This is a genomic window from Bradyrhizobium sp. USDA 3397 (assembly GCF_054060965.1).
The window spans coordinates 8,098,433-8,213,775 of sequence record NZ_JBSSDS010000001.1; the positions used below are offsets into that span (position 1 = coordinate 8,098,433).

Annotated in this window: 100 protein-coding genes and 1 pseudogene (2 of these 101 running past the window's edge); 49 read left to right on the top strand and 52 right to left on the bottom strand. The window is 64.1% G+C overall.

All coding sequences use genetic code 11. From position 1 onward, the window contains the following. The 7 genes from ACVWYQ_RS37610 to ACVWYQ_RS37640 all read right to left on the bottom strand — a co-directional run. Positions 1-1,351 carry the 5' portion of a GAF domain-containing sensor histidine kinase gene (locus ACVWYQ_RS37610; RefSeq protein WP_404542356.1) on the bottom strand. The gene continues 1,142 nt to the left of window position 1, outside the view, so only the first 1,351 of its 2,493 coding nucleotides appear in the window; the start codon lies at positions 1,349-1,351; its stop codon lies beyond the left edge, outside the window. 104 nt (positions 1,352-1,455) lie between these two features. Further along, positions 1,456-3,090: a thiamine pyrophosphate-requiring protein gene (locus tag ACVWYQ_RS37615; protein ID WP_404542354.1), complete on the bottom strand. Its 1,635-nt coding sequence runs from the start codon at positions 3,088-3,090 to the stop codon at positions 1,456-1,458. Between the two features lie 108 nt (positions 3,091-3,198). Continuing rightward, a complete protein-coding gene (locus tag ACVWYQ_RS37620; protein ID WP_456727082.1) occupies positions 3,199-6,036 on the bottom strand; it encodes an ATP-binding protein in 2,838 nt (945 codons plus the stop codon). Between the two features lie 226 nt (positions 6,037-6,262). After that, positions 6,263-6,682: a putative quinol monooxygenase gene (locus tag ACVWYQ_RS37625; protein WP_404542349.1), complete on the bottom strand. Its 420-nt coding sequence runs from the start codon at positions 6,680-6,682 to the stop codon at positions 6,263-6,265. Positions 6,683-6,759: 77 nt separating this feature from the next. Further along, entirely contained in the window at positions 6,760-7,593 is an 834-nt protein-coding gene (locus ACVWYQ_RS37630; protein ID WP_404542347.1) for a VOC family protein, read from the bottom strand. Between the two features lie 97 nt (positions 7,594-7,690). Continuing rightward, a complete protein-coding gene (locus tag ACVWYQ_RS37635; protein ID WP_404542346.1) occupies positions 7,691-8,704 on the bottom strand; it encodes an aldo/keto reductase in 1,014 nt (337 codons plus the stop codon). A gap of 55 nt (positions 8,705-8,759) precedes the next feature. Continuing rightward, a complete protein-coding gene (locus ACVWYQ_RS37640) occupies positions 8,760-9,515 on the bottom strand; it encodes an alpha/beta fold hydrolase (RefSeq protein WP_275496481.1) in 756 nt (251 codons plus the stop codon). Positions 9,516-9,851: 336 nt separating this feature from the next. On the opposite strand from ACVWYQ_RS37640, the gene ACVWYQ_RS37645 reads away from it, so the two are divergent. The 3 genes from ACVWYQ_RS37645 to ACVWYQ_RS37655 all read left to right on the top strand — a co-directional run bounded on the left by ACVWYQ_RS37645 (position 9,852) and on the right by ACVWYQ_RS37655 (position 12,128). Further along, positions 9,852-10,787: a helix-turn-helix domain-containing protein gene (locus ACVWYQ_RS37645; protein ID WP_404542344.1), complete on the top strand. Its 936-nt coding sequence runs from the start codon at positions 9,852-9,854 to the stop codon at positions 10,785-10,787. A gap of 266 nt (positions 10,788-11,053) precedes the next feature. Then, positions 11,054-11,743, top strand: coding sequence for a type 1 glutamine amidotransferase domain-containing protein (locus tag ACVWYQ_RS37650; RefSeq protein ID WP_275496479.1), 690 nt, complete (start codon positions 11,054-11,056; stop codon positions 11,741-11,743). A gap of 79 nt (positions 11,744-11,822) precedes the next feature. Next, positions 11,823-12,128, top strand: a complete 306-nt coding sequence (locus tag ACVWYQ_RS37655; RefSeq protein ID WP_404542342.1) for a putative quinol monooxygenase — start codon at positions 11,823-11,825, stop codon at positions 12,126-12,128. A gap of 803 nt (positions 12,129-12,931) precedes the next feature. On the opposite strand, the gene ACVWYQ_RS37660 is transcribed toward ACVWYQ_RS37655, so the two are convergent. The 3 genes from ACVWYQ_RS37660 to ku all read right to left on the bottom strand — a co-directional run bounded on the left by ACVWYQ_RS37660 (position 12,932) and on the right by ku (position 14,652). Continuing rightward, on the bottom strand, positions 12,932-13,096 hold the full coding sequence (locus ACVWYQ_RS37660) for a Flp family type IVb pilin (protein ID WP_036005811.1): 165 nt from the start codon (positions 13,094-13,096) through the stop codon (positions 12,932-12,934). Positions 13,097-13,354: 258 nt separating this feature from the next. After that, positions 13,355-13,591: a hypothetical protein gene (locus tag ACVWYQ_RS37665; protein ID WP_128262589.1), complete on the bottom strand. Its 237-nt coding sequence runs from the start codon at positions 13,589-13,591 to the stop codon at positions 13,355-13,357. Between the two features lie 59 nt (positions 13,592-13,650). Beyond that, on the bottom strand, positions 13,651-14,652 hold the full coding sequence (gene ku, locus ACVWYQ_RS37670; RefSeq protein ID WP_271545201.1) for a non-homologous end joining protein Ku: 1,002 nt from the start codon (positions 14,650-14,652) through the stop codon (positions 13,651-13,653). Between the two features lie 229 nt (positions 14,653-14,881). Here ku and ACVWYQ_RS37675 point away from each other — a divergent pair, with 229 nt between their 5' ends. The 14 genes from ACVWYQ_RS37675 (at position 14,882) to ACVWYQ_RS37740 (ending at position 32,291) form a co-directional block, all read left to right on the top strand. Next, complete coding sequence (locus tag ACVWYQ_RS37675) at positions 14,882-15,037, top strand: hypothetical protein (RefSeq protein WP_167361642.1); 156 nt, start codon at positions 14,882-14,884, stop codon at positions 15,035-15,037. Between the two features lie 256 nt (positions 15,038-15,293). Next, positions 15,294-15,968: a response regulator transcription factor gene (locus tag ACVWYQ_RS37680; RefSeq protein WP_036005801.1), complete on the top strand. Its 675-nt coding sequence runs from the start codon at positions 15,294-15,296 to the stop codon at positions 15,966-15,968. 109 nt (positions 15,969-16,077) lie between these two features. Then, on the top strand, positions 16,078-17,454 hold the full coding sequence (locus tag ACVWYQ_RS37685; protein ID WP_275509104.1) for a sensor histidine kinase: 1,377 nt from the start codon (positions 16,078-16,080) through the stop codon (positions 17,452-17,454). 161 nt (positions 17,455-17,615) lie between these two features. Further along, positions 17,616-19,016, top strand: a complete 1,401-nt coding sequence (locus ACVWYQ_RS37690; protein ID WP_275496473.1) for a hypothetical protein — start codon at positions 17,616-17,618, stop codon at positions 19,014-19,016. 98 nt (positions 19,017-19,114) lie between these two features. Then, positions 19,115-19,384, top strand: a complete 270-nt coding sequence (locus tag ACVWYQ_RS37695) for a hypothetical protein (RefSeq protein ID WP_157282472.1) — start codon at positions 19,115-19,117, stop codon at positions 19,382-19,384. A 132-nt stretch (positions 19,385-19,516) separates the two neighbouring features. After that, positions 19,517-20,623, top strand: coding sequence for a c-type cytochrome biogenesis protein CcmI (ccmI, locus tag ACVWYQ_RS37700; RefSeq protein WP_404542337.1), 1,107 nt, complete (start codon positions 19,517-19,519; stop codon positions 20,621-20,623). Between the two features lie 37 nt (positions 20,624-20,660). After that, the gene (gene ccmE, locus ACVWYQ_RS37705; RefSeq protein WP_157282474.1) at positions 20,661-21,200 is read left to right on the top strand and encodes a cytochrome c maturation protein CcmE; all 540 of its coding nucleotides are present in this window, start codon (positions 20,661-20,663) and stop codon (positions 21,198-21,200) included. After that, entirely contained in the window at positions 21,197-23,179 is a 1,983-nt protein-coding gene (locus ACVWYQ_RS37710; protein ID WP_404542332.1) for a heme lyase CcmF/NrfE family subunit, read from the top strand. The genes ccmE and ACVWYQ_RS37710 overlap by 4 nt, the downstream gene beginning before the upstream one ends. 4 nt (positions 23,180-23,183) lie before the next feature. Beyond that, positions 23,184-23,666, top strand: a complete 483-nt coding sequence (locus ACVWYQ_RS37715; protein ID WP_271545196.1) for a cytochrome c-type biogenesis protein — start codon at positions 23,184-23,186, stop codon at positions 23,664-23,666. A 112-nt stretch (positions 23,667-23,778) separates the two neighbouring features. Continuing rightward, the gene (locus tag ACVWYQ_RS37720) at positions 23,779-25,122 is read left to right on the top strand and encodes a methyl-accepting chemotaxis protein (protein WP_404542330.1); all 1,344 of its coding nucleotides are present in this window, start codon (positions 23,779-23,781) and stop codon (positions 25,120-25,122) included. 221 nt (positions 25,123-25,343) lie between these two features. Beyond that, a complete protein-coding gene (locus tag ACVWYQ_RS37725; RefSeq protein WP_157282477.1) occupies positions 25,344-26,924 on the top strand; it encodes a Do family serine endopeptidase in 1,581 nt (526 codons plus the stop codon). Between the two features lie 276 nt (positions 26,925-27,200). After that, positions 27,201-27,881 carry a response regulator transcription factor gene (locus ACVWYQ_RS37730; RefSeq protein ID WP_036035209.1) on the top strand — a complete coding sequence of 227 codons (681 nt, stop codon included), beginning with the start codon at positions 27,201-27,203 and terminating at the stop codon, positions 27,879-27,881. Then, a complete protein-coding gene (locus ACVWYQ_RS37735) occupies positions 27,865-29,325 on the top strand; it encodes a sensor histidine kinase (RefSeq protein ID WP_275509110.1) in 1,461 nt (486 codons plus the stop codon). Before ACVWYQ_RS37730 ends, ACVWYQ_RS37735 begins: the two co-directional genes overlap by 17 nt. Next, positions 29,322-32,291 carry a bifunctional [glutamine synthetase] adenylyltransferase/[glutamine synthetase]-adenylyl-L-tyrosine phosphorylase gene (locus tag ACVWYQ_RS37740; RefSeq protein WP_456727083.1) on the top strand — a complete coding sequence of 990 codons (2,970 nt, stop codon included), beginning with the start codon at positions 29,322-29,324 and terminating at the stop codon, positions 32,289-32,291. The genes ACVWYQ_RS37735 and ACVWYQ_RS37740 overlap by 4 nt, the downstream gene beginning before the upstream one ends. On the opposite strand, the gene ACVWYQ_RS37745 is transcribed toward ACVWYQ_RS37740, so the two are convergent. From ACVWYQ_RS37745 to ACVWYQ_RS37765, 5 genes are read right to left on the bottom strand one after another with little or no spacing between them, the layout of a single operon-like run. After that, positions 32,266-32,499 carry a formate dehydrogenase subunit delta gene (locus ACVWYQ_RS37745; protein WP_271545188.1) on the bottom strand — a complete coding sequence of 78 codons (234 nt, stop codon included), beginning with the start codon at positions 32,497-32,499 and terminating at the stop codon, positions 32,266-32,268. The genes ACVWYQ_RS37740 and ACVWYQ_RS37745 overlap by 26 nt on opposite strands. After that, the gene (fdhD, locus tag ACVWYQ_RS37750) at positions 32,489-33,316 is read right to left on the bottom strand and encodes a formate dehydrogenase accessory sulfurtransferase FdhD (RefSeq protein WP_404542325.1); all 828 of its coding nucleotides are present in this window, start codon (positions 33,314-33,316) and stop codon (positions 32,489-32,491) included. The genes ACVWYQ_RS37745 and fdhD overlap by 11 nt, the downstream gene beginning before the upstream one ends. 4 nt (positions 33,317-33,320) lie before the next feature. Next, the gene (gene fdhF / locus ACVWYQ_RS37755; protein ID WP_404542323.1) at positions 33,321-36,194 is read right to left on the bottom strand and encodes a formate dehydrogenase subunit alpha; all 2,874 of its coding nucleotides are present in this window, start codon (positions 36,192-36,194) and stop codon (positions 33,321-33,323) included. Positions 36,195-36,204: 10 nt separating this feature from the next. Beyond that, entirely contained in the window at positions 36,205-37,761 is a 1,557-nt protein-coding gene (locus ACVWYQ_RS37760; RefSeq protein WP_404542321.1) for a formate dehydrogenase beta subunit, read from the bottom strand. After that, a complete protein-coding gene (locus tag ACVWYQ_RS37765) occupies positions 37,758-38,234 on the bottom strand; it encodes a formate dehydrogenase subunit gamma (protein ID WP_271545185.1) in 477 nt (158 codons plus the stop codon). Before ACVWYQ_RS37765 ends, ACVWYQ_RS37760 begins: the two co-directional genes overlap by 4 nt. A 225-nt stretch (positions 38,235-38,459) precedes the next feature. On the opposite strand from ACVWYQ_RS37765, the gene ACVWYQ_RS37770 reads away from it, so the two are divergent. Further along, positions 38,460-39,353, top strand: coding sequence for a LysR family transcriptional regulator (locus tag ACVWYQ_RS37770; protein WP_275513359.1), 894 nt, complete (start codon positions 38,460-38,462; stop codon positions 39,351-39,353). 175 nt (positions 39,354-39,528) lie between these two features. Here the strand turns inward: ACVWYQ_RS37770 and ACVWYQ_RS37775 are convergent, their stop codons facing one another. The 15 genes from ACVWYQ_RS37775 to ACVWYQ_RS37845 all read right to left on the bottom strand — a co-directional run bounded on the left by ACVWYQ_RS37775 (position 39,529) and on the right by ACVWYQ_RS37845 (position 57,054). Then, a complete protein-coding gene (locus ACVWYQ_RS37775; RefSeq protein WP_404542317.1) occupies positions 39,529-41,859 on the bottom strand; it encodes a PAS domain-containing sensor histidine kinase in 2,331 nt (776 codons plus the stop codon). Between the two features lie 226 nt (positions 41,860-42,085). Continuing rightward, a complete protein-coding gene (locus ACVWYQ_RS37780) occupies positions 42,086-43,459 on the bottom strand; it encodes a cation-efflux pump (protein ID WP_404542315.1) in 1,374 nt (457 codons plus the stop codon). A gap of 220 nt (positions 43,460-43,679) precedes the next feature. Next, positions 43,680-44,648: a zinc-binding dehydrogenase gene (locus ACVWYQ_RS37785; protein ID WP_456727084.1), complete on the bottom strand. Its 969-nt coding sequence runs from the start codon at positions 44,646-44,648 to the stop codon at positions 43,680-43,682. A gap of 25 nt (positions 44,649-44,673) precedes the next feature. Continuing rightward, complete coding sequence (locus ACVWYQ_RS37790) at positions 44,674-45,669, bottom strand: NAD(P)H-dependent flavin oxidoreductase (protein WP_271545181.1); 996 nt, start codon at positions 45,667-45,669, stop codon at positions 44,674-44,676. Positions 45,670-45,981: 312 nt separating this feature from the next. Further along, positions 45,982-46,644, bottom strand: a complete 663-nt coding sequence (locus ACVWYQ_RS37795; RefSeq protein WP_271545180.1) for a hypothetical protein — start codon at positions 46,642-46,644, stop codon at positions 45,982-45,984. 52 nt (positions 46,645-46,696) lie between these two features. Continuing rightward, positions 46,697-46,894: a hypothetical protein gene (locus ACVWYQ_RS37800; protein ID WP_198399686.1), complete on the bottom strand. Its 198-nt coding sequence runs from the start codon at positions 46,892-46,894 to the stop codon at positions 46,697-46,699. A 566-nt stretch (positions 46,895-47,460) separates the two neighbouring features. Beyond that, positions 47,461-48,243 (bottom strand): fumarylacetoacetate hydrolase family protein, encoded by a 783-nt coding sequence (locus ACVWYQ_RS37805; protein ID WP_157282489.1) that lies wholly within the window; start codon positions 48,241-48,243, stop codon positions 47,461-47,463. Next, positions 48,243-49,262 carry a 2-dehydropantoate 2-reductase gene (locus ACVWYQ_RS37810; protein ID WP_275509121.1) on the bottom strand — a complete coding sequence of 340 codons (1,020 nt, stop codon included), beginning with the start codon at positions 49,260-49,262 and terminating at the stop codon, positions 48,243-48,245. Before ACVWYQ_RS37810 ends, ACVWYQ_RS37805 begins: the two co-directional genes overlap by 1 nt. Before the next feature lie 182 nt (positions 49,263-49,444). Beyond that, positions 49,445-49,873 carry a CBS domain-containing protein gene (locus ACVWYQ_RS37815; RefSeq protein ID WP_036005729.1) on the bottom strand — a complete coding sequence of 143 codons (429 nt, stop codon included), beginning with the start codon at positions 49,871-49,873 and terminating at the stop codon, positions 49,445-49,447. A 172-nt stretch (positions 49,874-50,045) separates the two neighbouring features. Then, positions 50,046-51,368 carry an oxalate/formate MFS antiporter gene (oxlT, locus tag ACVWYQ_RS37820; RefSeq protein WP_456727085.1) on the bottom strand — a complete coding sequence of 441 codons (1,323 nt, stop codon included), beginning with the start codon at positions 51,366-51,368 and terminating at the stop codon, positions 50,046-50,048. Between the two features lie 245 nt (positions 51,369-51,613). Then, entirely contained in the window at positions 51,614-52,906 is a 1,293-nt protein-coding gene (gene oxlT, locus ACVWYQ_RS37825) for an oxalate/formate MFS antiporter (RefSeq protein ID WP_271545177.1), read from the bottom strand. A gap of 410 nt (positions 52,907-53,316) precedes the next feature. After that, positions 53,317-54,816, bottom strand: coding sequence for a tripartite tricarboxylate transporter permease (locus ACVWYQ_RS37830; RefSeq protein WP_157282492.1), 1,500 nt, complete (start codon positions 54,814-54,816; stop codon positions 53,317-53,319). Positions 54,817-54,858: 42 nt separating this feature from the next. Next, positions 54,859-55,356 carry a tripartite tricarboxylate transporter TctB family protein gene (locus ACVWYQ_RS37835; protein ID WP_128262567.1) on the bottom strand — a complete coding sequence of 166 codons (498 nt, stop codon included), beginning with the start codon at positions 55,354-55,356 and terminating at the stop codon, positions 54,859-54,861. An 85-nt stretch (positions 55,357-55,441) separates the two neighbouring features. Beyond that, positions 55,442-56,446 carry a Bug family tripartite tricarboxylate transporter substrate binding protein gene (locus ACVWYQ_RS37840; protein WP_271545176.1) on the bottom strand — a complete coding sequence of 335 codons (1,005 nt, stop codon included), beginning with the start codon at positions 56,444-56,446 and terminating at the stop codon, positions 55,442-55,444. Between the two features lie 470 nt (positions 56,447-56,916). Next, positions 56,917-57,054: a hypothetical protein gene (locus ACVWYQ_RS37845; RefSeq protein ID WP_167361641.1), complete on the bottom strand. Its 138-nt coding sequence runs from the start codon at positions 57,052-57,054 to the stop codon at positions 56,917-56,919. Positions 57,055-57,317: 263 nt separating this feature from the next. Between ACVWYQ_RS37845 and zigA the strand changes: the two are divergent. After that, positions 57,318-58,522 (top strand): annotated as a pseudogene (gene zigA, locus ACVWYQ_RS37850) (zinc metallochaperone GTPase ZigA). Positions 58,523-58,645: 123 nt separating this feature from the next. Then, positions 58,646-60,004 (top strand): Hsp70 family protein, encoded by a 1,359-nt coding sequence (locus ACVWYQ_RS37855; RefSeq protein WP_404542302.1) that lies wholly within the window; start codon positions 58,646-58,648, stop codon positions 60,002-60,004. Positions 60,005-60,114: 110 nt separating this feature from the next. Here ACVWYQ_RS37855 and ACVWYQ_RS37860 read toward each other — a convergent pair whose 3' ends face one another. Then, positions 60,115-60,558, bottom strand: a complete 444-nt coding sequence (locus tag ACVWYQ_RS37860) for an SRPBCC family protein (RefSeq protein ID WP_157282497.1) — start codon at positions 60,556-60,558, stop codon at positions 60,115-60,117. 456 nt (positions 60,559-61,014) lie between these two features. Between ACVWYQ_RS37860 and ACVWYQ_RS37865 the strand changes: the two genes are divergently transcribed. Continuing rightward, positions 61,015-61,260, top strand: a complete 246-nt coding sequence (locus ACVWYQ_RS37865; RefSeq protein WP_404542300.1) for a hypothetical protein — start codon at positions 61,015-61,017, stop codon at positions 61,258-61,260. 209 nt (positions 61,261-61,469) lie between these two features. Here ACVWYQ_RS37865 and ACVWYQ_RS37870 read toward each other — a convergent pair whose 3' ends face one another. Beyond that, positions 61,470-62,156: a hypothetical protein gene (locus tag ACVWYQ_RS37870; protein ID WP_404542298.1), complete on the bottom strand. Its 687-nt coding sequence runs from the start codon at positions 62,154-62,156 to the stop codon at positions 61,470-61,472. A 281-nt stretch (positions 62,157-62,437) separates the two neighbouring features. Next, a complete protein-coding gene (locus ACVWYQ_RS37875) occupies positions 62,438-63,415 on the bottom strand; it encodes an AraC family transcriptional regulator (protein WP_404542295.1) in 978 nt (325 codons plus the stop codon). 383 nt (positions 63,416-63,798) lie between these two features. Between ACVWYQ_RS37875 and ACVWYQ_RS37880 the strand changes: the two genes are divergently transcribed. From ACVWYQ_RS37880 to ACVWYQ_RS37915, 8 genes are all read left to right on the top strand, one after another. Then, positions 63,799-67,098, top strand: coding sequence for an outer membrane protein (locus tag ACVWYQ_RS37880; RefSeq protein ID WP_404542293.1), 3,300 nt, complete (start codon positions 63,799-63,801; stop codon positions 67,096-67,098). A 125-nt stretch (positions 67,099-67,223) separates the two neighbouring features. Beyond that, positions 67,224-68,054: an outer membrane protein gene (locus tag ACVWYQ_RS37885; protein ID WP_404542291.1), complete on the top strand. Its 831-nt coding sequence runs from the start codon at positions 67,224-67,226 to the stop codon at positions 68,052-68,054. 223 nt (positions 68,055-68,277) lie between these two features. Further along, positions 68,278-69,000 carry a GrlR family regulatory protein gene (locus ACVWYQ_RS37890; protein WP_404542289.1) on the top strand — a complete coding sequence of 241 codons (723 nt, stop codon included), beginning with the start codon at positions 68,278-68,280 and terminating at the stop codon, positions 68,998-69,000. A gap of 116 nt (positions 69,001-69,116) precedes the next feature. Beyond that, positions 69,117-69,332 (top strand): hypothetical protein, encoded by a 216-nt coding sequence (locus tag ACVWYQ_RS37895; protein ID WP_404542288.1) that lies wholly within the window; start codon positions 69,117-69,119, stop codon positions 69,330-69,332. 50 nt (positions 69,333-69,382) lie between these two features. Then, positions 69,383-69,547 carry a hypothetical protein gene (locus tag ACVWYQ_RS37900; RefSeq protein WP_271545166.1) on the top strand — a complete coding sequence of 55 codons (165 nt, stop codon included), beginning with the start codon at positions 69,383-69,385 and terminating at the stop codon, positions 69,545-69,547. A gap of 183 nt (positions 69,548-69,730) precedes the next feature. Next, a complete protein-coding gene (locus ACVWYQ_RS37905; protein ID WP_404542286.1) occupies positions 69,731-70,087 on the top strand; it encodes an alpha/beta hydrolase in 357 nt (118 codons plus the stop codon). Positions 70,088-70,549: 462 nt separating this feature from the next. After that, positions 70,550-71,569, top strand: a complete 1,020-nt coding sequence (trpS, locus tag ACVWYQ_RS37910; protein WP_275509131.1) for a tryptophan--tRNA ligase — start codon at positions 70,550-70,552, stop codon at positions 71,567-71,569. Positions 71,570-71,834: 265 nt separating this feature from the next. Further along, entirely contained in the window at positions 71,835-72,398 is a 564-nt protein-coding gene (locus ACVWYQ_RS37915; RefSeq protein ID WP_271545163.1) for a group I truncated hemoglobin, read from the top strand. 409 nt (positions 72,399-72,807) lie between these two features. On the opposite strand, the gene frc is transcribed toward ACVWYQ_RS37915, so the two are convergent. The 3 genes from frc to ACVWYQ_RS37930 form a co-directional block, all read right to left on the bottom strand. After that, entirely contained in the window at positions 72,808-74,085 is a 1,278-nt protein-coding gene (frc, locus tag ACVWYQ_RS37920; RefSeq protein ID WP_157282506.1) for a formyl-CoA transferase, read from the bottom strand. Between the two features lie 65 nt (positions 74,086-74,150). Then, positions 74,151-75,884 (bottom strand): oxalyl-CoA decarboxylase, encoded by a 1,734-nt coding sequence (gene oxc, locus ACVWYQ_RS37925; protein ID WP_456727086.1) that lies wholly within the window; start codon positions 75,882-75,884, stop codon positions 74,151-74,153. Between the two features lie 76 nt (positions 75,885-75,960). Further along, positions 75,961-76,656, bottom strand: coding sequence for a GntR family transcriptional regulator (locus tag ACVWYQ_RS37930; protein WP_157282741.1), 696 nt, complete (start codon positions 76,654-76,656; stop codon positions 75,961-75,963). Between the two features lie 351 nt (positions 76,657-77,007). Here ACVWYQ_RS37930 and ACVWYQ_RS37935 point away from each other — a divergent pair, with 351 nt between their 5' ends. From ACVWYQ_RS37935 to ACVWYQ_RS37985, 11 genes are all read left to right on the top strand, one after another. Beyond that, positions 77,008-79,137 (top strand): acetate--CoA ligase family protein, encoded by a 2,130-nt coding sequence (locus ACVWYQ_RS37935; RefSeq protein ID WP_128262560.1) that lies wholly within the window; start codon positions 77,008-77,010, stop codon positions 79,135-79,137. A 160-nt stretch (positions 79,138-79,297) separates the two neighbouring features. After that, positions 79,298-80,140: an IclR family transcriptional regulator gene (locus ACVWYQ_RS37940; protein WP_157282509.1), complete on the top strand. Its 843-nt coding sequence runs from the start codon at positions 79,298-79,300 to the stop codon at positions 80,138-80,140. Between the two features lie 103 nt (positions 80,141-80,243). Further along, a complete protein-coding gene (locus ACVWYQ_RS37945) occupies positions 80,244-81,212 on the top strand; it encodes a Bug family tripartite tricarboxylate transporter substrate binding protein (RefSeq protein WP_404542278.1) in 969 nt (322 codons plus the stop codon). Next, entirely contained in the window at positions 81,209-81,694 is a 486-nt protein-coding gene (locus tag ACVWYQ_RS37950; protein ID WP_157282511.1) for a tripartite tricarboxylate transporter TctB family protein, read from the top strand. Before ACVWYQ_RS37945 ends, ACVWYQ_RS37950 begins: the two co-directional genes overlap by 4 nt. Continuing rightward, on the top strand, positions 81,694-83,193 hold the full coding sequence (locus ACVWYQ_RS37955; RefSeq protein WP_271545157.1) for a tripartite tricarboxylate transporter permease: 1,500 nt from the start codon (positions 81,694-81,696) through the stop codon (positions 83,191-83,193). Before ACVWYQ_RS37950 ends, ACVWYQ_RS37955 begins: the two co-directional genes overlap by 1 nt. Before the next feature lie 51 nt (positions 83,194-83,244). Then, complete coding sequence (locus tag ACVWYQ_RS37960; protein ID WP_271545156.1) at positions 83,245-84,039, top strand: NYN domain-containing protein; 795 nt, start codon at positions 83,245-83,247, stop codon at positions 84,037-84,039. A gap of 84 nt (positions 84,040-84,123) precedes the next feature. Beyond that, positions 84,124-85,926, top strand: coding sequence for an adenine deaminase C-terminal domain-containing protein (locus ACVWYQ_RS37965; protein ID WP_271545155.1), 1,803 nt, complete (start codon positions 84,124-84,126; stop codon positions 85,924-85,926). A 152-nt stretch (positions 85,927-86,078) separates the two neighbouring features. Further along, positions 86,079-87,863: a glyoxylate carboligase gene (gcl, locus tag ACVWYQ_RS37970; RefSeq protein ID WP_157282517.1), complete on the top strand. Its 1,785-nt coding sequence runs from the start codon at positions 86,079-86,081 to the stop codon at positions 87,861-87,863. A 13-nt stretch (positions 87,864-87,876) separates the two neighbouring features. Next, positions 87,877-88,662, top strand: coding sequence for a hydroxypyruvate isomerase (gene hyi / locus ACVWYQ_RS37975; protein WP_271545154.1), 786 nt, complete (start codon positions 87,877-87,879; stop codon positions 88,660-88,662). A 247-nt stretch (positions 88,663-88,909) separates the two neighbouring features. Then, the gene (locus tag ACVWYQ_RS37980) at positions 88,910-89,797 is read left to right on the top strand and encodes a 2-hydroxy-3-oxopropionate reductase (RefSeq protein ID WP_157282519.1); all 888 of its coding nucleotides are present in this window, start codon (positions 88,910-88,912) and stop codon (positions 89,795-89,797) included. Between the two features lie 112 nt (positions 89,798-89,909). After that, positions 89,910-90,293 (top strand): DUF1236 domain-containing protein, encoded by a 384-nt coding sequence (locus ACVWYQ_RS37985; protein WP_198399671.1) that lies wholly within the window; start codon positions 89,910-89,912, stop codon positions 90,291-90,293. 40 nt (positions 90,294-90,333) lie between these two features. On the opposite strand, the gene ACVWYQ_RS37990 is transcribed toward ACVWYQ_RS37985, so the two are convergent. From ACVWYQ_RS37990 to ACVWYQ_RS38000, 3 genes are all read right to left on the bottom strand, one after another. Continuing rightward, a complete protein-coding gene (locus tag ACVWYQ_RS37990; protein ID WP_404542273.1) occupies positions 90,334-90,705 on the bottom strand; it encodes a VanZ family protein in 372 nt (123 codons plus the stop codon). Between the two features lie 76 nt (positions 90,706-90,781). Next, positions 90,782-91,390, bottom strand: a complete 609-nt coding sequence (locus tag ACVWYQ_RS37995; protein ID WP_404542271.1) for a thiamine pyrophosphate-dependent enzyme — start codon at positions 91,388-91,390, stop codon at positions 90,782-90,784. A gap of 10 nt (positions 91,391-91,400) precedes the next feature. Next, positions 91,401-91,952: a thiamine pyrophosphate-binding protein gene (locus tag ACVWYQ_RS38000; protein WP_271545151.1), complete on the bottom strand. Its 552-nt coding sequence runs from the start codon at positions 91,950-91,952 to the stop codon at positions 91,401-91,403. A gap of 243 nt (positions 91,953-92,195) precedes the next feature. Between ACVWYQ_RS38000 and ACVWYQ_RS38005 the strand changes: the two genes are divergently transcribed. Next, positions 92,196-93,245 carry a hydroxyacid dehydrogenase gene (locus tag ACVWYQ_RS38005; RefSeq protein ID WP_404542268.1) on the top strand — a complete coding sequence of 350 codons (1,050 nt, stop codon included), beginning with the start codon at positions 92,196-92,198 and terminating at the stop codon, positions 93,243-93,245. A 116-nt stretch (positions 93,246-93,361) separates the two neighbouring features. After that, a complete protein-coding gene (locus ACVWYQ_RS38010; protein WP_404542266.1) occupies positions 93,362-93,802 on the top strand; it encodes a flagellar basal body rod protein FlgC in 441 nt (146 codons plus the stop codon). 37 nt (positions 93,803-93,839) lie between these two features. On the opposite strand, the gene ACVWYQ_RS38015 is transcribed toward ACVWYQ_RS38010, so the two are convergent. Then, a complete protein-coding gene (locus ACVWYQ_RS38015; RefSeq protein WP_404542264.1) occupies positions 93,840-94,613 on the bottom strand; it encodes an ornithine cyclodeaminase family protein in 774 nt (257 codons plus the stop codon). Positions 94,614-94,938: 325 nt separating this feature from the next. Here ACVWYQ_RS38015 and ACVWYQ_RS38020 point away from each other — a divergent pair, with 325 nt between their 5' ends. After that, positions 94,939-95,151 (top strand): hypothetical protein, encoded by a 213-nt coding sequence (locus tag ACVWYQ_RS38020; protein ID WP_198399673.1) that lies wholly within the window; start codon positions 94,939-94,941, stop codon positions 95,149-95,151. A 3-nt stretch (positions 95,152-95,154) separates the two neighbouring features. Here ACVWYQ_RS38020 and ACVWYQ_RS38025 read toward each other — a convergent pair whose 3' ends face one another. From ACVWYQ_RS38025 to ACVWYQ_RS38050, 6 genes are all read right to left on the bottom strand, one after another. After that, positions 95,155-95,730: a GNAT family N-acetyltransferase gene (locus tag ACVWYQ_RS38025; RefSeq protein WP_271545147.1), complete on the bottom strand. Its 576-nt coding sequence runs from the start codon at positions 95,728-95,730 to the stop codon at positions 95,155-95,157. Positions 95,731-95,736: 6 nt separating this feature from the next. Next, complete coding sequence (locus tag ACVWYQ_RS38030; RefSeq protein ID WP_456727087.1) at positions 95,737-98,094, bottom strand: Orn/Lys/Arg family decarboxylase; 2,358 nt, start codon at positions 98,092-98,094, stop codon at positions 95,737-95,739. Between the two features lie 96 nt (positions 98,095-98,190). Beyond that, positions 98,191-100,395, bottom strand: a complete 2,205-nt coding sequence (locus ACVWYQ_RS38035; RefSeq protein WP_456727088.1) for a xanthine dehydrogenase family protein molybdopterin-binding subunit — start codon at positions 100,393-100,395, stop codon at positions 98,191-98,193. A 7-nt stretch (positions 100,396-100,402) separates the two neighbouring features. Next, on the bottom strand, positions 100,403-101,419 hold the full coding sequence (locus ACVWYQ_RS38040; protein WP_456727089.1) for an FAD binding domain-containing protein: 1,017 nt from the start codon (positions 101,417-101,419) through the stop codon (positions 100,403-100,405). Then, positions 101,416-101,901 (bottom strand): (2Fe-2S)-binding protein, encoded by a 486-nt coding sequence (locus tag ACVWYQ_RS38045; protein WP_456727090.1) that lies wholly within the window; start codon positions 101,899-101,901, stop codon positions 101,416-101,418. Before ACVWYQ_RS38045 ends, ACVWYQ_RS38040 begins: the two co-directional genes overlap by 4 nt. 140 nt (positions 101,902-102,041) lie before the next feature. Continuing rightward, positions 102,042-102,521: an Lrp/AsnC family transcriptional regulator gene (locus ACVWYQ_RS38050; RefSeq protein WP_198399674.1), complete on the bottom strand. Its 480-nt coding sequence runs from the start codon at positions 102,519-102,521 to the stop codon at positions 102,042-102,044. A gap of 143 nt (positions 102,522-102,664) precedes the next feature. Here ACVWYQ_RS38050 and ald point away from each other — a divergent pair, with 143 nt between their 5' ends. From ald to ACVWYQ_RS38065, 3 genes are all read left to right on the top strand, one after another. After that, positions 102,665-103,780, top strand: coding sequence for an alanine dehydrogenase (gene ald, locus ACVWYQ_RS38055; RefSeq protein WP_275509150.1), 1,116 nt, complete (start codon positions 102,665-102,667; stop codon positions 103,778-103,780). A gap of 268 nt (positions 103,781-104,048) precedes the next feature. Next, a complete protein-coding gene (locus ACVWYQ_RS38060) occupies positions 104,049-104,267 on the top strand; it encodes a hypothetical protein (RefSeq protein WP_157282533.1) in 219 nt (72 codons plus the stop codon). 111 nt (positions 104,268-104,378) lie between these two features. Next, positions 104,379-105,437, top strand: a complete 1,059-nt coding sequence (locus ACVWYQ_RS38065; RefSeq protein ID WP_271545143.1) for a YeiH family protein — start codon at positions 104,379-104,381, stop codon at positions 105,435-105,437. Between the two features lie 57 nt (positions 105,438-105,494). On the opposite strand, the gene ACVWYQ_RS38070 is transcribed toward ACVWYQ_RS38065, so the two are convergent. The 6 genes from ACVWYQ_RS38070 to ACVWYQ_RS38095 all read right to left on the bottom strand — a co-directional run bounded on the left by ACVWYQ_RS38070 (position 105,495) and on the right by ACVWYQ_RS38095 (position 112,263). After that, positions 105,495-107,483, bottom strand: a complete 1,989-nt coding sequence (locus ACVWYQ_RS38070) for a phospholipase D-like domain-containing protein (RefSeq protein ID WP_271545142.1) — start codon at positions 107,481-107,483, stop codon at positions 105,495-105,497. Between the two features lie 234 nt (positions 107,484-107,717). After that, the gene (locus tag ACVWYQ_RS38075; RefSeq protein WP_036005639.1) at positions 107,718-108,590 is read right to left on the bottom strand and encodes an ABC transporter ATP-binding protein; all 873 of its coding nucleotides are present in this window, start codon (positions 108,588-108,590) and stop codon (positions 107,718-107,720) included. After that, complete coding sequence (locus ACVWYQ_RS38080) at positions 108,587-109,498, bottom strand: ABC transporter permease (RefSeq protein WP_456727091.1); 912 nt, start codon at positions 109,496-109,498, stop codon at positions 108,587-108,589. Before ACVWYQ_RS38080 ends, ACVWYQ_RS38075 begins: the two co-directional genes overlap by 4 nt. Continuing rightward, the gene (locus ACVWYQ_RS38085; protein ID WP_456727092.1) at positions 109,495-110,910 is read right to left on the bottom strand and encodes an ABC transporter substrate-binding protein; all 1,416 of its coding nucleotides are present in this window, start codon (positions 110,908-110,910) and stop codon (positions 109,495-109,497) included. Before ACVWYQ_RS38085 ends, ACVWYQ_RS38080 begins: the two co-directional genes overlap by 4 nt. A gap of 182 nt (positions 110,911-111,092) precedes the next feature. After that, a complete protein-coding gene (locus ACVWYQ_RS38090) occupies positions 111,093-111,866 on the bottom strand; it encodes a Crp/Fnr family transcriptional regulator (protein WP_404542243.1) in 774 nt (257 codons plus the stop codon). A gap of 100 nt (positions 111,867-111,966) precedes the next feature. After that, positions 111,967-112,263 carry a gamma-butyrobetaine hydroxylase-like domain-containing protein gene (locus ACVWYQ_RS38095; protein WP_404546262.1) on the bottom strand — a complete coding sequence of 99 codons (297 nt, stop codon included), beginning with the start codon at positions 112,261-112,263 and terminating at the stop codon, positions 111,967-111,969. A 205-nt stretch (positions 112,264-112,468) separates the two neighbouring features. Here ACVWYQ_RS38095 and ACVWYQ_RS38100 point away from each other — a divergent pair, with 205 nt between their 5' ends. The 3 genes from ACVWYQ_RS38100 to ACVWYQ_RS38110 all read left to right on the top strand — a co-directional run. Further along, positions 112,469-113,242 (top strand): ferredoxin--NADP reductase, encoded by a 774-nt coding sequence (locus ACVWYQ_RS38100; RefSeq protein ID WP_404542240.1) that lies wholly within the window; start codon positions 112,469-112,471, stop codon positions 113,240-113,242. Positions 113,243-113,344: 102 nt separating this feature from the next. Beyond that, entirely contained in the window at positions 113,345-115,087 is a 1,743-nt protein-coding gene (locus tag ACVWYQ_RS38105) for a fumarate reductase/succinate dehydrogenase flavoprotein subunit (RefSeq protein WP_404542237.1), read from the top strand. Between the two features lie 32 nt (positions 115,088-115,119). Beyond that, a protein-coding gene (locus tag ACVWYQ_RS38110; RefSeq protein ID WP_007593252.1) for a 4Fe-4S dicluster domain-containing protein crosses the window boundary here: on the top strand, positions 115,120-115,343 show its 5' portion. 10 nt of this gene lie beyond the right edge of the window; the window shows 224 of its 234 coding nt (coding positions 1-224); its start codon is at positions 115,120-115,122; the stop codon falls past the right edge of the window.

A 115,343-nucleotide genomic window follows, 5' to 3' on the forward strand; every position in this document is an offset into this window, starting at 1 on the left:
ACGAGGACAGCGGCGTCGGAAACGAGCTCAGCAGATCCGCATTGCCGGCCTCATTGTCGGTCGTGAAGGCGGCCAGTTGCAGCATCCCGTCGACGACGCGGGTGACGGTGGAGGAGTGCGCTCCGATCAGCGCCTTGGCGCTGTCGGAAATGGCCTGGAACACCGGCGTGACATCGGACGGTGAAGCCGCGATCACCTTGAGAATGTCGGCAGTCGCAGTCTGACGTTCCAGTGCTTCCTTGGTCGCGTTGAACAGGCTGACATTCTTGATCGCGATCACGGCCTGGTCGGCGAAGGTCTGCAGCAGGCGCACATGATGCTCGGCGAAGTTGCCGATCGCGCGGCGCGTCGCGATGATGATGCCGATGGCTTCGCCTTCGCTCATCAGCGGCGCGAACAGCATGCTGCGATAGCCGCGGGCCCGCGCGATGTCGCGCGCGGCCGGCTCGAGCTCGGTGTCGGGCAATTGCGCCGCGGTACCATTGGCCACCAGCTGGTAGGGCGGAAACTGCGCGAACGGCACCGGGAACGAGGCCTGGAGCACGCGATCGCCCGCGGGATCCGTCGGCGTGAATGCCGCAAGGTGCGCGGCGCCGTCGACATAACGTAGCACCGCGGTGGAGAAGCCGCCGATCAGCCGGTTGGCGTTGGTGGCAATCGCCTCGAATACCGGCTGCACGTCGGACGGAGAGGCCGCCATCACCTTCAGGATATCGGCCGTCGCGGTCTGGCGTTCCAGCGCCTCCTTCGTCTCGTTGAACAGGCGCGCGTTCTCGATCGCGATCACGGCCTGGTCGGCGAAGGTCTGCAGCAGCTCCACGAGGTCGGGCGCGAATGCACCCGTTACCGTGCGTGTGACGCTGATCATGCCGACCGGCACGCCCCGGTTCATCAGCGGCATGAACAGCACGCTGCGGAAGCCGCGCAGCCGCGCCAGCTCCCGGTTCAGTTCAGGGACGTCGGCTGCCTCGCTGTCGGGAAACTGGATCGTCTGGCCGTCGCGCACGAGGCTAAAAGTCGGGAAGTCCGCGATCTTGCGCGGGAACGACGCCTTGAGCCCTGCGTCCGCCTCCGGGTTGGTCGGCGTGAATGCCACGAGGTGAAGCTCGTCGCCGATGAACTGAAGCACGGTCGCGGAGAAGCCGCCGAGCAGGCGCTTTGCGCTGGCGGCGACCGCCGTAAAGACCGGCCGCGCATCGGACGGCGAGGCCGCGATGGTACGCAGGATCTCGGCGCTGGCGCTCTGGCGATCCCGAGCCGTCGCAAGCTCGGCCCGCAGCTGCGCAATCTCGGCGGCGGCCGACCGCAATCGGCGCTCGAGTTCCTCGATTTCCTGCAAAACGGTCGTCATTCCCGGTCCAGCTTGATGCCGCGGCCTGCGCGGCACAGGGCCGGATTATCACAACTTCTGCGGCCGGAGCCAGCGGCTCGCAGCCGTGCCCGCACCGGCTCCGCTCACGTGCCGGGCCGCGACACCTCGGTCTCCTTGGCTGTGATGAACTCCAGCAGCACCGGCACGCCTTCCCTCGTCTTCGCGATGCCGCGCTTGATCGCGGGCACGATGTCTTCCGGCCGCGTCACCCGCTCGCCGTAGCCGCCGAAGGCGCGGGCCATCGCGGCGTAGTCGCCGGAAATGTCGGTCGAGCGATATTTTTCGGTCGAGATCGGCATCACCTTCAGCTCGATCGCCATCGAGAAATTGTTGAGCAGGATCGACATGATCGGGATGCGCTCGCGCACCGCGGTCTCGAAATCCATGCCGGTGAAGCCGATCGCAGCATCGCCCCAGACGTTGATGCAGAGCTTGTCGGGCTTTGCCAGCTTGGCGCCCATCGCAAGACCGAGGCCGTAGCCAAGCTGCGTGGTTTTGCCCCAGCCGAGATAGGTGAGGGGCTCGACCGATCGCCAGAACGGCGAGAGCTGGTCGCGCGGGCTGCCCGCATCGTGGGTGATGATCGTATTCTCGATGTCCACGGTGTGCTGGAGATCCCACAGCACGCGGTAGGGGCTGAGCGGCGCGTCGTTGCTGGTCAGCTTCGGCATCCATTTCGCCAGCCATTCCTTGTGTGAGGCTGCGATCTCGGCCGCGACGGCGGATGCATCGCGATCCGCGGTGACGGTCTTGCCGATCTCTTCCAGCAGCGCGTCGAGCACGAGGCCGGCATCGCCGACCAGCCCGATGTTCGCTTCCACATCCTTGTTAAGATGATTGGGATCGAGCGTCGAATGAATGATGGTCTTGCCCTTCGGCATTGCAATGCCGAAATTGGTCTCGGTGAAGGAGCAGCCGATGCCGAAGATGACGTCGGCCTCGGCCAGAAACTTCGGCACCGCGCGCGGCACTGCGAGGCCGCCGGAGCCGAGCGACAGCGGATGCGTCTCCGGAAACGATGATTTGCCGCCCAAGCTTGTGGTGACGGGGATCGCCAATCGCTCGGCGAGCCGTTTCAGCTGCGGCCAGGCCTGCGCATAGTGTACGCCCTGGCCGGCATAGATCACCGGCCGTTTTGCGTTCACCAGCAGGCTGGCGGCTTCCTTGACGTGAACGGGGTCGGCGCCGTAGCGGGTGCGCAGGACCGGCGTGTAGTTCAGCGGCTCCGGCACTTCCTCGTTCCACATGTCCGAGGGGATCTCGACGATGACGGGCCCGCCGCGGCCGTTCTTCAGCCTGGTGAAGGCGCGGCGGAAGATGTTGACGATTTCGGTCGCGAGGATGATCGGCTCGGACGATTTCGCGAACGGCTTCATCGCCTCGCTGGAATTGAAGTTCGGCTCGATATGCGCCAGCCTGCGCTGATAGCCCATCGGCAGCACCAGCACGGGAACGGATTCGCCGAAGCACTGCGCCACGCCGCCCATCGCATTCTCCGCGCCCGGCCCATGCTGCATGCAGAAGGCTCCGATGCTGCGTCCCGACGTCACCCGCGAGATCGCATCCGCCATGTGGATGCCGACGCGCTCCTGCCGCACCATCACCGGGCGGATCTCGGCCTTGGCCGCGTGCTCGATCAGATGGTTGACCGGATAGCCGCAGAGGATCTCGATCCCCTCGCGCCTCATGATTTCCGCAATGGCGGTGCCGAGCTTCATGGCGTCTCTCTCCTCAGGCTAAGGCCGGTTGATCCGGCTTGTTGGGAGGAGAGGATCAGGAATTTCCGGGAGCGTAAAGCGCGCGCGGCGAACGTGGTGGTAGGCCAGCTATGCGTCGCGAGCGTGTACCGGCGCCATCCCGTGATGGTCGCCGCGACCTTGCGCGGTCGGCCGCAGGCGCTCCAGCAGGCGCTTGGCCGCAAGCAGATCCGGCGTCTCGAAGCCCTCAGTGAACTCGCCATAGATCGGCGAGAGCAGCCGGATAGCCTTGGATTTGCGGCCGGTCGTGCTCCAGTGTGCCGCGAGATCGGTCGCGATCCGCAACTGGAATGTCAGTGCGCCTATGGCGCGCGCTTCGGCGAGGGCCCGCTGGAGCCGCTTTTCGGCGCGCAGCGGCTCGCCGGTGTGGAGAAGGATCGCGGCGTCAACCCTCTGGAGCTCCGCCCGGCACCAGCGCTCGCCCTGGCGTTCCTGATGCTCGATCGCCCGGGTGATGGCTTGGCGCGCTTCCGCGATCCGCCCTTGCGTCAGATAGGCGCGAGCGAGGACCGCGAGATAGCTGCCGATCCGCATCAAGAACCGGCATTCTGTCAGCTCGTCGATTGCGGCTCGAATATCCTCTACCGCGAGCGGATCGCCCCGCAGCTCGCGAAGGCAGGCGGAGAAATAGCGCTCGACCGGAACCCAGCGTGAGATGCGCTCGCGTTCAAGGTTGCGACGCAATCGCTCGGTGTAGCTCGCGAGCCCGTCCAGATTGCCGGTCTCCAGCGCGACAGGAAGTGCGGCGAGCCCGAATGCGTTCGACTGCGACACCCAATGGCCGCTGCGGTCCGCGGCATCGACGGCGTCGCTCGCCAGCCTTGCCGCATATTCGGCTTGCCCTTGCATCCACGCGACGAAGGGCAGGTTGAAGCGGACGGTGATGAACCGGTAGACTTCGTTTGCGTCCTTGCGCGAACGCCCCTCGGCCAGCGAGTAGGTCGCTGCGAGACGGTCGAGAACCGGGCGGCTCTTGTTCAAGTCGCCGGCAAAAGCGCGCGCCCAGGCGAGTGCGCGGTCGGCTTCGGACGTTGCCGTGAGGTCGCGGTCGCGGTCGGCAAGCCCCGTCGCTTCCTCAAGATAGGTTGTAGCGCGCGGGACCTCGCCAATCTGCAACAGGTAGAAGCCAAACCCGACCAGCGCCCGCTGCTGATATTCGATGTTGCCGGCCCGCTTTGCAAAGAGGATGGCATCGAGCCAGGCAATCTCGTTCTCATTTGACATCTTGCGGGCGTAGAACAGGCTCCAGCCAAGGGCGCAGGCGAGTTTTGTCTTCGACAGATCGTCGCACGGGATGGTCTTGGCTAATGCGAGTGCATGCGCCAACCGCGCCTGCGCTTCCGACAGGATCGACGTTTCCGACCACAAGGTGATCGCCGCAACCGTGAGCCTGATCCCGAGCACTGGATCGCCGTGCGCGCCGAACGCCCATGAAAGAGCGGCGCGCAAGTCGGCGATGCGGCCAAGGTAACGCTGGGTCCAATCGGCCGGTTCGCGCCATTTCCACTCCTCTTCGGACTGTTCGAACAGCGTGAGGACACGTTGCGCATGACGGCCTAGCGCCTGGTCGCAGGCAGGATCGGCCCGGCGCCGGTCGCCCGCGTAGCGGCACGTGCTGTCGAGCAGGCGATAGCGGAGGCTTGCGCCATGTGCCTGCGCGCTCAGAAGCGATTTGGCAACGAGACTGCCGAGGCCGGTGACGACGTCGACCGGCGTGAGCCCTGCCGCTTCGGCGACGAAGACCGCGTCCTCGACCTCGAACGCTTCGCTGAACACCGAGAGCAGGCCGAACAGTCTGGCTTCACGCTGCGACAGCAGCCTGAAGCTCCAGTCGATCGTCGCCATCAGCGTTTCATGGCGCGGCGGCGCACCATCGGCGGCGGGAACACGAAAACCCAGATTCTGGTCGAGCAACTCCACCAATTGGCGAGGATTGAACCTGCCGATCTGGGCTGCCGCCAATTCGATCGCCAGCGGGAGGCCGTCGAGCGAGTGGCAGATTGCGGCGACGGCCTCGCAATCGTCATCGACGAATTGGTAGTCCGCCCATTCAGCGGCGCGGCTGACGAACAACTGCACTGCCGGAAACCTGATGGCTTGATCGGCGGTCAGGGCGTGACCGGGTTTGGGTGAGACCAGGGAGCCGAGCCGGACGACATGCTCGGTGGCGGTGCCGAGCGGTTCCCGGCTCGTCGCAAGCAACCTGGACGGCGATGCCTCCGCCATGAACCTACCGGCGAAGATCGTCGTGGCTGGCAGGACGTGCTCGCAATTGTCCAGAATGACCAGCATCTGCCGCGGCCTCAAATAGTCGATGGCCGCAGCCAGGCTGTTGTCCGGATTGCCCCTGATGCCCAGGGCCGTCAGCAGCGCGGCGCCGAACAGCGTCGGGTCGGAGATCGTTGCGAGATCGACGAAGCACACGCCGTCGCGGCACTGTGGCGCAAATGCCTGGGCTACAGCCAAGGCAACCGTCGTCTTGCCGATTCCTCCTGCACCGGCCAGGGTCACGTGCCTGTTGCTGGTCAACAGACCCGTGATTTCGTCGATTTCCGATTCACGACCAACGATGCCACGCAGCAATGGCGGACTGGACGAGGGGACCGGTTCGGCGAGGGCAAGATCGTCGTCGACCTCGCCCATGCTGATCTGCACCTCCGCGATGAACTTGTATCCGCGGCGCGCGACGGTCGCGATGTAGACGGGCTCGATCTGGGTATCTCCCAGTGAACGCCGCAAGCTCCACATGTTGACCTTGAGATTGCTGTCGTGAAGGAAGGTGCCCGGCCAGGCGGCCGCCATCAGCTCAGTCTTGCTGACCAGCTCGCCGCAGCGCTGCACCAGCAGCTGCAAAAGCTCGAATGCGCGTCCACCCAGCTTGACGGGGCGCCCGTTGAGAAGGAGCAACTGGCGGCTGGGGATCAGTCGAAATGGGCCGAAGCAGTAAGTGAGCTCCCGCCGGCCTGTGCCCCGTTGTCGTGTCTCCGTGGCAGCCCGCATTGATCATTGCCAATCGATCGTACCGATCAACTGGTATTATCATGCACTGCAATATTCTTGAAGAGAACCCTTCCGAGTTCGTACGATTTGCCGCAGGGCAATTGCGACAAAACTCTCGCGCGGGACGGTTCGGCTATTTTTTAGGCTTGCCAAGAATGGCCATACGCATGACTTCGACGCCGCCGTCGGCAAGTTCCGGAAGCTTGGCGAACCAATCCTTCACATAAGGCATCGCGTTGTGTGCGTCGAAATCAGCCTGGCTGGCGAACACTTCGTAAAAGATGAAGTGGCCCGGCTTGGCGCGGTCTTCCTGAAGGAAGTAGATCAGGTTCTTGGGATCGCTGCGGACCAGGTCGATCAGCGGCAAGGTGGCGGCGCGCAGCATGTCTTCTTTTCCAGGCTTGGCCCGCACCTGGGCCACCACGGAATATGCACCCTCCGGAATCTCCTGATAGTGCACGCGCGGCGCTTCCTGAGCCAGAGCCGGAAGCGTCGGTGTCGCCGTAGAGGCGATCAGCAGGGCGGCGAGCGAGTTGCGGACGAGAGCTTGCATGGTGAAGTCCTTGACATGTGATTGTATCACCGGGTGACCAGCTGGGGCGCCGACAGCCACCCCCGCCGCACGAGCGTCTAGCGCACGATCTTCTGTTGCCGTTTTGCCAAGGCCTCGCTGAAGCGCTTCTTGACCGGACCGAGCGCCTTGACGAATTCGAGCTGCTCGCCCTCCGGTCCCTTGCAGTAGATCAGCTCCCAGCCGTTGGAAGGTTCGGCGGTCACCCGGTTCGTGTTGGTGTTGCGGGGCGCGGCCTTGCGATCCGCTTCCGTCATGACGCGGATGGTGCGGTTCGCTCTCACCTGCGTCATGCCGCGGCGCGCCGATTCCGCTTCGAGATCGGCAATGAACTTGTTGAAGTCGACATCGTCGCGAACATAGAAGCAGATGTGCATCATGCGCGGGAAAGCAGGGCTCATGTGCTCCACCGGTTCGGCGAAGCTCTTCGCGCCGCCCATGGGCTGATCAGCCTCGCGATATTGCAGCAGCTCGAGCACCATGTTGTCGAACTGGATGAAGCGGACGTCGAGCCGTTGTGCCCCGCTTCGCAAGTCGGGCACGCCAATGGTTCGCGGATTGACCCCGCGTGCGTTCGCCTCGATCTCCTGGTCGGCCAGCAGCGTGTTCTGCACCCCGTCGCCCTGGAAGTCGCCGTGCCGGAACACCTCGGTGCCGCCAAGCACCTCCGTGTAGAACTGGTAGGCCCGCTCCATGTTCTGGACCGTCAGCCCGAAATGCTGGACGCCCTGGAGCCGCGCGCCGAGCGGCGCCTCGTCGCGCTCGGCGTCCTGTGTCGCGGCCCGTGCGTCGACTGCCGTACCGGCGACGAGGCCCGTGACGACGGCGGCGCCGGCGGTGTGAAGCAAGGCGCGGCGACCCATGCCGGTGGGGTGGTCGGTTGCATTTGTCATGCCGTTCTCCTTGATCATTCGGTGGATTGGTCTGCGTTGTCCTGTCGGCTGGAGCAGTGCTTGGCCGGGGCGGCGAATCTGCTGCGCCCCTGCGCTTTCAATCGGCGGCGGGAAGCGGAGCTGCGGGGCTGACCAGCCCCTCGGAGCGGAGCTCGCGCCAGAAGTCAGCGGGGATGGCCTCCTCGAGCGCAGCGCGATCCTCGGCGATGCGGCTCGGGCGGCTCGCACCGGGAATGACGGCGGCGACCACCGGATTGGCGAGCGCGAACTGCAGGCCGGCCGCCTTCATGCGGATGCCATAGCGGTCTGCGATCGCCTTGATCCGCGCCACCTTCTTCAGGATTTCGGGAGGCGCCGGCGCATACTCGAAGTTCGGGCCGCCGACGAGCGCACCAGAACTGTAGGGGCCGCCGACGACGATCGCGAGCTCGTGCTCGGCGACCATGGGCATCACCCGCTGCAGCGCCCTTGCATGGTCGAGCAGCGTGTATCGGCCCGCGAGCAGGAAGCCATCGGGGCGCGGCTCGTCCAGCGCGAGCAGCAGCTCGATCGGCTCGACCCGGTTGACACCGAGTCCCCACGCCTTGATCACGCCCTCGTCGCGCAGCCGGTCGAGCGCTCTGAAGGCGCCCTTGCGGGCGCTTTCGAACACCGAGAGCCACTCGTCGCCGTAGAAATCCTGCGCAACGTCGTGCACGAAAGCGACGTCGATGTGGGAGACCGCGAGCCGCTTCAGGCTGTCCTCGATTGATCGCAACGTTCCGTCCCGTGAATAGTCATTCACGATCCGGTTCGGGCGTCCGTGTCTGAAGACGCCGCCCTTCTCGCCGAAGTCGCGGGCATCGACATCCTCGATCTCGTCCAGGATCAGGCGGCCCACCTTGGTGCTGAGCACGTAGTCGCTCCGCTTGCGGCCGGCGAGCGCGGCGCCGATGCGGATCTCGGCAAGCCCCGCGCCGTAGAACGGCGCGGTGTCGAAATAGCGGATGCCATCGTCCCAGGCTGCGTTGACCGTCGCGAGGGCTTCCTGCTCCGGGATGTCGCGGAACATGTTGCCGAGCGGCGCTGCACCGAAACCCAATTGTCCCTGCAGAACATCTTTGAGGGCCATGTTGCGAGTCCTTGTCTGCGGCAGGAAAGTCCGTCGGTGTGCGGCGCGGCCGATCTCAGTCGGTCGCTGACGTATCTGCGCTTCTGATGAACGCCGCGACTTCGCGCGGATGCGACAGCATCACCGCGTGGCTGCTCTTCATCTCCGTCACCTTCGCGCCCGAGCGCTTGGCCATGGTGCGCTGTGCCGTCGGCGGGATCATGTGATCCTCGCTCGTCACCATGTAATAGGTCGGCTTCGTCTTCCAGGCCACGCGATCGACCTTGGTCTGAACCGCCTGCAATCCCCAGGGCAGCTGCGCCGCGCCCATGAAGCGTGTCGTGGCCGCGTCGACGTCGGCCGCGAAAGAGGTGGGGAATTTTGCGCGGTCGACGAGCAGATAATTGCCCTCGGTGACCAGCGGAGCCTTGTGCTCGCCGGGAGGCACTGGGGCTTCCGCCAGCGTGCTGACGGACTCTCCGGCGTCGGGAGCAAAGGCCGCGAGATAGACCAGGCTGCGAACCTTCGGATTGTCGCCGGCTTCCGTGATGACCATTCCACCATAGGAATGCCCGACGAGAATGACCGGATGCCGCGCCTTGGCGATCACGCGCTCGGTCTCCGCGACATCGTCTCGAAGCGTGATGGTCGGTTGCTGGACGACGAGCACCTCATAGCCCGCCTCCGAGAGGATGCTGTAGGTGTCCTTCCAGCCCGAGCCATCGACGAAGGCGCCGTGCACGAGAACAATCGAAACATTCCTGTCGGCCGCGGCCGCGGGGACGGCGGTTGCGATCGACAACGCGGCAAGCGCGGAGGTAAGCGACTTCATATCAGGCTCCTGTCCTCGACACGGCGACATTGCCGTTGATGCGCCCTTCACTAGCGCACGACCGCATTGCGATATTTCCGATTCCTGCGCGATGACGCACGCATCTTGCTGAGGTGCGACGAGATCAGCTTTCGGAGCCGAACACGCCTGGCTCCAAGCCTTTGCCTTGGCTGGCTTTTACCTCTTTTAACCGCGCCGCCTCTGGACTTCGCTGGCGCGGCTTGTGAGTAATTCGCGGTCGGCGTGGCAGTGACCGGGGCTGCAACTCACCACCGGATGGAATGATCGCTCGCGCGATACGGGGCCGGTGATCGCCGCAACGAAGCGGAAGTCGCAATGGCGCTCGTGACGCATGGAGATCAGAAGTACAAGAACAGCGAGAAGCTCGCTGAGGCCAACGATTGGCCGGGGCTGAGCATCGAGCATCGCAAGTTCGAGGCGGGCCGTCAGGCAACGCCCGTCCCCGTCTGCACCGAGCTCGTCATGCTGCTGTCGGGCGGCGGGACGGTGTGCCGCGCCGGCAACGGCGAAGTCCAGAAAAGCCTCGCGCGTCCGGGCATGAGTTATCTCGTGCCCGTGGGGACGCAGGAGAGCCATCTCGAGCTTTCGGACCGGATGGAATGTCTTCATCTCTATCTGCCGCCGGCGCTGCTGGGCCACAGCGCACTTGCGGATTTCGACATCGATCCCGCAAAGGTCGAGATCGCCTACGCTCACGGTCTGGCGGACCAGGTGCTCTTCCACATCTGCTCGCCGCTTCGCGATCTGCTCCATCGCCCGCGCCAGCCGACCGACGCGCTATTCGTGGAGGGGATCCAGGTCGCCCTCGCGGCGCATCTTCTGGGCAATTACACGATCGACCGTTGGCGCGCGCCCGAGAAGTTGCCGGCGCTCGACCCGCGGCGCCTGCAGCGCGTGCTGGACTATATCGAGGCTTCTCTCGGCAGCGATGTCAGGCTCGAGGATCTGGCGGCCCAGGCCTGCCTCAGCCCCTATCATTTTTCCCGGCTGTTTCGCGAAGCGACCGGGCTGTCGCCGCACCGTTACGTCACCGATCGCCGCGTCCACTCCGCGCGACAGGAGCTCGCGCGTGATCGCTTGTCCCTGGTCGAGATCGCCCTGGAGTTCGGTTTCGGCTCGCAGGCCAATTTCACGCGCGTATTCCGCAAGGCCGCAAATCTCACGCCGGGGCAGTATCGCGAATTGTGCTGCGGCCAGGCCGAGGTGAAATCCGATTGCATCGAAACGGCATTTCGCAGGGATTGCGCATGACGCAGCAGGATTCGGAAATACGGCCCAAGGTGCATCGGGCAGTGCTGTTGCAGCGACCAGGTCGGCGAGAGGACATATCGACATGATCGGGCCGCTCCACGCCACCGGGCAGCTTCGAGGATCACGTCAAGGACATGGCGATGTGGGGAGCGACCGGGCAGCCGTGTCCGAACTGATCGCTCTTTCCCGACAACGAAAATATCCCTCGGCCAGTCGTGGTGTTTCTGGCCCCCTGAATGCAACGGCGTTATCGAACGGAGAAAACCATGACCCAACATGTCCTTTTCATTGTCACCAATGCAGCTGTGATCGGTCCGCATAGTCGCAAGACCGGTTTCTTCTTCGCCGAGGTCGCGCATCCTTTCGAGGTGCTCGACAAGGCCGGGGTCGCGGTGGAGTTCGCGTCGCCGGCCGGGGGGTGGACGCCTTACGATGCGTACGACGAGAAAGATCCGGCTCAGAAGGATTTTCTCGCAAGCAAGGCCTTTCGCCGCTTGAATCACAGCCGCAAATTGTCCGAGGTGGACGCCGCCGACTACGACGCCATCCTGGTGCCCGGCGGTCTTGGGCCGATGGTGGACATCCAGCGCAATGCAGCGGTCCAGAGTGCCGTCGTGCGTGCCTGGAGCACCGGCAAGATCGTCGCTGCTGTTTGTCACGGGCCGTGCGCGCTGCTCGGCGTTGACCTTGGCGATGGCGTTCCGTTCGTGCGCGGCAAGAAGCTCACCTCCTTCTCGAAGAAGGAAGAGTTCGACTACGCCCGCGACGATGTGCCCTACGAGCTCGAGGATGCGTTGAGGGCAGAGGGTGCCGAGTACTCGTCCGCGGCCAACTGGCAACCTCACGTCGTCGTCGATGGCCGGCTCATCACGGGGCAGAACCCTGCCTCCGCCGGAGCGCTGGGAAAAGAGCTGCTGGCCGCCCTCAAGGATAGGAGCAGTGGCGCGAAAATCTGAGGGTTCGCAGTGTACGGAATTCGGGAGGGATGGGCTCGGCATCCGAAGCCGCGCTTACCCTCGCATGAGGAGCTATCGCATGACGCAATCGCCGTCCAAGATTACGGCTATCCTCGTTGCTCGCCCGGGCACGTCCGCTGAACTCAGCGCGTTGCTTGTCGGTATGGCTCCGCATTCCAGGGCTGAGCCTGGCAACCTGCGTTGGGATGTCTGGCGCGACATATCGAACGAAGATCGCTACGTACTCGACGAGCTGTACCGCGACGTTGCGGCCGTCGAAGCTCACCGAGCCTCGCCGCATTACCAGGCTTACCTCGCCAAAATTCCCGAGCTGGCTAATCGGACGGCAGTGGTCTTGGAAGCGGTCGAGGTTGGGGACAGGTGAACGGCGTCAGCGAATCTTCGAAGTCACCGGATCCCTATTTGCAGCAGGACTATCGCATTTGGGAGTTTTTCCCCGCGGCCATCCTTCGAGACGCCCACGTTAGGAGGGCTCCTCAGGATGAGGGCGGGGTGCGCGGCAGCAATTTCAACGAGCATTGATGCCGATTAGCCTCATCCTGAGGAGGCGCGTAAGCGCCGTCTCGAAGGAGGAGGCGTGCGCGCAGGCCGCCGCGACAAGTCATATACGATTGCCCTGCTATTTGCAGTTCTTGCAGATCATCAGTTTTCGCTTCAACGCCCCATCTTCCTGATCGAGGCCGTCTGCATCTGGATTGGACCTGGCGTCTCCCGCTGCGCGTGAACGTACAGGTGGCGTCACGCGGCTCGGGGTGTCAACGTCATCGACGGTGCCGACGCTGAAGCCATCGTAGTCGGCGGCTGGGTTCCGCATCGGTTGCGCCCCGCCAATCACGGAAGGCTCTCTGCTGGACGCCGCCGGCGGAGGTCCGTTTGTCGTCACCGGCGCAGGCCTGCTGGCACTCGGGCGTGGCGGCGATGCATCGGGCGGAGCCAGCGAAACCGGCGGCGCGACCGAAGTCTGGCCTCTCGCGCCGTCGTGCGACCAGGCGGCGACAAGCACGAGGCTGAGAGCCAGGAGCATCACGCTTCTCATCGGCATCCTCTCGGCAGCGCTGGTTGCTCGATCGACAGCATGGCCCGTCGAGCCCACTCCGCCGAAGAATATCAGCACCGAGTGGGCCGTGAAAGCGCCGTCTAGCGGACGCGGGCCAGCTCGGCCGGCGGTTACTTCATCGCGGTGCTGACCGAGTTGAACTTGTTGTTGAGCAGCGCAGCGCCCGTGCTGTTGACGATGGTCACGATTGCCAGAGCGATCCCAGCAGCGATCAGGCCGTACTCGATTGCGGTTGCGCCATTCTCATCGGCAAGGAAGGACCTAAGCAGACGCATTGCCAACTCCTGTTCATCCGATCCGATGGATGGTCGCGTCGTTATCGGACTTGCAAATCGATCGAACAAATCTTCGAGCGCGCCAAAACGCGGCGATCGCACCTTAGCTCGTACGACGGCATTCATTAAATTAGGGTTCCGTCGATCCGTTCAAATGAAGTCAAACCGACAGCCCGGTGCATTGCCCCATTGGCTTGGCCGCTTAACCGATTGTTGAGCCTGTTCGTTAACGAATAGGCAAGGATGTCTCGATCGCGCTCATCCGCGCCGGCCGTCCGCATTCAGCGCCCGCAACATCGCGATGCGGGCGAACATCACCCAGCCGCCGCCGGTCTCGGCCGCATTGATCAAGGTCTCGATCGCCGTCTGCCAATGCGCTTCGTGCTGGGCGTCCTCGGGCAGCTCCATGATGTAGTCGGCGGCTTCTTGAAGCGTGAGCAGCTTGCGCTTGTTGCTCACGCGGACGGGATCGTCGAAGGTCGTCGACCAGGGCATGTCAGGCCGGCCGGTCGGCGAGGGAAGACATCACGGCGTGATCGCGGGGTGTGGTGCTGTTAGCCGGCCTTCTTTGCCCGCGCCGGCGCGCGCACCGGCTTGTCGGCGGCCTTCTTCGGCGTGGTCGCAGCCCTCGCCGCAGCTTCCTTGCCGCCCTTGCCCGATATCGGCAGCAGCATCTCGCGCTGGCCCTCGACGCGCTTCTTCGGCTTCTTGGCCTTGGTGTCCTTGGCGGTCTCCTTGGCCGTGTCCCTGGCGACCTTCGCCGCGGGCGCCGCGTCCTTCTCGTTCGCGATGCTCTTCTTCAGCGCGTCCATCAAGCTGATGACGTTGCCGCCGGTCTTCGGTGCGGCCTTGGCGGTGATCGGCATGCCGCTGCGCTTCTTGTTGATGAGATCGATCAGAGCGGTCTCGTAATGATCCTCGAACAGCTCGGGCTCGAACGCGCCGGACTTCTTCTCGACGATGTGCTTGGCGAGGTCGAGCATGTCCCTCGTCAGCTTCACGTCCTGGATGTCGTCGAAATATTCCTTCTCGCTGCGGACCTCGTAAGGGTAGCGCAGCAGCGTGCCCATCAGCCCGTTCTCGAGCGGCTCCAGCGCGATAATGTGCTCGCGGTTGGTCAGCACCACGCGGCCGATCGCGACCTTGTCCATGCTGCGGATGGTCTCGCGGATCACCGCATAGGCGTCGTGGCCGACCTTGCCGTCCGGCACGAGGTAGTAGGGGCGGATCAGATAGCGGTTGTCGATGTCGGCCTTGGGCACGAACTCGTCGATCTCGATCGTGTGGGTGGAATCGAGCGCGATGTCGTCCAGCTCGTCCTTGGTGACCTCGATATAAGTGTCGGTGTCGACCTTGTAGCCCTTGACGATGTCCTCGGAGGTCACCTCGTCGCCGGTCTCGGCATCGACCTTGAGATACTTGATGCGGTGGCCGGTCTTGCGGTTGATCTGGTTGAACGAAACCTTCTCCGTATCCGAAGTGGCCGGATAGAGCGCGACCGGGCAGGTCACGAGCGACAGACGCAGAAAACCCTTCCAATTGGCGCGGGGGGCCATGGGCTACTCCAGACGCAACAGCGGACAAGCTTTGAGGATACCATCGCCCAGTTGCGAATCATAGCAACCGCCGGCGCGGAATCTTGCAACGGCGTTAATCGCCGCCTGCGCCGTGTTTGCCGGGCGGACCCATGGACCGGAACATCGCCCGAGATGACGCGTTGCCCCGGCAATTCATCGCCGAGGAGGTCGCGGCCATCCGACGCGACAGCCACAGATCGAGGTCACCATGGCAACCAGGCGAGAGCAGAACCGGATCGTTGAAACTCCGACCGAGGCGCGCCAGGGCGAGCCCGGACCTTCGGTGGCGGCGCTGCTCGCCATCTCGACCGGGCTTGCGATCCTGATCCTCGCCGTCGTCTGGTTCGTGTTCTTCCGGACCTGACGGCCGGATCAGCACGCCGGCACCTTCCGGCTCGCCGCGCGATGCGGCACGTTGCGCCCACCATGCCGCCGGCTCCTCCGGCGGCATGGTGGGCGCAGTCGCATTTGCGCGCGCCAAGTCGTATATGGCCCGGCCGTATATGACCAAAAAGTAACGTAGCCCGGTTCCCTGCGTTCATATTCAGTTCACGCCGGAATTGCTCATCTGTGGCGGTGTTCATGTCGCCTGTTCTTGCAGCCTATCCTTGGAGAGAAGCGTGCGCCTGCTCGTTGTTGAGGACGACCCCGATCTCAATCGCCAGCTCACCAAGGCGCTGACCGACGCCGGCTATGTCGTCGATCGGGCTTTCGACGGGGAGGAGGGGCACTATCTCGGCGACAACGAGCCGTATGACGCCGTGGTGCTCGATATCGGCCTGCCGAAGAAGGACGGCATCTCGGTGCTGGAAGCCTGGCGCCGCAACGGCCGCACCATGCCGGTCCTGATCCTCACCGCACGCGACCGCTGGAGCGACAAGGTGCAGGGCTTCGATGCCGGCGCCGACGACTACGTCGCAAAGCCGTTCCACCTCGAGGAGGTGCTGGCGCGCATCCGCGCCCTGCTGCGCCGCTCCACCGGCCATGCCCAGAGCGAATTGACCTGCGGCCCGGTGACGCTCGACACCCGAACCGGCCGGGTCAGCGTGTCGGGCAATCCCATCAAGATGACCTCGCACGAATATCGGCTTCTGGCCTACTTGATGCACCATTCCGGGCGGGTGGTCTCGCGCACCGAGCTGGTCGAGCATCTCTACGACCAGGATTTCGACCGCGACTCCAACACCATCGAGGTCTTCGTCGGCCGCATCCGCAAGAAGCTCGACGTCGACATCATCCAGACCGTCCGCGGTCTGGGCTATCTCCTGACCCCGCCGCCGGCCCCGGGCGCCTGAGGCGTTCCGGCCTTTGAAGTATCTTGGCTTGACGGGAGGCCGAACAGGGCCCTTGGTCCGGTCATGACGTCCGACCACCTGCCATCCAGCGCCGCCCGGGATCATTCCGATGGCCGCTAGCTCGCTTGCGAACCGACTGTTCCTGTCGGCGACCGCCTGGCTCGTGGTGATCCTGGCCATCACAGGCGTGGTGCTGTCGTCGGTCTACAAGAACGCCACCGAGCGCGCCTTCGACCGCCGGCTCAATCTCTATTTGCGCACCCTCATCGCCGAGGTCGCAACGCCCGACGAGCCGCCGGACCGCCAGTTCCAGTCGCTTGGCGAGCCCCTGTTCGACCTGCCGCTGTCCGGCTGGTACTGGCAGATCACGCGGACCGACACCGAAAAGCCGGAGGTGCGCTCCTCGCGCTCGCTTTGGGACAAGAAGCTACCGAAGCTCGAAGAGCAGGGTGCCGAGCTCACCGCCGCCGGCATCCGCCTCGCCTATGTCGACGGGCCGGAAGGGCAGAATCTGCGCATGGTGGAACGGCCGGTCGATCTCGGTGCCGACGGCAAATTTCTGGTCAGCGTCGCCGGGGACGATACCGAGATTTTCGACGAGACACGCAGCTTCGACTACTATCTCGGCGGCACCTTCACGGCGCTCGGCATCGTGCTGCTGCTGACGACCGTGTTCCAGGTCCGTTTCGGCCTTGCACCGCTCAAGCGCATCTCGGACGCGATCGCCGACATCCGCTCCGGGCGGGCGGAACGGCTCGAGGGTGAATTCCCGGTCGAGATCGCGCCGCTGGCGCGCGAGACCAACGCGCTGATCGACGCCAATCGCGAGATCGTCGAGCGAGCGCGCACCCATGTCGGCAATCTCGCTCATGCGATCAAGACGCCGCTTTCGGTCATCGTCAACGAAGCCAGCGCGCATGCCGCCGATCCGTTCGCGGAGAAGGTGATGGAGCAGGCGGATGTGATGCGCGACCAGGTCGCCCATCATCTGGAGCGCGCCCGCATCGCGGCACGGGTCTCGGTGGTCGCGACCGTGACGGAGGTGGCGCCTGCCATCGAGGGACTGCGGCGGACCATGGAGAAGATCCATCGCGACCGCGGCATCGCGGTCGAGGCCAAGGCCGATCCATCCGCCAAGTTCCGGGGCGAGCGGCAGGATCTTGAGGAGATGGTCGGCAATCTCGTCGACAATGCCTGCAAATGGGCGGCCTCGCGCGTCCTCATTGATGTCCTCGTCGAGCCGCCACAGCGGGCCGGCGCCGGCCCGCGTTTGCGGGTCATCGTCGACGACGATGGCCGCGGCCTGTCGGAAGCCGAGCGCGCCCAGGTCGCCCGGCGCGGCCAGCGCCTCGACGAGTCCAAGCCCGGGTCGGGACTGGGGCTGTCGATCGTGACCGACCTCGCGGCCCTCTATGGCGGCAGCCTTTCGCTCGGCAGCGCCCCGACTGGGGGTCTGCGCGCCGAGCTGGTTCTTCCCGGACTATAATCCCTTGTTTCGACGACAATTTCCGGCGCGGCTGAGGCTCCTCGAGCGAAGCATGGGAGGCATTCGAGGCAGCTTCCTAAACGGCTTCTTAAGTGGGGACCCCCTATGATCGCGTCGGACCCATCCCATGTCCGCCATTTTACCGTGCATTACCCGGGCGCATGAGCCAGACATCGATCGAGCGGCTGAGGGAATATCTCGCGCAGCTCCCGCCGCAGTCGCAGGCACTGCTGATGCGGGAGTTCGAGCGTGCGCTGGAGCGCGGCCAGGACACGGCGGTGGCCACCCTCGTGCTCGAGCAGCTGCGCAAGATCGTCCGCAAGAGCGAGGCCGACGAGGCTTTGCCGCCGCGCACGGACGATCTGTCGCGGCTCCTATTCCAGGTGTTGGAACCGTTCCTCGTCGAAGCGGGCACTCCTGTCAGGGCCGGCCAGATTCGCCGCTCCTCGCTGCAGCCGATCTGGCAGTGGCTTGGCCGTGACGGCGCACCGGACAAGGTGAACGAATTCGAGGCGGCGCTGGCGCGCATGCCGGCGGACAGTGCTGGGCAGGTCGAAGCCCTGGCGCAGAAGCTTCAGGCCGTGGCCGCGGATGCGATCTTCGAGCTGACGGGGCCGGGCGGCGGCGACAAGTCCCGGGCGCTGGCCCGGGTCGGACCGCCCAACGTGATCGAGGATCTCTATTCGATCGGTGCGGTGCTCCAGGTCCGGGACGCCATTGCGACATTGAACGAGAAACTGCCGCGCACCTTGCGGGCCTTCGGGGATTCCCAGATCGCCTCGGTGACGTCGGCGCTCAACATTCCGGCGCTTCAGACGCCGCAGATGCTGCCTTTCGCCTTGTCGATCGTCGTGCAGCGGATGACCGCGCCCTGGCAGATCATCCGCCTTGCGGTCAAGATAGCGGCGTCCGATGACGAGATCCGCGTCGCGGCGACGCCCTACGGTATGGCCGTCACGATGGCCCTGCATGATCTGTCCTGCGTCGCCGCGGTCCTGCGCATGGACATCAAGCGCGGCCATTTCGACCATGTCGCCGGCAACCTCAAGACGCTGCACGACGGCGTGCGCGGACTGCGCACCGAGCTCGACCTGCGCAACGATTCGGCCTGGGGCAAGCAACTGACCTCGATCCGGGCCGACATCTCCAATGCGCTGCAGTCCGAGATCGACAGCGTTCCCGGCCGCGTCCGCCGCATCCTGCGCCAGCGCCCCGAAAAGGACATTCCGCCGGGCGCGCGGATCGACAGCACCGAAGTCGAGGAAACGGTGGCACTGATCGACTTCGTCGCGACGTGCCGCAACTATGCGAGCGAGCTTGCGATCAACGAGGTGACGCTGCGTACCTTCTCCGATCTCCAGCAATATGTGGAACGGTCGACCGAGCAGCTGGTGCAGTCGCTGCGTGCCGCCGATCACAAGGTCCGCACCTATCGGCAGCAGCAGGTGCAGGCCGCGATCCGCTTCTGCCAGGTGCTGTTCGGCGACGATTACGCCTCATTGATGAGCCGGGCCGCCGAAAATGCACTCACGGGCGAGCGCAAATCGTCGCGCGCAGGCTGATCGGCGCGCATTTTTTCTGATCACAATTTTAAGTTGACGACGCCGATGGCGCACCGTACTTTCGCAGTGCAAGTCTGGAAATTTCCATCTGTAGACGCATGAAACCGGTCATCAGCTCGATTGAAATTGAGAACCGCGTCCTCGTTGCCAAGTATCAACGGCTGATGGTTGGAGCCAAGGTGGTGCTGGTCGAGAAGGCCAGCGATCGGCAGCTGCCTGAGACCGCCACCAGGGTTGCATCTCGGGTTCCGGTCGGAGCGCTGCGCATCAGATTGCCGGATGCAATCAAGCCCGGAACATACTTCCTGAAGGCCTTCGACGGGCACGGCGAGCAGGCCGCGCAAAGTATCGACTTCGAGATCGGCTAAGCCGTTGGATTTTCACCTTTTCGGGACGACCTGCGGGTAGCGCCGCCTTGACAATTGTCAATTGCCGCATCCTCCGGCCGTGGTGTAAAGGCACCTACAGGCGCGGTTCGGGCGCCGCCGGAAGCTTGCCAGATGACGCTATGGTTCGTGTTCGCGCTGATGACGGTCGCGGCGATTTTCGCCGTGCTCTGGCCGCTTGGCCGCACCAGCCGCGCGCAGGATCAGGGCAGCGAGGTCGCGGTCTACAAGGACCAGCTGGCCGAGATCGAGCGTGATCTCGTCGCAGGGTTGATCTTGGCGCCGGAGGCCGAGGCTGCGCGCGTCGAGGTCAGCCGCAGGCTGCTCGCGGCGGCGGCCAGCGAGCCGGCAACGGCGCCGAAGTCGAACCTCAAATGGCGCCGTGCGGCGGCCGTGCTGGCGCTTGCCGGACTGCCGCTCATCGCGGCCGGCGTCTACATGCCGCTCGGCTCGCCCCGGCTGCAGGACTTTCCCCTTGCGCAGCGGGAGCGCGGGGGTGGCATGGCGCAGTCGCTCGAGAACCTCGTCGTGCAGGTCGAGCAGCATCTGGAGAAGAATCCGACGGACGGGCGCGGCTGGCACGTGCTCGCGCCGGTTCTGGAGCGGCTCGGCCGCTTCGACGACGCGGTGCGCGCCTATCACAACTCGCTCACCTACAATGGCGAAAGCGCGGAGCGCAGGTCCGATCTCGGCGAAGCGATCTCGGCTGCCGCCGGCGGCGTGGTGACCGCCGAGGCCAAGGCCGAATTCGAGCGCGCGCACGCCTTGAACGCCGACGATCCCAAGGCGAATTACTTTCTGGGCCTTGCCGCCGAGCAGGACGGCCGCAAGGACGACGCGACCAACATCTGGCGTGCGCTGCTTGCGAAAGCGCCGGCGGATGCTCCGTGGCGTGCCCTGGTGCAGTCCTCGCTGGCGCGGGTCGGTGGGGGCGGCACGCTGCCGGCGCTGTCCGACGAGACGATTGCTGCCTCCAAGGACATGGCCGAAACCGATCGCAACGCGATGGTGCGCGGCATGGTCGACCGTCTGGCGACGCGGCTGAAGCAGAACGGCGACGATGTCGAGGGCTGGCTGCGTCTGGTGCGCGCCTATCTGGTGATGGGCGAGCGGGACAAGGCAATGGGCGCTTCGGCCGATGCCCGGCAGGCGGTTGCCAGCAACGCCGAGCGGCTGCGCCAGCTCAACGAAGGCCTGAAGACTCTCGGGATCGGCGGATGATGATTTCGGGACGAGAGATGCGGAGAACGGATACGCCATGACGCGCAAGCAGCGACGTATGACCATCATCGGCGGATCGCTCGCCGTGCTCGCGCTCGCGGCCGCGCTGGTGCTCAACGCGCTACGCGACTCCATCGTGTTCTTCTCGACCCCGACCATGGTCGCCGAGAAGCATGTCGAGCCCGGCAAGCGGTTTCGCCTCGGCGGCTTGGTGCAGCCCGGCTCGCTCCAGCGCGGCGACAATCTCGCGGTGACGTTCGAGGTCGCCGACGGCAACGCCAAGCTGCCGGTCGCCTTCAAAGGCATTCTGCCCGACCTATTTCGCGAAGGGCAGGGCGTCGTCGCGGAAGGCGCACTCGATGCCAACGGCGTGTTCAAGGCCGATACCGTCCTTGCCAAGCACGACGAGACCTACATGCCCAAGGACGTCGCCGATGCCCTGAAGAAGCAGGGGCACTGGAAGGACGATTACGGTGCCCAAGGCTCCGGCGCCCAAGGCTCCGGTACCCAAGCCTCCGGTGCCGCCAAACCCGCGGCGACGACCGCGCAAGGCAATCCGCAGGGAGCGGTGCGGTGATCGCGGAATCAGGACATTACGCGCTGGTGCTGGCGCTCGCCCTCGCACTGATCCAGTCCGTCGTGCCGCTGGTCGGCGCGCGCCTTGGCGACGCCGCCCTGATGAACGTGGCGCGCTCGACCGCACTGGCGCAGCTGCTGTTCGTCGGCGCCTCATTCACGGCGCTGGTGATGCTGCACGTGAACTCGGATTTCTCCGTCGCCAACGTCTACGAGAATTCCCACTCGATGAAGCCGCTGCTCTACAAGATCACGGGCGTGTGGGGGAACCATGAAGGCTCGATGCTGCTGTGGGTGTTGATCCTCGCGCTGTTCGGCGGCTTGGTCGCGAGCTTCGGCAACAATCTGCCGCTCTCGCTGCGCGCGCATGTGCTGGCTGTGCAGGCCTGGGTCGCCAGCGCGTTCTACCTCTTCATCCTGATGACATCGAACCCGTTCCTGCGCATCGCCAGCCCGCCGATCGAGGGACGCGATCTCAATCCCGTGCTCCAGGACATCGGTCTCGCCGTCCATCCGCCGATGCTCTATCTCGGCTATGTCGGCTTCTCGATCTCGTTCTCATTCGCGATCGCGGCCCTGATGGAGGGACGGATCGATGCGGCCTGGGCGCGCTGGGTGCGGCCCTGGACGCTGGTCGCCTGGATCTTCCTGACCCTCGGCATCGCCATGGGCTCGTACTGGGCCTATTATGAGCTTGGCTGGGGCGGCTGGTGGTTCTGGGATCCGGTGGAGAACGCTTCGCTGATGCCTTGGCTTGCCGGCACCGCGCTCTTGCATTCGGCGCTGGTGATGGAGAAGCGCAACGCGCTGAAGGTCTGGACTATCCTGCTCTCGATCCTGACCTTCTCGCTGTCGCTGCTCGGCACCTTTCTGGTGCGCTCGGGCGTCATCACCTCGGTGCACGCCTTCGCCACCGATCCGACCCGCGGCGTATTCATCCTCTTGATCCTGTGCCTGTTCATCGGCGGCAGCCTGTCGCTGTTCGCGGGCCGCGCCACCTCGCTGAAGCAGGGCGGCCTGTTCGCACCGATCTCGCGCGAGGGCGCGCTGGTGCTTAACAATCTGCTGCTCACGGTGGCCTGCGCCGTGGTGCTGTTCGGCACGCTCTATCCGCTCGCGATGGAAATGCTCGCCGATTTCAAGATGTCGGTCGGCGCCCCCTTCTACAATCTGAGCTTCGCGCCGCTGTTCGCGCTGCTTCTGCTCGCGGTGCCGTTCGGGCCGATGCTGGCGTGGAAGCGCGGCGACCTGCTCGGCGTGATGCAGCGCCTGCTCGCGGCCGGGGTTGCCGGGCTGGTCGTGGTCGCCATCGTCTGGGCCTGGGTGCGGGGCGGCAGCGCGCTGGCGCCGCTCGCGATCGGGCTCGGCGTCTTCGTCATCGCCGGCGCGGTCACCGACCTCGGCGAACGGACGGGCCTGGTGCGCCTGCCGTTCGCAACGGTGCTGCACCGGGCGCGCGGCCTGCCGCGCTCGGCGTGGGGCACCGCGTTCGCGCATGCCGGCCTCGGCGTTGCGCTGATCGGGATCGTCTGCGAGACCACCTGGAACAGCGAATACATCGCGACCATGAAACCGAACGAGACTGCCCATATCGCCGGCTACGATCTGAAGCTCGACGGGCTGTTTCAACGCCAGGGCCCGAACTACCGCGAGATGATTGCCGAATTCAACGTCAGCAGCGACGGCAAGACCATCACGGTGATGACGCCTTCGAAGCGCAGCTTCACCACCCGCGGCTCCTCGACGACGGAGGCCGCGCTGTTGACCAGCGGCGCGAGCCAGCTCTACGTCTCGCTCGGCGACGCCACCGCCGAAGGCGCCATCGCCGTGCGCATCTATCACAAGCCGCTGGTTCTCCTGATCTGGTGGGGGCCGGTGCTGATGGCGCTCGGCGGCGTGCTCTCGCTCTCCGACCGCCGCCTGCGGGTCGGCGCGCCGAAGCCGGCGCGGGCCAAGCAGCGCCTCCAGCCCGCGGAATGATCCGATGCGCCGGATGATGGCCGCCTTCGTCGCCTTGCTGCTGCTGGCGTTGCCGGCGGCCCACGCTGTCCAGCCCGACGAGATCATGCCGGATCCGGTGAAGGAATCGCGCGCGCGCGAATTGTCGCGCGAGCTTCGCTGCATGGTTTGCCAGAATCAGTCGATCGACGATTCCGATGCGCCGCTGGCACGCGATCTCAGGCTGCTGGTGCGCGAGCGCATCGCGGCCGGCGACAGCAATTCGCAGGTGCTCGATTTCCTGGTGGCGCGCTACGGCGAGTTCGTGTTGCTCAAACCGCGCTTCGAGCTGCAGACCCTGCTGCTGTGGCTGCTCGGGCCGGTGCTGCTGATCGGCGGCGGCCTGGCGCTGTGGCTGCAGATCCGCCGCCGCTCGGGAAGGGGTGCCGACGTACCGCCTCCGCCGCTCACGGCGGAGGAGAAGGCGCGGCTTGCGGCCTTGATGTCGGACGAACCCAAATCGCCCTGAAGCCGTCTACGTCGTGCCACGCAGTGCGCGGCAACGGCTGCGTGGTTCATGCTAAATTGACCTTTGTCTGGAAGCTTGTCGCGAGATTTGATTCCAGCTCCTGAGTCCCCCGATGTTCGCGAACAGCAATCTGACGATCCGCTTCCTGGTCGGCGCCGTCGTCGCTGCGTTATTGTTCCTGCTTGGGATCGGCGGCGGCACCGGCTTCATCGCGGTGCTCTATCTCAACAACGAGATCACCAGCCTGTCCTCGAACTTCGCCGCGCTGAGCGGCCCGGCGCGTGACCATGCCATGCAGATCTACCAGCAGGCGCAGACCGCGTTTTCTTATTTCCTGGTCGCCTGCGGCGTGATCGCCGTTGTCGCTTTCGCGATCTGCTTCACGACCTGGTTCGCCGTGCGCAACGGCATCCTCAATCCCCTCGCGGCCATCGTGCATGCCATGCGCGAGGTCGCCGACCAGAAGTTCGAGACATCAGTTCCGGGGCTCGGCCGCACCAACGAGATCGGCCTGCTCGCCGGTGCGCTGGAGGTGTTCAAGACCAACGGCATCGAGCGGCGCCGCCTCTCCGAGCAGCAGCTGCATGAAGCGCAGCATCAGGCCGAGCGGTCGAAATTCCTCGATAACAGGATCAAGCGCTTCAACGATCTCGTCGCCAGTGTCGTCGCCAGCGTGGCATCATCGGCCGTGCATCTGAAGACCAGCGCGGAGACGTTGTCGCGGACCGCCAACGACACCAGCACCAAGGCCAATGCGGTCGCGAGCGCGGCGAGCCAGGCCAGCGCCAGCGTGCAGACGGTTGCAGGGTCCGCCGAGGCGATGACGAACTCGATCGGCACGATCAGCCGCCGCGTCACGGACGCGACCCAGCGCGCCGAAGGCGCTGCAAGCCAGGCGGAGAAGAGCCGCGATACCATTCACACGCTGTCGGATGCCGCCGAAAAGATCGGCGAGGTCGTCCAGCTCGTCCAGGCGATCGCATCGCAGACCAATCTCCTGGCGCTCAACGCCACCATCGAGGCGGCACGGGCCGGCGAAGCGGGCAAGGGGTTTGCGGTGGTCGCCTCGGAAGTGAAGAACCTGGCGCATCAGACCAGCAAGGCGACGGAGGAGATCACCTCGCAGGTCGCCAGCATTCAAGGCATCACCGCGGAGACCCGCGGCGCGATCGACGGCATTTCCAGGACGCTGTCGGAGATCTCGTCGATCATGTCGGGCATCGAGGTCGACACCGCCCAGCAGCGCAACGCCACACAGGAGATCACGCGCAGCGCCCAGGATGCCGCGCGCGGAACCCTCGACGTCTCCAACCATATCGTCCAGATTACCTCCACCTCGGCCGAGACCGGCCACATGGCGGCCGAAGCCAGGGATTCGGCCGTCGATCTGTCGCGGCAGGCCGAGACCTTGAAGCGCGAAGTCGACGAGTTCATCGTCAGTGTCAGGGCGAGCTGAGGGGCCAGAATTCGCGCCTGCCGTCTGGTCGGGGGAACTCGATTAAGTTCCTGTAAGGCCACGATTTTTGGCCTGTGCTGAACTGCCGCATCCGCCTCGAGGCATCATTACAAAAGTTTAACCCCGCCGCCAGCGCGCGGTAAGGCGGGAGTCCCCATCTTCAGGTTCGCAAGGTGCCGCATCCGGCACCAACAGGAATTCAGGGCTCTGGAGATTTCCGCATGAACGATCGTATCGACCTTTCGAACCTCCCGTCCTACCGGCAGCCGCGCCGGTCGGTGTTTTCCGCGCGCAAGCTCGCGCTGATGGCTTCGGTCGTCGCCGGTCTCGGCGCGGCCGTCTATGGCTTCAGCCCGTCGACCTCGCCGGCCGACCTGTTCTCCAGCCCGGCGCATGCGCAGGTCAACAACGAGGTTCGCAAGGTCGAGCGTCCGGTCGGATTCGCCGACGTCGTCGAGCGCGTGAAGCCTTCGGTGATCTCGGTCAAGGTCAACATGAAGGAGAAGACCGCGAGCAATGACGACGGCGACGATTCCTCCTCGCCGTTCCAGCCGGGCTCGCCGATGGAGCGCTTCTTCCGCCGCTTCGGTGGTCCGGATGGTTTGCCCCCCGGCCTGAAGGGCGGCCGTGGCCGCGTCGTGCAGGGGCAGGGCTCCGGCTTCTTCATCTCGGCTGACGGCTATGCCGTGACCAACAACCACGTGGTCGATGGTGCCGACAAGGTCGAGGTCACCACCGACGACGGCAAGACCTACACCGCCAAGGTGATCGGCACCGACCAGCGCACCGACCTCGCGCTGATCAAGGTCGAAGGCAGCACAAACTTCCCGTTCGCCAAGCTCGCCGACAGCAAACCGCGGATCGGCGACTGGGTGCTCGCGGTCGGCAATCCCTTCGGTCTCGGCGGCACCGTGACCGCGGGCATCGTCTCGGCGAGCGGCCGCGACATCGGCAACGGCCCATATGACGATTTCATCCAGATCGACGCGCCCGTGAACAAGGGTAATTCCGGCGGTCCGGCCTTCGACACAAACGGCGAGGTGATGGGCGTCAACACCGCGATCTACTCGCCCTCCGGCGGTAGCGTCGGCATCGCGTTCTCGATCCCGGCCAACACCGTCAAGAGCGTGGTTGCGCAGCTCAAGGACAAGGGCTCGGTCAGCCGCGGCTGGATCGGCGTACAGATCCAGCCCGTAACCTCCGACATCGCCGACAGCCTCGGCATGAAGAAGGCCGAAGGCGCGCTGGTGGCGGAGCCGCAGGCGAACGGTCCGGCGGCGAAGGCCGGCATCGAGTCCGGTGACGTGATCACCGCGGTGAACGGTGAACCCGTCAAGGATGCCCGCGAGCTCGCCCGCACCATCGGCGGTATGGCACCCGGCGCGTCCGTGAAGCTCAACGTGCTGCACAAGGGCCAGGACAAGGTCGTCAACCTCACCCTCGGCCAGTTGCCGAATACGGTCGAGGCCAAGGCCGACTTGGACAAGGACAGCGGCAAGGGGGCCAGCAAGGGGACGGACGTACCGAAGCTCGGCATGACCGTTGCGCCCGCCAATTCCGTGGCCGGTGCCGGCAAGGACGGCGTCGTGGTCACCGAGGTCGATCCGAAGAGCGCGGCGGCCGAACGCGGCTTCAAGGAAGGTGACGTGATCCTCGAGGTCGGCGGCAAGAGCGTGGCGACCGCCGGCGAAGTCCGCGACGCCATCAATGCGGCGCGGACCGACAACAAGAACAGCGTCCTGATGCGCGTGAAGAGCGGCGGCCAGTCGCGCTTCGTCGCGGTGCCCATCGCCAAGGGCTGAGGCCTTCAGGAGGCCTACGAGATGAAGGGTACCGCCGGCATCAGTCGCCCCCCGCCGCCGGTGCCCTTCGGGGAAGCGGCGCAACGCTGGCTTCCCTCATCTACCTTCCGGTGGAATTACGCCCCCCTCCGTCGGAAGGCCTAGGGCGGTGAGGTCCCCCCAGCTTCACCGCCCGCCTTTTTCCCGCGTCGAGCCTCTCCTGCTCGGCTTGCATGCGGTTGCCGCTCGCGCCATGTTTAGAGAAGGTTGACCTCCTTGACCGCCGCCGAACGCACGATGCGCCTCCTCATCATCGAAGACGACCGCGAATCTGCCGACTACCTGGCCAAGGCGTTTCGCGAAGTCGGACACATCGCCGACCACGCCGCCGACGGCGAGGAAGGCCTCGCCATGGCCGAGAACGGCGAATACGACGTGCTGGTGGTCGACCGCATGCTGCCCAAGCGCGACGGCCTGTCGCTGATCGGCGCATTGCGCGACAAGGGCAATACGACGCCGGTGCTGATTCTCTCCGCGCTCGGGCAGGTCGATGACCGCATCAAGGGTCTGCGCGCGGGCGGCGACGACTATCTGCCGAAGCCCTATTCCTTCGCCGAGCTGCTGGCCCGCGTCGAAGTGCTGTCGCGCCGCCGCGGCGGTCCCGCCGAGGAGACGCTTTATCGCGTCGGCGATCTCGAGCTCGACCGGCTCTCGCATCGCGTCGCCCGCGGCAAGGACGAGCTGACGCTGCAGCCGCGCGAATTCCGCTTGCTCGAATACCTCATGAAGCACGCCGGCCAGGTGGTGACGCGAACCATGCTGCTGGAGAATGTCTGGGACTATCATTTCGATCCGCAGACCAACGTCATCGACGTGCACATCTCGCGGCTGCGCTCCAAGATCGACAAGGGCTTCGAGCGCCCGCTGCTGCACACGATCCGCGGCGCCGGATACATGATCCGTGACGGCATTCGGTAAACTCATCCGCACCACGGCGTTCCGGCTGACGCTGGTCTATCTGCTGCTGTTCGCGATGTTCGCGGCCTCGCTGCTGGCCTATTTCGCCTGGAATACGCGGCGGCTGATCACCGAGGAGATTACGCAGACCGTCAATGCCGAGACCTCGGAGATCAACGAGATCTACGACCGCGGCGGCATGGTTCGCCTGGTGCGCACGATCGAGTATCGGGCGCTGCGGCCGGGCGCCAACCTCTATCTCGTGACCACGCCGACGGGCCAGGCGATCGCCGGCAATGTCGGCTCGCTGGCGCCGGGCGTGATGGCGACGCGCGGCTGGTCGGAGACGGCCTACCGGCGGATCGAGGACAGCGATGACCGCGATCATCGCGCGCTCGTTCGCGTCACCGAATTGGAGAACGGCTTCCGGCTTCTGATCGGCCGCGACTTGGCCGAGCGGCGGCGCCTGTTCGGCATCGTCGCGAAGGCGGCGCAATTTTCGGTCCTGATCGTCGTCGTGCTCGGCCTCGGCGGCGGCATCTTCGTCGCGCGACGGGTGCTGAGGCGCATCGACGCGATGACCGGCACGGCGCAGCGGATCATGACCGGTGATCTCAGCGAGCGCCTGCCCGTAGGGCGCAGCGGCGACGAGATCGATCGTCTCGCCGAGAACCTTAACGCCATGCTGGAGCGGATCGAGGCGCTGATGGCGGGGCTGAAGGAGGTTTCCGACAACATCGCCCACGACCTCAAGACGCCGCTGACACGGCTGCGCAATCGCGCCGAGGAGGCGCTGGCGAGATCGGGCTGCGAGGCGGATTATCGCGCCGCGCTGGAGCGGACCATCGAGGAGTCCGACGGGCTGATCCGGACCTTCAACGCGCTTCTGATGATCGCGCGCGCGGAATCCGGACAGGCGCGCGGTAACATGGACGACTTCGATGCCGCGGAGGTCGCGGAGGGCATCCACGAGCTCTACGAGCCGCTCGCCGAGGACGACGGCATGACCCTGAAGGTCAAGTGCGAGCCGACGCCGGTTCATGCCAATCGCGAGCTGATCAGCCAGGCGCTCGCCAATCTTGTCGAGAACGCGATCAAATACGGCCAGCCCGCGGCACAGCCGGCGGGAACCGTGGTCAGCATGGACGCGCGGCAAATCACGATCGAGGCGAGGCGCGACGGCGACCTGGTGCTGCTCAGCGTCACCGATCGCGGCCCCGGCATCCCCGAAGCCGACCGCAAGCACGTCATCGAGCGATTCGTGCGGCTGGAGGCCAGCCGCACGCTGCCGGGCTCGGGCCTCGGCCTCAGCCTCGCCTCGGCGGTGGCGACGTTGCACGGCGGCGAATTGCGCTTGGGCGATGCCCATCCCGGCCTCGTCGCCACGCTGGTGCTGCCGGCGCGCGCGGGTGCCGGCGACAGGGTTGCTCCGCCAATACCGGATGTGCCACAGAAGGTGGCATGAACCACTCCGCGCCGGGAAACGCGGACAAGCATGGTGAGAGGCTGGCCGCACGCTTCGCGGAGGCTCCCCATATTGCCGCTTCCGCAACCGACGAACCCCGTTTCGAAACCTGGCTGGCCGAGCTCGAGCCGGCACAATCGGCCCGTCTCGAAACGCATCTCGGCCATCCCTTCGCCCGCGAGATCCTGACCGGGATTGCGGAATTCTCGCCCTATCTGTTCGACCTGGTGCGCGCCGATGCCTTGCGCCTGATCCGGCTGCTCGAATGCGATCCGGATGCGCATCTGACGGCGCTGATCGCGGAGGCGCGCAGCGCGGTGCTCGCGGCTTCGGAGGAGGCCGAGGTGATGCGGCTGCTCCGCCGCATGAAGGCTGAGGCTGCGCTCCTGATCGCGCTGTGCGATATCGGCGGTGTCTGGCCGGTGATGCGGGTGACGGCGGCGCTGACCGATGTCGCGGTGTCCTCGGTGCAGGCGGCACTGCAATATCTGCTGCGGCAGGAAGCCGCACGCGGCAAGCTCTCACCGCCCAATCCCGAGGCACCCGAAGAGGGCTGCGGGCTGATCGTGCTCGCGATGGGCAAGATGGGTGCGGGCGAGCTGAACTATTCCAGCGATATCGATCTCATCGTGTTCTTCGATCCCGATGCGACGACCCTCGCGCCCGATATCGAGCCGCAGCCGTTCTTCGTCCGCGTGACGCAAGGCATGGCGCGCATCCTGCAGCAGCGCACCTATGATGGTTACGTCTTCCGCGTCGATTTGCGGCTGCGGCCCGATCCGTCCTCGACGCAGGTGGCGATCTCGCGGGACGCCGCGCTGAACTATTACGAGCGGGAAGGGCGCACGTGGGAGCGCGCCGCGATGATCAAGGCGCGGACCTGTGGCGGCGATTCAAAAGCGGGCGAGGCATTGCTCGCCGAAATCGCGCCGTTCGTCTGGCGCAAGCATCTCGACTTTGCCGCACTTGCCGACGTGCACGACATGAAGCGGCAGATGCAGACCTATCGCGGCCAGAGCGAGGTCGCGGTCGAAGGCCACAACGTCAAGGTCGGGCGCGGCGGCATACGCGAGATCGAGTTTTTCGCGCAGACCCAGCAATTGATCGCCGGCGGCCGCCATCCCGAATTGCGGGTGCGGTCGACGCTGAGGGCGCTCGACGTGCTCGCCGCCAGCAACTGGATCACCCTGGCGGCGCGCGACGAGCTGGCGACCGCCTACGAATTCCTGCGCCGTGTCGAGCATCGCCTGCAGATGATCGCCGACGAGCAAACCCACACGCTGCCGGAGGACAAGCAAGCGGTCGAGCGCTTTGCGTGGTTCTTCGGCTATCCGAATCGCGAGGCCTTTGCGCGGGACCTCTTGCATCAGCTCCAGATCGTGCAGGGCCATTACGAAAAACTGTTCGAGGGCGATGACCCCACCGGCACGGCGAGGCTGCCGGCGCTCGACTACGGTGCGGGCCCCGATGATCCGCGCCTGCTGCAGCATCTCGCGACGCTCGGCTTCAAGAAGCCCGCCGCGGTCGCGCAGACCGTGCGCGACTGGATCACCGGCGACTATCGCGTCTTCCGCGTTGAGGCGACGCGAAGCGCCTTCGTCGAGTTTGTGCCGGCCCTGATCGACGGCCTTGCCCATGCCGAAGAGCCGGATCGCGCTGTCGTTTCGTTCGATCATTTCCTCGGCGCGCTGCAGCGCGGCGGCCGGCTGATCACGCTGCTCGGCCAGAACCGCGATCTCGTCGCGCTGGTGGCGCTGGTGCTGGGAGCCGCGCCCCGGCTCGGCGACATGCTGGCGCGGCAGCCCCAGCTGATGGACGGCCTGATCGATCCGCGCTTCTTCGGCGCCATGCCCGACAGGCAGGAATTGTCCGGGCGGCTCGCGACCACCGTGCAGGACGCCGGCTCATACGAGGAGTTCCTCGATCGCCTGCGCCTGTTCGGGCAGGAGAGCCTGTTCCTGATCGGCACGCGCATCCTCTCCGGCACCGTCTCGGCGCAGCAGGCGAGCACGGCCTTCGCCGACGTCGCGGAGGGTATCGTCCACACCGTGCACGGCCTCGTCGCCGATCGCTTCGCCGTCCAGCACGGCCGGATCAAGGGGCAGCAGACCGCGATCGTCGCGATGGGCCGGCTCGGCAGCCGCGAGATGACGGCCTCGTCCGATCTCGACCTGATCCTGCTCTATGATTTCGACGGCGACCATCCGGACTCCGACGGCGTGAAATCGCTTCACGGCGCACACTATTTCGCCCGTTTCACCCAGCGCCTGATCAGCGCCTTCACGACGCGCACCAATTACGGCGTGCTCTACGAGATCGACATGCGGCTGCGGCCCTCGGGACGCGCAGGTCCGGTGGCTTCGAGCCTCGTCTCGTTCGCGGACTACCAGGCGAACGAAGCCTGGACCTGGGAGCACATGGCCCTGACGCGTGCGCGCGTAGTCTCGGCTTCGCCCGAATTCCGGGAACGGATCGAGCGCGTCATCCGCGATGTCCTGACCCGCCGCCGCGATCCTGCCATCACCGCCAACGACGTCGCCGACATGCGGCGCGCGATCGCGCAGGAGAAGGGCGAGGCGGATTGCTGGGATCTCAAGCATGCAGCCGGTGGCATGGTCGATATCGACTTCATCGCGCAATATCTCCAGCTCGTGCACGCGCATGACAAGCCCGAGATTCTCGACGTCAGCACCATGCAGGTGCTGGAGAATGCCTGCAGGATCGGCGTGCTCGCGCAATCGGAGACGGAGATCCTGCGCGCCGCGGCGCGGCTCTATCACGACTTGACGCAGATCCTGCGGCTCTGCGTCAGCGAGCGCTTCAAGCCTGATACCGCCGGCACCGACCTGCAGCGCGTCATGGCGCGCGCCGGCGACGCGCCGGATTTCTCCTCACTGGAGGCGCGGGTGAAGGAGACGCAGAGCGAGGTGCGGCGCGTGTTCAGGGCGCTGCTGGAAGGGTCATAGCCTGCTTCAGCGCGGTGATGGCCTCGCGCACGTCGGGCTCCAGGCCCGCACCGCCCGCATCGAGATGGGCGAAGATCGCGCGCTTCATGCGGGGATCCCAGAACTTCTTGATGTGCTCGGCAATGCCAGGCACGGCCTTGTCACGGCCCTGACTGCCAAAGAACTTGCCGATCTGGTTGGCCATGTAGATCAGGCGGTCAGGCGACATCGGCAACCTCTGTGGCATGGCGCGCGACGATCCGGCTACCATGTGAAAATATCTCGAATCCGTCCTGCCGCGCGATGGCGATCAGCGTGATGCCGGCGGCTTCCGCCGTGCGGACCGCGAGGGCGGTGGGCGCGGACACCGCGACCATCACCGGCGCGCCCATCGCGGCGGTCTTCTGTACCATCTCGACCGAGACGCGGCTCGTCAGCAGCACCATGCCGTTGCGCGGCTCGTTGCGGCTGCGCGCCAGGGCGCCAGCGAGCTTGTCGAGCGCATTGTGGCGGCCGACATCCTCGCGCAGCGCGACGATGTTGCCTGTGGGGGACCAGAACGCAGCGGCATGAACGGCGCGGGTCTGCAGATTGATCGATTGCAGCGGCGCGATGGCCTGCATCGCCGCCATGACCTGCTCGGGGGTGAAGGTCTGCCCGTCCGGGACGATCGCCGCGGGCCGCACCGCTTCGGCGATGGACTCGACGCCGCAGATGCCGCAGCCGGTGGGACCTGCGATGTGGCGACGGCGCTGGTTGATGCGCGCGGCATCTTCCGATGCGAGCCACATGCGCAGTTCGATGCCGTCGTCGAGGCGGACCATTTCGAGCGACTTGATGTCGTCGACCGACTTGACGATGCCTTCGCTCACGCTGAAGCCGACCGCAAAATCTTCCAGATTCTGCGGCGTCCCCATCATGACGGCATAGGTGCCGCCATTATAGGTCAGCGCCAGCGGCGTCTCCTCCGGGACGAACCGTGTTCCTTCCGACGCCGCGCCGTTGCGCCAGATGTCGCGATCGATGGCCTGGACTGCTACGTGCATGCGCTTACTCCGCGGCTTCGGCCGGCACGATGCGGCGGGATTGGCGCGCCTGCGCATCATAGGCCTTTTGCCAGTCGGACGGGCCGTTCGAGGGCGAGACCTGCACCGCCGTGACCTTGTATTCGGGGCAGTTGGTCGCCCAGTCCGAATAATCGGTCGTGATGACGTTGGCCTGCGTGTCCGGATGGTGGAAGGTGGTGTAGACGACGCCGGGCGCAACGCGATCGGTGATCTCCGCGCGTAGCGTGGTCTCGCCGGCGCGGCTCTTCAGCCGCACCCAGTCGCCGTCGCGCACGCCGCGCTGCTCGGCATCATGCGGGTGGATCTCTAGCCGGTCCTCGGCATGCCAGACCACGTTTTCTGTGCGCCGCGTCTGCGCGCCGACATTGTACTGGCTGAGGATGCGGCCCGTGGTCAGCAACAGGGGATAGCGCGGGCCGGTGCGCTCGTCGGTCGCGACATATTCGGTCACGACGAACTTGCCCTTGCCGCGAACGAAGCCATCGATATGCATCACCGGCGTGCCCTCCGGCGCCTTGTCGTTGCAGGGCCACTGCACCGAGCCGAGCTCATCGAGCTTGGCATAGGAGACGCCGGCGAAGGACGGCGTCAGTGCCGCGATCTCGTCCATGATCTCGGAAGGGTGGCCGTACTTCATGTCGAAGCCCATCGCCTTGGCAAGGCCGATGGTAACCTCCCAGTCGGCCAGGCCGTTCTTCGGCGTCATCACCTTGCGGACGCGCTGGATGCGGCGCTCGGCGTTGGTGAAGGTGCCGTCCTTCTCCAGGAAGCTCGAGCCGGGCAGGAAGACGTGGGCGTAGTTCGCGGTCTCGTTCAGGAACAGGTCGTGGACGATGACGCATTCCATCGCCGACAGTGCCGCGACCACGTGGCTGGTATTGGGGTCGGACTGCAGGATGTCCTCGCCCTGCACGTAGATGCCCATGAAGGTGCCTTCGACCGCGGCGTCGAACATGTTGGGGATGCGAAGGCCCGGCTCGGGGTTGAGCTTGACATTCCAGAGCGCCTCGAACTGGTCGCGCACGGCATCGCCGGAGATGTGGCGGTAGCCGGGCAGCTCGTGCGGGAACGAGCCCATGTCGCAAGAGCCTTGAACGTTATTTTGGCCGCGCAGCGGGTTCACGCCAACGCCGGGACGGCCGATATTGCCTGTGACCATCGCAAGGTTGGCGATCGCGATCACGGTGGTCGAGCCCTGGCTGTGCTCGGTGACGCCGAGGCCGTAATAGATCGCGCCGTTGCCGCCCGTGGCATAGATGCGGGCCGCTTCGCGCAGCACCTTGGGATCGACGCCGGTGAGAATGGCGGTTGCTTCCGGGCTGTTGTTCGGCCGGGCGACGAAGGCGGCCCATTCCTCGAACTCGCTCCAGTCGCAGCGCTCGCGCACGAAGGCTTCGTTGACGAGCCCTTCCGTGACGATGACATGCGCCAGCGCGGTCATGACGGCGACGTTGGTGCCGGGCATCAGGGGCAGGTGCAGCGCCTTCACATGCGGCGATTCCACCATCTCGGTGCGGCGCGGGTCGATCACGATCAGCTTGGCGCCCTGGCGCAGCCGCTTCTTCAGCCGCGATGCGAACACCGGGTGGGCGGAGGCCGGATTGGCGCCGATGATCACGACGACGTCGGTGTCCTCGACCGAGTCGAAATCCTGCGTGCCGGCGGAGGTGCCGAAGGTGGTGGCAAGGCCATAGCCGGTGGGGGAGTGGCAGACGCGGGCGCAGGTATCGACATTGTTGTTGCCGAAACCGGCGCGGATCAGCTTCTGCACCAGATAGGTCTCCTCATTGGTGCAGCGCGACGAGGTGATGCCGCCGATGGCATCGCGGCCGTATTTTTGCTGGATGCCGCGCAACCTGGTGGCGGCAAACGTGAACGCTTCGTCCCACGACACCTCGCGCCAGGGATCCTCGATCCGCTCGCGGATCATGGGCTTGAGGATGCGCTCCTTGTGGTTGGTGTAGCCCCAGGCGAAGCGGCCCTTGACGCAGGAATGGCCGCGATTGGCCTTGCCGTCCTTGTAGGGCACCATGCGCACCACTTCCTCGCCGCGCATCTCCGCCTTGAAGGCACAGCCGACGCCGCAATAGGCGCAGGTGGTGACCACGGAATGCTCGGGCTGGCCGATCTCGATCACAGACTTTTCCGTCAGCGTTGCAGTCGGGCAGGCCTGCACGCAGGCGCCGCAGGAGACACATTCGGAGCCGAGGAAACTCTCGCTCATGCCGGGCGAGACGCGGCTGTCGAAGCCGCGTCCGGAGATGGTCAGCGCGAAGGTGCCTTGCACCTCCTCGCAGGCGCGGACGCAACGCGAGCAGACGATGCACTTGGAGGGATCATAGGTGAAGTACGGGTTGGACTCGTCTTTGGGCATCCAATGGTCGTTGTCGCAGCCGTGGCTCTTGGCGAAGACGTGGTTCTCGCCTTCATAACCATAGCGCACGTCGCGCAAGCCCACCGCGCCCGCCATGTCCTGCAGCTCGCAGTCGCCATTGGCGCCGCAGGTGAGGCAGTCGAGCGGATGGTCGGAGATGTAGAGTTCCATCACGCCCTTGCGCAGCCTTTTGAGCCGCTCGGTCTGGGTGTGCACGACGAGACCGTTCATCACTGGCGTGGTGCAGGAGGCCGGCGTTCCGGCGCGACCCTCGATCTCGACGAGGCAGAGACGGCAGGAGCCGAACGCGTCGACCATGTCGGTTGCGCAGAGCTTCGGGATCTGGTGGCCCGCGTCCATCGCGGCGCGCATGATCGAGGTGCCCTCGGGCACCTTGACCTCTCTGCCGTCGATTGTGAGCGTCACCATCGTCGTGGATTTGGAGCGCGGCGTGCCGTAGTCGACTTCTTCGATCAGAGACATCGTCCTTCTCCTATTCCGCGGCCTGCAGCGTGGTCGGGATGGGTGCGAAATCCTCCCGGAAGTGCTTCAACGCGCTGAGCACGGGGTAGGGCGTGAAGCCGCCGAGCGCGCAGAGCGAGCCAAATTTCATGGTGTTGCAGAGGTCCTCGACCAGCGCGATGTTTTCATTGACGCGCTCGCCGCGCATGATCTTCTCGATGGTCTCGACGCCACGGGTCGAGCCGATCCGGCACGGCGTGCACTTGCCGCAGGATTCGACGGCGCAGAACTCCATGGCGAAGCGCGCCTGCCTGCGCATGTCGACGCTGTCGTCGAACACGACGATGCCGCCATGGCCGATCAGGCCGTCGCGTGCGGCAAAGGCCTCATAGTCGAACGGCGTGTCGAACAGCGCACGGGGGAAATAGGCCCCTAACGGCCCGCCGACCTGCACGGCGCGGACCGGGCGGCCGGTGAAGGTGCCGCCACCGATGTCGTCGACGAGCTCGCCGAGCGTCACACCGAAGGCGGTCTCGAACAGGCCACCGTAGCGGATGTTGCCCGCGAGCTGGATCGGCATCGTGCCGCGCGAGCGGCCCATGCCGAAATCCGCATAGGCCTTGGCCCCCTCGGCAAGGATGAAGGGGATCGCGGCAAACGACAGCACGTTGTTGATGACGGTGGGCTTGCCGAACAGGCCATGATGGGCCGGCAGCGGCGGCTTGGCGCGCACGATGCCGCGGCGGCCTTCGAGGCTCTCCAGCAGCGAGGTCTCCTCGCCGCAGACATAGGCGCCAGCGCCGACGCGGACTTCGAGATCGAAGGTTTGCTTGGAGCCGCCGATCTTGTCGCCGAGATAGCCGCCGCGCTTCGCGGCCTGGATCGCGACGTTCATGGCTTCCACGGCATGCGGATATTCGCTGCGGATGTAGATGTAGCCCTTGGTCGCGCCGACGGTGAGGCCGGCGATGGTCATGCCCTCGATCACCAGGAAGGGATCGCCTTCCATGATCATGCGGTCGGCAAAGGTGCCGCTGTCGCCCTCGTCGGCGTTGCAGACGATGAACTTGCGGTCGGCCTTCGCCTGCGCGACGGTCTTCCACTTGATCCCGGTCGGGAAGCCGGCACCGCCGCGGCCGCGCAGGCCCGATGCGGTGACTTCGGTGAGGATCGCATCCGAGCCAAGCGACAGAGCCCGCGCGAGGCCCTTGTAGCCGCCATGGCCGCGGTAGTCGTCGAGTGAGCGCGGATCGATCACGCCGCAACGGGCGAAGGTGAGGCGGGTCTGGCGCTTCAGCCAGGGGATCTCGTCGGTGGCCCCTAACCGCAAGAGATGCGGCGTGTTGTTTGCGAGTGCGTCGAGCAGGGAGGGCACATCTGCTTCCGCCACCGGGCCGAAGGCGATGCGTCCCTGCGGCGTTGCGACCTCGACCAGCGGCTCCAGCCAGTACGTTCCGCGCGAGCCGGTCCTGACGATCTCGATGGCAACGCCGCGCCCGGCGGCGGCCTGCTCCAGCGCCAGGGCGACCTCGTCGGCACCGACGGCGACCGCGCCGGCGTCACGTGAGACGTAGAAACGCATGCTCATCGCTGCGCCTCCGCAACCAGCGCATCGAGGCGTTTCTGGTCGAGCCGGCCGATCAGGCGGCCGTCGAGCATGGCGGATGGCGCGGTCGCGCACAGGCCGAGGCAGTAGATCGGCTCCAGCGTGACGCGCTCGTCGGGCGTCGTGTTGCCGAACGACACGCCAAGCTTCGCCTCGGCCCGCGCAGCCAGCGTATCGCCGCCGGCAGCCTGGCAGGCCTCGGCGCGGCACAGCTTCAGCACATGGCGGCCGGCGGGCTTGTGGCGGAAATCATGGTAGAAGGTGAAAACGCCGTGCACTTCGGCGCGCGACAAATTGAGCGCCTGCGCCACCATGGGAATCGCCGCCTCCGGCACGTAGCCGAACGCCTCTTGAAGCGCATGCAGGATGACGAGCGTCGCGCCTTCCTGCCCGGCATGTTCGGCGATGATCTCGGCGCCGCGCGTCTCGTTCCAAGGCTCATAAACCGCTGTCATTCTTCGTTCTCAACCAGAGCGTTTCCTTCGCCGCAAACTAGTTGGAATCATTCGCAGATCAATAAAGCTGTCCCGTGCTGCGATTGCGGATACTGATCGATTTGCAACCGCGATTGATCGATATGGATTGGTAATGAAAGTTGGACCGGCTGCGGGTTTTTACGTGTTGGTGCAGGTCCGGCGTGCTAACTTGCATGCCAAGATGGAATCCGAGGGGACGACCGGTTGATCGACAAGCTTGAACTATTGCTGGCGCTGGCGAAGGAGCGGCATTTCGGCCGCGCGGCCGAGGCCTGCGGCGTGACGCAACCGACGATGTCGACCGGGCTCAAGCAGCTCGAGGAAATTCTCGGCGTGATGCTGGTCCAACGCGGCTCGCGCTTTCAGGGTTTTACGCCGGAAGGCGAGCGGGCGCTCGACTGGGCGCGGCGGATCGTGGGCGATGCCCGCGCGATGCGCGACGAGATCAACGGGCTGAAGCATCAGCTCTCCGGCGAGATCCGCATCGCGGCGGTCCCGACCGTGCTCGGCATGGTCGCCGCGCTGACCACGCCGTTCCGTGCGAAGCATCCGGAGGTGCGCTTCCGCATCCAGTCCACCACCTCGTCCGAGGTGCTGGGCCTGCTCGAAAATCTCGAGGTCGATGCGGGGCTGACCTATATCGAGAACGAGCCGATCGGCAAGGTGCGCACCATCCCGCTCTACAACGAGAGCTATCGCCTGCTCACCGCGCCGGACGCGATGTTCGGCGACCGCGAGACGGTGACCTGGACCGAGGTCGGGCAGGTGCCGCTGTGCCTCTTGACCCCCGACATGCAGAACCGCCGCATCATCGACCGCGCATTGCGATCGGTCGGCGCGGAGGCGACGCCGACGTTGACGTCGAACTCGCTGCTGGTGCTGTTCACGCACGTCAAGACCGGGCGCTGGGCCAGCGTGATGCCGGCCAAGCTCGCCGAGACGCTCGGCCTGTCCGACACCGTCCGCTCGATCCCGATCGTCGACCCCGAAGTCAATTACAGCATCGGCCTGGTGATCCCGCAGCGCGATCCCATGACGCCGCTGATTGCAGCTTTGGTCAATGTCGCCCGCGAAGTGGCGCCGACGCTGCAGCTGTAGGGGCCTGAGCAAGCGCCTCGTCCTTCGAGACGCCCGCTTCGCGGGCTCCTCAGGATGAGGCTCCGTTGCATCGGTGTTTCGTTGAAACTGCTGCCCCGCATTCCGCCCTCATCCTGAGGGCCCGCCGGAGGCGGGCGTCGCGCAGGATGGCCGCAAGCGAGCTTCCCGCCGTGCGTCACGCCGCAGCCGATATCCCCGATCCCGCCTTCACCGCATCCCGCGGCAGGGTCACGCGCACCACGGTGCCGACGTCGATCTTCGAGCGCAGGCGCATCGAGCCGCCGTGGAGCTGCGCCAGCGAGCGGGCGATGGCAAGGCCGAGGCCCGAGCCGTGATAGGTCTTGGTGAGCTGGCTCTCGACCTGTTCGAAGGGGCGCCCGAGCCGCGCCAGCGAATGCGGCGCGATGCCGATGCCGGTGTCGGCGATCATCAGCACGATCCTGTCGTCGAGCTGGCGGCTGCGCACCACGACGCGTCCGCCGTCCGGCGTGAACTTCACGGCGTTGGAGAGCAGGTTGACGATGATCTGCTTGGTGGCGCGGCGGTCGGCGACGACCGAGATGGATTTTGCGATGTCGGCATACAGCGTCAGGTGCTTGTCCTGCGCACGGCCGGTGACGACCCGCAAGGATTCGGCGAGCGTCTGCGCGAGGTCGAGCTCTTCCATGTCGAGCTTCATGCGGCCGGCCTCGATCTTGGACATGTCGAGGATGTCGTTGATGACCTCGAGCAGATAATGACCGCTGGTCAGGATGTCCTGGCAATATTCCTGGTACTTCTCGCTGCCGAGCTCGCCGAACATGCCCGACCCCATGATCTCGGAGAAGCCGATGATGGCATTGAGCGGCGTGCGCAGCTCGTGGCTCATATTGGCGAGGAATTTCGACTTGGTCTGGTTGGCTTCCTCGGCGCGGGTCTTCTCGCGCTGGTATTTTTCGGCGAGGTCGGCGAGCTCGACCGCCTGGCGCTCCAGCGCGGCCTGCGAGCGCTTGAGGTCGATGACGGTGGCGCGCAGGCGCAGATCGTTGTCGACCAGCTTCTGCTCGTGCTCCTTGATGCGGGTGATGTCGGTGCCGACCGAGACGTAGCCGCCGTCCTTGGTGCGGCGCTCGCTGATGTGCAGCCAGCTGCCGTCATCGAGCTGCGCCTCGAAGGTGCGCGCGCCCGGGCCCTGGGCCGCGGTCTCGTTGTGGCGGGTGCGCACCTCCGGCATGCGGCCGACTTCGAGCACGGTCTCGTAGGAGGTGCCGGGGATGACGGCGCTGTCGGGCAGCTTGTGCAGGCGCTGGAAGTGCGAGTTGCAGAGCACCAGGCGGTCGCTCGCATCCCACAGCACGAAGGCCTCCGGAATGGTCTCGATCGCGTCGCGCAGGCGGAGGTCGGCTTCCACGGTCTTTTCGGCGAGGCTCTTCTGCTCGGTGATGTCGACGGCGATCCCGATCAGGTGGACGCTGGAATCGGTCGCCCCGCGGGTCTTCTCGCAGCGGACGCGGAGCCAGATCCAGTGGCCGTCGACATGCTGCATGCGGAAGGTCTGGTCGATGTGGTCGATCTTCTCGGAGATGAGCTGGTCGGCGATCGCGAACAGGTCGATGTCGTCGGACTTCACCAGCGCGTTGACCTCGCCGAAGGTGAGGAGTTCGTGACGGCCGTCGAGACCGAGCATCGAGAACATCGACTGCGACCAGAAGATCCGGCCGCGCGACAGGTCCCAGTCCCACAGCCCGCAGCGGCCGCGGTTGAGCGCGGTGTCGATGCGGCCGCGCACCGCGTCGTTGATGAGATCGCCTTCGCGGGCGCGGGTCGACTGCCAGTGGAAGGCGAAGCCGAGGATCAGGACGACGAAGCCTGTCGTCGCCGACAGCGTCACCGAAAGCGCGGCGTCCGAGCCCCAGATCGGCTCGTTGCGCTCCTGGATCACGGTGACGAAGCCGGGCAGTGACTTGATCTGCCGCGAGGTCGCCATCGCCGCGTTGCCGCTCGGCAGCGTCATGTCGGAGACGCTGGCATCGCGTGGCGGCGCCGCGATCAGCTGCGCGGTCGTGATCGCATCCAGCAGGCGATCGTTGCCCGAGGGCTCGCTGTCGGCCGGGATGCGGGCAAGGATGCGGCGGTCGATGCCGGCGGAGGTGACGATGACGTGGCGGCCCGAGGCCGTGGCCCAGGACGGAATGAGATCGGGCAGCAGCGTCGGCAGGCTCTCGATGTTCTTGAGCCGCTCCTGCCGAACCGAGGTGAGGCGATCGATGCGCTCGGCGAGCAGGTCGGCGAGGGCCGATATGTCGTGGCGGATCACCAGCCGCTTCTGGCGCGTCTGATCGACCACCTGCACGAAGGCACCAAGGCAGATCGTGATCAGGAAGGCGATGATGAGCGTCGGCACGGCGCGACGAAGCGCTGGCTCCGCGATCAGGAGCCGGTGATAGGCAGGTTTCGCGATCGATTGCGCCAATCCCTTGATCGAATCGGATTGGACGCACGCGCTCGCGGCGTCTGCACGCGACATGCCTTCGGCCCCCTGAAAACCAGCTTGCAACTGAAGTCCGGAAGCAGCCCCACGTCACTTCCGAATCACACCGATTTGAATCCAGTTTTCGCGGGCTGTCGAGAGTCAACGAATCGTTAACGCGAAATTATTCTTATCCAACACGCAGTTTGTACATCGCGTGTCCGCAAACGCACGGGTGCAACGAGTCCGAAACGAGAACGTGTGGCTCGTCGCGCATTCTTCATCACGCCCGTGGCGGCTCGGCGTGGCTGATGACGCGCTTCACGCTCGGGAACGCGCGCCGCAACGCACGCTCGATCGCGTCGACATGCTCGTGCACCTTGATCACGCTCATCGACGGTGTTGCGCGGCAGTGGAAGTTGACGATCTCGCCGGCGTCGGTGTTGCGGACCCGCACATTGTGGATGTCGTGGATCTCGCTGCCGGCGGCATATTCCGTCAGCGCGGCGGCGATGGTCCGCACCCGGTGCGGCGTGGCATCGACCCCGAACGGAAGTTCCGGTTCCAGCGGCTCGATGTGAACGTCGACCTCGACGTCCTCGCCGAACTCCTCCTGGATGTTGCGCTCCAGCGTGTTGGCGATGTCGTGCGCGGCCTCGAGCTGCATGTTGGCATCGACCTCGAGGTCGATGCTGACGATCAGCTTGACGCCGAGATCGTGCACCGTGACGTGGTGGACGGCGAGGGCGGAATTGCGCGCGATCACCATGATGCGGTCGCGCACGGTCTCGTTGTCGCGCGCGACGGGCACTGCGGCGAAGGTAAGGTCTGCATCGCCGAAAGCCTTGGCGACGGCGGCCTGCGCGTTGCGCTTGATGTCCTCGACCCGGTCGATCGGATAGGTCCGCGGCACCTTCGCGATGGTGTCGATGAACGTGGTCGCTCCGACCATGCGCACGCGCAAGCGTTCGACGTCGATCACGCCGGGCACGCTGCGGATCGCCGCTTTGGCCTTCTCCTGCGCGCCTTCGGGAGCGCGATCGACCAGCGTCTGCACGGTCGAGCCGGCCATGCGCAGGCCAAGCGCTGCGATCATCACGGCAACCGCTGCGGCCGCCGCGGTGTCGCCCCACCAGAAGCCGAGCCCGGCCAGGATCAGGCCCACGATCACGGCGCAGGAGCCCATCACGTCCGAGGCGAAATGCAGCGCGTCGGCCGCCAAGGCCTGGCTTCTGGTCTCCCGCGCGGCACGGTGCAGGGCGCGGGCGCGCCAGAGATTGACGGCGATATCGATCACCAGCACCACGAACGGCACAGCCGAGATGGTCGGCGGCGGGGTTCCCTCGCGCAGCCGGCTGTAGGCCTCGACCAGGATGCCGCCGGCCAGCACGTACAGCAGGGCGGTGACGCCGAGCGCGGAGATGCTTTCCAGCTTGCCGTGGCCGTAATGGTGCTCCTCGTCCGCGGGCTTGTCGGACACCCGCACCACCGCCCAGGTGATGATGGTCGCAACCAGGTCGATCAGGGAATGCAGGGCTTCCGAGATCAGCGCCAGCGAGCCGATCGCGATCCCGACCGCGAACTTGGCCGCCGCCATGCCGCCGCTGGCGAAGATCGAGATAGCCGCGACCGAGGTTTTGTCGTGCTGGGAGGTCATGGGCGGGGATTTAGCAGCCCCGTGTGGGACATCAAGCGATGATCCACAGAACTAGTCGCGAGTGAGTTGCAGGAGCGGGACCATCAGCGCCGTCATGCCCGGGCTTGTCCCGGGCATCCACGTTCTTCGTTGCGAGCGGAAAAGACGTGGATGGCCGGGACAAGCCCGGCCATGACGGGTGGAGCAGGAGCTCCGTCACTCTTCGCGGGGTCGCCGTCCCCTACACCGTCACCACAATCTTCCCCAGATGCTTGTTCGCTTCCATGTGCTCGAACGCCTGGTCGATGTCGTCGAACGCGAACACCTTGTCGATCGGCAGTTGCAGCTTGCGCGATTCCACCGCGCCCCAGATGTCCCTGCGGACCTCGGCAAAGATCTCGCGGACCTCCTCGATGGTACGGGTACGGAAGGTGACGCCGACATAGTCGATGCGGCGGGCCGCGTGCAGGTCGAAATTGAAGTCGGCATGGGTGCCGCCGAGGCGGCCGACATTGACGATGCGGCCCTTGACCTTCGTCGCGGCGAGGTTCTGGTTGGCGACCTTGCCCGAGACCTGGTCGACGACGAGGTCGACGCCTTCGCCGTTCGTGGCCTTCAGCACCTCGTCCACCCATTTCGGATCGGAGCTGTCGACGGCAAGGTCGGCGCCATACTCCTTCAGCCGGCCGCGGCGATACGCGTCGGTGGACGAGCCGATCACCAGCTTCGCGCCCTTGAGCCGGGCGATCTGCATCGCCATCAGCCCGACGCCGGAGCTCGCGCCCTGCACCAGCACGCTCTGGCCAGCCTGCACCCCGCCGATCGTGACGACGGCGTTGTGCATGGTCGCGAGCGCGACGGGGAGGGTGGCGGCCTCCTCGAAATTCATGTTCGATGGCGTGTGGAGCAGCCGGCCGTGATCGGCCAGCGTATACTCGGCGAACGCCGCGCCGCCCGATCCCATGATACGGTCGCCGATCTTCACGCCCTTCGCATCGGGCCCGAGCTCGGCGATCTCGCCGGCCCATTCCATGCCCAGCACGGTGCCGACGCCGCCGGCCGCGCCATGGGAGTGGCCCTTGCGCATGCCGGTGTCGGCCCGGTTGAGGCCGCAGGCGCGAACGCGGACGAGCACCTGCGTGCCTTTGGGCTTTGGTTGAGCGACGTCGGAAATCCTCGCGCCTTCAGGGCCGTAGACGTAGGCTTTCATGCAATACTCTCACGTCTTGCAGTGATTATTCCGCCGCTTCGCGTTGTGGCTGAACGATCATCCCCTCGAGCCGGCTGCGAATGATCGCCTCCGCCTCGCGCACGATGCGGGAGACGAGCTCGGCACAGCTCGGGATGTCCTGGATCAGGCCCTGCACCTGGCCGGCCGACCAGATGCCTTCGTCGGAATTGCCGGTGGCATAGACCATCTTGCCGCGGGCACCGGCGACGAGCTCGCGGATGTCCTCGAACTTGGCGCCTTCCTTCTCCATCGCGACGACCTTGGTCGAGACGGCATTCTTGGCCACGCGCGAGGTGTTGCGCATGGTGCGGAAGATCAGCTCGGTCTCGCGCTCGTCATTGGCGACGATCTTCTCCTTGATGAGCTGATGGATCGGACTCTCCTTGGTGGCCATGAAACGGGTGCCCATGTTGATGCCCTCGGCTCCCAGCGCCAGCGCTGCGACGAGGCCGCGGCCATCGGCAAAGCCGCCCGAGGCGATCATCGGGATCTTGATCTTGTTGGCGGCGGCGGGAATCAGGATCAGGCCGGGCGTGTCGTCCTCGCCGGGGTGGCCGGCGCATTCGAAGCCGTCGATCGAGATGGCGTCGACGCCCATGCGTTCGGCCGAGAGCGCGTGGCGGACGCTGGTGCATTTGTGCACGACCTTGACGCCGTGCTTCCTGAACTCGTCGACATGCTCCTGCGGCTTGTTGCCGGCGGTCTCGACCACCTTGATGCCGCTCTCGATGATCGCGGCGCGGTATTCGGCATAGGGCGGCGGTTTGATCGCCGGCAGGATCGTAAGGTTGACGCCGAACGGCTTGTCGGTGAGGTCACGGCAGCGCGCGATCTCCTTGGTCAGGTCCTCCGGCGTCGGCTGGGTCAGCGCGGTGATGAAACCGAGCGCGCCGGCATTGGCAACGCCGGCGACCAGCTCGGCGCGTCCGACCCATTGCATGCCGCCCTGAACGATCGGGTGCTGGACGCCGACGAGCTTGGTGAACCGTGTCTGCAACATGATCTGTTTCCCCCGCGCCCCGCGTGGCGCCCTGTTATCCATTGGCTGGCGGGAGGATGCCGCTGGGGGTGGGAAAAGTCTATTGCGCGGCGGGGCGGGGCGACCATGCAGGAGGCGAGGAGATTCCGCGGGGCGGATAATTGGGGTGCGCTGCTGCCTGACGAGGGCAAGCTCTTTCCTCAAACTCCGCCGTCATACCCCGCGAAGGCGGGGTATCCAGTACGCCGCGACCTCTCGGCTCTACCCTCGCAGTCTCTGGAATACTGGATTGCCCGCCTCCGCGGGCAATGACACCGAGTATGGGGCGAAGAGCTACTTCGTCGACAACCGCACCATCTGGCGCCCGCCGTTCATTTCCTTGAGGCTGTTGACGAAGTTTTCCGGGCGCTGCCAGCGATGGGGGACCTTCAATCCCATGAACTCCGCGATGTCGCCGATGAAGCCGGTACAGTTTATGGTCTCGGCATTCCAGACCGGAGAGCTGGCCTGCAACTCCTTGATGTAGGCGAATACGCGCTTGGCGTCGGCTTCGTTGAGATAGACCCGATAGCTCGCGGTCAGATATTCCGGATCGAGATCGCCATAGCTGGCACCGGTCTCGGATGGCACAAAGGTGATGTGACCGAGCACGTAAGCGAGCGTGTCGCCGGCCGGTGTCAGGCCCGCAACCTCGACGGCCTTCTCGCTGGTCTTGCCGTACCAGACGAAGGCATGGCCCCAGCTCGCGGCCGTGCGGGCGCGGAAGTCGACGTAATAAGGGCCTTTCTCCGCACGCGCGACCGAGCGCCGCGTCGATTGCGGCTGAGGCCGCGAGGCGGTGTCGGTCGTAGCAAGCGCGTTCGCATCGGCAACGCGCCTGTCGGTCTGCTTGTCGGTCTCATGGGCCGAGGCCGAGGGCGTTGTGCATGAGAGCATAGCCGCAAGAGCGAAGCCCGCGAGGATGCAGGATCCCGATCGACCAGCTTTGTTCGTCACGCTATTCCCCCTCGACCATGGGCCGCAAATGTGGCGCGTCCTTTGCCGCGCGTCAGTAGCGCGCGGCGACCGGGCCCGGCGCCTTGCCGATCGGGGCCTTTCCAATCGGGCTCTTGCCGATCGGCATCTTGCCGATTGGCGCCTGCTCGCCCGGATAGGCTGGCACCGGCTGCCGGCGCGGCAGATCCGCAGCGTTCGCGGCCGTCGCAAAAGCAAGCGTGGCACCCAGAGCAAATACAATCTTCTTCACAGCGATACCCCTAGAAGGTTTGGTCCAAACACGGTCATGCCGTGCCCCCAGACACGCCTTCCAAAAGGGCGGCCGAATGCGTCCAAGTTGCGGCGCGCACGGGACATGTTGGCGGCATTGCTCGGGCGCGCGAAGATGTGATGTGACTGGATGTTTCGGAGCGCGACCAACCTTGGTGCCGACAGGGGCCCGCTGGCTTGCCGGGAGAGCGCAGCACCGGGATTTCGTCAACGCCAGGCGCTGCGGGAAGATGCGAGGTGGCGCGCACGTCCCTGTGCCGGCCCGCGTGCACCCAGGCCAGCCGCCAGCGCCAGGACGAAGCAACGTGCCCTGGGGCTATCGCTTGCCGAGCAAGTTCGACCGGATCTTGTCGGCGAACCAGACCACGAAGATCGCGGCGAACGAGAGAGCGAAGTACAGCACGGTCCACAGCAGTGCGTTGCCGGCATTCGTCATTGCGTCCTCCCTTGCATCAGAAATCAATCTTTTGCCGGGGAGGGTAGCCTTGGCCGCGACGGCGCGATTTGCGCCAGATCAATTTTGCTGCTCTGCGGCGGCGAAAAAGTCTACAGCCGAAACTCGTTGGTGAGTTCGCCGATGCCGTCGATCGCGACGGTCACCGTGTTGACGGGCTCCTTCATCACGCCGACGCCGACCGAGGTGCCGACCGCGATGAGGTCGCCGGGCAAGAGGGTCATGTCGTGGGAGATCCTGCTCACCAGCTCCTGTGCGCTGAAGATCATGTCCGAGATCGGGTAGCTCTGCCGCTCAGCGCCGTTGAGGATGGTGCGCACGGTGAGTTTTGCCGGATCGAGACCGGTCGCGATCACAGGGCCGAACGGACCGTAATCGTCAATGCCCTTGGCGCGGGCCCATTGGGCGAAGGTGGGGTCGCGCGTCAGGATGTCGTTGGCGGTAATGTCGTTGACGCAGGTGTAGCCGAAGATGCAGCCGTCGGCCTCATCTGGCGAGACACGGGCGCAGGTCCTGCCGATGACAATGCCGAGTTCGCCCTCATAGGTGGTCTTGCCGTCGTAATAGGACGGGCGGCGGATCACGGCGCCGGGTGTGGCGATGCTGGTGGTGGCCTTGAGCAGGTACAGCGGCTCCGGCGGTTCGGGCTGGTTCAGCTTGGCCGCGAGCGCGTGGAAATTATTCCAGAGCGCGACGATCTTGCTGGGCACGCAGGGCGCAAGCAGCTCGACCTCCGAGAGCGCCAAAATCTTGCCCGTTGCGGCGTTGCGACCGAACATGTCGCCCTCGTGCACGGTGATGCCGGAGGACGTCAGCGTGCCGAAGCCCGTCGTTCCGGCATGGCGGAAGCGCAGCCATTTGGTCACGCTCGTCATCACGCCACCGCCAGTGCGCGCGGATCAGCCGGTGTCGAGACGCCGTCATAGAGGCCGGCGATGCGGGCGCGCTGCGTCACCATGGCCAGCACCGAATCGAGCGCGGGCGTGGCAATGCCGGTGAGCCGGCCCATCTCCTGCACCACGGTGACGAGCGGATCGATCTCCATCGGGCGACCGCGCTCGAGATCCTGCAGCATCGAGGTCTTGTGCGCGCCAACCTTGCGCGCCCCCTCGATGCGGCGCTCGACGTCGACGCGAAACTTGACGCCGAAGCTCTCGGCGATGGCTTGCGTCTCCACCATGATCGCGCGAGACAGCGCGCGCGTGGCGGGATCGGTGCAGATCACGTCGAGCGTGGCGTGGGTCAGCGCGCTGATCGGGTTGAAGCAGACATTGCCCCAGAGCTTCAGCCAGATCTCGTCGCGGATGCGGTCGAGCACGGGAGCTTTCAGGCCGGCGGCGACGAAGAGATCGGCGAGGCGCTGCACGTCGGAGGTGATCTCGCCCGAGGGCTCGCCGAGCGGAAAGTTGTTGCCGTAGACGTGGCGGATCACGCCGGGCGCCTCGATCTCGGTGGCGGGATAGACGATGCAGCCGATGGCGCGCTCGGCCCCCAGCTCACCCCACTGCCGGCCGCCGGGATCGATGCTCTCCAGCGTCGAGTTCTCATATTGGCCGCCGTGCTTGTAGAAGTACCAGTAGGGAATGCCGTTGACGGCGGTGACGATGCGGGTGTGAGGCCCGAGCAGCGGCTGCATCTTTTCGATTACGCCGGTGATCGAATGGGCCTTCAGCGTGATGATGATGAAGTCCTGCACGCCGAGTTCAGTGGGGTCATCGGTGCAGCGCGGATGAACGGTGTGCTTTTCCTCGCCCGCGAGCAGTGTCAGGCCGCGCTCGCGCATGGCGGCAAGGTGCGCGCCGCGTGCGATCAGGCTGACGTCAGCGCCCGCGCGCGCGAGCTGAACCCCGAGGTATCCGCCGATCGCGCCGGCGCCGTAGATGCAGATCTTCATGAAATCCTCGCGAGCAGAGACGGATTTTGGGACGAAAGATCCGGTCCGGCTCGGAAGGATCCGAGCCGGGGCCGGCAGTCGCAGGGGGAAGTTTTGCCGCTCTAAAGCGCGCTGCGCTTTAGTCTATTGTTTGAGCATTGATCTTGTCGGAAAACCGCTGCGCACTTTTCCGGATCATGCTTTTAAGCCGCCGCTTGCGGCGTGCCGTTGAGCGCCTCGTCCATCGCCGCGGCGATGTCGCGCATGCTGATGACGGAGACGAGGCTGTAATCGTCGATCACGGGCAGATGGCGGATATGATGACGGTTCATCAGATGCCGGACGTGCTCGATCGTGTCGGTGGAGGTGCAGGACACCAGCTGCTGCACCGAGACCAGCTGGGAGACCTTGACGTTGACGGCGCCCGCACCGTGCTCGGCGACGGCGCGCACCACGTCGCGCTCGGTGAACATGCCAACCGCGGTGTTGCCCTCGGAGCGGACCACATCCTTGACCACCAGCGCGCTGATATTGTTGGCGCGCATCAGCTTGGCCGCGATCCCCACCGTTTCGTTCATACGCACCGTGACAACGCGCGGCGTCTTCTTGCGCAGAATGTCTCCGACCAGCATTGCATCCTCCTGGGTGAGTGGTGAGGAAGTGTGGTATACATAATGCCAATCGTCAAGCGCTGGATTTGGCGGATCCGAAAAATCTTGCGACAGGCGTACTGACATTATCGCCGTGCCAAAAAGAAAGGGCCGCATCGCTGCGCCCCTTCGCAAGCCGGCAAGGTTCAGCCGCTCACGCCGTCTTGGTCTTGGCAGTGCCGGTCGCCTTGTCCGTGCGCTCGGCTTCCTGGCCGTGGATGAAGGCGCGGCGCATCGGCTTGATCACGAGCAGCGCCATCAGCGCCGCCATGGCGTTCAGTCCCACCGCCAGCACGAACACGGCCTTCCAGCCATAGGCGGTCGAGATCACGCTCGCGAGCGGGACGAGCAGGGAAGCCGTGCCCTTCGCAGTGTAGAGCATGCCGTTGTTGGTGGTTGCGAACTTCGCACCGAAGGTGTCGCCGCAGGTTGCGGGGAACAGCGAATAGATCTCGCCGAACACGCCGAAATACACCGCGGTCGCCAGCACGAAAACGACAGGCACCCGGCCATAGGCCGAGAGCGTCAGCAGCATCAAGGCGGCGGTGCCGAAGGCGATGAACATGGTGGGCTCGCGGCCGATCGTGTCGGAGACCCAGCCGAAGAAGGGTCGCCCGAATCCGTCGAAGATGCGGTCGAGCGAGATCGCGAAGGTCAGCGCCGCCATCTGAAAGCCGGCGAGCGTCACCGGTGTGTCGGCAATCCCGTAGTCGTGCGCGATCGGGGCGATCTGCGCCGCCGTCATCAGCCCGCCGGAAGCGACCATGACGAAGACGAGATACATCGCCCAGAAAACTGGGCTGCGCAGCACTTGCGGCGGGGTGAAATCGATCCTGGTCTGCGGCAGGTTGAGCTGCTTCTTCTTCGGCGGAATGGAGAGGCGCGGCGGCTGGATGAAGAAGGCGAGCACGAACACGACGAGGCCCTGGGCGATGCCGAAGGTGAGGAAGGCGTGCTGATAGCCGCTCGAGGCGATCATGCTCGCGATCGGCACGATGGTGATCGCGGCCCCTGCGCCGAAGCCGGCGGCGGTCGCGCCCGCCGCGAGGCCGCGGCGGTCGGGAAACCATTTCAGCGCGTTGCCGACGCAGGTGCCGTACACGGCACCCGCGCCCATGCCGCCGACGATCGCCGCCGCATAGAGCACGGTGAGGCTGTCGGCGGAGGCGTTGAGGATCCAGGACAGTGCGATCATCACGCCGCCGAACATGATGACGATGCGCGGGCCGTATTTGTCGACGAACCAGGCCTCGACCGGCACCAGCCAGGTCTCGGTAACGACGAAGATGGTGAAGGCGAGCTGGATCGCGGTGCGCCCCCAGTGGTGGGCGGCATCGATCGGATCGACGAACAGCGTCCAGCCATATTGCAGATTGGCGATCATCGCCATGCAGACGATGCCCATGCCGAGCTGGAGCCAGCGGAAACCGGAGCGAAGCGGCGCGGCGGTGGCGGCGCCGCCCGGGCTGGAAATCATCGAGAACCTCCCAAACCGCCTGATTGTCTGTGACACAGGATCGCAAGACGACCTGATGTCGCGAGTATTGTGGCTTATCGTCGCAGGCGTGGCGCGGAGATTGGTATACGATATTCCAGATTGCAAGCCCTAACTTGTCACTTCTTGGTGGCTCGCCCGCGCCCCGGCGAGACGATGCGGCGATCGCCAAAGAAAAACGCCCGGCCGTGAGGCCGGGCGTCGTGCTTGCTGAATTGTACCGCCGGTCAGATCGTCGATTTCGCGACCACGATCTTGCGCCAGGGCTTGAGCACCGCGATCGCCAGCACCGAAGCCAGGATGTTGGCGCCGGCCGCGATGATGAACACGCTGTCCCAGGTCCCCGATGTCTGCTGCATGTAGTTGGCGATCGGCACCAACAGCGCGGCGGTGCCCTTCGCGGTGTAGAGCAGGCCGGCATTGGTGGTCGCGAACTTGGTGCCGAACGTGTCGGTGCAGGTCGAGGGGAATAGCGAGTAGATCTCACCCCAGGCGAAGAACACGAAGCCCGAGAGCAGCACGAACCAGACCGGATCGTGGCCCCAGAGGTAGAGCATCCAGATGCCGAACCCTTCCATGCCGAAGGCGATGAACATCGTGTTCTCGCGGCCGATCATGTCGGAGATCCAGCCGAAGAACGGACGCGTCAGGCCGTTGAGCACGCGGTCGATCGTGGCCGCGAAGGTCACCGCCGTCATCGTCACCGCCATCAGCGTCACCGGGACGCTGTCGACCTTCCAGTCAACCGCGATCGGCTTCAGGTTCGCGGTGACCATCAGTCCACCCGCGCCAACGATCACGAACATGAAGTACATCAGCCAGAAGATCGGCTGGCGCAGCACTTCGGTCGGCTGATAGTTGCGCCGGGTCTGGATGATATTGGCATTCGCCACCACGTTCGGCACTTGACCCGCTTTCGGCGCGAGCAGGAAGAAGGCGAGGAGGCAGATGATGATGCCTTGTCCGAGGCCGAAATAGAGGAAGGTGGTCTGGAATCCGCTGTCCTTGATCATGGCCTGGATCGGCGCCACGGTCAGCGCGGAGCCTGCCCCGAAGCCGGCCGCCGTGATGCCGGCCGCAAGACCGCGCTTGTCCGGAAACCATTTCAGCGCGTTGCCGACGCAGGTGCCGTAGACGCCCCCGGCGCCGATGCCTGCGATGATCATGCCGAGATAGTAGCCGTTCAGCGAGGTCGCCTGCGCGTTGATCGCCCAGCCGATGGCGCAGAGCACGCCGCCGACCAGCACTACGATGCGCGGGCCGTATTTGTCGACGAACCATCCTTCAACCGGCACCAGCCAGGTCTCGAACAACACGAAGAGCGTGAAGGCCCATTGGATCGAGGCGCGATCCCAGCCGAACGTCTTCTGGATGTCGGGGACGAAGAACGTCCAGCCATATTGGTAGTTGGCGATCATCACCATCGCCGCCACACCGATCGCCAATTGCGCCCAGCGATAGGCATCGCTTACGCGCGCGGCACTCGGGGCCGCTGCTGCCGACTGCACCATGTCCGTCATCAAAAACCCTCCCAAACGCGCCCATCATTGTTATGCATGCGCTGGCGCGCACTCTGGTATGCAATATGCCAAGATTCAAGCGATCGAGGGGAGGGTGCGGCGAAATAGCGCAGGCTTGTTCACATGCGCCATGGTCGCGGGCTTGTAAAGCCCGAATTGTTGCCAGTGCCGGCGCCAGCTCGAGCTTTGCCCATGCAATGTATTGATTTTACGATATTTATTCTGTCAGGGCGTGTGGCCGAGATCTCTGCTGGCAGTTGCGCTCTCGGAGGTTTCTCTACCTGCGCGCTGGCTCGCGGGCAAAGGCGCGGGGCGTCTACCGACGCGCCACTCCCTGGAATTCTATATTCCAGAAGTCTGGAGTGCGGCAATTTGGCGTCGGTAGCGATGCGGATTGCGCAGATCCCGCCTCACGCCATCGACGTGCGCAGCCGGCTGTAGCCTTCCTGGATCGCGGACCAGAACAGGGCGACCAAGCCGAGCGCCATGATGGTGCTGACGAGGCCGTTGGAGAAGAACACCCCGAGCGAGCCTTGCGAGCCCAGCAGCGATTGCCGGAAGGCTTCCTCGGCCTTGTCGCCGAGCACGATGGCGAGCACCAGGGGCGCGAGCGGGTAATTGCACTTCTTCAAGAGATAGCCGAGCACCCCGAACACCAGCATCAGCATCACGTCGAAGGTGCTGTTGTGCACCGAGTAGGCGCCGATCGCGCAGAGCACCAGGATCAGCGGCGCGATGATGCCGAACGGCACGCGCAGGATCGCGGCGAAGATCGGCACGCAGGTGAGCACGACGATGAGGCCGGCGAGATTGCCGAGATACATCGAGGCGATCAGGCCCCAGACGAATTCCTTCTGCTCGACGAACAACATGGGCCCGGGCTGCAGGCCCCAGATCAGCAATCCGCCGAGCAGCACGGCGGCGGTCGGCGAGCCGGGCACGCCAAGCGACAGCATCGGCAGCAGCGCCGAGGTGCCGGCGGCATGTGCGGCCGTCTCCGGCGCGATCACGCCTTCGATCTCGCCCTTGCCGAAATTGTTGCCGCGCCGCGCCAGGCGCTTGGCGATGCCGTAGCTCATGAAGGAGGCCGGCGTCGCGCCGGCCGGCGTGACGCCCATCCAGCAGCCGATCAGGCAGGACCGCAGCGAGGTCATCCAATAGGCGGGCAGCTCGCGCCAGGTCTGGAGCACGACACGAAGGTTGATGCTGGCCTTGCCGCCGCGGAAGGCGAGCCCTTCCTCCATGGTCAGCAGGATCTCGCCGATGCCGAACAGGCCGATCACGGCAATCAGGAAGTCGAATCCGTTGAGCAATTCGGTGACACCGAAGGTCAGCCGCAATTGCCCGGTGATCGAGTCCAGTCCGACGGCCGCGAGCGCAAAGCCTATCATCATCGCGGCGATGGTCTTGAACGGCGGCTCCTTGCTGAGGCCGACGAAGGAGCAGAAGGCGAGGAAATACACCGCGAACTTCTCCGCCGGACCAAATCGCAGCGCAAAGCCCGCGACGAGCGGCGCGACCAGCGTGATCATGATGACGGCAAACAGCGCGCCGATGAAGGAGGAGGTGAAGGCCGCCGTCAGGGCTTCGCCGGGCTTGCCCTGTTGCGCCATCGGATAGCCGTCGAAGGTGGTCGCTACCGACCATGGCTCGCCGGGAATGTTGAACAGGATCGAGGTGATGGCGCCGCCGAACAATGCGCCCCAATAGATGCAGGACAGCATGATGATCGCCGATGTCGGCGGCATGCTGAAGGTCAGCGGAAGCAGGATCGCGACGCCGTTGGCTCCCCCTAGCCCCGGCAGCACGCCGATGATGACGCCGAGCGTGATGCCGATCACCATCAGCATGATGTTGTAGGGCTGCAGGGCGACCGCGAAGCCGTGAAACAGATTGGCCAACTCTTCCATGTCAAAACGTCCTGCAGCTGCAATTGAACGAATGCGTGGCTCTCACAGACCGAGCCATTCCTCGAGCGGACCCTTGGGCAGCGGCACCAGGAACCAGCGTTCGAAAACCAGATAGGTGACGACCGGCATGCCGATCGCGATCGCGGCCACCGTCAGCCAGCGATAGCCGCCGAGCCAGCGCATGAACCAGGCGATGAAGACCATCGAGGCGACGTAGAGTCCGATGAACGGCATCGAACCGACATAGATCGCGGTCGGCACCACGACGCTCAAGACCTGGCGCAGCTGCCCCCATTCTGCGAACAGCCGGCCATCGTCGTCGCGCTGCGCATGCCAGAGATTGAGGGCGCTCGCACCGACGATTGCGGCGCCGACGTAAAAGGGAAAGAAGCCGGCGCGCGGCCCCTCTGCGCCCCAGTTGATGCCGGCCTTCAGGCTGCCGAAGATCACGATGAGGCCGAACACGCCGATCAGCAGCGCCATGCCGATTTCCAGCGTCTTGTGTGCGGGGCCGGATTCGGATCGGGATCGTTCAGTCATGAAGCCTCCAGGCGGAAATGCAGTCTTTCGCAGTCGCTGCCGGCGCGAGGACGCGCAGCATCCTCGGCCGTCATCGATGCCAGGCTCAATTCGATGCGAGGAAGCCGGCTTCCTTCATCAGGCTTTCGTGCCGCTTCTCCTCCGCCTCGATCCACTTGGCGTAATCGGCGCCGGTCAGGAAGGTCGTGTTGAAGGCGCCGCTCTTCATGAACTCCTGCCATTCCGGCGTGGCGCGCACCTTCTTGAACAGCTCGATGTAATATTCGACCTGGTCCTTCGTGGCCTTGGGCGACATGAAGATGCCGCGCAGCATGAGATATTCCATCGCAAGGCCCTGCGACTTGCAGGTCGGAATGTCCTTCCAGGCCTTGCCGTCGGCGATCGGCTCGTCATAGGCCATCGGCTGGGCGTCGAACACGCAGAGCGGACGGAGCTTGCCGCCGCGCCATTGCGCGACCGCCTCGATCGGGTTGTTGACGGTCGAATCGACGTGGTTGCCGACGAGCTGCACCGCGACTTCGCCGCCGCCCTTGTAGGGAATGTAGGTGAACTTGGCGTCGATCGCCTTCTCGATGCCGACCGTGATGATCTGGTCTTCCTGCTTGGATCCAGTGCCGCCCATCTTGAACGTGCCGCTCGGCGCCTTCTTCGCGGCCTCGACATAGTCCTTGACGGAATTGTACGGCTTCTCGGCATTGACCCAGAGCACGAACTCGTCGAGCGCCAGCATCGCGACCGGAGTCAAATCCTTCCAGTTGAAGGGGATGCCCGTCGCCAGCGGCGTCGTGAACAGGTTCGACAGCGTGATGATGATCTTGTGCGGATTGTTCGCCGACGTCTTCACATCGAGGAAGCCTTCACCGCCTGCGCCGCCGGCCTTGTTGATGACGACCAGCGGCTGCTTCATCAGATTGTGCTTGGTGACGATGCCCTGGATGGTGCGCGCCATCTGGTCGGCGCCGCCGCCGGTGCCCGCGGGCACGATGAACTCGACCGGACGGACCGGCTCCCAGGCGGCACGGCTTGCGGTGCTGCTCGCGCACGACATCACCATTGCCGCCAACGCGACATTCAGAACGAATGGCTTCATCTTGTTCACTCCCTGTCGAACCCTCAACGCAGCCGCTCTTTGTCGGCTTGCGTCAGCCCATCCCGAGTCACATGCCCCGGGATTACCCTTGCGGTCTAGCACCCATGGCAGTCCCGATAGAAACTGTATGAGCAGGGATAACGCGCGGCATCCGCATCTTTCGGCTTAGGCTTCGCCAAGGGCGCGGCAAACTTGCCACTCGGCCTTCCGTCCTGCGTTACGCTTCCCCGTCCTTACACTTTTGAATCGTGCAACCATTCTTGTTTGAATGGATGGTATGCGAAATGCCAGTAGACAAACAACCGGAATCGTCGGTTGGCCTCGGCGGACTAATCGTCGCAGTTGTGCTCGCGCGTGAGGGGACGGCGCTGCAAAATAGAATGGCCCCGACAGGCGGGGCCATTTGGTCAAACAATGCGTCTTTGGCTGTCTGCCATCACCCCCTTGGGGTGAAGGCAGCGACGATCTGCTTACAGGCCGAAACGCGGCAAGTCCCCGTTGCGATTGGAGATTTCGGCACTCGCCAGCAGCAGGCCGTCGATCGCGGCCATCAGGCGGGCGAACAGCGAGGAGGAGGGCGCGAGAGCGACGGAAGCGGTCTTGGACATCGGAAATCCCTTTCTTGAGAACAGTCAGTCTTGCTGCCTCATTTCTGGGAACACACTATGTATGCCAGATGCCAGCGTCCATGGTCTTGTTTGCATAGCAGCATTCTTTCTTCCGCATTGCGGCATAGGCGGTGAACCCCTGGGCGGGCCGAGCGCCTTGACACGGTCAGTCGAATAAAGAAAGTAATGTTATAACATTACATAGTGAGATGCCGTGTCTCGTCGTCCTCGACCCATTCCCCTCAAGAGGCTGTTCGATCTCCATGCCCAAACTCCCCGTCACCGTCTTGTCCGGCTTCCTCGGGGCTGGAAAGACCACTTTGCTGAATCACGTCCTGAACAATCGGCACGGCTTGAAAGTGGCGGTAATCGTGAACGACATGAGCGAGGTGAACATCGATGCGGATCTGGTCCGCGATGGTGGTGCCAACCTCTCGCGGACTGATGAGAAACTGGTGGAGATGACCAACGGTTGCATCTGCTGCACCCTGCGCGACGATCTCCTGAGGGAAGTACGTGCGCTCGCCGAAAGCGGGCGCTTCGATTATCTGCTGATCGAATCGACGGGCATTTCGGAGCCGCTCCCGGTCGCAGCGACGTTCGATTTCCGCTCGGAAGAGGGCGAAAGCCTCTCCGACATCGCCCACCTGGACACGATGGTGACGGTGGTCGACGCCGCCAACCTGCTGAAGGACTATTCCTCGACCGAGTTCCTCGGCGAGCGCGGCGAGGCGCTGGACGGCGACAAGCGGACGCTGGTCGATCTCCTCGTGGAGCAGATCGAGTTCGCCGACGTGATCGTCCTCACAAGGTGGACGATGCCTCGCCGCAACAGCGCGAGGCGGCACGGCAGATCATCCGCTCGTTGAATCCCGAAGCCGACATCATCGAGGCCAATCACAGCCGCGTGCCGTTCGACCGCGTGCTCAACACCGGCCGGTTCGACTTCGAGAAGGCCCAGCAGCATCCGCTCTGGTACAAGGAGCTCTATGGTTTCGCCGACCACGTGCCTGAAACGCAGGAATATGGCGTGAAGAACTTCGTCTACCGCGCCCGCCGGCCGTTCGATCCGGCGAAGTTCGACAAGTTCGTCAAGGCATCCTGGCCAGGCGTGATCCGGGCGAAGGGTCACTTCTGGCTGGCGACGAGGCCGCAATGGCTCGGCGAGATCAGCCAGGCGGGAGCGATCGTGAGGACCGAAGCGCTGGGGTTGTGGTGGGCGAGCGTTCCAAAGGAGCGGTGGCCGAACGATGAGGCCTGGCGCAAGCGGCTCCGCCAGTATTGGGACAAGCTGTACGGCGATCGTCGCCAGGAGATCGTGTTCATCGGCACCGGCATGGACGAAGCCGAGATCCGTGGCAGGCTGGACGCATGCCTTGTCCCTGATACGTCCACCATGGACATCGCCGCATGGTCCGCTCTCGCCGATCCGTTTCCGGCCTGGCGTCGAGGCGATCAGTCCAACTGATCGACGTGCCTGCCAGCCACCCGGCGTGAGGTCCGGGCTTGACCATCTCGGACCAGGTCTTGCAAGGGGACGGCAAAGCCGTTAGTGCTCTGCCCCCTTTCCAAGCATCATTCAGAGTGGTTCATGTCGAGCGCCTCGCCCGCCGTCTCGATCGGCATCGATTTTGGCACCAGCAACACGGTCGTTGCGCTGGCGGCGGACGACCGTCGGGTCGAGGCCATTCGCTTCGACCATGGCGGGCAACGCCACAGCGTCTACGTGTCGGCCCTGTGCTTCTGGGAGGACCGGCCGGGCGCCGGTGCCCAGGCCGAGGGCGGGCCATGGGCGATCGAGCAGTTTCTCGAAGGACGCCACGTCTACCGCTTCCTGCAATCGTTCAAGACCTTCGCAGCGAGCTCCAGCTTCAGCACCACGCAAGTCTTCCGGCAGCGCTACAAATTCGAGGACATCCTGGCGGCATTCCTGCGCACGCTGGCGCGCCACGGCGGGGACAAGTTCGGCTTCGAGGCGGCGAACATCACGGTCGGCCGCCCGGTCCGCTTTGCCGGCGGCAATCCCGACGAGGCGCTGGCGATGCAGCGCTACCGCGCCGCGTTCGAGCGCTTGGGCGCCGGCCACGCGCGCTATGTCTACGAGCCCGTCGGCGCGGCGTTCTCGTTTGCGCGCAGGCTGGAGCGCGATGCCACCGTGCTGGTAGCCGATTTCGGCGGCGGCACCAGCGACTTTTCCGTGATGCGTTTCTCGCGTGCGGGCGGCGTTCTTCGCGCCGAGCCGCTCGGCCACGCTGGTATCGGCGTTGCCGGCGACACCTTCGACTATCGCATCGTCGACCACATCGTCTCGCCGCGGCTCGGCAAGGGCTCCAGCTTTCGCTCGTTCGACAAGGTGCTGCCGGTCCCGACCGGGCACCACACGAACCTGGCGCGCTGGCATCAGCTCGCGATGATGAAGAGCAACGGCGATCTGCGCGAGCTCCGCGAGCTCCAGCGCACCGCGCTGAAGCCCGAGCTGCTCGAGGACTTCATCACTATCGTCGATCTCGACCTCGGCTTTGCGCTTTACCGCGCGGTGTCCGACGCCAAGGTGGCGCTCTCGGCGCAGGACGAGGTGGACTTCCGCTTTAGGGGCGGCGGCGTCGAGATCGGCGCGGCCATCACGCGGAAGAAATTCGAAGCCTGGATTGCCGACGACATCGCCCGGTTAGGTGCCACCGTCGACAAGGTGTTGGCCGAGGCCCGCATCGCCTCGCGCGAGGTGGAGAAGGTGTTTCTGACCGGCGGCACCTCGTTTGTGCCTGCGGTCCGAAAATTGTTCGCCGACCGCTTCGGCAACGAGCGGCTGATGTCCGGCGACCAGTTCGAGTCGATCGCCTATGGCCTGGCGCTGATCGGGCACAGTCCGGATCCCGACCGCTGGACGGCAGGCGGGGGGCCTGCTCCTCGCAATGGCGACGTGGGGAGATCTGTCAATCGAATCGAATAGTGCCGTAGGGTGGGCAAAGGCGCGGAGCGCCGTGCCCACCATCCTGCAAGCTCGAGAGAGCATCGGTGGGCACGCTGCGCTTTGCCCACCCTACGATAGTGATGTTGTCGCTACTGGTTGATCTCCGGCTCGACGAGCTTGGCCAGATTGCGCAGCGATTCCTGCCAGCCGAGATAGCACGCCTCCGGTGGAATGACGTCGGGGATACCGGCCTGCGTGATGTCGATCTCGGTACCAACAGAGACCTTCTTCAGGTTCACCGTCACCTCGATCAGGCCCGGCAGGTTGGGGTCGTCGAACCTGTCGGTGTAGCGGAGACGTTCGCCCGGCACGAGCTCGAGATATTCGCCGCCGAACGAATGGCTGTTGCCCGTGGTGAAGTTCCGGAACGACATCTTGAACGTGCCGCCGACCTTGGGCTCGAAATGATGCACCGTGCAGGTAAAGCCGTTCGGCGGAAGCCATTTCGCCATCGCGTCGGCTTCCAGGAAGGCGCGATAGACCTTCTCCGGGCTGGTGGCGAGAACGCGGTGCAGGCGGACAGTATTGGGCATGGTTGTTATCCTTCGATGATTGATGGGCCCGAGCTGGCCTCTATGGCCCATTCATGTCACGAGGACGACGGGCAAGCCGCCGATCCGACAGGGGGTCCTGCAGATTATTTGTCGCAGGGGCGGTCAACCTCGCGAGGCCGCCGCCAATCGGGCCGGATGCACATCCCTCCGCGCAAAGGGCTATCGCATTTGCAGATTCACTAGAGGTCGTCATGCCCGGGCTTGTCCCGGGCATCCACGTTCTTTGTGCTGCGTGGCGAGGCGTGGATGGCCGGGACAAGCCCGGCCATGACGATGTGGAGACTATCGTGTCCAAAGCTGTACTGCTCATACGCGAGAACCCTGCCCCTGCGCAGAGGCCGCCGAGCGCAGAAGCTCCGTCCAGGTTTAACCGCGCACATGAGGAACACGGAGCGTTGCGACGTGTTGTTCGCGATCAGAACAGGAGACAGTCAGATGATCAAGAAGCTCATGCTGGGCGCAGTGATCGCCTCGATGATGGGATCCACCGCAATGGCGCAACCCAGTCAGCAACAGGGAGGCGGGCAAGCGGGGGTGGGCGGAACGAGCGACACCACGAAGGACAATGACAAATCCAAAGGCGGCATGACGACCGGGACGTCGTCGACCGGCACCACGGACGGTTCAGGCAGCAGCACCCCTGGTGGACAATCCTCCAAGAAGAGCTCGACGCCCAAATGATTCAGGAAGCGCTCATTGTTCGGTCTACGACGCAAGGATGGGCGCAAATTTCAAACCGCGGCGGAGAAGTTCTTCGCGGGGTAGCGGCGCGCTCGTTGATTGGTTCGGCCTAAAGCGCGATGCGATTAGGATGAATCGTCATCGCGCTTTAGGTTATGTTAGAGCATGATCTTTTCGGAAAACCGCTACGCACTTTTGCGGATCATGCTCTATGCCGCAACGTCATTCGGTGTCATTGTGAACGCCAACCTGTAACGACCGAGCGTCGAACCACCCTGCGCGCCCGCGCTTTGAAGCGATGGCGGCGAGAGCTGTCCGGCGACGACAGCGTCGACCGCATCGATATCGTAACCTGACACCAGAATGATCCAGTCGGCGGCGCCGTCATTGCCGCGGATTTGCTGTTCAGTGGTTGGCGAACTCGTCTTGGGCGTATCGGTCAGGAGGAGGTGGGCGCCCGTCAGCCCCGGCTTGGAGGCGAGAGCGCCGAGCGTATCGAGAAGGCGCGCCTGCAGCTCGGCGGCCCGTCCGTTGAGCGGCGACAGCCTGATGGTGGCGAGCGCGCCTGCGATGCCGCCGCCAAAGCTCGCGGCGATCCGGCACTGGCTGCGCACCATGCCGAGATGATGTGGCATCATCTTCGTCGACCACGGCGTCGGCGCATTGAGCCGGTCGAGATATCCCTTCGACGTGAGAACGTCGTAGTGCTCGAGCTCGTAGAGCACGAAGAAGCCGTCGACGTCCGTCGTGCTGGTCCAGCGTGACCCGCGCCGGAAGCCGGAAATGCTCATCCGCTCGGGAAAGTGCTCGTGCGAATGCCAGTCGCCGAACTCGCTGCGCTGCTCCGGGCGGACGCTCCACCACATCGCAACGGCGGCCTTGCCGAGCAGTGACATGCTGACCTCCCTGCCTTGCGCGGGGCTATCGCATTTGAAAGCTTCTCCTTGCGGCCATCCTTCGAGACGCCCGCTTTAGGCGGGCTCTCAGGATGAGGGCGGAGTGCGCGCAGGCCGCCACTAGTCATATGCGATAGCCCTGACTTTCTTGCGGACACTTTGCCTCAACACCGACAGCGGCGGCAAGGTGTCCCGCTTGGCAAGCAGAAGCCACGACGCGATCGGAGGCTATCATGGTGCAGGTAAACGCGAGCCAGCGGATCGCCTGACTGCGCGTCCGATCACATCGGCTCGCCGACATCGCGGCGATAATGCCTCGGCGAAGTTCCGAAGCGGCGGCGGAAACAGCGGTTGAAGTAGGACACCTCGTTGAAGCCGCAGGCATAGGCGATATCGCTGATCTTCGATCGGTTGTAGCGCGAGTCGAGCAGCATCTTCCGTGCCTTCTGCAGCCGCAGCTCGGTGACACGTTCGGTAAAGCTCGATCCGGTCTCCTGGAGCAGTTCCTGAACGTAACGCGGCGAAAGCCCTAAATGGCGCGCAAGCTCGCTCGGCGAAAACGACGGATCAGCGAAACGCCCCCTGATATCTGCGATCACGTCCTGCAGCCGCGCGGCACGCAACCCGCGGCGCGTCGCAAGTTCGGCTGAATCGCCGCGGGCGCCGAGGACCAGCGCGACCAGATCGATGAGATGCGTACTGATGTTCTCCTTCAGCACAAGGTCGGCATCGATATCGGAGTCGATGACGATGGCGAGATAGCGCTCCAGGTGACGCAAGGCCGGCGATGCAGCCAACGGCTTCACGGCAAGGTCCTCGAAATTCGGCAGCCGCTCGGCCAGCAGCGCGCGCGGCACCGTGACGCAGCGAATAGCGACCGGCCCGTCGTGCTGCGCCGCGATCGGCGCTGCGTTGGTATAAAGCATCGCCTGCCCGACGCCGCGAATGGCTTCGCGGCCCTCCTGCCTGATCAGCGAACTCGTACCGTTGAGCATGGTGCCGATGATGTAGTCGCCGCGGCTGTCAGCTTCGACGTGACGCTGGGTACGCACTGCCGTCTGAATATTGGAGTCGAGCTGGCTGACCGCGATATCGCCGAATTTCAGGAATTCGGACCGCGAATAAAACGGCGCATCGGGAAAGAACGAAATGTCCGCCGCGCACAAATGATCGGTGAACAGGTCGAGCCACAGCCGTTGGCGCGAACGTTCGTCAAGATGCGCGGGAAGCTGATCCGAAGCGAATACGACCTTGGACATCGTTGCACGGCAAAGCTGTGGATGTAGCGCGATACCGCGGCAGAGTTGGTCGCGGCGCAAGCGTTACAGATGCGGTAAAGCGCCGCACGCTCTGCCGGAACTGATTGGCTGTTCGCCCCAGTCCTAGTCAGGCGCCGTTGTCCAACTTCGTCATGCGCTGAGCCCCGCAAATGTGTCCGCCGAGCAACATGGGCGTCCGAAAAGACGAGACGATGCGGGATCGTCCAACTCGGGTGCAGGCCAGGACAAGAAGCCTATGCTATTTCGTGTCAGTAACTTAGCCGTGAAACGAAGGCGGCAAAGGCGTGGTGCACTACGCCTTGCGACCGGAGGCGCTCCTGTAGTTTGGAGCAGCTTCCTTGGAATTGGAATTGGGGGCTGGAGTGAAAAAGCTGACACTGACGGGCGCTTCATTGGCTGGCGCCTCGATCATGGTTTCTGCAGGAGCTCTGGCCGCCGACCTGCCGATCAAGGCGCCGCCCCGACCGGCTTGGATCGATAGCTGGGCAGGGCCGTATATCGGCGCTTATTTCGGCGCGGGTGCCGGACGTGTGACGGAATCCTCGACCGGCAGTTTCGGTAGCAGTTCTGTCTCGACCAACGCCGGCGTGGTGACGTCGAGCTCGACCTTGGTCGGAACGACTGCGAGCAATCTTTCGGGCGACGTGACCGGTTCGATGGTCGACCTGTTCGCGGGATATAATTGGCAGGCCGGGAATATCGTGGCGGGCGGGCAGGTCGAAGGCACGGTCTTTTCCGATGTCGCGATGAAGCCGTTCGGCAACCAGACGCTCAACAGCGTCAGCACCAACGTGCTGCTCGGGGCGGTGACCTCGACGACTGCCGGCACGGCAATCGTGCAGAGCAACCAGCAGCTGCGCTCGCGGGTCGGGCTGATCGGCCGGGTCGGTTTTCTCGCTCGTCCGGATCTGCTGCTGTATGGCCTCGGCGGCCTCGAGCTCGGTCACTTTACCTTTGCCGACGGCGCCGATCCTTTCGGCGGTGACAACAACAAATGGGTGGCCGGCTACACGGTCGGCGCCGGCGGCGAGTTGAAGCTGACCGGCAATTGGTCGCTGCGCGGCGAGTATCGGTATCTGAACTTTGGCTTCAACCGGAGCGCAGCCAGCAGCGCAACATCCAGCTCGGCGACGGGCGCAACCACTTTTGTGTCGACCAGCAGCGAAGCCTCTTCGTCACGTACAGATGCCGATTTCCACCTGGCCAAGATCGGTCTGGTCTACCAATTCGGTGATCCCGGACCGCTGTCCGCAATGGCGGCGATACCGCCGGCAGCACGCGGGTCTTCATTCGCAAGCGCCTGGGGTGACAGCTGGGCCGGCCCCTATATCGGTGCTTACTTCGGCGCCGGCGCCGGGCGCGCAAGGCAGACCTCCACGAGAATCGACGACGAAGGCAGTGTCAGCACTCTCGGGGGGACGTCTGCGTTCACGCAATCAGGATTCGGCAATCTCGCCGGCGACATGACTGGTTCGATGGTCGATCTGTTCGCGGGCTACAATTGGCGAACCGGCAATGTCGTGGTCGGCGGGCAGATCGAAGGCACCCTGTTCAGCGACGTCACCACGAAGACGGTCGGTAACGAGGCATACAGCTCGGTTTCGAGCGACAACGGCGTCGTCACCTCGACAAGATCGGGGACGAACAGCATCGAGGACCGGCAGCAATTGCGCTCGAACGTCGGCGTGATCGGCCGGGCCGGTTATCTGGTGACACCGAATGTGCTGCTGTATGGCCTCGGCGGCCTGGCGCTGGGGCACCTGACCTATCCCGACAGTTTTCCCGATTCGGAAGCGCAGGTCGGCGGCAAGAACGGCAAATGGGTGGCCGGTTATGTCGCGGGCGCCGGCGGCGAGGTCAAGCTGACGGACAGCTGGTCGCTGCGCGGCGAATACCGCTACATGCATTTCGGATATGACCGCAACGAACCGTGGGGCAACTCGCAGACGTCCGTATCGGGTGGCGGCACCACCACGTCCACCAACAGCACTGTCAACCGGCGGCATATCGATGCCGATTTCCACGTCGGCAAGGTTGGACTGGTTTACCAATTCGGCGCGTCAGGAGCGCGGTCGGCGGTGGCGGCACTGCCGGGCCCGGCCTGGAGCGACGGCTGGGCGGGACCCTATATCGGAGCCTATTTCGGTGCCGGTGCCGGACGTGCCGCGGAAACCATCGCGGGCACCAGCAGCAGCACGAGCACTTCCACCTTCGTCGGGACCACGACGTCCACCGGCACCCAATCGACGGCCGGCCGTCCCGTCGGCGACGTGACCGGCTCGATGGTCGATCTTTTCGCGGGCTACAATTGGCGCGCCGGCAATGTCGTGGCCGGAGGTCAGATCGAAGGCTCGGTCTTTTCCGACGTTACGTTCAAGACCATCGGCCCTCACTCATTCTCCTCCGTCGATACCACGAATGGCGTCGTCACCACGACAACCACAGGTTTGCAAACCGCCGGCAACCAAATCCAGCAGCAGTTGCGTTCGAACGTCGGCCTGATCGGCCGGGCCGGTTATCTGGTGACGCCGGACGTGCTGCTCTACGGCCTCGGTGGCCTGGCGCTGGGCCATTTCACCTACCCTGATGGCGACTTCAGCCGCAGCGACGCCAACGGCAAGTGGGTGGCCGGCTATACGTTAGGCGCCGGCGGTGAGGTGAAGCTCGCAGGCAACTGGTCGCTGCGCGGCGAATATCGCTATACGCATTACGGCTTCAGCCGTAACGAGACCAGCAGCTTCTCATCGAGCTCGCAATCGACGGGATCCTCCAGCGCCTCTTCGTCCGTCGACAGCACCAACCGTCAGATCAATGCCGACTTCCACACCGGAAGGATCGGTATGGTCTACCGGTTCGGTGAAGGAGGACCTCGCTCGGCCATGGCGGCGCTGCCCGGCGCCCCCAGCGATCACTGGGCTGGCCCTTATCTCGGCGCCTATTTTGCCGCCGGCGCAGGCCGCGCGCGGCAAATCCTCGCTTCGACTGCTGACTCTGCCCAGCAGAACTTCAACGGCGCGGTGCTGACGACGGATTTTGTCAGCAACACGACGAGCCGTGGCAGTGCCGTCGGTGACACGACGGGCTCGATGGTCGATCTGTTCGCAGGCTACAATTGGCGGGCCGGCAATATCGTGGCCGGCGGTCAGATCGAAGGCACGCTGTTCTCGGATGTTGCCTTCAAGATGACCGGCGAGCAAACGAGCAACACCCGTCAAGTTCTCAACGGTGTCGTGACCACAAGGGTCAATCCGAGCACGATGCAAGCCAGTGAGCAGCTGCGTTCGAACGTCGGGGTGATCGGCCGGGCCGGCTATCTCGTGACCCCGAAGCTGATGCTCTACGGTCTCGGCGGCCTGGCGCTGGGTCATTTCACCTTTCCCGACCCCGGCGGCGTCAACGGGCCGAACGGCAAGTGGGTGGCGGGCTATACAGCTGGCGCGGGCGGCGAATTCAAGCTCACTCAACGATGGTCACTGCGCGGCGAATATCGCTACATGCATTTCGACATCGACCGCAACGAGACACGGACCAGCTCGAGCACGCAGATCCAGGGTGCCACGACCATTCTCAGGTCGAACGCTGAAACCACGTCGCGAAAGACCAGTGCAGATATTCACATTGCGAAGATCGGTGCGGTCTATGGCTTCTGCTATTGCGACTAGGTGCACGGTGGCAAACGCGCATGCAGATGGTGGTTGCGATCATCTCTATGAAATAGGCCGGCGAAAAGCCGCTACTGAATCGTTCCATGGGTGCGCCGCCTCTCGGCGCAAATTTGAGGGAAGTCATGAAATCCATTGTCTCCGGTGCTCTCCTGATCTCGGCTGTGTGTCTCTCCCACGCCGCCTCCGCGGCCGATCTTGGCAGGGCCTACACCAAGGCGCCGCCCGCGCCGGTCGCATTCAGCTGGACCGGTTTTTACGCCGGCGTGCATGGTGGTTATGGCTGGAGCGATCCGACCGCGACCTTCGATCCGGGCGCGCTCGCAACCGGGACGGTCCCCGGCTATGTCGTCACGGGTGGCACGGGGCCGTTCTCTCTGGATGTGAGCCCCAAGGGCGGATTCGGCGGCGGCCAAATCGGCTATAACTGGCAGTCCGGCACGTTCGTGTACGGTCTGGAAGCGGATGTCAGCGGCGCAGCCATCAGGGAGACGGCGAGCCGCCCGTTCAGCGTCACCGGCACGATCGGCGGCGACAATGGCGCCTTCACCGGCGTATTCAATCTCAAGCAGGAAATCGATGTCTTCGGCACCATCCGCGGACGTCTCGGATACGCGGCGAACAACCTGCTGATCTACGGTACCGGTGGCTTCGCCTGGGGCCACGTCAAGAACAGCATCTTCACCTCAAATCTCGCCACGCCGAACATTGCCAATTTCAACGGCTTCTTCCCGGCCCTGACGCGAAGCGCGTCCTCGTCGGAGGTCCAGGTGGGCTTCTCCGCCGGTGGCGGCCTTGAATGGGCTTTCGACCCGCGCTGGACGTTCAAGGCCGAGTACATCTACATCAATCTCGGAAAGTCGAACGGCAATGCGCTTGCATTCCCCGGCGCGTCGTTCACGGATACCGAGGTTCAGCTTCATACGGCCAAGGGCGGCATCAACTATCGGTTTTGACTGAATGGATTTGGTGGTGCTAGTGGTGGTAACGCAGGCGCGCCTAGTAGCGAACCACGGGCAGGGCAGAGCAAGTCTGCTCTGCCCTGAACTCAGACGTCAACTTGTTCGGCTATCGCGAGAGCGTCATCGAATCCGATGTCGAAATAATCGAACGGTACTCTCGGTCTTCCGAGTCTAGCCGCTGAGCAAAAGAGGAGTCCGAGTCAATCGGTGGTGCCGGATGAACGAGTTATCAAGCACTTTCGACGGCCTCTTCAAAAGCGAATTTTCGATCAATCAAGCGGTTGGACGGAGCGTCACGTATGTGCGCCGGGGCAAGTTGCTGGGCGGTAATTCCGGGTTTGCTCATATTGGGAATTACCATGTCGAAGGGGACTCAATCCGTGTCGAAGTGACCAGCCGACGACACAATTTTGGTGCTGATCATCAGTCTTTGCTCGGTTCCGACGTCTCGTCAATTTCAGTCGTTGGAAGAGCCGTTGGTAAGGCGTTTCACTTCGAGGGCAGTTCCCCGCAGGTGCCCGGCGCCGTCTTTCGATCCATCATGACACCCCTGGATGAAAGCGATCTTCCGGCGCCCGGGATGATTGGTGAAGGTGGCATTTCCAACGGATTGTACTCCATCCATCTGAAAATCTTGGACGGCGTCCCCGGCGGCCTGACTGGGGTGATGCTATTGAACAACGGCCGCATCTTGGGTGGCGATGCTTTCTTCTACTATCTGGGGTCATATTCCTCCTCCAGCGGTCGATGGAGAGGGCAGATGGTCAATCAAGAGCATACGCCAGCGCGAGGGGAAGACCCGGTATTTGGCGGACACGAAATTGGAGTTGGTTTTTCGGGGACGTGCGATGCGAAGGGCGGTTTCCTCGAGGGCACGGCACTTGCGGGCAAGCGCAGCATCAGGTTCGAAGCTGATCTGAAATTGATCTGCGCTGCTTAAGGGGCGCGAAAGCTGATGGGCGCAGCTGCCGGGCGAAGCTAGAAGATCGATTTCGCTCGGAGTTGGTCCATCGGCCTCAATAGGCTTAGCACTGAGCCCTGCAAGGGAAGCGAGAAGTGCTCTCAAAGGAAAAAACGAGTACTACTCTATTGAAGGTGATCTTAGGGCTCATCGCAGTCTGGGGTGTCGGCTGGATTGAGGAGAAGCTGTTCGGCCACTGGACCAACCTAGGCATCTTTGTCGGAGTGATGATCGCCTATGGCATAGATCACTTCCGAAATTCGAAACGGGAAGCCATTGAGGGGGAGCGCCGCGGAGCCGGAGAGCAGTGAACGTCAGCCTGAAGGGAATGCATCAGCTCCCTCGAGAGGAGTGACGGCGAGTGAAAGTCGCGTATTGGCTCGTCGCTGACGTCCTTGCGCCTCGCGAGCCTGCGATGCCGCCGCCAAAGCTCGCGGCGATCCGGCACTGGCTGCGCACCATGCCGAGACGATGCGGCATCATCTTTGTCGACCACGGTGTCGGCGCATTGAGCTGGTCGAGATAGCCAACGAGCACTGACGCCGATGAGCCTCATCCTGAGGAGGCGCGTGAGCGCCGTCTCGAAGGACGAGGCGTGCGCGCGGGCCGGCACCAGTCAATGCGATAGCGCTTATCTTCGTGCGGACACTTTGCCTCATCACCGACAGCGGCGGCAAGGTGTCCCTGCTCGACAAGGCCGATACGGGATGTGCGCATTCGCGCCGCCGTCATCGTTGATCCTGCACCGGCCACCCTGACGCGGGAGAACCTCGCCCTCGTCGAAGTGCCTTTCCAGTTCTGGCGCTCGCAGTTCGGCGGGCCGGGAGTCGGTGACGGCTCTGGCAACGCCCGCGTCGCGGAAGGCTTGCCGGGCAAGCCTGATGTTCGCGTCGTGCCGGCCGGTCACTATGCGTTCCTCGCTCCGTGCTCGGCCGATCTCACCGCAGCCGTCCCGCGCATCTGCACCGACGTGCCCGCAGGGTTCGACCGGGCAGGGTTTCATCGCGAGCTCAACGCGGCGGTGGTGAAGTATTTTCGCGAACAATTGGCGGTGGGAGATCGCTGAGGGTCTTCGAAGTACGGTGTGACAGTGTTGGACTGCACCCCTGAAGTGAGACACGATATTTTATAGTGACAGTGCCGTTGCCATGATGCGTTATCGTGCCTTGTTTTGCGCGAACGCGGTTTCGAACTCAAGAGGCGATTGGTAGCCGAGCGCCGAATGCAAGCGCTCCTTGTTGTAGACCTCGATAGCAGCCCTTAGCGGAGTCCAGCGGCTGTCGAGCGGGCCACCCTAAAGGTCCACTTCTGGCCCATGAGACATCAGGACGACTTGCTTTCCTTGGTAGTTTCGTCAATATCGTACTCATGACTGTCGTCGTGATCACTTTCGCGAACTTGTGGTGGCGCTCCACTTAGGAGCGGCACGGCTTTGTCATTACCCAACCGTCGCCGCCGTTCATCGGCTTGCGAGGTTACTTTCATCAAAAGTCCGATTGACCGGCGGCTCCTAATTTGGAGAACCGCGATGCAAGATTCGTCAGCTACCCTCCCTGTTATCTTGACCGGCGACAGAACAACCGGACCGTTGCACCTAGGGCACTATGTCGGTTCGTTGAAGAACCGCGTCGCCTTACAGACAACGCACCGGCAGTACCTGCTGCTGGCGGATACCCAGGCACTCACCGACAACGCGCGCAATCCCAGTCGGGTGCGTGACAATGTCCTTGAGATCGCGACAGACTACCTCGCTGTCGGCATCGACCCGGACCAGAGCACGATCTGTCTTCAATCACATCTTCCGGCATTGGCCGATTTGACCCTGCTGTACATGAACTTTGTCACGGTGGCGCGGCTTGAGCGCAACCCAACCATCAAGGACGAAATTCAGGCGCGAGGTTTCGGCAGAGATATTCCTGCAGGCTTTCTCTGCTATCCCGTCGCCCAGGCCGCAGACATCACCGGTTTCAAAGCGACGATTGTCCCGGTTGGACAAGATCAAGCGCCATTGGTTGAGCTAACGAATGAGGTTGTTCGCCGCATCAATCGCCAAGCTGGTGTTGACGTGTTGCCAGAAGCTCACGCCCTTATTCCTCGCGTCGCACGTCTTCCTGGCATCGACGGCAAAGCCAAGATGAGCAAGTCGCAGGGAAATACGGTTCAGCTATCAGCAACGGCTGATGAGATACGTGAGGCCGTACGGCGTATGTTCACTGATCCAAACCATCTAAAGGCGTCCGATCCCGGTTGCGTCCAAGGCAACGTGGTGTTTACGTACTTGGATGCGTTCGACGAAGATCACCTCACGGTTGAGGATTTGAAGGCACGCTATATCCGCGGCGGTTTGGGCGACAGCGTTGTCAAGAGACGTCTGGAGGACGTGCTGCAGGCTCTTCTCGCGCCAATCCGAGACCGTCGCTGCGCACTGGCTCGTGATCCTGGCTATGTGCTGCAAGTCGTCAAGCGCGGCACCGCGCGAGCGCGTGAGATAACAGAAACCACTTTGCGCGATGTTCGCGCTGCGCTTGGTCTATTCGCCCTGAATTAATCGGATTGGAGGACAAGCCAAGCCATGTCCGGATTCAGCCCTTGCAGACCAAGCTGCCGGGACTCTCGACGGTCAGTTCATGACCCACCGCAGGACGTCCCGAGCGGCCACACACGCCATTGCGGTGGATCATTCTTAGCGTGTAACCCCGACGTTTCCATCTTAATCCATCGACCTAACAATTAATGCCGGGACAAAGTGACGAATTCTGACCGGCGGCGTGCTCCCCACGGATTATCCTGTTGCCTCACCAGAGGAGGTGACCATGGTACGATTTATTCCGACTTCCATCACACGACGAAGCATGGTCGCAGGAATGGCGCTGACCGCCGCCCCGACGACTGTATTGCAGGGAGCGAATAAGGCATACGCGCAGGCCCAGCAAACCTCGCCTGAGAAGAGTCTGTATGAGCGGCTGGGCGGCGTTTTTGCTATTGCGGCCGTCGTGGATCACTTCAGCGACGCTGTCGTGAAGAATCCCGTCGTGGGCCAGAAGTCCAAGAATCCGCAACTACGAGAATGGCACACCAAGAACCTGACAAGGTTGCCGGGCCTCAAGTTCATGCGGACGCTGTGGGTCTGCGACGTTTCGGGCGGGCCCCTTAAGTTCGCGGCCACCAAGCCTGGCGCGACGCCGCTCGGACTTGAGGAAGCGCACCGCAATCTCAGAATATCTCCGGCAGAGTTCGATGAGGTCGCGGCGGAACTCGGGCGGAGCCTCGACTTTGCCAAGGTCCCTAAGCGCGAGAAAGCCGAGGTGCTGGCTGCGTTTGCCGCGCACAAGGACGAGGTTACCGCCGGGTCTGCGACCGTCGGCAAGCGCGGCTGAAGGGTGATCTCCCGGTCTTCGCTAGCACCGACTGGCTCCGGCTGGGCGGGCACGTTGGATCGCGCCGCCAATCCGTCCGGTTGTGGGCCCATTGCTGACGTTCCTCGCGCTGACGTCCGATAAGCGCCCTTGGACTCCAGATCTTTGCGGCCGGAGATCCGTCCGATGTGCAGCAGCGAGCGCCCGATGTGCGCTCCCGGCATGATATCCACGATGGCATAATACCCCTGTTTTGCCCGACGGGTCAGAATTTTTTCGTCGAATCAGAAATATCGTTGCGGACCAATGGGATGGCTACTGTGCATGGGGTTGTTTTCCAGTTTTGATCTTGAGCCTGCGATTGCAGCCTTCACAAGCAAAAGGGGCCGCCCCTTCGGACAGCCCCTTGGTCTCGTGAAATGTGGCCCGCTTACTCCGCGGCCTGCTTCTGCGGCGGGTCGAGCGCGCCGGACTTGTGGATCTCGGCGACCTGGTGATCGCTGAAGCCGAGCACCGAGCGCAGGATCTCGTCGGTGTGCTCGCCGAGCAGCGGGGAGCGCTGCACGTCGCTCGGGCTATCCGACAGCTTGATCGGGTTGCCGACCGAGACGTACTTGCCGCGGGTGGGGTGGTCGACCTCGACCACGGTGCCGGTCGCGCGCAGCGACTGGTCTTCGGCGATCTCCTTCATCGACAGGATCGGGCCGCAGGGGATGTCGTCCTTGTTGAGGATCTCCATCGCCTCGAATTTTGTCTTCGTCATCGTCCACTGCTCGATGCGGGCGAAGATCTCGTTCAGGCGCGGCAGGCGGGCGGCCGGCTTGGCGTAGTTCGGATCGGTCTTCCAGGTGGGCTCGCCGATCACGTCGCAGATCTTCTCCCAGACCGGGGCCTGGGTGATGAAGTAGATGTAGGCGTTGGGATCGGTCTCCCAGCCCTTGCACTTCAGGATGCGGCCGGGCTGGCCGCCGCCTGAATCGTTGCCGGCACGCGGCACGGCGTCGCCGAACGGCACGCCTTCGCCGAACTGGCTGTATTCCTTGAGCGGGCCGTGGGCGAGGCGCTGCTGGTCGCGCAGCTTGACGCGGCAGAGGTTGAGCACGCCGTCCTGCATCGCGGCGGTGACGCGCTGGCCCTTGCCGGTGTGGGTGCGCTGGTAGAGCGCGGTGACGATACCGAGCGCGAGATGCAGGCCGGTGCCGCTGTCGCCGATCTGCGCGCCGGTGACGAGCGGCACGCCGTCGCGGAAGCCGGTGGTGGATGCGGCGCCGCCGGTGCACTGGGCGACGTTCTCATAGACCTTGCAGTCTTCGTACGGTCCAGGGCCAAAACCCTTGATCGAGGCGACGATCATCTTCGGGTTGATCGCCTGGATCTTCTCCCAGGGAAAGCCCATGCGGTCGAGCACGCCGGGGCCGAAATTCTCCACCAGCACGTCGCACTTCTTGATCAGCTCGGTGAGGACTTCCTTGCCCTTGGGGTTCTTGGTGTCGAGCGTGATCGAGCGCTTGTTGTGGTTGAGCATGGTGAAATACAGGCTGTCCACGTTTGGGATGTCCTGCAGCTGGCCGCGGGTGATGTCACCCACGCCCGGGCGTTCCACCTTGATCACGTCGGCACCGAACCATGCCAGCAGCTGCGTGCAGGTCGGTCCTGACTGGACGTGGGTGAAGTCGAGAATGCGAACGCCCTCGAGCGCTTTGGTCATCGTGTTTGCTCCGTACTCTGTCTGCCCCTGCACCCGGCAGGGCGTAATGGGTTTGAGGGGTGGACTTACTTCTTCTTCTGCAGAACGCTCTGCGGATTGAGGTTGCCGATGCGGCCGCTCTCCGAGCCCGCGGCCGGATCGATCACCGCGTTGATGAGCGTCGGCTTGCCGGACGCCATCGCCTCGTTGACGGCGCGCTTCAGTTCATCGGGCGAGGTCGCGTTGACGCCGACGCCGCCAAAGGCTTCCATCATCTTGTCGTAGCGCGCGCCCTTGACGAACACGGTGGTCGCCGGATCGGAGTTGGCGCCGTTGACGTCGGTGCCGCGATAGATGCCGTCATTGTTGAAGATGACGACGCAGATCGGAAGGTTGTAGCGGCAGATGGTCTCGACCTCCATGCCGGAGAAGCCGAACGCCGAGTCGCCTTCAACAGCGAGCACGGGATGGCCGGTCTCGAGCGCGGCCGCGATCGCCTGGCCCATGCCGATGCCCATCACGCCCCAGGTGCCGACGTCGAGACGCTTGCGCGGGCGGTACATGTCGATGACGCCGCGGGCGAGGTCGAGCGTGTTGGCGCCTTCGTTGACGAGGATCGCCTCGGGATAGTCCTTGATGACGTTCTTCAGGACGCCGAGCGCGCCGTGATAGTCCATCGGCGATTTGTTGTTCATGAGCTTCGGCGCCATCTTGGCGACGTTCTCTTCGCGCTTGGTCGAAACGGCCTTGGTCCATTCGGCGGGCGGCGCGGTCCAGCCTGAGCCCATCGCCTGGTTGAAGGCGGAGACCACCGAGCCGATGTCGCCGACGACGGGCGCGACGATCTCGACGTTGGAATCCATCTCCTTCGGCTCGATGTCGACCTGGATGAACTTCTTCGGCGCCTCGCCCCAGCTCTTGCCCTTGCCGTGCGACAGCAGCCAGTTCAGCCGCGCGCCGATCAGCATGACGACGTCGGACTCCTTCAGCACCGTCGAGCGGGCGGCGCCGGCGCACTGCGGATGGGTGTCGGGCAGCAGGCCCTTGGCCATGCTCATGGGCAGGAACGGAACGCCGCTCTTCTCGACGAAGCTCTTGATCTCCTCATCGGCCTGCGCGTAGGCCGCGCCCTTGCCGAGGATGATGAGGGGGCGCTTGGCGCTCTTGAGCACGTCGAGCGCGCGCTTCACGGATGCGGGCGAGGGGATCTGCGCGGGCGCAGCATCGATCACCTTGACCAGCGACTTCTGGCCGGCCTCGGCGTTCATGACTTGGCCGAACAGCTTGGCCGGCAGGTCGAGATAGACGCCGCCCGGACGGCCTGAGACCGCAGCGCGGATGGCGCGGGCGAAGCCGATGCCGATGTCCTGGGCGTGCAGCACGCGATAGGCCGCCTTGCACAGCGGCTTTGCGATCGCGAGCTGGTCCATCTCCTCGTAGTCGCCCTGCTGGAGGTCGACGATCTCGCGCTCGGAAGAGCCGGAGACGAGGATCATCGGGTAGCAATTGGTGGTGGCATGGGCGAGGGCGGTGAGACCATTGAGGAAGCCGGGCGCCGACACCGTGAGACAGATGCCGGGCTTCTTGGTGAGATAGCCAGCGATGCCGGCGGCGTAGCCGGCGTTCTGCTCGTGGCGGAAGGAGATCACGCGGATACCCGCGGCCTGCGCCATGCGGCCCAAATCCGTGATCGGGATGCCCGGCACATTATAGATGGTGTTGATGCCGTTCAGCTTGAGCGCGTCGATGACGAGATGGAAGCCATCCGTCAGTTCCTGCTCGGTGCCCGGTGCTTCGGACTTGGTCGCGGTATTCAGCATGGGCCTTGTCTCCCTGGTCTCAAGGTCGTTGGGGCGAATTGTTCGCCCTTCTGGTGAACGTTGCTTAAGTGAACAGTTACGTAAACAGTTCTTGGCCGTGCGCTTCGACGTAAGCGGCAAGGCCGAGGGTGTGATCGCGGGCGCGCTTCTCGGCAAGCTCGGTGTCGCGCGCTTCCAGCGCTTCGATGATGCCGAGATGCTCGGGCAGTGACGTGGCGGTGCGGTCCTTGCGTCCGATGGTCAGCTGGCGATAGCCACGCACGTGCAAGAGGAGGTCGTTGGTGAGATCGACCAGCACGGGGGATTCCGACAGCGAGATCAGCGCCTGGTGGAAGGCGATGTTGGCGCGCGAATATTCCTCGACGTGATCCTCGGGCAGGCGGTCCTTGCCGAAATCCTTGAAATAGTCGCGCAGCGCCGTGATGTCCTTCTTGCGCGCGGTGGTGGTGATGAGGCGGGCGGCCATGCTCTCCAGCGCCGCCCAGGCGCGGATCATGTCGACGATCTCGCTCTTGGTCCTGCGCACCACCATGATGCCGCGGCGGGGAACGGTCTTCACGAAACCGTCCTGCTCCAGCATCGCGATCGCTTCGCGGATCGGCGTGCGGCTGACGCCGAGCCGTTCGGACAGCGCGCGCTCGTCGAGCATCACCGGCTCGGGCGTCGAGTAGATGTCCATCTTGAGGATGGCTTCCTTCAAGGCGTCATACGCCTTGTTCTTGAAGCTGCTCTCCGGGGCAATACGAACGATTGCGATGTCTGCCTCGGCCATGTTCGGCAACGCCTTGGTTGGTTTCCGTAGTGACACGACGAATCTCCTCCAGTGGGGAGTCGTCTTTTACAGGAATATTAACGGGAAAGTTTTTGGCATACCACATGCCAGAATGTCAAGCTGCCTATTTTTTGCGGCCTTCTAAGCCATGCACCAGCTTGACAAGTTGGCTTCTGGCATACCAAATGCCATCGCCAGCCATTTTTGATCCATGCCGGCGGAGTAGTCTTGAGGCTTATGCCACTCCGTACCGCCGCATGGAACAGAGCGCGGCGAATGGCAAGCATCATGGGCAGCCGCAAACACGCGCGCGCTTTGAAAAGAACGAACTGAGGTCAAGGGAGAAGCCACATGTCCAATTCCAAAGATGCCGTCCGCAAGGTGCTTGACCAGGTCAAGGCGGACAATCGCACCAGCCTGACGGCCCCGGAAGGCAAGCTGGTCTGCGACGCCTACGGCATTCCGGTGCCGAAGGAGGGCGTGGCCAAGTCGGCGGGCGAGGCCGGCAAGATGGCTTCGTCCATGGGCTTCCCCGTCGTGATGAAGATCGTCTCGCCGGACATTCTCCACAAAACCGAAGCCGGCGGCGTCATCGTCGGCCTCAAGACGGCCGAGGAGGCCGAGAAGGCCTACGAGACCATCCTCGGCAACGCAAAGAAATATAAGTCCGATGCCAAGATCGAAGGTGTGCAGGTGCAGCAGATGCTGGCCGGCGGAACCGAGGTCATCGTCGGCTCGATCACCGACGGCTCGTTCGGCAAGCTGGTCGCCTTCGGCCTCGGCGGCGTGCTCGTCGAGGTGCTCAAGGACATCACCTTCCGCCTCGCGCCGGCGACCAAGGAAGACGCGCTCTCGATGCTCGACGGCATCCAGGCGCACGAGATCCTGAAAGGCGTGCGCGGCGGCGAGCCGGTGAACCGCAACGCGCTCGCCGACGTCATCGTCAAGGTCTCGCAGCTCGTCACCGATTTCCCTGAGATCGTCGAGCTCGACCTCAACCCGGTGTTCGCGACGCCGAAGGATGCCACGGCCGCAGACGTCCGCATCGTGGTCGACTTCGCCTACAAGCCCAAGCCGAAGCCGCGTCCGACCGATGAGATCGTCGCGGCGATGAACCGCATCATGCAGCCGAAGGCGGTCGCCGTGGTCGGCGCCTCCGCGGAGGACGGCAAGATCGGCAATTCCGTGATGAAGAACCTCATCAACGGCGGCTACAAGGGCGAGATCTATCCGATCCATCCCAAGGCCGCCGAGATCCTCGGCTACAAGGCCTACAAGAGCGTCAAGGACGTGCCGGGTGTGATCGACGTCGCCGTGTTCGCAATCCCCGCAAAATTCGTCGCGGCCGCGCTGACCGAATGCGGCGAGAAGAAGATCCCGGGCGCGGTGCTGATTCCGTCGGGCTTCGCTGAAGCTGGCGCGCCGGAGCTGCAGGCCGAGATCGTCGAGGTCGGCAAGAAGTACGACATCCGTCTGATGGGGCCGAACATCTACGGCTTCTATTATACGCCCGCCAACCTCTGCGCGACCTTCTGCACCGCCTATGACGTCAAGGGCCATGCGGCGCTGTCGTCGCAATCGGGCGGCATCGGCATGGCCATCATCGGCTTCTCGCGCTCGGCCAAGATGGGCGTCTCGGCGATCGTCGGCCTCGGCAACAAGTCCGATATCGACGAGGACGATCTGCTCGCCTTCTTCGAGCAGGACCCGAACACCAATCTGATCGCCCAGCACTGCGAAGACCTCAAGGACGGCCGCGCCTTCGCGGAAGCCGCAAAGCGCGTGTCCAAGAAGAAGCCGGTGGTGGTGCTCAAGGCCGGCCGGACCTCGGCCGGCGCGAAGGCGGCGTCGTCCCACACCGGCGCGCTCGCCGGCAACGATCGCATCTATGAGGACGTGTTCAAGCAGTCCGGCGTGATCCGTGCCCGCTCACTTCGCCAGTTGCTCGAATTCGCCCGCGGCGTACCGGTGCTGCCGACGCCGAAGGGCGAGAACGTTCTCATCATCACCGGTGCCGGCGGCTCGGGCGTGCTGCTGTCGGACTCCTGCGTCGATAACGGCCTGTCGCTGATGTCGATGCCGCCGGATCTCGATGCGGCCTTCCGCAAGTTCATCCCGCCGTTTGGAGCGGCCGGCAATCCCGTGGATATCACCGGCGGCGAGCCGCCGATCACCTACGTCAACACCGTGAAGCTCGGCCTGTCGGATGAGCGCATCCACGCGCTGATCCTCGGCTATTGGCACACCATCGTCACGCCGCCGATGGTGTTCGCCCGCAACATGGTCGAGGTGAAGAAGGAGATGGAGGCCAAGGGCTTCGTGAAGCCGATGGTCGCCTCGCTCGCTGGCGACGTCGAGGTTGAGGAGGCCGCCGAATATCTCTATCAGAACGGCATCCCGGCTTACGCCTATTCGACCGAGCTGCCGGTCGAGGTGCTTGGCGCCAAGTACAAGTGGGCGCGCGGGGCAGGGCTGCTCTGAGCTTGCGTTCACCTCTCCCCGCTTGCGGGGAGAGGCCGAATTGCGAAGCAATTCGGGTGAGGGGACTCTCCACGAATCCGTCTCTCACCGTCTTTGCGGAGACTCCCCTCACCCCGACCCTCTCCCCGCAAGCGGGGCGAGGGAGAACGGTCAGGTCGCGATGAGCAAGAACGTGATCCGGCGCAAATCGCTCGAGCCCAAATCGGCCTCGGAGGCCGATCACGAGAGCCGCGACGGTGGCGTGCAATCGGTCGACCGCGCGCTGTCGATCATCGAGACGTTGGCCGAGGACGACGAAGGCTATCGTCTGAGCGATCTCGCGATCCGCACCGGCCTGTCGGCGTCCACCGTGCACCGGCTGCTCGCAACGCTCGAAAGCCGCCGTTTCGTGCAGTTCGACCGTGGCGAATCCAAATGGCACGTCGGCGTGCGCAGCTTCACGGTTGGCGCCAGCTTTGCGCGGCGACGCAATTTCTCCGCACAGGCAATTCCATATTTGCGTAAGCTGCGCGATCTCACCCGCGAGACGGCCAATCTCGCCGTGGTCGACGATGAATTCATCATCGTGCTCACCCGCATGGAGAGCCGCGAGATCATGCGCTCGCTGACCAAGGTCGGTGGCCGCGTCCCCATGGTGACCTCCGGCGTCGGCAAAGCGGTGCTCGCAACCTACTCAAACGAGGACGTCGGCGCCGTCATCCGCCATCACGGCATGCCCCGCCTGACCGAGAAGTCGATCGTGCGCCCGAGCGACCTGTTCAGGGAGCTCGAGAAAATCCGCAAACAGGGCTTTGCTGTTGACGATGAGGAGGCGCAGATCGGGCTACGCTGCGTCGCCGCGGTGGTATACAACGCACTGGCTGAACCGCTTGCCGCGATCTCCGTATCCGGCATGACCAGCCGCGTTACCGACGAACGGTTGCCGGAGATCGGGCAGATCGTCCGGGAAGTTGCGGCCGAATTGACGGCCGCGCTTGGCGGGGTGATCCCAGCGCCCCGCTAAAAGGACTCTTGGGGATCTCACTGGACAGCATCGGCCGTTTTGGTTGATATGCGACCAAACGACACAATGCGGCAAACGTCCGCATGAGCCTGGAGATGCCCTCATGTTCCGATTTCCCGCGCGCCTTGTCGGCGCAGCCGTCGCGTTGACGCTGGCGGCAGCCAATCCGGGTTTTGCCCAGCAGCTCGAGCTCAAGCTGATGGCGCCCGCGGCTCCGGGCGGAGGCTGGGACCAGACCGCGCGCTCGATGCAGCAGGCGCTGGTGGCTGCGGGAGTCGCCCGCAGCGTGCAGGTCACCAACGTTCCCGGTGCCGGCGGCAGCGTCGGCATCGCTCAATTCGTCAACGGCGCCAAGGGCGACGGCAACCAGATGATGGTCAACGGCTTCGTCATGGTCGGCGCGCTCGCCATGAACAAGTCGCCGGTGACGCTGGAGCAGGTGACCCCGATCGCGCGCCTCACCGAGGAAATCCAGGTGATCGTGGTTCCCGCGAATTCGCCACTCAAGAATGCGCAGGATCTGGCTGCCGCGGTGAAGGCCGATATCGCCAAGGTCACCTTCGCCGGCGGCTCGGCCGGCGGCGTCGACCATGTCATGGCCGCCTTGTTCGCCGGCGCCGTCGGTGCTGACGCCAAGAAGATCAATTACATCCCGTTCTCCGGCGGCGGCGAGTCGCTGGCGGCGATCCTCGGTGGCAAGGTCACCGCGGGCATTTCGGGGCTGAGCGAATATGAAGGGCAGATCAAGTCCGGCAAGCTGCGCGCGATCGGCGTGACCTCGGAGAAGCGCATCGCAGGAAGCGACATCCCCACCTTCAAGGAGCAGGGCATCGACCTCGTGATCGCCAATTGGCGTTCGGTGGTCGCGCCTCCCGGCATCACACCGGAGCAGCGCAAGACCTTGAACGATGCGGTCGAGAAGATGGCGAAGTCTGACGCCTGGAAGGAGATCCTCAAGCAAAAAGGCTGGGAGGACGCCTATCTCGGCGGCGACGCTTTTGCCGACTTCCTGAAGAAAGAAACGGCCCGGGTCACCGACGTGCTGAAATCGGTCGGCTTGGTCAAGTCATGACCTCGGGCGATCCCGTCCAGCCGCCGCGGCGTGTCGACCGCGCCGGCCTCGTCATCGCGGCATCGCTTGCGGTGCTCGCCGCCGTGCTGGTCTGGGACGCGCGCGGCCTGCAATCCGCCGCGATGTACGGGATGGGACCGGAGGCGATGCCGGTCGTGGTCGCCTGCGGCCTTGCGCTGCTTGCGATCGGCAATTTCATCGACGCGCTGCGCGGCAATTTGCCGGCACGCGAGAGCGCCGATCCCGTTCCTGTGGTTCTGATTCTCGTCGGTCTGGCGCTGCTGATCGCCATCATCGGCTTTGGCGGCGGCTTCATCCTGGCGACCTCGGCCCTGTTCGTGACGACCTCGGCGGCCTTCGGACGCCGTGCCATCCTCATCGACGCCATCATCGCCCTCGTGATGTCGACCCTCATCTATCTCGCGTTCGACCGGTTGTTGACGCTGAGCCTGCCTGCCGGCCCGCTGGAGCGACTGCTGTGATGGATACCTTTGCCGCGCTGGCTCACGGCATGGCGGTCGCCGTCCAGCCGATGAACCTGCTTTACGCGCTGATCGGCGTGTTCCTCGGCACGGCCGTGGGCGTTCTGCCCGGCATCGGCCCGGCATTGACGGTCGCGCTGCTGCTGCCGGTGACCTACAAGCTCGACCCCGGCGGCTCGCTGATCATGTTCGCCGGCATCTATTATGGCGGCATGTACGGCGGATCGACCACAGCGATCCTCATCAACACGCCCGGCGAGAGCGCCTCGATGGCGACTGCGCTCGAAGGCAACAAAATGGCCAAGGCCGGCCGCGGCGGGCCGGCGCTCGCGACCTCCGCAATCGGTTCCTTCGTCGCCGGCACCATCGCCACCATTGGCTTGGCTTTCCTTGCGCCATGGCTGGTCGATGTCGCCGTGCGCTTCGGCCCCGAGGATTACTTTGCGCTGATGTGCGTCGCCTTCGTCACGGTGTCGGCGACCTTCGGCGATTCCCCGGTCCGCGGCCTGACCAGCCTGTTCATCGGTCTGACACTCGGTCTCGTCGGCATCGACAAGTTGACCGGTCAGGCGCGGCTTGCGTTCGGCGTTCCTGAATTGCTCGACGGCGTTGAAGTCACAACGCTCGCGGTCGGCCTGTTCGCGGTGGGCGAGGCACTCTACGTCGCATCGCGCCGCCACCACACCGAGGAGAAGCTGGAGCCGGTGCGCGGCTCGCTGTGGATGACCAAGGAGGACTGGAAGCGGTCTTGGAAGCCATGGCTGCGCGGGACCATGTTCGGCTTCCCGATCGGTGCGCTGCCGGCCGGCGGCGCGGAGATCCCGACCTTCCTGTCTTATTCGACTGAGAAGCGGCTGACGAAGCATCCCGAAGAATTCGGCAAGGGCGCGATCGAAGGGGTCGCCGGCCCCGAAGCTGCCAACAACGCCTCTGCCGCCGGCACGCTGGTGCCGCTCTTGACGCTGGGCCTGCCGACCTCGGCGACGGCTGCGATGATGCTGGCGGGCTTCCAGCAATATGGTCTCAATCCGGGCCCGCTGCTGTTCGCCGAGCGGCCCGACCTCGTGTGGGGCCTGATCGCCAGCCTGTTCATCGCCAACATGATGCTGCTGGTGCTCAACCTGCCGCTGGTCGGCCTGTGGGTACGGCTGCTCGCGATCCCGCAGCCCTGGCTCTATGCCGGCATCCTCGTGTTCGCGACCATGGGCACCATCGCGGCAAAGCCGTCGGTCGTGGAATTGTCGATGCTGGCCGGTTTCGGCGTGCTCGGCTTCCTGATGCGTCGGTTCGATTTCCCGATCGCGCCCGTCGTCGTCGGCCTCATCCTCGGTCCTATCGCCGAAAGCCAGCTCCGCCGCGCGCTTGCGATCAGCCTCGGCGATCCCATGACGCTGCTGCAGAGCCCGATCTCGGCGACGCTGCTCGGCGTCGCGCTGATCGCACTGGTGGCGCCGTTCGTCTTGAGGGGGCTCGGCCGGTTCAAGGCGAACGAGGATTAGCCGTTCTGACGCACACATGTTCTAATGCTGCGTCTGCCCTGGGGAATTGTCATGCCATCGGAAGTTCGCTCGCCTCGTCTGGCCGTCCTGATCGATGCCGACAATGCCTCCGCCAAAATCGCGGATGGGCTATTCGAGGAGATTGCCAAGATCGGCGAGGCCAGCGTTCGCCGCATTTATGGCGACTTCTCCAATGCCCGTTCCAGGGGCTGGGCCGACATTCTGTCGAAACACGCCATCATTCCGCAGCAGCAGTTCGCCTACACGACCGGCAAGAATGCATCCGACATCACCCTTGTCATCGATGCGATGGACCTGCTTCACAGCGGACGCTTCGATGGCTTTTGCCTGGTGTCGTCCGACAGCGACTTTACGCGCCTTGCCGCACGCATCCGAGAGCAGGGCATCGATGTGTTTGGTTTCGGCGAGCAGAAGACGCCGGAGAGTTTCCGGCAGGCCTGCCGAAGATTCGTCTATACGGAGAATCTGCTTGCCGCGCCGGTGAACAATCAGGATGCCGTCGTAAGGCCGACGTCGCTTCAACCGCCTGATGCCGCCGTGCCCGTGATCAAGAAGGTCATCACCCAGATGGAGAGCGAGGACGGCTGGGTGACGCTCGGAGAGGTCGGCCGGCAACTCGCCAATCTCGCCTCCGATTTCGATCCGAGAACGTATGGTTTCCGCAAGCTGAGCGACCTGGTGCGCAAAACCAATTCGTTCGAGATCGACGAGCCGAAGGGCCGGTCGATGCGGATTCGGGTTAAACCCGCCACTGCGGCGGCGCCGAGAGCGCGGAACCCGCGTCGACGTGCAAGGCCAGCCAGCGCTGCTGCGCCTAAGACGTAAGCAGGACGCGCCGCCATATTTGAGCTTGCCCGGTGTGGCGCGGGGCGTAACCATGGCTTGCCCGTAACGCCATGCGAGGTTCCCATGACCAAGCTCACCCGCTTCACCGTCGCGCCGCTGCACAGCATGACGCGGCGCCTCGCCGACGTCGCTTCAGTTCGTGTCGCGCCGGATCTCGTCGTCACGGGGGCGCGCGTGCTCTCGACCTATTCCGAGCGTATCCATCCGGGGCGCGAGGTCTGGATCACCGGCGGCCGCATCGCGGCGGTGAAGCCGGCCGGTACAGCGAAGAAGGCCTGGAGCGATATTCCGCTTTATGACGCGGCCGGCGGCATCATCGCGCCGGGCCTCGTCGATCCGCACATTCACATCGAATCCTCGATGGTGACGGCCTGCGCCTATGCAGAGGCCGCGCTCCTCAACGGCACCACGACGATCTTCTGCGACAGCCACGAGATCGGCAACGTCATGGATGTCGCCGGTGTCGAGGCGATGCTGGAGGACGCGCGCGAGGCGCCGCTTTCTATCTTCTTGACCGTGCCGAGCACCGTCCCCGCGACTTCGGCGGAACTGGAGACGGCAGGCGGCGACCTCACGCCGGACAAGATAGCCGGCCTGTTCGACCGCTGGCCCGAAGCGGTGGCGCTTGGCGAGAAGATGGATTTCGTGCCTGTCACGATGGGCGACGAGCGCAGCCATGCCATCCTCGCCGCAGCCTTGAAGCGGGGGCGTCCCGTGTCCGGGCATGTCTATGGCCGCGAATTCGTCGCGGCCTATGCGGCATCCGGCGTCACCGACACCCATGAGGCGATCGACCGCGACATCGCCGATGATCTGCTCGATGCCGGCGTCTGGGTGTTTTTGCGCGGCGGGCCGCCGACCACGCCCTGGCATTCGCTGCCGCAAGCAATCCGAACGATCACCGAGCTCGGGGCCTCGCACAAGCGCACCGCCGTGTGCACGGACGATCGTGACGCCGACGATCTCCTGCTGTTCGGTCTCGACTGGGTGGTGCGGGAAGCCGTGAAGGCGGGGATGTCGCCGGAGCAGGCCTGGTCGATGGGCTCGCTGCATGGCGCGACGCGCTTCGGAATGGAAGGCGATATCGGCGGGCTCGGCGGCGGCCGCCGCGCCGATCTCGTGCTGATGGACGATCAGCTCAAGCCGCAATGCACCTGGTACGGCGGCGAGCTCGTGGTCGAGCACGGCAAGATCACGCCGCGTCTCGATCAGGCGCTGTCGCAGCGCTATCAATATCCCACGGTAGCCTATGCGACCGTCAAGCTGCCGAAGACGATGAAGCTCACGCCCGAATTGCCGGCCAAGGCCTGCACCGTGAACGCGATCAAGACCGCGCTGCCTGGCATCACGCTGATCCACGACAAGGTCGCGATCGAACCGGCCAAGGACTGGCCCTCGCTGTTCGCGCGCTATGGCCTCTGCTTCGTCGCGGTGGTCGAGCGTCATGGCAAATCCGCGGGCAACGTCGCCCATGGCCTCTTGAAGGATTTCGGCCTGAAGCGCGGCGCGGTCGCGTCCAGCGTCGGGCACGACAGCCATAATCTCATCGTCGCCGGCACCAACGAGGGCGACATGCAGGTCGCCATCGCCGCCATCAAGGAGCGGCAGGGTGGCGTTTGCGTCGTCGTCGACGGCGAGGTGAGGGCGCTGGTTCCGCTGCCAATCGCCGGCCTCCTCTCCGACAAGCGCGTCACGGTGGTGGCCGAAGAGGTCAAGGCGCTGAAGAAGGAATGGGCCGAGGCCGGCTGCACCATCCCGTACATGGGCTTCAATTTGATTCCGCTATCGGTCATTCCGGAAATTCGCATCACCGATAAGGGCCTCGTGCTGGTGCCGCAGATGCAGTTGGCGCCACTGTTCGAGTGAGGCGCTTTCACGCATCTGTTGATCTAACCGATTGAGACGTCCACGATTTTCTCGTGGTTGCCGCATCGTGGAAAATAAAATCGGTCTCGTTGAGATCGGCTTCCGCGCAGCTGATGATCTCGCTCGCTGATGCAATTAGAGCGAGGTCCGATATGGCGAAGATGCGAGCTGTCGATGCGGCCGTGCGTATCCTGGAGAAGGAAGGCATTTCGACCGCCTTCGGTGTTCCCGGCGCTGCAATCAATCCGCTTTACTCGGCGCTGAAGAAGCGCAGCTCGATCCGCCACATCCTGGCGCGCCATGTCGAGGGCGCTTCGCACATGGCCGAGGGCTATACGCGCGCCAAGGCCGGCAATATCGGGGTCTGTATCGGCACCTCCGGGCCGGCTGGCACCGACATGATCACCGGTCTTTACTCCGCGATCGCCGATTCCATCCCGATCCTCTGCATCACCGGGCAGGCGCCGCGGGCGCGGCTCTACAAGGAGGATTTTCAGGCCGTCGACATCGAGTCGATCGCAAAGCCCGTCACAAAGTGGGCGGTGACCGTGCGTGAGCCGGCGCTGGTGCCGCGGGTGTTCAGCCAGGCCTTTCATGTGATGCGCTCAGGCAGGCCGGGGCCAGTGCTGATCGACATGCCCCTCGACGTACAGCTCGCCGAGATCGAGTTCGATGACGAGACTTACGAGCCGCTGCCGGTCTACAAGCCCGCCGCGACGCGCAAGCAGGTCGAGAAGGCGCTGGAGATGCTCAACGCCGCCGAGCGGCCGCTGATCGTCGCGGGCGGCGGCATCATCAACGCCGACGCCTCGGACCTGCTGGTCGAATTCGCCGAAATCGCCAACGTGCCCGTCGTGCCGACGCTGATGGGATGGGGCGCGATTCCCGATGATCACGTGCTGATGGCCGGCATGGTGGGCCTCCAGACCAGCCACCGCTATGGTAATGCCACGCTGCTGGAATCCGACTTCGTGCTCGGCATCGGCAATCGTTGGGCCAACCGCCACACCGGCTCGGTCGAGACCTATACCAAGGGCCGCAAATTCGTTCACGTGGACATCGAGCCGACGCAGATCGGGCGCGTGTTCAACCCCGATCTCGGCATCGTCTCGGACGCAAAGGCCGCGCTCGAACTGTTCGTCGCCGTCGCCAGGGAGTGGCGGCGGTCAGGCAGGCTCCGCGAGCGCCAGGCGTGGCCTGCGGCCTGCCGCGACCGCAAGAAGACGATGCTGCGCAAGAGCCATTTCGACAACGTCCCGATCAAGCCGCAACGCGTCTACGAGGAAATGAACAAGGCGTTCGGCCGCGACACCACCTATGTCACGGTGATCGGCCTGTCGCAGATCGCCGGCGCGCAGTTCCTCGGCGTCTACAAGCCCCGCAACTGGATCAATGCCGGGCAGGCGGGGCCGCTCGGCTGGACGCTGCCGGCCGCGCTCGGCGTGCGCGCGGCGTGCCCGGAGCGCGAGATCGTCGCGCTCTCCGGCGACTACGACTTCCAGTTCCTGATCGAGGAGCTCGCGGTCGGCGCGCAGTTCAACCTGCCCTACATCCACGTCGTCGTGAACAATTCCTATCTCGGCCTGATACGCCAGGCTCAGCGCGGTTTCGACATGGACTATCACGTCCAGCTCTCCTTCGAGAACATCAACGCGCCCGAGATCGGCGTCTACGGCGTCGACCACGTCGCGGTCGCCGAAGGCCTCGGCTGCAAGGCCATCCGCGTCACCGACCCGAAGGACACGCAGGCAGCGTTTGCGACCGCCCGCGAATTGATGGCCAAGCACCGCGTGCCTGTGGTGGTCGAGTTCATCCTCGAACGGGTCACCAACATCGCGATGGGCACGGAGATCGACAACATCGTCGAGTTCGAGGAGGTGCTGGACCTTCCGCTCGACGAAGTCGAGACCACGCGCGTGCTGCAGCCGGCGGAATAGGGGAAGAGGCACCATGCCGAAATTTGCCGCCAACCTCACCATGCTCTTCAACGAGATGCCGTTCCTCGACCGCTTTGCGGCGGCGAAGGCGGCAGGCTTTGCCGGGGTCGAATATCTCTTCCCCTATGATTTCGACAAGGCGCAGCTGCGCGAGCAGCTCGAGGCGCATGGCCTGACGCAGGTGCTGCACAATCTCCCCGCCGGCAACTGGGCGGGGGGCGAGCGCGGCATTGCGATCATGCCCGACCGCATCGCCGAATTCCGCGACGGCGTGTTCCGCGCGATCGATTATGCCAGGGCGCTCGATTGCGAGCAGATCAACTGCCTCGTCGGCATCGCCCCTGTCGACGCCGATCCGCACGAGCTTCGGGAGACGCTGGTCGGGAATCTGCGTTTTGCAGCTTCGACGCTGGCACGAGAGAACATCAAGCTATTAGTCGAGCCCATCAACACGCTCGATATTCCCGGTTTCTTCCTCAACGGCACCGAGCAGGCGGTGCAGCTGATCTCCGAGGTGAGGTCGAACAACCTCTTCATCCAATACGACATCTACCACATGCAGATCATGGAGGGCGATCTCGCCCGCACCATGCAGGAATATCTGCCTCAGATCGCCCACATCCAGCTTGCCGACAATCCCGGCCGCCATGAGCCCGGCACCGGCGAGATCAACTATCCCTTCCTGTTCCGCCATCTCGACGCGATCGGCTATCGCGGCTGGATCGGCTGCGAATACAAGCCGCGCACCACGACGCTGGAAGGCTTGTCGTGGCACGCGGCGCAGACGTTTGAGACCTGAGATCTAGGGCCAGATGCGGCCGCGCTGACGGTGCGCTCCCTCTCCCGCTTGCGGGAGAGGGTTGGGGAGAGGGTGTCTCCGCGATGGGATCCTTGCGGAACAAATCCCAACGTGGAGAGAACCCTCACCCGGCACGCGGGACGATGCTTCGCATCGCCCGGACGTGCCGACCTCTCCCGCAAGCGGGAGAGGTGCACCGAGCACGTGGATAGACTTACCAACATGTCTTGCAGAGGAAACGACGACAATGACCAACATCGGCTTCATCGGACTCGGCACCATGGGACGGCCGATGGCCGGCCATCTCCTGGCCGCGGGTCATCGCGTTCTCCTGCATGACGTTGCTCCGATCGCGCCGGAGCTGATGTCCGCGGGCGGCATCGCCTGCACATCGGCCAGGGAGGTCGCGGAGCAGGCGGACGCGGTCATCATCATGGTGCCGGATACGCCGCATGTGGAGGCCGTGCTGTTCGGCAAGGAGGGTGTCGCCAGCGGCATCTCCAAGGGCAAGATCGTCGTCGACATGAGCTCGATCTCGCCGCTGGCGACGAAGGAGTTTGCGAAGAAGATCGAGGCGCTCGGCGCTGATTATCTCGATGCGCCGGTCTCGGGCGGGGAGGTCGGCGCAAAGGCGGCGAGCCTCACCATCATGGTCGGCGGGCCGGAGCGGGCTTTTGGCACCATGAAGCCGATCTTCGACAAGATGGGCAAGAACGTCACCCATGTCGGCGGCAACGGCGACGGGCAGACGACAAAGGTTGCCAATCAGATCATCGTCGCACTCACCATCGAAGCCGTGAGCGAGGCCCTGTTGTTCGCATCCAAGGCGGGTGCGAATCCCGCGCTGGTGCGCAAGGCGCTGATGGGCGGCTTCGCCTCCTCGCGCATTCTGGAGGTGCATGGCGAGCGCATGGTGAAGCGCAATTTCGATCCTGGCTTCCGCATCGAGCTGCACCAGAAGGATCTCAACCTCGCGCTCGAAGGCGCGCGTGCACTTGGCCTGTCGCTGCCCAGCACGGCCGTGGCGCAGCAATTGTTCTCGTCCTGCACCGCACATGGCGGCAAGGCCTGGGATCACTCCGCCATGGTGCGGGCGTTGGAACTGATGGCGGGGCATGAGATCGCCAGGGCCTGAACTGTTACGCGGTAACACTGTCCAGTGATGCATCTTTCGTCGCAGGGGAACCGGAACAATGCTCCGGCTCCGCGGGTTGAAGGCGCAGGACAATCACTGGAGACATCAGGACATGAAAACCCGTCTTGCGATTACGTTGGCTGCAGCGTCGCTGCTGGCGTCGAGCGCAGCCTTTGCTCAGTCGACGACCGAACAGGGCGCCAGGGACGGCGCGCGTGCCGGTGGCGACATCGGCGGCCCGATCGGTGCAATGGTTGGCGGCACCGTGGGTGCAGCCGTCGGCGCCGGTCTCGAAATTCCGAATGCGGTCCTCGGCGGAATTCCTCGCAGCGACTCCGTCGTGGTCCAGGAGCGCGTCGTGGTGGGCGAGCCGCTGCCTCCGACCGTGGTGCTGCGGCCCGTGCCGAACTACACCGAATATCGCTATGCGGTCGTGAACGATCGCCGTGTGATCGTGGAGCCGCGCACACGCCGCGTGATCAAGATCATCGACTGATCGACGCAATTCTTTGTGCTGAGCAGGGCCCTGCGGAGCATCACTCCGCGGGGCCTTCGCTTGTCATGGCGGAGCTGGTGCGAAAGCGCGAGAGTAGCCGGTCTGCCGCGGCGGCGAGTGCAAAGCCGAGGCACGCGGTGGCAGCATCGACCAGAAAATCCACCAGCCGCGCGTGACGGCCGGGTGCCCAAAATTGCATCAGCTCGAGAACGCCGATCAGGACGACCGCGGCCGCTGCGCTCAGTATGCGCCGCCGTGGATAGGCGAGGCCGAAGGCCAATCCCACCATGACGAAGGCAAGCGCATGCTCGCCGTCCTGACCGAGGTCGGAATGGGGGCGAAGGCCGGGAGGACCGAGCGTGGCGAACGTAACGGCAGCGGCGAGCAGCCAGGCAAAGGTACGAATGAACATCCGGGTCGCTTAGCACGAATTTGGTCGGGTTGTCGCGAGGCTCGCATCAGATCGCCGTGTAGTTAATGACAAAATGTTAAAGGGGATCGCGCACGCCGAGGCCATGCATGAAGCGTTCCCGGATCTGCACGGGGTCGCGCCGGGTGGTGCCCACGCCGGGCTTGTCGTCGATCCTGACCGCGATCAGGCTCGGTTCGGAAGCAGCCATGGCGTCGTCGACCAGCCGCTCGAAATCCTCCTCGTCGGCGGCCCACGCACTGCTCGCGAGACCAGAGCCGACGGCGATGGCGACGATGTCGGCGACACCAGCTGCCGGCGTCGGCTGCGCGCCGGTGATTTGGTAGATGCCGTTGTCCATCACGATCATCGTGAGGTTCTTCGGCTTCAGGGCTGCAATCGTCGAGAGCGCACCGAGCTGCATCAGGAGCGAGCCGTCGCCTTCGAGCGCGAAGACGCGGCGGTCGGGCTGCGCCAGCGCCACGCCGAGCGCGATCGGGAAGGCGAGGCCCATGCTGCCCAGCATGTAGAAGTTCTGCGGGCGGTGGCCGGCGGCCCACAGATCGAAGTTGGTGTTGCCGATGCCGCCGATCACGGCTTCCTCGTGCTTCAGCTTCGCGATCAACCGCGAGGTTACGTCGAAGCGGTTCATCACCTTGGTGTTGCCAGTGTTCAATTCTTGATTCATTTGGCCGGCCTCACTTGTCGAAGACCTTGCCGCCCGTCAGCAGCGGGTTGAGGATCAACGCCACCGGCGCCTGCGTGGTGACGGCCTGCTTGATCGAGCGGTCGGTGATGAATTCGAGCTCGTCGAGCCGGGTGATGGTGTGATGCTCCAGCGCCAGCGAATCCAGCACCGGTCGCATGGTGCGGCAGACCAGGGACTGGCCGTAGTTGAATTCGCCGAGCGTGCCGCGCTCGGACACGAACATGATCAGCGGAATCTGGTAGGGCACTGCGAGCGAGGCCAGCACGTTTGCGAGCGTCGCAAAGCCGGAGGTCTGCATCAGCACCGCGCCGCGCCGGCCGCCCATCCAGGCACCGGCGACGATGCCGAGGGCCTCTTCCTCGCGGGCGGTCGCGAAAGTGGTGAAGAAAGGATCGGCGTGCAGGTTCTTGATCAGCGGCGTCAGCACGCGGTCCGGCACGTAAGGGATCAGGCTGATCTCGTTCCGCTTCAAGGTTTGCAGGACGATGCCGTGCCAGCTTCCGTCGCGGCTCCCCTGCGTCTGCTGTTCCGCAATCGCCATCGCGCTCTCCCTGGGGCCTCGCATGCTTCTTGGTTCTGGCCGTCGCGGCAGTCTGCCGAACTTGACGCGGGCAGCGGGATTGTCAACATGTCCGTGCCGTCACCTTGATCTGCGCCAGCAGGCCTGCCGTGGCCGGCACCGCCATGGCATAAGCGGCGACAACCAGAACACAGGAGGGGGCATAGGAGGGCGCGCATCGCGCTGACCGTGCGGATCTCCCGCGAACGAGCCGGAAGGGTCCTGATGTCTGTCAACAACAAGCGCGTCGTCTACTCCAATTATTTGGCCAATCCGATCTATATCGACATCCTGAAGGCGCGGCCCGACGTGCGGGTCGATCGCATCGAAAACCGAAGCCCCGAGGATGTCTATGGCCCGCTCCTCGGCGCTGCCCACGTCTACCAGGTCGGCGCCGCCCGCGATGAGCTCGCCCCGCATTTCCATGTCGATGCCGCCTTCCTGAAGCGGACGCCGAATTTGCTGCTGGTCTCCAGCAACGGTGCCGGCTTCGATCCCGTCGACGTCGAGGCCTGCACGGAGGCAGGCGTCGTAGTCGTCAACCAGTCCGGCGGCAACGCCCATTCGGTCGCCGAGCATGCGCTGGCGATGATGCTGACGCTGTCCAAGCGCATCATCCAGTCGGATCGCCGGCTGCGCCGCGCGCGCGACGTGAACCGCAACGATCTCGTCGGCAACGAGGTCGAGGGCAAGACCGTCGGCATCATCGGCCTCGGCAATGTCGGCCGGCGCATCGCCGCCTTGTGCAAGGGCCTGCTCGGCATGACAGTGCTTGCCTACGATCCGTATTTGTCGGCCGAGGTGATGGCCGAGCGGGGCGGGGAGAAGGTCGAGCTGGACGAGCTGTTGCGCCGCGCCGATTTCGTCTCGATCTCATGCCCGCTCAACAAGGGCAGCCGCAACTTGATCAGCACACGCGAATTCGCGCTGATGCAGCCGCATGCCTATTTTATCACCACCGCACGCGGATTCATCCACGACGAGGACGCGCTGCTGCAGGCCCTGCGCGACAAGCGAATCGCCGGTGCCGGCCTCGACGTCTGGTCCAAGGAGCCGCCGCCGCCGGAGCATCCGCTGCTCCAGTTCGACAACGTGCTGGCGAGCCCGCACACGGCAGGCGTCACCATCGAGGCGCGTCAGAACATGGGCCGGATCGCCGCCGAGCAGGTGCTGGATGTGCTCGACGGCAAGCGCCCGCCGCGCATCATCAATCCCGAAGCCTGGCCGCGCTATGCCGAGCGCTTCAAGCAGGCTTTTGGCGTGACGCCGGGGTAGGGCGCGCGAAGCCCAGTCGCGCGCCGATCCTTGGTTATCAGGATGAAAACAGAGAGCGGTGGATTTTACTGATGGCGTGAATGAACGCGTATGACCTCTCCTGTAGATCAGGGAGCATGAGCATACCTTCGATTGCGACATCCGGACTTTCTGCGGCGAGTTTGCGCGTGAACGTGGCCGCGAGTAATATCGCCAACATCAGCACGACCGGCCCACTACCCGCGTCAGGCGGGTCGAGCGCATCGGCCGGTGCGGGCATTGCTCCAACGTTTCCTGCAGCTTACGTGCCCTTGCGGGTCGATCAGGTCTCCCAGTCGAGCGGTTCGACACCAGGCGGTACGGTCGCGACCGTATCGACGGTGTCGCCGAGCTATACCGCGCGTTTCGACCCAAGCGCTCCCTTCGCAAACCAGGACGGTCTGGTCGCAGCGCCGAATGTCGATCTTGCTAGCGAATTCGCTCAGCTGGTGACCGCAAGGTACAGCTTCGTTGCCAATGCGAAGGTCATTCAGGCCTACGCCGAAACGCAAGACACGCTCCTCGACATCAAGGCGTGAGGGCTGACGGTCGGCCGTGTCTCGCCAGCCTGGGCCACTACCCCAGCTTGGCGCCGAGCTGCTGGAACACGGCCTCGCAGGTCATGAGGTCGAGATGGCCGCCGCCCGCGTTCTTGAAGAACGTGATGTCGGACGGTGACGTTCGCCCCTGCACAAGGCCGCCGACGAGGTCGTAGAGGTCGCCGAGGACGTCCGCCTCGCTGATCGCGCCGCTCGCGATCGGCTGCAGGATGTCGCCGACGCCGTGGAAGGCGGATTCCCGCCGGTCCACGAAGACGCGGGAGCGCTTGGCCGCCTCGTCATCAGCCTCCCGGGTTTGCGGTGTGTAGCCGCCGACGAGGTCCAGATGCGTGCCCGGCCGCAGATTGCGGCCCTTGATCAGCGGCTGATGCGCGCGGGTGCAGGTGGTAATGACGTCGGCCTCGCGCGTCGCGGCGTCGAGATCCGTGATTGCTTCCGCCTTGATGCCGGCCTTCGCCAAGCGCTGAGCGAGATCCACGCCCCGGTCCGGACTGCGATTCCAAATCAGCACGGGCTCCAGTGACGGCCGCACGGCTCGATGACCCCGGATCAGCCATTCAGACATCTCGCCGGCCCCGACGCAGAGCAGTGTCTCGGGATTGGGCGGGGCGAGCAGCTTCGTGGCCAACGCGGAGTCGGCTGCGGTGCGCCAATGCGTGATCTCGGTCCCGTCCATCGCCGCCAGCGGCCGCCCATTGGTGCCGTCGAACAGCACGCACACGGCCTGCACCGCCGGTATCCTGCCTTCGGCCAGATTGGCCGGAAAGCTGGTGAACATCTTGCTGGCCATGTATCGGCCGGGATCGACGGCGCTGCGGATTGCCCCCTCTCGTCTCCAAGGAAGGCGTCCAGCACCTCCATCTTCGGCCGGCGATGCGCTTCTTCGAGGGCCGTAATCAGGATCGGAAAGGTCAGAGCTTTCGTGACTTCGGTATCGGAGACAAAGTGCAAGGCAAGTTCCTTATTGGCGACCGGCATTTGCCCATAAACCCGCGCGGCAGGTTCCGCAACGAATCTTCCGCCGGGACTGGACAAGCCTTGATCCGCGTCAAAATCTCCTTTCCCCGTCCGGCCTAAATGGGACTAGAGTGCCGGCGGGCAGGCAGGGAGGTCCCATGTCAACTTATGTCGTCAGGTTCATGAAGGACGTGCTCGGCGAATACGGCCGGCAACGCGAGGTCTGCCAGGGCACGCTCGAGATCGACGCCGCCGACGAGGACGAGGCCAGGGAACGGGCGAAAGCGAGGTTCTGCAAGGACCAGGCGTTGCATCACTGGTCACTGCATGCCGACCGCATCCACGTCAGACCGGCCGACTACCCATCCTAGGGCTTAACGCCCGGGTGCCGTGACGGGCGGGGGCGTCGTCGTCCCCGCGCCGAGCGAGCGTTGCACCATGACGGTGTCGGACCAGCGGCCGTGGCGGAAGGCAACGCCGCTGAGCAGGCCGGCGCGCGCGAAGCCGAACCGCTCGTGCAGCTTCAGCGAGGGCGCGTTATCGGCATCGATATAGCCGATCATCTGGCGAAAGCCGGCCGCCGCGCAGGCATCGATCAATTCCTGCAGCAACAGCCGTCCGACCCCGCGGCCGAGATGGGCGTGATGGACGTAGATCGAGTGCTTGGCGGTGTATCGATAGGCGGGCCTTTTGCGGAACAGCACGGCATAGGCATAGCCGACGACCTCGCCGCGCCAGGTCGCCACCAGATGCGGCAGGCGGGTCTGCTTCAGGTTCTTGCGCCGGTCGCGCAGATCGTCCGGGTCCGGCGCACCGGTTCCTTCGACATCGCGCGGCACGCCGTTGCGGACGTGATGGCGGTAGATCGACAGCATCGCCTCGACGTCGCTTTCGCGTGATGGCCGAACCAGGACGGGTTCATCGCTCGCGCGCGCAGCTGCTTCGTTCATCGGCACCTACTCGGTCACGACATAAGTGTAGAGCCCGATGCGCCCATTCGCATCGACCTCCTTGTAGACGCCCTGGATCTCGACGTCGAAGCCCGGAAATGTGTTGAAGCAGGTCTCGAACATCTTGAGATAATCGATCATGGGCTTGGCCCGTTCCGTCAGCCGCTCGCCGGGCACGATGGTGGCGATGCCGGGCGGGTAGACCACGAAGGGCGTGGTCGCGATTCGGCCGGCGATCGCCTCGATCGGGAGGTAGTCGACGTCGTTCTTGAACAGATAGCGCGCGGCATCGCGCGGCGACATCGCGATCTCGGGCATGTGCTCGGGCATGAACTGCCTGGCCTGGAGCGCGCTGACGTCGGCGGTGCGGAAGAAACGGTGCATCTCGCCGCAGAGGTCGCGCAGCCGCGCACCTGCGTAGCGCGCCTGCCGCCTTTGATAGAATTCGGGGATGACATCGGCCAGCAGCGCATTGTCGTCGTGCAGCCTCTTGAATGCGACGAGGCCGGAGATCAGCGTGCCCGCCTTGCTCGCCTCGACGCCGGGCGTGAGCAGGAAGAGCAGGGAGTTGAGGTCGTTCTTCTCGGGGACGATGCGGTTCTCGCGCAGATATTGCGCGACGACCGGCGCGGGAATGCCGTGCTCGGCATAGGCGCCGGTCGCACGATCGAACCCGGGCGTGAGCAGCGTTAGCTTGTTCGGATCGGTCATGGCAAAGCCTTCCGCGAGATCGGGAAAGCCGTGCCAGTTGGTATCCGGGGAGAGCTGCCACAGCGCGGGATTGGTGGCGAGCTCGTCGGTGGAAAGGGTCTCCCAGGCGACATTGTGCGCCGCGCCGGGGCGGCTGACGTCGGCAATGGCGATGCGATCGGGAACGAACGGCTCGAAGAACCAGCGGCGGTCCGAATTTTGCTCCTTCTCCTCGAACTCCCGGCGCATCGCGCGGATCTTCTTGCGCAGCTCGATGCCGAGCCGGATCGTGTCGTCCCACAGCACTTCGCCGGAGCGGCCCTTCATCATCTGTGCGCCCACGTCGAGCGAGGCGAACAGCGGATAGAACGGCGAGGTCGAGGCGTGCTGCATGAAGCTCTCGTTGAAGCGGCGGTGCTCGACGCGGCGCTTCTGGCCGCGGATATGTCGGTCCTTGATGTGGATCTGCGAGGCCTGCGAGAAGCTTGCCAGCTGCTTGTGGGTCGACTGCGTCGCGATGATGCCGGGGGCGTCGGGCGGAAGATTTGCCAGCCCCATGGCGAAGCGGCCGGCATAAAGGGGGTGGAATTTCATGAAGCCGGCCCAAGCTTCGTCGAACAGGATGTAGTCGCAGAGATGGCCAACGCGCTTCAGGATCATCTCGGCGCTGTGAATCGTGCCGTCATAGGTGCATTGTTCGACGACGGCGACGCGGAATGGCCGTTCCTTGCGCCAGGCGTCCCTGTCCGTGACAAGCGGATGATTGCGGATCCCCTCGCGCAGGGCCTTCTCGTCGAGCCTGTCCCAGCGCATCGGGCCGATCAGCCCCCAGGCGTTGCGAACGGTCGGCACATAGACCGGGATGCCGCCATTGATCATCAGCGCGCCGTGATGGGCGGCCTTGTGGTTGTTGCGGTCGAACAGCACGAGATCGCCGTCGGTGACGAGGGCGCCCAGCGCGACCTTGTTCGAGGTCGAGGTGCCGTTGAGCACGAAATAGGTCTTTTCCGCACCGAAGATTTGCGCGGCCTCCTTCTGCGCCCTCAGCGCGGGGCCCTCATGGGTGAGGAGGTCGCCGAGGTCGAGCACGGAATTGTCGAGGTCGTCGCGGAACACGGATTCGCCGAGATGCTCGACGAACACGCGCCCGATCGGGCTGCGATTGTAGAACACGCCGCCATTGTGGCCCGGGCAGGTCCAGAGCTGGTTGCCTTCCTCGGCATAGTCGACCAGCGCGCCGAAGAATGGCGTTTTCAGCGTCTCCGCATATTGCTTCAGACGGCTGATCAGGTTCTTGGCGATGAAGGTTGGCGTCTCCTCGGACAGGAAGACATAGCCGTCGATGAAATCGAGCACCTCGACCGGCAAATCCTCGAACCGCTTGCGGCGGATCAGGAGAATGATCGGGAAGTCGAGGCCACGGCGGCGCATCAGGTTGATCAGCGCCGAGGTCTTGCCCTCCAGCCCTTTCTTGCCCCAGTCCACCACCATGCAGCCGATCGCGGCGTCGGTCTGCACCGCCATCTCGGCATCCTCCAGCTTGCGGGCCCGGACCACCTCGAAGCCGGAGCGCTGGATCTCCTCGATGATCTGGTTGAAGCGGACGCCCTCGAGGTCGTCGGCGTCGAACACAGGTGCGGCGAACAGGAAGTTGAAGCGCTTGAAATAATCCATGGCGGGTCCCGAATGTGCAGGAAGATACAGCTCTCTGCACATTCGATGACATCTGGATGACATGCCCGAGTGCTGTGGCAAGGTTGGCCTGCCGCTTCACTCCACTAGCTTATCCAGCGTGATCGGGAAGCGCCGGATGCGCTTGCCGGTGGCGTGATAGACGGCGTTCGCAATTGCGGCCGGGACGCCGACGATGCCGATTTCGCCGAGACCCTTGATGCCCAACAGGTTGATGCGGTCGTCGGGCTCGTCGACGAAAATCACGTTGATGTCGTGGACATCGGCGTTCACGGGAATGTGGTATTCGGCGATGTTCGCGTTCATGATGCGGCCGAAGCGGTGATCCATCACCGTCTCCTCGTGCAGCGCCATCCCGATCCCCCAGACCACGCCGCCCATGATCTGGCTGCGGCCGGTCTTGGTGTTCAGGATGCGCCCGGCTGCGACCGCGCTCACGACCCGCGTGACGCGAATGACGCCGAGCTCTTCATCCACCTTGACCTCGGCAAAGACCGCAGAATGCGTGTTGCGCGCGTGGGACTTATCCTCGGCGAACTCGTTCAGCTTCTCCTTCTCGATCCGTTCAAGCTTGCTGTGGCGCATGACATCCGCAATCGAGACGGCGCGATTGCGGTCGGCGGCCTTGGCAACCGTGCCGTCGAGGAGAACGATGTCCGGCGCATCGACGGCGGCGAGTGGCGAGGCAGGCATCGCCTTGGCATATCGCGCGAGCTCGCGGCGAATCTCCTCGGCTGCTCCAAGCACGGCGTGCGCGCTCGAGGCGGCCATCCATGAGCCACCTTCCACAGGTGCCTGCGGCAGGCTCGAATCCGCAAGCTTGACGCTGACGTTCTCGATCGGCAGCCCGAGGGCATCGGCCGCGACCTGCGCCACGATGGTGTACGTGCCGGTGCCGATATCGGACGCGGCGCAGGAGACCTCGGCATGGCCGTTGGCCGTCAGCACGATGCGGACGGCGACCGGCATCTGCAGCGCTTCCCACACCCCAGTCGCCATGCCCCAGCCGACCAGTTCCTTGCCGTCGCGCATCGAGCGAGGTGCGGGATTGCGGCGGCTCCAGCCGAAAGCTTCCGCTCCGCGCGCATAACATACGCGCAACTGCTTGCTGGTGTAGGGCAGGTCTCCGGTCTGGTCGCGATCCGAGTAGCACTTCAGGCGCAGTTCGACCGGGTCGAGCTTGAGCGCGACGGCCAGTTCGTCCATGGCGCATTCGAGCGCGCAGACGCCCGTTGCGGCTCCGGGGGCGCGCATGTCGCAGGGCGTCGAAACATCGAGTTCGATCAATTTGTGTGAAAAGTTGCTGTTGGGGGTCTTGTAAAGCTGCTCGGCCCAGCCCGTATCGTTGCGCGAAAAATCCTCATAACGTGAGGTCACGGCAACGGCTTCGTGGGTGATCGCATCGAGCGTGCCGTCCAGCTTTGCACCGAGCGCAACGCGCTCGATGGTCATGGGACGATAGCCCAGGCCATACATCTGCTGCCGCGTCAGCACGACGCGGACGGAGCGCTTCAGTGCGAGCGCGGCAAGGGTTGCCAGCACCACCTGGTGCTGCGGTCGCAGGCCCGAGCCGAACGCGCCGCCGACATAGGGCGAGATCACGCGGATGTCGTCCGGCTTCTTGCCGAAAATGCTGCAGAGAAACTTCTGGACGTTCTGGACGCCCTGCGTCTTGTCGTAGACCGTGAGCCCGCCACTGCCGTTCCAGACGGCCGTCGTCGCGAAGAGCTCCATCGGGTTGTGGTGCTCGGTCGGGATGACGTAATCCGCCTCGTGGCGCACGGCCGCGCGCGCCAGGGCTGCTGCGGCATCGCCACGCGGCTTGTGCGGTTGATCCACTTTTTCGGCCGTGCCGCGTTCGGATTCGAGATCGGTCGCAAACGCCTCCTGCTCATATTCGACGCGAACGCGGGTTGCGGCGAACTTGGCGGTCTCCCAATCCTCCGCGACGACCAGTGCGATCGGCTGGCCGTTGAACTTGATCCTCTCGTCATAGAGCGGACGGAACGGCGAGCCCTTCTCCGGCGCCACCTCATCCTTCCAGGCTTCGTCCTTGTCGGCGAGGGGCGGTCGATGTTCATGCGTGAGCACGTCGACCACGCCCTTCACCTTCAGCGCCTCGCTGGTGTCGAGACGAACGATGCGCCCACGCGTGATGCTGGCCTCGACGACGAAGCCGTGAAGAAGACCGTCTGCTGCGAACTCGCCAGCATATTTGGCGGCCCCGGTGACCTTGGCCCGGCCGTCGACGCGCGACGTTGGTGTTCCGACATAGGCGTTCATCGGGCCCTCATGCGATTTTCTTGTGAGCTTGTGATTGCGGTGTGGCGCTTGCGGCCTGGATCAGCGCCCGCACGACGGCTCGGCGCGCCAGGTCGATCTTGAACCCGTTGTGGGAGCGTGCCGTCGCTCCCTGCAGCAGCAGGTCGGCGGCGCGCCCGAAATGATCCGGTGTTGCCGCCTGACCGCGCAATGCGGCTTCGGCCTCGAGGCTTCGCCAGGGCTTGTGGGCCACGCCACCGAGAGCAAGGCGCGCTTCGCCGATCGCGTTGCCCTCCAGGTCGAGCGCGGCCGCGACGGAGACCAGAGCAAAGGCGTAGGACAGCCGGTCGCGGATCTTCAGATAGCTGTAGTTCCGGGCAAAGCCGTGCGGCGGCAGCTCGATGGCGATAATGATCTCGCCGCTGCCGAGATTGGTATCGAGATGAGGCTTGTCCTCGGGAAGCCGATGGAAATCCGTCAGCGCGATGGTGCGCTGCCCCGAGGGGCGTGCGATATGCACGAGCGCGCCGAGCGCGGCCAGCGCCACGCTCATGTCGGACGGATTGGTCGCAATGCAGGAGTTGCTGGTGCCGAGGATGGCATGGTTGCGGTTGAGGCCATCGAGGGCCGAGCAGCCCGCGCCGGGGCTTCGCTTGTTGCAGGGTGTCGTGGTGTCATAGAAATAGGGGCAGCGCGTTCGTTGCATCAGATTGCCGCCGACCGAGGCCATGTTGCGCAGTTGCGCTGAGGCGCCGGCCAGGATGGCGCTGGCAAGGAGGGGATAGCGCTGCTCGATCAACGGGTGGTAGGCGAGGTCTGAGTTCGGCACCAAGGCGCCTATGCGCAGACCGCCGTCCGCTGTCTCCTCGACGTCGCGGAGCGGCAGGCGAGAGATGTCGATCAGCCGGGAGGGACGTTCGACGTTCTCCTTCATCAGATCGATGAGGTTGGTGCCGCCGGCGATCAACTTCGCACCGGGATCGGCGGCGAGCAGGCGGATGGCGTCGGCAACATCGCTTGCGCGGGAATATTGGAAGTTGTTCATGACCGGCTCATTGCCTGCTCGATCGCAGCCACGATGTTGGGGTAGGCACCGCAGCGACAGAGGTTTCCGCTCATCAGCTCCCGGACCTCATCCGCATCGCGCGCACGGCCTTCGGCCAACAGGCCTGCGGCAGAGCAAATCTGTCCCGGCGTGCAATAACCGCACTGAAAGGCATCGTGGTCGATGAAGGCCTGTTGCAGGGGATGCAGCGCGCCGTCCCTGGCCAAGCCTTCGATAGTCGTGATCTCGGCGCCATCCCTCATGACGGCCAGGGTCAGACAGGAATTGACCCGTCTTCCGTCTATCAGCACGGTACAGGCACCGCATTGGCCGTGATCGCAGCCTTTCTTGGTGCCGGTCAGCTCCAGACGGTCGCGCAGCGCATCCAGTAGCGTGGTCCATGGCACGACCTCGAGCGCGCGCCTTTCGCCATTGACGACGAGGTTGATCGGAATGCGTTCGGGGATCGTAAGGTCGACCATGGTGTATTTCCCTGCGGAAAGGCCGAGCCGGGCAAATTGTGCAAATAACGCGAGACTGCGTTGCCGCCGCTGGCCGATAGCGCCCAACGGATGACGGGTTGCTTGGTTCCCGACCGGTTCTCCCGATTGAATTTACGAGATCAGCGCTTCGTCTCGCTGAACACCACAGTCGGTACCGCGCGGTTGACGATCTCGCGCAGCGCGAAGCTCGATTGCACCCGCGCGACGCGCGGCAGGCGGGACAGCTCGGTGCGGTGGATGCGCTCGAAATCCTGGATGTCGCGGGCGAGCACGATCAGGATGTAGTCGTCCGTCCCCGACATCAGGAAGCAGCGCACGACGGAGGGACATTTCGTCACCTCTGCCTCGAACGCCTTCAGTGCCTCGTCGCTCTGGCTCTCCAGCGCGATGCGAACCAGCACCGTGGTGGTGAGGCCGAACTGGCCGAGGTCGAGCGCGGCCTGGTAGGCCTGGATGTAGCCGTCATCCTCCAGCGCCTTCTGCCGCCGCGCCAGCGCCGTGCTCGACAAGCCGATCTTGTTGGCAAGCTCGGTGTGGCTGGCTCGCGCATTGGTCGTGAGTTCCGCGAGGATGGCGAGGTCTTTCCGGTCGAGGGCCAAGGTTTCGTTTCCAGCGTCAAAGGACGATTTCGCGCCGGAAACCGGCGCGGCCGCCGCCAAGGTAGCGGATATTTGCACGAAACCAAACCGACCCTCTCGCTACGATCAACAATGGAATCAAAGCATTGGCGAGGGAGATCAAGATGCGCGTCGGAGTGCCCAAGGAGATCAAGCTGCAGGAATATCGCGTCGGGCTCACCCCAGGTGCGGTCCGCGAATACGTTGCCGCCGGGCACCAGGTGACGGTCGAGAGCGGCGCCGGCAGCGGCATCGGTGCGTCCGACGAGGTGTACCGGCGGGCAGGGGCGTCCATCGCCGAGACCGCTCGCGAGATCTTTGCAAAGTCCGACATGATCGTGAAGGTGAAGGAGCCGCAGAAGAGCGAATGGGCTCAGCTTCGCGAAGGCCAGATCCTCTTTACTTACCTTCATCTTGCACCGGATCCCGAGCAGGCCAAGGGCCTGCTTGCTTCGGGCTGCACCGCAATCGCCTATGAAACCGTCACGGACGCGAGCGGTCACCTCCCGCTGCTCGCCCCGATGAGCGAAGTCGCCGGCCGCCTTGCCATCGAGGCCGCCGGCGCCGCGCTCAAGCGTTCCAGCGGCGGCCGCGGCCTGCTGCTCGGCGGCGTGCCCGGCGTGCAGCCGGCACGCGTCGTCGTGCTCGGCGGCGGCGTGGTCGGAACGCAGGCGGCGCGCATGGCCGCCGGCTTAGGTGCCGAAGTCACCGTGATCGACCGCTCGATCCCGCGCCTGCGCGAACTGGACGATCTGTTTGTTGGACGCGTGCGCACCCGTTTCTCCACCATCGAGGCGGTCGAGGACGAGGTGTTCGCCGCCGACGTCGTGATCGGTGCCGTGCTGGTGCCCGGCGCCAGCGCGCCGAAGCTCGTCACGCGCGCGATGCTGAAATCGATGCGGCCGGGAGCCGTGCTGGTCGACGTCGCGATCGACCAGGGCGGCTGCTTTGAGACCTCGCACCCGACCACCCACGCGGAGCCGACCTACGAGGTCGACGGCGTCGTTCACTATTGCGTCGCCAACATGCCGGGAGCGGTGCCGGTGACCTCGAGCCAGGCCCTGAACAACGCGACGCTGCCGTTCGGCCTGATGCTGGCGAACAAGGGCTTTGCGGCGGTCTTGGAGAATCCGCATCTGCGCAATGGGCTCAACGTGCATCGCGGCCGGGTGACGAACAAGGCGGTGGCGGAGAGTCTGGGGCTGGAGTTTGCGCCGGTAGGGAGCGGACTGGCGGCGTAGCGAGATGGGCCATCGTCGGTGCGGCGCCATCAACCGACTGGAAGATGGCGCTGCCGCCGTGCTCCCGAGCCCCCGGGGAATCCCGACGCGGTGAAGGCGTTGTGACCGGAGCGGCGGTGTCCAAATAGGCGGAAAGAAGAAAACTATTGCCGCGGTCCTGTCAGGAGGAAGGAGTTTCCCCTTCCGAGGGCAAAAACGCCAATCGCTTCCATTGCTGTTTGGAGCCGAAACGACGACATTTCCGCCAGAAACTGGTGGATCGGCAGCCATGGAACGCACTGGATTTGAGCCCTTCGGCGAGCAACTGGCGTCCGCAACGGACACCCAGCCGAAGTCGCGTGCCTCCAAGCTCCTGCTGCGCGCCGGCACCACCCTGTTCTGGTCGCTGGTCGCGGGCATCGTGCTGGCCCGCGCGGCCTTCTTCGAGCCGGGCATCTATGACGGCTTCAGCCGCGTCGCCTCGCTGGCCAAGAACCTCATCTTCTGAGGCCGTTTATTCCGGGCTGAGGACAGAACTTCTCTCGGTCCTGATATGTCGAAAACATATTCCCCAATTGAATTGCGCTGCGTATAAATCTTTCTCCTCCGGGAGAGATTTGTGTCGCAGAATCAAGCATCCAGCCCGGCCGATTCCAAGCCGGCCACCGCCGCGGGCCGTATTGCGGCGCTGATTCCGGGCATCCTCCTCTGCGTTCTCGTGGCCGGTGTGTCGGCCCTGCTCGAGCGGGCCGAACTGGGCATGTTCGAGCACCCCTATGTCGAGGCGCTGGTCATGGCGATCCTGCTCGGCATGGCGGTGCGCAGCTTCTGGAAGCCGGCCCCACGGTGGCAGGCCGGCATCGCCTTCAGCGCCAAGCAACTGCTGGAAGTCGCGGTGATGCTGCTCGGGGCCTCCATCAGCTTTGCCGCGATCGCGGCTTCCGGCATTGCGCTGCTCGCCTCCATCGCCGCGGTCGTCGTGGTCGCGCTCTGCGTCTCCTTCGGCCTCAGCCGGCTACTCGGCCTGTCGACGCGGCTGTCGATCCTGATCGCCTGCGGCAACTCGATCTGCGGCAATTCCGCGATCGCTGCGGTGGCGCCCATCATCGGCGCCAGCAACGACGAGATTGCATCCTCGATCTCCTTTACGGCGATCCTTGGCGTGATGATGGTGCTGGGCCTGCCGCTGCTGATCCCGCTGCTGCAATTGTCCGCAACGCAGTACGGCATTCTCGCCGGGCTCACCGTCTACGCGGTGCCGCAGGTGCTCGCCGCGACGGTGCCGGCAGGTCTCGTCTCAACCCAGATCGGCACGCTGGTGAAGCTGATGCGTGTCCTGATGCTCGGCCCGGTCGTCGTCGGCCTGTCGCTGGTCGCTTCGCGCTGGCAGAGCGATGCCAAGAAAACCAGCGTCGGCTTCTTCCGCCTGGTCCCCTGGTTCATCCTCGGCTTCCTTGCGCTTGCGACCCTGCGCTCGCTGGAGATCGTGCCGGCGACAGTGGTTGGCCCCGTGACGACGATCACGGGCTTTCTGACGGTGGTCTCGATGGCCGCCCTCGGCCTTGGCGTCGACGTGCGCGTGCTCGCCAATGTCGGCGGCCGGGTGACGGCGGCCGTGACGCTGTCGCTGATCCTGCTGCTGGGGATCAGCATCGCGCTGGTGCACTGGTTCAAGTGATAACGGTTGTTGCCGCGAGGGCGAAGCCGCGACGCCTCTGAGAGCCGTCCACAGGTCCTAGCGCGCAAAATACCTCATCAGTTGTCCCTTCTTGTGCTCGACGTATCCGTCCTGCCAGTCGGCGTCCGTTTCCAGGAAGCCCGACCAGCCCTTCTTACCCTTACGTTTGCGCTCGCTCTCGATGGCCCGGAAGCGGTAGTGGTCGTAAACATCGAGGATATGGACTGCATAAGCCTCAGCCAGAGCGCGGTTGCCGCTGACGATCAGCATGTTCTCGTCGTTTGAATAGGAGGCCTTGTAGCCCAGATTGTGGCTGCCGAGGATGACATGACAGTCATCCCGACGGGGATCAATGACGGCCAGCTTGTCATGGATGATTGCTCCAATGGCTCCCTTGGCCGTCAACTGTTCTGCCCCGAAGTCGCCGAGCAGATTGTGGTCGTCAATGCGTGAGGCGCGAACTATCGATATGTTCTTGTCATCAAATGTCGCCGGCGATTCGCCTTCTTCCACGACTTCACCATCCTCGTCCTTCTTCTTGCCGACATAGTTCGGCATCGCCATCGGGCTCGAAACGGCACCACAGATCAGCAGCGAACGATCGTGTAACCCGATGTTGATGACTTCACCGATGATGCAGTCTTTGCCTTTCTGCCCGGGGTAGAAAGCAAGGAATAGAATCGCCTCCTTGGCGCTCCGCATTAACTTGTAGGCATCGGTTAGGTCGGGTGGTGTAGGGGCCGGTTTCGTCTTGGACGTCGGTTTCTTGCGTTGTGGCATATTGGGAGAGAACCAAGCGCGGAGTGTCGTGCCGTTCCCTGCGTCGATCTCTTCGGGTGTAGCATTGTCCTCCCGGAACTTGTCGCCCTGTTGGTTGTCTTTCATCGCCTTTCCGAACGGCCTTGGAAGCTTCAGTTGATCCTTCTTCATACGCTTCCAGTAGTTTAGGTATGACCCGGCGATGGCGTCGTCCTCGATCAGCAGCGCGTTATTCGTCTGTCCGGCGATGCCGGTGGAGGTCCAGTTGGTACTGCCGGTCAGCACGGAACGGTTTCCGCCTCCCGGCGGGACGTGGACGACGAACTTGTTGTGGCCGATGTGAATGGAATTGTTGAACATCCGGTGCTGTACATCGACACCTTCATCAATGAGACGCTTCCGCGCCGGCCTGTTGCGCTCATCCCATTTCTTGTCCTTTCCCGCCGACGTGTTCGATAGGATGACGTGTATACGAGACTTGTTGGCGACGAGAATGTCTTCGAGTTCACGATCTTCCAGTTCATACAGCCCGAGATAGAACCTTCCCTCGCGGTCGAAGAGTTCGCGGATCAGCGGGATGACGTCGCCCGCGAGATATTTGCGATGCGGATCATTGGGGTTTTCCAGCTTGTCTATTAGCTCGTTTGGCTTGATGACGCCGTCATCGAGCAGCACGTTGCGCAACCACTGCGCAGCCAGGATGCCGTTGGTGAAGGTCGAGCGGAATGGACCACGCCTGCTGGTGACATGGATATCATTCGATTCTACCGCGTCCGCGAGATAGCCGAGCGGACGCTTCGGTCCTTCATATGCTTTGACGCGGATCTTGACGGGCTTGCCGTCGGGACCTTTCACCGGGCGGCCCTTCTTGTCCCGCTTGACGATGTCGGCAAAGTCGATCCCGTTCGGCGGAACGGGTTGGAGGCCGGGGCGCAGGTCACCGACAGGCCGAATTTCGTAACGCACCCGAACCTCGTCAGGCCTGCGTGTCGCACCGTCGCGCTTCTTGCGGAGGGTAAGGTCCCTCCAGGCGAGCTTCTGTACCGGCCAGACGCCGGTGTCCTGCGGGATCCAATGGGGATTGCGTTGCCCCTTGAAAGAAACCCAAGCCGCGCATTTGACCCGATCTTCCTTGCCATCGGCGCGTCGCTTCACAACACCGTTTTCGTCCACATAAACACGAGTGACTTCGAAGCCGAGACAATCCTTAATCTTGCCGTCGATATTCCACGCAACGTAAGCGACCTCGTTGTTCGCGTAGCCGCGAACGGAAATGATTTTGCCCATGGCGCAATTCCCTCAACCCGCAAGATACGAAAAGCGTATCTATGGACAAGAATAACCAAAGGTTGTGTGACTTGGGGAGGTTTCCTGTCCTCGTGCGGCAAATTGCCACTTGGTCCTTGCGAAGAGGGCGCCGGCCCGTGAAACGAAGCGGTCGGCGAGTTCAAGTCCGCGTCACATTCCGCCCGAGGCGGTCGCTTCCTCCGGGCAGCGTGGGCGGAAGCAGGAGCGAACCTGCTAAATCACGTCCGCGAGCGAGTGGCCGTGCAGCTCGATGTTCAGCCCCTGCATGCCCAAGTCGTTGATCTCGCCGCCCATCGCCTTCAGGCTCTCTTCGCGGATCAGCGACATCAGCCCGCGGCGGAGCGCCAAGAATTCCGACGACATCATCATCGATTGCTGCCGCGGCCGCTCCAGCGGGATCGGGATCTCCGCCTTGATCGAGCCCGGCCGCGCGGTCATGCAATAGACGCGGTCGGACAGGAAGATGGCTTCGTCAATGTCGTGGGTGACGAACAGCACCGAGATCTTCAGCCGCTGCCACATATTGGTGAGGATCTGCTGCATGATGACGCGCGTCTGCGCGTCGAGCGCGCCGAAGGGCTCGTCCAGCAACAGCACTTTCGGCCCCGTCGCGAGCGCGCGGACGATGCCGACGCGCTGCTTCATGCCGCCGGAGAGCTTTTCCGGATAATGCTTTTCGAACGCTTCGAGTCCCGCAAGCCCCAACAGCGTGCGCGCGGCGCGTTCGCGCTGCGAGCGCGGCATGCCGCGCATCTTCAGGCCGAACTCGACGTTCTCGCGCACGGTCTTCCACGGAAAAAGAGAATATTGCTGAAACACCATGCCACGTTCGGCGCTCGGACCGTTTACCCGCTCGCCGTCGACGGTAACTACACCGGTCGTCGGCTTGAGGAAGCCTGCGACCGCATTGAGCAGCGTCGACTTTCCGCAGCCGGACGGGCCGACGATCGACACGAACTCGCCGGGCCGCACATGGATCTGCGTGTCGGTGACAGCCTGCACCGCGCCCTCGATGGTCTCGTAGGCGAGGGAGAAGTTCTTGACTTCGATGTGGCCTTTTGGGCTGTTCGCTAGCACCTCGCTCATGTCGATCTCCACGGCATCACCAATTGCCCCGTGCCCCGTATCAGCAGGCTCGACCCGAGGCCGAGCACCCCGATTGCGATCATGCCGAGCGCGATGTCGGCATATTGGACCAGCGAATAAGCTTCCCAGGTGAAGTAACCGATGCCGTACTGACCGGAGATCATCTCGGCCGCGATCAGCGACACCCAGGCGACGCCCATGCCGACGGTGAGGCCGGTGAAGATGTGCGGCAGCGAGGCTGGGAAATAGACCTCCCGGAAGATCGAGCGTTCGCGCGCGCCGAGACATTGCGCGGCGCGTACCAGCACGGGGTCGACCAGCGACATGCCGTGCAGGGTATTGACGAGAATCGGGAAGAACGAACCGAGGAAGGTGATGTAGACGATGCTCTGCTCGTTGGTCGGCCACAGCATGATCGCCATCGGCACCCAGGCGATTGCCGGGATCGGCCGCAGCACTTCGGCGACCGGGAAAATCACCTCATGCACCAGCTTGAAGCGCCCCATGATCAGGCCGAGCGGCACGCCGACGATCGCCGCGAGCGAGAATCCGATGAAGATGCGCCGGCAGCTGAGCAGGATGTGCATCAGGAATTTAGGATCGTGAATCGCCTTTATGAAGCTGTCATAGACCGCGAGCGGCGAGGGCACGTTGGTGAAGCGCACGAAGAACACGACCCGATAGGTCGTGAGCAGATGCCAGACCAGCAGAAAGGCGAGCAGCGAAATCACGCCGATTGCCGCCGCGCGCAGACCTGCCCGATTGAGCCGGTACCAACGCAACCCCAGTGTGGCGAAGGAAGGCGGCGTCGAAGGCCGGATGATGGCGGCGGGCGCGGAGCCCGCCTTAGCAAGTGCTGTTGCCGGCATGCTGTCCTCAGGCTGTCTGACGAGGGCGGGGCTGCTCACGTCTTGCCTCCGCCGACGGCGGCCTTCATCGCTTCATCGAAGCCGAGCACCTTGCCGCTGATCTTGGCGGCGTAGGCTCCGGCATCCTTCTTCAGCAGGAACGGGGCGACCTCGCTATTGCCGACCGCGAAGAAGGCCTGATCGGCGAACAGCTTGATGCCCCGAGTGGTATCGAAGACGTAGGCGACGTTGATCTTCTTGCCCTTGGCCTTGTAGTCGGCATAGGCGCTGAGCGTGCAGCTGGCGGACGAGAAGGGCATGATGCCGACACCGTCGACCCAGACTTCGCCCGCCTTGCGCGGATCGGTGATGGGTTTCTTGCAGAAGCTGTCCTCGCCCGAGATCTCATAGTTGTTGGTGCTCGCGAGCTGGGCGTCGTAGTCGAGCTTCATTTCAGCATAGGCCTTGCGGATGTATTTGTCGTCGACCCATTTCTTCGGATCGAACTCCTTCATGCGGCCGAGATTCTGCAGCACCTTGACGTCGGTCGTGGCCGCATCGATCAGCGCCGGCTTGATCGTCGGATCGGTCGTCATATTGCCGCTGGGCCCTAAGAAGATGTAGACGACCTCCTTGTTGATGCCGGTCCATTCCTGGATCTTCTCGGCGGCCAGCTTGGGATCCGCGCGTAGCCACTGATTGGCGGCGATTAGCGCCTTGAAATAGGCGACGACGACCTCGGGATATTTTTCGGCGAAGTCGGTGCGGACCACGATGCCATGGAAGGTCGGCAGGTTCGTTTCGACGCCGTCGAAGATCTTTCGCGCGAAGCCGCGGAACGGCAACAGCTCGGCGAAGGGGACGAAATCGGCGTGCCCGTCGATCTTCTTCTCCTGCAGATTGGTCGAGCCGACCTCCGGGCTCTGGCTGACGAGCTGGAAGAAATCGGACGCATAGCCGCGATCCTGCATCGCTTTCAGCACCATGCCGTGCGCGGCGGAGCCGAAAGGCACGCTGACGAGCTTACCCTTGAGATCGGCGAGGTCGTAATAGGGTGAGTCCTTGTGGACGACGAGGCCGTTGCCCGAGCCGGACAGGCTGTAGGCGGCGATGCCGACGAGGCGGCTCTTGCTCTCCGGATTGCTCTCGAAGGTGAATCCGTTCACGATGAGCGGATAGTCGCCCATCATGCCGATCTGCAGCTTGTTCGCCATCATCGCGTTGGTGACGGGCGGACCGGAGGTGAAGTTCTGCCATTCGAGCTCGAACTTGATGTTGGCGTATTTGCCGTCCTTCGGCAGGTACTTCTCGAGCAGTTGCAATTGGCGGATGACGACGCCTGCGGTGACCGTGTTGGTCGTGGTATCCTGCGTTCCGATGCCGAGCTTGACGGTTTCCGCAGAAGCCGGCTGCGAGACGAGCAGCGCCAGAGACGACATCGCGATCGAGAGCGTGGGAAGATGGCGGGCCATTCTCATCCTCATTCGGTTGGATGTGCTGTGGGTGCCATGATTGGGGGAGGGCGCAGGCAGGGCAAATCCGGAGTGGCCGCCGCAGTCGATTAGTTGCCGGGAAAAGCTGATTGCATACTCCTTGGGCAGTCCTGCATTATAAAGCCGCTTGGCTGTGCACCGGCCATGGTCGCGGGCCCCCTTCAATCCCCCGCCTGGCCGCGCATCTCCTCCAGAATGTCGGTCCGGCAGACCACGATCTGCGAGCGTTTGGTCAGCACGATTCTCTTCTCCTGCATCCGCTTCAGGCTGATCGTGACCCATTGCCTGGTGGCGCCGACCATGTGGGCGATGTCGGCGTGGGTGAAGGCCGCGGCGATCACGGTGCCGTCGGCATCCGCGACGCCGTAGAGCTCGACGAGATGCAGCAAGAGATGGGCGAGACGCTGCGTGATCGAGCGCGTCCCCAGCATCTGGGCCAGCGCCGAATAGCATTTGCCCTTGAACGTCAGGCCTTCGATCAGGCCAATCGCGAGGTTCGGGATCTCTGTAGCAAGGGACCGCAGTTCCTTTCCCGGCAGGTGCACGACGCTGCAATTACTGGAGGCAACGCCGGACCATTGATGCACGGTGCCTTCGAACACTTCGGGACCGCCGACGAAGTTGCCAACATGCCAATAGGCCAGCGTGATCTCGCGTCCGAGTGGCGAGGTGTAGAACACACGGATGCGGCCGCTCTCGATCAGCCAGATGCCGTCATGCTTGCCGCCCTGGCTAAAGAGCGTCTGGCCGCGGTTGAGCACCTTGCGGCGGCCCTGCTTCAGCACCAACTCCCGCTCGCGCGGTGAGAGCTTGTCCATCAACGGTGGTGGACCGCCGATCCATTGCTGGTTCTCGGTGAGCAGGAGCGAGGAGCTGCCGGCAGGCCGTATCGCTGCGGGAACAGCCCCGCGCACCGCATTCGCCGCCTGCAACATCGCCTGCCTCCCGAACGTTCAAATCGTTCTAAAGAGGAGCAATGTCTGTGCCAGATGGGAGCAGTCGCCTCGCGCGGGGAAAATGACAGCGAAGACCGGGTCAACGCCCCGCCAGGTTCAACAGATACGACTTGGGATATATTCCCCGGTTGTGCCCATCCGAAAACGAGATGTTCAGCCCATAGCCGAGATCGCCGATGTCGGTGATCGCAATCCCCGGAAACGCTTTGGGGAAGCGGCCGTCGAAGCGGGCGCGGGTGCAATGGGCGCATTTGCAGGAGAGGCGGAGTGTTTCGGCGGAAACGCTGAGCGCGTCGTCCTGCGTGGTGCGGACCAGGAGCGAAGCGAGATCGGCGCTGGCTTCGTAGCCGGCCACGGTCGGTGCCACCAATGTCATCGTCATGAGGAACCTCTGACTTCATTCTACGTCGAGGCGGGAACGCACGAATAGCAACTAATTGCCGGTGCGGGCGGGATCGCGAGCCTGCTCTTCGAGCAACCCACGCGAAATGTGAAACTAATCCACCGGGAATTTCACTTCCGAATTGCCGGAGTCTCCTCGCTGCGAAACCTTGCGCGTCATCGATGACCTAGGAGAGACGATGAGTGCATTTCAGAAGGAAACGGTTCTGTCGGTCAGGCACTGGACCGATTCCCTGTTCAGCTTCACCGCGACGCGCGATCCCGGTTTCCGCTTCCAGAACGGCCAGTTCGCAATGATTGGTCTGGAGGTCGGGGGTAAGCCGTTGATGCGGGCCTACAGCATGGCCAGTGCCAATCACGAGGAGGCGCTCGAATTCTTCTCGATCAAGGTGCACGACGGCCCGCTGACCTCGCGCCTTCAGAAGATCAGGGAAGGCGATATCATTCTGGTCGGGCGCAAGGCGACTGGCACGCTGATCACCGGCAACCTCATTCCGGGAAAACGCCTGCTGCTGCTCTCAACCGGAACGGGCCTGGCGCCCTTCGCCAGCCTGATCAAGGACCCCGACGTCTATGAGAATTATGAGACCATCGTGCTCGCCCATGGCTGCCGCCAGGTCTCGGAACTCGCCTATGGCGAGCACCTCGTCGAGGGCCTCCGCAATCACGAATTCTTCGGCCCCTTGATCGGCGACAAGCTCGTCTACTACCCGACCGTCACCCGCGAGCCGTTCCGGAATCGCGGCCGCATCACCGACCTGATCGTCTCGAACCAGCTCTTCGAGGATATCGGACAAGCGAGCCTCGACATCGAAACGGACCGCATCATGCTGTGCGGCAGCCCGGCGATGCTCGAGGAACTCCACGCGATGTTCGCGGCGCGCGGCTTCGTCGAGGGCAATCATAGCCAGCCCGGCCATTTCGTCATCGAAAAAGCCTTCGTCGAGCGCTGAGCTACAAATCGCGTCCCAGCGACAACTAATTGCTATCGCGGCGACGCCCCCTGCACAAATCTGACGCAAAGGCGCCGGCTACCGGCGAACCAGGAGCAAGCGATGGCACTAGATCAGATCGTCGACGGACTTTCGGAGGTTTCCTGCGATGTGCTGGTGATCGGCGGCGGCACGGCCGGCCCGATGGCGGCACTGAAGGCGAAGCTGAAGAACCCGAAGGCCAATGTCGTCCTGCTCGAGAAGGCGAACGTCAAGCGCTCCGGCGCGATCTCGATGGGCATGGACGGGCTCAACAACGCCGTCATCCCCGGTTACGCGACGCCGGAGCAGTACACCAAGGAAATCACCATCGCCAATGACGGCATCGTCGACCAGAAGGCGGTCTACAAGTACGCCCAGAACTGCTACAACATCATCGAGGAACTGGACAGCTTCGGCATCCGCTTTCTGAAGAACGAGAACGGTGACTACGCCGTCAAGAAGGTGCACCACATCGGCACCTATGTGCTGCCAATGCCGAACGGCGAGACCGTGAAGAAGGCGCTCTACCGCCAGCTCCGCCGCGCCCGCATCCTGATCTCCAACCGCTACATGGCGACGCGGCTGCTCAAGTCGACCGACGGCCGCATCGCCGGTGCAATCTCCGTCAACACCCGCACGGCCGAGATGCTGGTGATCAAGGCCAAGGCCGTGATCCTCTGCATGGGCGCCGCCGGTCGCCTCGGCCTGCCGACCTCCGGCTATATGTTCGGCACCTACGAGAATGCCGCCAATTCCGGCGACGGCTACGCCATGGCCTATCACGCCGGCGCAGCGCTCGCGAACCTCGAATGCTTCCAGATCAACCCGCTGATCAAGGACTATAACGGCCCGGCCTGCGCCTATGTCGCCGGCCCGTTCGGCGCATATACGGCAAACAACGAAGGCTCGCGCTTCATCGAATGCGACTACTGGTCCGGCCAGATGATGCTGGAGTTCTACAACGAGCTCCTCTCCGGCAAGGGTCCGGTGTTCCTCCAGCTCAAGCATCTCCACCCCGACACGATTTCCGAGATCGAATCCACGCTGCACAAGGTTGAGCGCCCGACGCGCGGCCTGTTCCAGCAGGGGCGCGGGGTCGACTACCGCAGCGAGTCCATCGAGATGCATATCTCCGAGATCGGCTTCTGCTCCGGCCACAGCGCGTCAGGCGTGTTCGTCGACGACAATGCCCGCACCACCGTACCCGGCCTCTATGCCGCCGGCGACATGGCGAGCGTCCCGCACAATTACATGCTCGGCGCCTTCACTAACGGCTCGGTCGCCGGCATCGACGCGATGGAGTTCGCCGACAACCATGATTTCGCGGAATTCGACGCGGCCGACGTCGCCATGGAACGCGACCGCGTGATGGCGCCGACCAAGCGCGAGGACGGCATTCCGCCGAACCAGATCGAGTACAAGACCCGCCGCCTGGTCAACGACTACCTCCAGCCGCCGAAGGTCACGCGCAAATATGAGCTCGGCATGCGGCGGCTCGCCGAAACGCGTGAGGATATGCAGGAGCGCATGATCGCGCGCAACGCGCACGAATTGCTGCGCGCGCTCGAAGTGCAGTCGATCATGGACTGTGCCGACATGGCCGCACACGCTTCGCTCTACCGCGAAGAGAGCCGCTGGGGTCTCTATCACTGGCGGACGGGCTTCCCGGAGAAGGACAACGAGAACTGGTTCTGCCACACGCTGCTGTCCAAGCAGGACGGCAGGATGACCAGCGAGAAGCGCGCAGTCGAGCCCTATGTCGTGCCGATCGCGGACGACGAGAAGGATCTCTACGACAAGCAGCGCATTCGCGCCTCGGCATGACCCACTAAAACATAACCAACAGGAGACATCACATGCCTCTCGCGTCCTATCAGACGTCGGTTCCGGTGGTGGTCGACGACGCCAAATGCATCGCGGACAAGGGCTGCACGGTGTGCGTCGATGTCTGCCCGCTCGACGTGCTGCGGATCAGCGACATGACCAACAAGGCCTACATGGCTTATGACGAGTGCTGGTATTGCATGCCCTGTGAAGCGGATTGTCCGACCGGCGCCGTCACCGTCAACATTCCCTATCT

Bases quoted from the DNA above. Each gene is read 5' to 3' on its own strand.
- ACVWYQ_RS37615 (WP_404542354.1), bottom strand. From the start codon at position 3,090: ATGAAGCTCGGCACCGCCATTGCGGAAATCATGAGGCGCGAGGGGATC.
- ACVWYQ_RS37625 (WP_404542349.1), bottom strand. From the start codon at position 6,682: ATGCAAGCTCTCGTCCGCAACTCGCTCGCCGCCCTGCTGATCGCCTCT.
- ACVWYQ_RS37630 (WP_404542347.1), bottom strand. From the start codon at position 7,593: ATGACAAATGCAACCGACCACCCCACCGGCATGGGTCGCCGCGCCTTG.
- ACVWYQ_RS37635 (WP_404542346.1), bottom strand. From the start codon at position 8,704: ATGGCCCTCAAAGATGTTCTGCAGGGACAATTGGGTTTCGGTGCAGCG.
- ACVWYQ_RS37640 (WP_275496481.1), bottom strand. From the start codon at position 9,515: ATGAAGTCGCTTACCTCCGCGCTTGCCGCGTTGTCGATCGCAACCGCC.
- ACVWYQ_RS37645 (WP_404542344.1), top strand. From the start codon at position 9,852: ATGGCGCTCGTGACGCATGGAGATCAGAAGTACAAGAACAGCGAGAAG.
- ACVWYQ_RS37650 (WP_275496479.1), top strand. From the start codon at position 11,054: ATGACCCAACATGTCCTTTTCATTGTCACCAATGCAGCTGTGATCGGT.
- ACVWYQ_RS37655 (WP_404542342.1), top strand. From the start codon at position 11,823: ATGACGCAATCGCCGTCCAAGATTACGGCTATCCTCGTTGCTCGCCCG.
- ACVWYQ_RS37660 (WP_036005811.1), bottom strand. From the start codon at position 13,096: ATGCGTCTGCTTAGGTCCTTCCTTGCCGATGAGAATGGCGCAACCGCA.
- ACVWYQ_RS37665 (WP_128262589.1), bottom strand. From the start codon at position 13,591: ATGCCCTGGTCGACGACCTTCGACGATCCCGTCCGCGTGAGCAACAAG.
- ku (WP_271545201.1), bottom strand. From the start codon at position 14,652: ATGGCCCCCCGCGCCAATTGGAAGGGTTTTCTGCGTCTGTCGCTCGTG.
- ACVWYQ_RS37675 (WP_167361642.1), top strand. From the start codon at position 14,882: ATGGCAACCAGGCGAGAGCAGAACCGGATCGTTGAAACTCCGACCGAG.
- ACVWYQ_RS37685 (WP_275509104.1), top strand. From the start codon at position 16,078: ATGGCCGCTAGCTCGCTTGCGAACCGACTGTTCCTGTCGGCGACCGCC.
- ACVWYQ_RS37690 (WP_275496473.1), top strand. From the start codon at position 17,616: ATGAGCCAGACATCGATCGAGCGGCTGAGGGAATATCTCGCGCAGCTC.
- ACVWYQ_RS37695 (WP_157282472.1), top strand. From the start codon at position 19,115: ATGAAACCGGTCATCAGCTCGATTGAAATTGAGAACCGCGTCCTCGTT.
- ccmI (WP_404542337.1), top strand. From the start codon at position 19,517: ATGACGCTATGGTTCGTGTTCGCGCTGATGACGGTCGCGGCGATTTTC.
- ccmE (WP_157282474.1), top strand. From the start codon at position 20,661: ATGACGCGCAAGCAGCGACGTATGACCATCATCGGCGGATCGCTCGCC.
- ACVWYQ_RS37715 (WP_271545196.1), top strand. From the start codon at position 23,184: ATGCGCCGGATGATGGCCGCCTTCGTCGCCTTGCTGCTGCTGGCGTTG.
- ACVWYQ_RS37720 (WP_404542330.1), top strand. From the start codon at position 23,779: ATGTTCGCGAACAGCAATCTGACGATCCGCTTCCTGGTCGGCGCCGTC.
- ACVWYQ_RS37725 (WP_157282477.1), top strand. From the start codon at position 25,344: ATGAACGATCGTATCGACCTTTCGAACCTCCCGTCCTACCGGCAGCCG.
- ACVWYQ_RS37730 (WP_036035209.1), top strand. From the start codon at position 27,201: ATGCGCCTCCTCATCATCGAAGACGACCGCGAATCTGCCGACTACCTG.
- ACVWYQ_RS37740 (WP_456727083.1), top strand. From the start codon at position 29,322: ATGAACCACTCCGCGCCGGGAAACGCGGACAAGCATGGTGAGAGGCTG.
- ACVWYQ_RS37745 (WP_271545188.1), bottom strand. From the start codon at position 32,499: ATGTCGCCTGACCGCCTGATCTACATGGCCAACCAGATCGGCAAGTTC.
- fdhD (WP_404542325.1), bottom strand. From the start codon at position 33,316: ATGCACGTAGCAGTCCAGGCCATCGATCGCGACATCTGGCGCAACGGC.
- fdhF (WP_404542323.1), bottom strand. From the start codon at position 36,194: ATGTCTCTGATCGAAGAAGTCGACTACGGCACGCCGCGCTCCAAATCC.
- ACVWYQ_RS37760 (WP_404542321.1), bottom strand. From the start codon at position 37,761: ATGAGCATGCGTTTCTACGTCTCACGTGACGCCGGCGCGGTCGCCGTC.
- ACVWYQ_RS37765 (WP_271545185.1), bottom strand. From the start codon at position 38,234: ATGACAGCGGTTTATGAGCCTTGGAACGAGACGCGCGGCGCCGAGATC.
- ACVWYQ_RS37775 (WP_404542317.1), bottom strand. From the start codon at position 41,859: ATGTCGCGTGCAGACGCCGCGAGCGCGTGCGTCCAATCCGATTCGATC.
- ACVWYQ_RS37780 (WP_404542315.1), bottom strand. From the start codon at position 43,459: ATGACCTCCCAGCACGACAAAACCTCGGTCGCGGCTATCTCGATCTTC.
- ACVWYQ_RS37785 (WP_456727084.1), bottom strand. From the start codon at position 44,648: ATGAAAGCCTACGTCTACGGCCCTGAAGGCGCGAGGATTTCCGACGTC.
- ACVWYQ_RS37790 (WP_271545181.1), bottom strand. From the start codon at position 45,669: ATGTTGCAGACACGGTTCACCAAGCTCGTCGGCGTCCAGCACCCGATC.
- ACVWYQ_RS37805 (WP_157282489.1), bottom strand. From the start codon at position 48,243: ATGACGAGCGTGACCAAATGGCTGCGCTTCCGCCATGCCGGAACGACG.
- ACVWYQ_RS37810 (WP_275509121.1), bottom strand. From the start codon at position 49,262: ATGAAGATCTGCATCTACGGCGCCGGCGCGATCGGCGGATACCTCGGG.
- ACVWYQ_RS37815 (WP_036005729.1), bottom strand. From the start codon at position 49,873: ATGCTGGTCGGAGACATTCTGCGCAAGAAGACGCCGCGCGTTGTCACG.
- oxlT (WP_456727085.1), bottom strand. From the start codon at position 51,368: ATGATTTCCAGCCCGGGCGGCGCCGCCACCGCCGCGCCGCTTCGCTCC.
- oxlT (WP_271545177.1), bottom strand. From the start codon at position 52,906: ATGACGGACATGGTGCAGTCGGCAGCAGCGGCCCCGAGTGCCGCGCGC.
- ACVWYQ_RS37830 (WP_157282492.1), bottom strand. From the start codon at position 54,816: ATGGAAGAGTTGGCCAATCTGTTTCACGGCTTCGCGGTCGCCCTGCAG.
- ACVWYQ_RS37835 (WP_128262567.1), bottom strand. From the start codon at position 55,356: ATGACTGAACGATCCCGATCCGAATCCGGCCCCGCACACAAGACGCTG.
- ACVWYQ_RS37840 (WP_271545176.1), bottom strand. From the start codon at position 56,446: ATGAAGCCATTCGTTCTGAATGTCGCGTTGGCGGCAATGGTGATGTCG.
- ACVWYQ_RS37845 (WP_167361641.1), bottom strand. From the start codon at position 57,054: ATGTCCAAGACCGCTTCCGTCGCTCTCGCGCCCTCCTCCTCGCTGTTC.
- ACVWYQ_RS37855 (WP_404542302.1), top strand. From the start codon at position 58,646: ATGTCGAGCGCCTCGCCCGCCGTCTCGATCGGCATCGATTTTGGCACC.
- ACVWYQ_RS37860 (WP_157282497.1), bottom strand. From the start codon at position 60,558: ATGCCCAATACTGTCCGCCTGCACCGCGTTCTCGCCACCAGCCCGGAG.
- ACVWYQ_RS37865 (WP_404542300.1), top strand. From the start codon at position 61,015: ATGATCAAGAAGCTCATGCTGGGCGCAGTGATCGCCTCGATGATGGGA.
- ACVWYQ_RS37870 (WP_404542298.1), bottom strand. From the start codon at position 62,156: ATGTCACTGCTCGGCAAGGCCGCCGTTGCGATGTGGTGGAGCGTCCGC.
- ACVWYQ_RS37875 (WP_404542295.1), bottom strand. From the start codon at position 63,415: ATGTCCAAGGTCGTATTCGCTTCGGATCAGCTTCCCGCGCATCTTGAC.
- ACVWYQ_RS37885 (WP_404542291.1), top strand. From the start codon at position 67,224: ATGAAATCCATTGTCTCCGGTGCTCTCCTGATCTCGGCTGTGTGTCTC.
- ACVWYQ_RS37890 (WP_404542289.1), top strand. From the start codon at position 68,278: ATGAACGAGTTATCAAGCACTTTCGACGGCCTCTTCAAAAGCGAATTT.
- trpS (WP_275509131.1), top strand. From the start codon at position 70,550: ATGCAAGATTCGTCAGCTACCCTCCCTGTTATCTTGACCGGCGACAGA.
- ACVWYQ_RS37915 (WP_271545163.1), top strand. From the start codon at position 71,835: ATGGTACGATTTATTCCGACTTCCATCACACGACGAAGCATGGTCGCA.
- frc (WP_157282506.1), bottom strand. From the start codon at position 74,085: ATGACCAAAGCGCTCGAGGGCGTTCGCATTCTCGACTTCACCCACGTC.
- oxc (WP_456727086.1), bottom strand. From the start codon at position 75,884: ATGCTGAATACCGCGACCAAGTCCGAAGCACCGGGCACCGAGCAGGAA.
- ACVWYQ_RS37930 (WP_157282741.1), bottom strand. From the start codon at position 76,656: ATGGCCGAGGCAGACATCGCAATCGTTCGTATTGCCCCGGAGAGCAGC.
- ACVWYQ_RS37935 (WP_128262560.1), top strand. From the start codon at position 77,008: ATGTCCAATTCCAAAGATGCCGTCCGCAAGGTGCTTGACCAGGTCAAG.
- ACVWYQ_RS37940 (WP_157282509.1), top strand. From the start codon at position 79,298: ATGAGCAAGAACGTGATCCGGCGCAAATCGCTCGAGCCCAAATCGGCC.
- ACVWYQ_RS37945 (WP_404542278.1), top strand. From the start codon at position 80,244: ATGTTCCGATTTCCCGCGCGCCTTGTCGGCGCAGCCGTCGCGTTGACG.
- ACVWYQ_RS37950 (WP_157282511.1), top strand. From the start codon at position 81,209: ATGACCTCGGGCGATCCCGTCCAGCCGCCGCGGCGTGTCGACCGCGCC.
- ACVWYQ_RS37955 (WP_271545157.1), top strand. From the start codon at position 81,694: ATGGATACCTTTGCCGCGCTGGCTCACGGCATGGCGGTCGCCGTCCAG.
- ACVWYQ_RS37960 (WP_271545156.1), top strand. From the start codon at position 83,245: ATGCCATCGGAAGTTCGCTCGCCTCGTCTGGCCGTCCTGATCGATGCC.
- ACVWYQ_RS37965 (WP_271545155.1), top strand. From the start codon at position 84,124: ATGACCAAGCTCACCCGCTTCACCGTCGCGCCGCTGCACAGCATGACG.
- gcl (WP_157282517.1), top strand. From the start codon at position 86,079: ATGGCGAAGATGCGAGCTGTCGATGCGGCCGTGCGTATCCTGGAGAAG.
- hyi (WP_271545154.1), top strand. From the start codon at position 87,877: ATGCCGAAATTTGCCGCCAACCTCACCATGCTCTTCAACGAGATGCCG.
- ACVWYQ_RS37980 (WP_157282519.1), top strand. From the start codon at position 88,910: ATGACCAACATCGGCTTCATCGGACTCGGCACCATGGGACGGCCGATG.
- ACVWYQ_RS37985 (WP_198399671.1), top strand. From the start codon at position 89,910: ATGAAAACCCGTCTTGCGATTACGTTGGCTGCAGCGTCGCTGCTGGCG.
- ACVWYQ_RS37990 (WP_404542273.1), bottom strand. From the start codon at position 90,705: ATGTTCATTCGTACCTTTGCCTGGCTGCTCGCCGCTGCCGTTACGTTC.
- ACVWYQ_RS37995 (WP_404542271.1), bottom strand. From the start codon at position 91,390: ATGAATCAAGAATTGAACACTGGCAACACCAAGGTGATGAACCGCTTC.
- ACVWYQ_RS38000 (WP_271545151.1), bottom strand. From the start codon at position 91,952: ATGGCGATTGCGGAACAGCAGACGCAGGGGAGCCGCGACGGAAGCTGG.
- ACVWYQ_RS38005 (WP_404542268.1), top strand. From the start codon at position 92,196: ATGTCTGTCAACAACAAGCGCGTCGTCTACTCCAATTATTTGGCCAAT.
- ACVWYQ_RS38010 (WP_404542266.1), top strand. From the start codon at position 93,362: ATGAGCATACCTTCGATTGCGACATCCGGACTTTCTGCGGCGAGTTTG.
- ACVWYQ_RS38015 (WP_404542264.1), bottom strand. From the start codon at position 94,613: ATGGCCAGCAAGATGTTCACCAGCTTTCCGGCCAATCTGGCCGAAGGC.
- ACVWYQ_RS38020 (WP_198399673.1), top strand. From the start codon at position 94,939: ATGTCAACTTATGTCGTCAGGTTCATGAAGGACGTGCTCGGCGAATAC.
- ACVWYQ_RS38025 (WP_271545147.1), bottom strand. From the start codon at position 95,730: ATGAACGAAGCAGCTGCGCGCGCGAGCGATGAACCCGTCCTGGTTCGG.
- ACVWYQ_RS38030 (WP_456727087.1), bottom strand. From the start codon at position 98,094: ATGGATTATTTCAAGCGCTTCAACTTCCTGTTCGCCGCACCTGTGTTC.
- ACVWYQ_RS38035 (WP_456727088.1), bottom strand. From the start codon at position 100,395: ATGAACGCCTATGTCGGAACACCAACGTCGCGCGTCGACGGCCGGGCC.
- ACVWYQ_RS38040 (WP_456727089.1), bottom strand. From the start codon at position 101,419: ATGAACAACTTCCAATATTCCCGCGCAAGCGATGTTGCCGACGCCATC.
- ACVWYQ_RS38045 (WP_456727090.1), bottom strand. From the start codon at position 101,901: ATGGTCGACCTTACGATCCCCGAACGCATTCCGATCAACCTCGTCGTC.
- ald (WP_275509150.1), top strand. From the start codon at position 102,665: ATGCGCGTCGGAGTGCCCAAGGAGATCAAGCTGCAGGAATATCGCGTC.
- ACVWYQ_RS38060 (WP_157282533.1), top strand. From the start codon at position 104,049: ATGGAACGCACTGGATTTGAGCCCTTCGGCGAGCAACTGGCGTCCGCA.
- ACVWYQ_RS38070 (WP_271545142.1), bottom strand. From the start codon at position 107,483: ATGGGCAAAATCATTTCCGTTCGCGGCTACGCGAACAACGAGGTCGCT.
- ACVWYQ_RS38075 (WP_036005639.1), bottom strand. From the start codon at position 108,590: ATGAGCGAGGTGCTAGCGAACAGCCCAAAAGGCCACATCGAAGTCAAG.
- ACVWYQ_RS38085 (WP_456727092.1), bottom strand. From the start codon at position 110,910: ATGGCCCGCCATCTTCCCACGCTCTCGATCGCGATGTCGTCTCTGGCG.
- ACVWYQ_RS38090 (WP_404542243.1), bottom strand. From the start codon at position 111,866: ATGTTGCAGGCGGCGAATGCGGTGCGCGGGGCTGTTCCCGCAGCGATA.
- ACVWYQ_RS38095 (WP_404546262.1), bottom strand. From the start codon at position 112,263: ATGACATTGGTGGCACCGACCGTGGCCGGCTACGAAGCCAGCGCCGAT.
- ACVWYQ_RS38100 (WP_404542240.1), top strand. From the start codon at position 112,469: ATGAGTGCATTTCAGAAGGAAACGGTTCTGTCGGTCAGGCACTGGACC.
- ACVWYQ_RS38105 (WP_404542237.1), top strand. From the start codon at position 113,345: ATGGCACTAGATCAGATCGTCGACGGACTTTCGGAGGTTTCCTGCGAT.